This is a genomic window from Pseudomonas sp. M47T1, assembly GCF_000263855.1.
GTDB lineage: Bacteria > Pseudomonadota > Gammaproteobacteria > Pseudomonadales > Pseudomonadaceae > Aquipseudomonas.
The window spans coordinates 1-111,306 of sequence record NZ_AJWX01000022.1; the positions used below are offsets into that span (position 1 = coordinate 1).

Annotated in this window: 106 protein-coding genes and 5 pseudogenes (1 of these 111 only partly in view); 61 read left to right on the plus strand and 50 right to left on the minus strand. The window is 63.7% G+C overall.

Translation table 11 applies throughout. The features are described 5' to 3' along the window. The coding region (locus PMM47T1_RS20590) for an IS5/IS1182 family transposase (protein ID WP_008372580.1) at positions 1 to 351 on the minus strand (351 nt) is incomplete at its 3' end. Between the two features lie 83 nt (positions 352 to 434). Between PMM47T1_RS20590 and PMM47T1_RS20595 the strand changes: the two genes are divergently transcribed. The 4 genes from PMM47T1_RS20595 (at position 435) to cdiI (ending at position 2,999) form a co-directional block, all read left to right on the plus strand. Beyond that, on the plus strand, positions 435 to 911 hold the full coding sequence (locus tag PMM47T1_RS20595; protein WP_008372583.1) for a hypothetical protein: 477 nt from the start codon (positions 435 to 437) through the stop codon (positions 909 to 911). A 10-nt stretch (positions 912 to 921) separates the two neighbouring features. Continuing rightward, positions 922 to 1,701 carry an Imm49 family immunity protein gene (locus PMM47T1_RS20600; RefSeq protein WP_157213058.1) on the plus strand — a complete coding sequence of 260 codons (780 nt, stop codon included), beginning with the start codon at positions 922 to 924 and terminating at the stop codon, positions 1,699 to 1,701. Positions 1,702 to 1,786: 85 nt separating this feature from the next. Then, positions 1,787 to 2,185, plus strand: a complete 399-nt coding sequence (locus PMM47T1_RS20605; protein WP_008372587.1) for a hypothetical protein — start codon at positions 1,787 to 1,789, stop codon at positions 2,183 to 2,185. A 451-nt stretch (positions 2,186 to 2,636) separates the two neighbouring features. Beyond that, on the plus strand, positions 2,637 to 2,999 hold the full coding sequence (gene cdiI / locus PMM47T1_RS29200) for a ribonuclease toxin immunity protein CdiI (RefSeq protein ID WP_081492687.1): 363 nt from the start codon (positions 2,637 to 2,639) through the stop codon (positions 2,997 to 2,999). A 104-nt stretch (positions 3,000 to 3,103) separates the two neighbouring features. On the opposite strand, the gene PMM47T1_RS20610 is transcribed toward cdiI, so the two are convergent. Beyond that, on the minus strand, positions 3,104 to 3,358 hold the full coding sequence (locus PMM47T1_RS20610; protein ID WP_008372589.1) for a DUF3077 domain-containing protein: 255 nt from the start codon (positions 3,356 to 3,358) through the stop codon (positions 3,104 to 3,106). Positions 3,359 to 4,158: 800 nt separating this feature from the next. On the opposite strand from PMM47T1_RS20610, the gene PMM47T1_RS30710 reads away from it, so the two are divergent. The 8 genes and pseudogenes from PMM47T1_RS30710 (at position 4,159) to PMM47T1_RS20650 (ending at position 9,953) form a co-directional block, all read left to right on the plus strand. Then, the gene (locus tag PMM47T1_RS30710; RefSeq protein WP_050990442.1) at positions 4,159 to 4,518 is read left to right on the plus strand and encodes a hypothetical protein; all 360 of its coding nucleotides are present in this window, start codon (positions 4,159 to 4,161) and stop codon (positions 4,516 to 4,518) included. Next, on the plus strand, positions 4,515 to 5,666 hold the full coding sequence (locus PMM47T1_RS20615; protein ID WP_050990443.1) for a hemagglutinin repeat-containing protein: 1,152 nt from the start codon (positions 4,515 to 4,517) through the stop codon (positions 5,664 to 5,666). Before PMM47T1_RS30710 ends, PMM47T1_RS20615 begins: the two co-directional genes overlap by 4 nt. Beyond that, a complete protein-coding gene (locus PMM47T1_RS30620; protein WP_157213059.1) occupies positions 5,632 to 6,657 on the plus strand; it encodes an EndoU domain-containing protein in 1,026 nt (341 codons plus the stop codon). The genes PMM47T1_RS20615 and PMM47T1_RS30620 overlap by 35 nt, the downstream gene beginning before the upstream one ends. A gap of 6 nt (positions 6,658 to 6,663) precedes the next feature. Then, positions 6,664 to 6,924, plus strand: a complete 261-nt coding sequence (locus PMM47T1_RS20625) for a MafI family immunity protein (RefSeq protein WP_157213060.1) — start codon at positions 6,664 to 6,666, stop codon at positions 6,922 to 6,924. A gap of 491 nt (positions 6,925 to 7,415) precedes the next feature. Beyond that, on the plus strand, positions 7,416 to 7,811 hold the full coding sequence (locus PMM47T1_RS28745; RefSeq protein ID WP_008372595.1) for a hypothetical protein: 396 nt from the start codon (positions 7,416 to 7,418) through the stop codon (positions 7,809 to 7,811). 283 nt (positions 7,812 to 8,094) lie between these two features. Further along, positions 8,095 to 9,070: pseudogene (locus tag PMM47T1_RS20640) on the plus strand (IS5 family transposase). A gap of 134 nt (positions 9,071 to 9,204) precedes the next feature. After that, the gene (locus PMM47T1_RS20645; protein ID WP_008372597.1) at positions 9,205 to 9,543 is read left to right on the plus strand and encodes a hypothetical protein; all 339 of its coding nucleotides are present in this window, start codon (positions 9,205 to 9,207) and stop codon (positions 9,541 to 9,543) included. A 200-nt stretch (positions 9,544 to 9,743) separates the two neighbouring features. Further along, positions 9,744 to 9,953: a hypothetical protein gene (locus tag PMM47T1_RS20650; protein WP_008372599.1), complete on the plus strand. Its 210-nt coding sequence runs from the start codon at positions 9,744 to 9,746 to the stop codon at positions 9,951 to 9,953. Positions 9,954 to 10,339: 386 nt separating this feature from the next. Here the strand turns inward: PMM47T1_RS20650 and PMM47T1_RS20655 are convergent, their stop codons facing one another. Both PMM47T1_RS20655 and PMM47T1_RS20660 read right to left on the minus strand, forming a co-directional pair. Continuing rightward, positions 10,340 to 11,428, minus strand: coding sequence for an enoyl-CoA hydratase/isomerase family protein (locus PMM47T1_RS20655; RefSeq protein WP_008372601.1), 1,089 nt, complete (start codon positions 11,426 to 11,428; stop codon positions 10,340 to 10,342). Positions 11,429 to 11,530: 102 nt separating this feature from the next. Beyond that, entirely contained in the window at positions 11,531 to 12,334 is an 804-nt protein-coding gene (locus tag PMM47T1_RS20660; protein WP_008372603.1) for a helix-turn-helix transcriptional regulator, read from the minus strand. Positions 12,335 to 12,532: 198 nt separating this feature from the next. Here PMM47T1_RS20660 and PMM47T1_RS20665 point away from each other — a divergent pair, with 198 nt between their 5' ends. Continuing rightward, positions 12,533 to 13,897, plus strand: a complete 1,365-nt coding sequence (locus PMM47T1_RS20665) for an APC family permease (protein WP_008372604.1) — start codon at positions 12,533 to 12,535, stop codon at positions 13,895 to 13,897. 13 nt (positions 13,898 to 13,910) lie between these two features. Beyond that, positions 13,911 to 15,005, plus strand: a complete 1,095-nt coding sequence (locus tag PMM47T1_RS20670) for a DmpA family aminopeptidase (RefSeq protein WP_008372606.1) — start codon at positions 13,911 to 13,913, stop codon at positions 15,003 to 15,005. Positions 15,006 to 15,027: 22 nt separating this feature from the next. Here the strand turns inward: PMM47T1_RS20670 and aroQ are convergent, their stop codons facing one another. After that, entirely contained in the window at positions 15,028 to 15,465 is a 438-nt protein-coding gene (gene aroQ / locus PMM47T1_RS20675) for a type II 3-dehydroquinate dehydratase (RefSeq protein ID WP_008372608.1), read from the minus strand. A gap of 42 nt (positions 15,466 to 15,507) precedes the next feature. Continuing rightward, positions 15,508 to 15,822 (minus strand): hypothetical protein, encoded by a 315-nt coding sequence (locus PMM47T1_RS20680; RefSeq protein ID WP_157213061.1) that lies wholly within the window; start codon positions 15,820 to 15,822, stop codon positions 15,508 to 15,510. Positions 15,823 to 16,014: 192 nt separating this feature from the next. On the opposite strand from PMM47T1_RS20680, the gene PMM47T1_RS20685 reads away from it, so the two are divergent. The 3 genes from PMM47T1_RS20685 to PMM47T1_RS20695 are packed head-to-tail and all read left to right on the plus strand — an operon-like array spanning position 16,015 to position 18,421. After that, a complete protein-coding gene (locus PMM47T1_RS20685; protein ID WP_008372612.1) occupies positions 16,015 to 16,680 on the plus strand; it encodes a metal ABC transporter ATP-binding protein in 666 nt (221 codons plus the stop codon). Beyond that, on the plus strand, positions 16,680 to 17,540 hold the full coding sequence (locus PMM47T1_RS20690; RefSeq protein ID WP_008372614.1) for a metal ABC transporter permease: 861 nt from the start codon (positions 16,680 to 16,682) through the stop codon (positions 17,538 to 17,540). Before PMM47T1_RS20685 ends, PMM47T1_RS20690 begins: the two co-directional genes overlap by 1 nt. A gap of 8 nt (positions 17,541 to 17,548) precedes the next feature. After that, positions 17,549 to 18,421: a metal ABC transporter substrate-binding protein gene (locus tag PMM47T1_RS20695; protein WP_008372615.1), complete on the plus strand. Its 873-nt coding sequence runs from the start codon at positions 17,549 to 17,551 to the stop codon at positions 18,419 to 18,421. Between the two features lie 53 nt (positions 18,422 to 18,474). Here the strand turns inward: PMM47T1_RS20695 and PMM47T1_RS20700 are convergent, their stop codons facing one another. Then, complete coding sequence (locus tag PMM47T1_RS20700) at positions 18,475 to 18,969, minus strand: DUF1003 domain-containing protein (RefSeq protein ID WP_008372617.1); 495 nt, start codon at positions 18,967 to 18,969, stop codon at positions 18,475 to 18,477. 252 nt (positions 18,970 to 19,221) lie between these two features. Between PMM47T1_RS20700 and PMM47T1_RS20705 the strand changes: the two genes are divergently transcribed. The 3 genes and pseudogenes from PMM47T1_RS20705 to PMM47T1_RS30960 form a co-directional block, all read left to right on the plus strand. Then, positions 19,222 to 20,148 (plus strand): hypothetical protein, encoded by a 927-nt coding sequence (locus tag PMM47T1_RS20705; protein WP_008372620.1) that lies wholly within the window; start codon positions 19,222 to 19,224, stop codon positions 20,146 to 20,148. Between the two features lie 393 nt (positions 20,149 to 20,541). Next, positions 20,542 to 21,306 (plus strand): annotated as a pseudogene (locus PMM47T1_RS30955) (PAS domain-containing protein); the annotation flags it as partial. A gap of 117 nt (positions 21,307 to 21,423) precedes the next feature. Further along, a pseudogene (locus tag PMM47T1_RS30960) lies at positions 21,424 to 21,858 on the plus strand (methyl-accepting chemotaxis protein); the annotation flags it as partial. Between the two features lie 283 nt (positions 21,859 to 22,141). Here the strand turns inward: PMM47T1_RS30960 and PMM47T1_RS20715 are convergent. Further along, positions 22,142 to 24,190, minus strand: a complete 2,049-nt coding sequence (locus PMM47T1_RS20715; protein ID WP_008372626.1) for a mechanosensitive ion channel family protein — start codon at positions 24,188 to 24,190, stop codon at positions 22,142 to 22,144. A gap of 354 nt (positions 24,191 to 24,544) precedes the next feature. Here PMM47T1_RS20715 and PMM47T1_RS20720 point away from each other — a divergent pair, with 354 nt between their 5' ends. Continuing rightward, positions 24,545 to 25,699 carry an MFS transporter gene (locus PMM47T1_RS20720; RefSeq protein ID WP_008372630.1) on the plus strand — a complete coding sequence of 385 codons (1,155 nt, stop codon included), beginning with the start codon at positions 24,545 to 24,547 and terminating at the stop codon, positions 25,697 to 25,699. A gap of 58 nt (positions 25,700 to 25,757) precedes the next feature. Beyond that, entirely contained in the window at positions 25,758 to 26,246 is a 489-nt protein-coding gene (locus PMM47T1_RS20725) for a GFA family protein (protein ID WP_008372634.1), read from the plus strand. 59 nt (positions 26,247 to 26,305) lie between these two features. Here PMM47T1_RS20725 and qhpR read toward each other — a convergent pair whose 3' ends face one another. Next, on the minus strand, positions 26,306 to 27,361 hold the full coding sequence (gene qhpR, locus PMM47T1_RS20730) for an AraC-like transcriptional regulator QhpR (protein ID WP_008372638.1): 1,056 nt from the start codon (positions 27,359 to 27,361) through the stop codon (positions 26,306 to 26,308). A gap of 395 nt (positions 27,362 to 27,756) precedes the next feature. On the opposite strand from qhpR, the gene eat reads away from it, so the two are divergent. Genes eat through eutC form a run of 3 tightly spaced genes read left to right on the plus strand, consistent with a single transcriptional unit; the run spans position 27,757 to position 31,348 of the window. Then, entirely contained in the window at positions 27,757 to 29,118 is a 1,362-nt protein-coding gene (gene eat, locus PMM47T1_RS20735; RefSeq protein ID WP_008372641.1) for an ethanolamine permease, read from the plus strand. Between the two features lie 16 nt (positions 29,119 to 29,134). Beyond that, a complete protein-coding gene (locus PMM47T1_RS20740; RefSeq protein ID WP_008372644.1) occupies positions 29,135 to 30,529 on the plus strand; it encodes an ethanolamine ammonia-lyase subunit EutB in 1,395 nt (464 codons plus the stop codon). Between the two features lie 9 nt (positions 30,530 to 30,538). After that, positions 30,539 to 31,348, plus strand: coding sequence for an ethanolamine ammonia-lyase subunit EutC (eutC, locus tag PMM47T1_RS20745; RefSeq protein WP_008372647.1), 810 nt, complete (start codon positions 30,539 to 30,541; stop codon positions 31,346 to 31,348). 90 nt (positions 31,349 to 31,438) lie between these two features. On the opposite strand, the gene PMM47T1_RS20750 is transcribed toward eutC, so the two are convergent. The 3 genes from PMM47T1_RS20750 to PMM47T1_RS20760 form a co-directional block, all read right to left on the minus strand. After that, the gene (locus PMM47T1_RS20750; protein WP_008372650.1) at positions 31,439 to 31,978 is read right to left on the minus strand and encodes a YbhB/YbcL family Raf kinase inhibitor-like protein; all 540 of its coding nucleotides are present in this window, start codon (positions 31,976 to 31,978) and stop codon (positions 31,439 to 31,441) included. Between the two features lie 33 nt (positions 31,979 to 32,011). Further along, positions 32,012 to 32,494: a GNAT family N-acetyltransferase gene (locus PMM47T1_RS20755; RefSeq protein ID WP_008372653.1), complete on the minus strand. Its 483-nt coding sequence runs from the start codon at positions 32,492 to 32,494 to the stop codon at positions 32,012 to 32,014. A gap of 160 nt (positions 32,495 to 32,654) precedes the next feature. Further along, positions 32,655 to 33,383 (minus strand): DUF899 domain-containing protein, encoded by a 729-nt coding sequence (locus PMM47T1_RS20760; protein ID WP_008372657.1) that lies wholly within the window; start codon positions 33,381 to 33,383, stop codon positions 32,655 to 32,657. Positions 33,384 to 34,181: 798 nt separating this feature from the next. Between PMM47T1_RS20760 and PMM47T1_RS30965 the strand changes: the two are divergent. Together PMM47T1_RS30965 and PMM47T1_RS30970 are read left to right on the plus strand one after the other, a co-directional pair. Then, positions 34,182 to 34,391 (plus strand): annotated as a pseudogene (locus PMM47T1_RS30965) (methyl-accepting chemotaxis protein); the annotation flags it as partial. A gap of 228 nt (positions 34,392 to 34,619) precedes the next feature. Continuing rightward, positions 34,620 to 35,324, plus strand: coding sequence for a methyl-accepting chemotaxis protein (locus tag PMM47T1_RS30970; protein WP_425226183.1), 705 nt, complete (start codon positions 34,620 to 34,622; stop codon positions 35,322 to 35,324). Here the strand turns inward: PMM47T1_RS30970 and PMM47T1_RS20770 are convergent, their stop codons facing one another. After that, positions 35,325 to 35,987: an HAD family hydrolase gene (locus PMM47T1_RS20770; RefSeq protein ID WP_008372663.1), complete on the minus strand. Its 663-nt coding sequence runs from the start codon at positions 35,985 to 35,987 to the stop codon at positions 35,325 to 35,327. A gap of 177 nt (positions 35,988 to 36,164) precedes the next feature. Here PMM47T1_RS20770 and PMM47T1_RS20775 point away from each other — a divergent pair, with 177 nt between their 5' ends. Further along, positions 36,165 to 37,481, plus strand: a complete 1,317-nt coding sequence (locus PMM47T1_RS20775) for a putative bifunctional diguanylate cyclase/phosphodiesterase (RefSeq protein ID WP_008372666.1) — start codon at positions 36,165 to 36,167, stop codon at positions 37,479 to 37,481. A gap of 116 nt (positions 37,482 to 37,597) precedes the next feature. Here PMM47T1_RS20775 and PMM47T1_RS20780 read toward each other — a convergent pair whose 3' ends face one another. Beyond that, complete coding sequence (locus PMM47T1_RS20780; RefSeq protein WP_008372668.1) at positions 37,598 to 38,263, minus strand: response regulator transcription factor; 666 nt, start codon at positions 38,261 to 38,263, stop codon at positions 37,598 to 37,600. Between the two features lie 45 nt (positions 38,264 to 38,308). Then, positions 38,309 to 38,440, minus strand: a complete 132-nt coding sequence (locus tag PMM47T1_RS30625) for a hypothetical protein (RefSeq protein ID WP_274379878.1) — start codon at positions 38,438 to 38,440, stop codon at positions 38,309 to 38,311. A gap of 180 nt (positions 38,441 to 38,620) precedes the next feature. On the opposite strand from PMM47T1_RS30625, the gene ercA reads away from it, so the two are divergent. Further along, positions 38,621 to 39,784, plus strand: a complete 1,164-nt coding sequence (gene ercA, locus PMM47T1_RS20785; RefSeq protein WP_008372670.1) for an alcohol dehydrogenase-like regulatory protein ErcA — start codon at positions 38,621 to 38,623, stop codon at positions 39,782 to 39,784. Next, positions 39,768 to 41,090: a hybrid sensor histidine kinase/response regulator gene (locus PMM47T1_RS20790; protein ID WP_008372672.1), complete on the plus strand. Its 1,323-nt coding sequence runs from the start codon at positions 39,768 to 39,770 to the stop codon at positions 41,088 to 41,090. Before ercA ends, PMM47T1_RS20790 begins: the two co-directional genes overlap by 17 nt. A gap of 147 nt (positions 41,091 to 41,237) precedes the next feature. Here PMM47T1_RS20790 and PMM47T1_RS20795 read toward each other — a convergent pair whose 3' ends face one another. Further along, on the minus strand, positions 41,238 to 42,146 hold the full coding sequence (locus PMM47T1_RS20795; RefSeq protein ID WP_008372674.1) for a MurR/RpiR family transcriptional regulator: 909 nt from the start codon (positions 42,144 to 42,146) through the stop codon (positions 41,238 to 41,240). A 306-nt stretch (positions 42,147 to 42,452) separates the two neighbouring features. On the opposite strand from PMM47T1_RS20795, the gene PMM47T1_RS20800 reads away from it, so the two are divergent. The 13 genes from PMM47T1_RS20800 (at position 42,453) to PMM47T1_RS20860 (ending at position 58,435) form a co-directional block, all read left to right on the plus strand. Further along, the gene (locus tag PMM47T1_RS20800; RefSeq protein WP_008372675.1) at positions 42,453 to 44,396 is read left to right on the plus strand and encodes a bifunctional 5-dehydro-2-deoxygluconokinase/5-dehydro-2-deoxyphosphogluconate aldolase; all 1,944 of its coding nucleotides are present in this window, start codon (positions 42,453 to 42,455) and stop codon (positions 44,394 to 44,396) included. Positions 44,397 to 44,430: 34 nt separating this feature from the next. After that, positions 44,431 to 45,339, plus strand: coding sequence for a myo-inosose-2 dehydratase (gene iolE / locus PMM47T1_RS20805; RefSeq protein WP_008372677.1), 909 nt, complete (start codon positions 44,431 to 44,433; stop codon positions 45,337 to 45,339). Next, positions 45,336 to 46,145 carry a 5-deoxy-glucuronate isomerase gene (gene iolB / locus PMM47T1_RS20810; protein ID WP_008372679.1) on the plus strand — a complete coding sequence of 270 codons (810 nt, stop codon included), beginning with the start codon at positions 45,336 to 45,338 and terminating at the stop codon, positions 46,143 to 46,145. Before iolE ends, iolB begins: the two co-directional genes overlap by 4 nt. A 23-nt stretch (positions 46,146 to 46,168) precedes the next feature. Beyond that, a complete protein-coding gene (locus tag PMM47T1_RS20815; RefSeq protein ID WP_008372683.1) occupies positions 46,169 to 47,668 on the plus strand; it encodes a CoA-acylating methylmalonate-semialdehyde dehydrogenase in 1,500 nt (499 codons plus the stop codon). Between the two features lie 115 nt (positions 47,669 to 47,783). Then, positions 47,784 to 48,677 (plus strand): TIM barrel protein, encoded by an 894-nt coding sequence (locus PMM47T1_RS20820; protein ID WP_008372685.1) that lies wholly within the window; start codon positions 47,784 to 47,786, stop codon positions 48,675 to 48,677. Positions 48,678 to 48,739: 62 nt separating this feature from the next. After that, positions 48,740 to 50,677, plus strand: coding sequence for a 3D-(3,5/4)-trihydroxycyclohexane-1,2-dione acylhydrolase (decyclizing) (gene iolD, locus PMM47T1_RS20825; protein ID WP_008372687.1), 1,938 nt, complete (start codon positions 48,740 to 48,742; stop codon positions 50,675 to 50,677). A gap of 132 nt (positions 50,678 to 50,809) precedes the next feature. Next, a complete protein-coding gene (locus PMM47T1_RS20830) occupies positions 50,810 to 51,844 on the plus strand; it encodes a Gfo/Idh/MocA family protein (RefSeq protein ID WP_043301325.1) in 1,035 nt (344 codons plus the stop codon). A 118-nt stretch (positions 51,845 to 51,962) separates the two neighbouring features. After that, positions 51,963 to 52,931, plus strand: a complete 969-nt coding sequence (locus PMM47T1_RS20835; RefSeq protein ID WP_157213062.1) for a sugar ABC transporter substrate-binding protein — start codon at positions 51,963 to 51,965, stop codon at positions 52,929 to 52,931. A gap of 30 nt (positions 52,932 to 52,961) precedes the next feature. After that, complete coding sequence (locus PMM47T1_RS20840; RefSeq protein ID WP_008372694.1) at positions 52,962 to 54,518, plus strand: sugar ABC transporter ATP-binding protein; 1,557 nt, start codon at positions 52,962 to 52,964, stop codon at positions 54,516 to 54,518. Between the two features lie 11 nt (positions 54,519 to 54,529). Further along, entirely contained in the window at positions 54,530 to 55,555 is a 1,026-nt protein-coding gene (locus tag PMM47T1_RS20845) for an ABC transporter permease (protein WP_008372696.1), read from the plus strand. 350 nt (positions 55,556 to 55,905) lie between these two features. After that, positions 55,906 to 56,310 carry a TraR/DksA family transcriptional regulator gene (locus tag PMM47T1_RS20850; RefSeq protein ID WP_008372698.1) on the plus strand — a complete coding sequence of 135 codons (405 nt, stop codon included), beginning with the start codon at positions 55,906 to 55,908 and terminating at the stop codon, positions 56,308 to 56,310. Positions 56,311 to 56,501: 191 nt separating this feature from the next. Next, entirely contained in the window at positions 56,502 to 58,103 is a 1,602-nt protein-coding gene (locus tag PMM47T1_RS20855) for a methyl-accepting chemotaxis protein (RefSeq protein WP_043301326.1), read from the plus strand. A 116-nt stretch (positions 58,104 to 58,219) separates the two neighbouring features. Continuing rightward, positions 58,220 to 58,435 carry a hypothetical protein gene (locus tag PMM47T1_RS20860; RefSeq protein WP_008372702.1) on the plus strand — a complete coding sequence of 72 codons (216 nt, stop codon included), beginning with the start codon at positions 58,220 to 58,222 and terminating at the stop codon, positions 58,433 to 58,435. Here PMM47T1_RS20860 and PMM47T1_RS20865 read toward each other — a convergent pair. The 4 genes from PMM47T1_RS20865 to PMM47T1_RS29925 all read right to left on the minus strand — a co-directional run bounded on the left by PMM47T1_RS20865 (position 58,423) and on the right by PMM47T1_RS29925 (position 59,821). After that, positions 58,423 to 58,662, minus strand: a complete 240-nt coding sequence (locus tag PMM47T1_RS20865) for a DUF2789 domain-containing protein (RefSeq protein ID WP_008372703.1) — start codon at positions 58,660 to 58,662, stop codon at positions 58,423 to 58,425. The genes PMM47T1_RS20860 and PMM47T1_RS20865 overlap by 13 nt on opposite strands. 96 nt (positions 58,663 to 58,758) lie before the next feature. Beyond that, on the minus strand, positions 58,759 to 59,148 hold the full coding sequence (locus PMM47T1_RS20870; protein ID WP_008372706.1) for a hypothetical protein: 390 nt from the start codon (positions 59,146 to 59,148) through the stop codon (positions 58,759 to 58,761). 24 nt (positions 59,149 to 59,172) lie between these two features. Then, positions 59,173 to 59,454, minus strand: coding sequence for a hypothetical protein (locus PMM47T1_RS20875; protein WP_008372709.1), 282 nt, complete (start codon positions 59,452 to 59,454; stop codon positions 59,173 to 59,175). 115 nt (positions 59,455 to 59,569) lie between these two features. Continuing rightward, complete coding sequence (locus PMM47T1_RS29925) at positions 59,570 to 59,821, minus strand: hypothetical protein (RefSeq protein WP_008372712.1); 252 nt, start codon at positions 59,819 to 59,821, stop codon at positions 59,570 to 59,572. Positions 59,822 to 59,835: 14 nt separating this feature from the next. On the opposite strand from PMM47T1_RS29925, the gene PMM47T1_RS20880 reads away from it, so the two are divergent. Continuing rightward, positions 59,836 to 60,303 carry a hypothetical protein gene (locus PMM47T1_RS20880; protein WP_081492685.1) on the plus strand — a complete coding sequence of 156 codons (468 nt, stop codon included), beginning with the start codon at positions 59,836 to 59,838 and terminating at the stop codon, positions 60,301 to 60,303. 65 nt (positions 60,304 to 60,368) lie between these two features. Continuing rightward, positions 60,369 to 61,367: an ABC transporter substrate-binding protein gene (locus PMM47T1_RS20885; protein WP_008372716.1), complete on the plus strand. Its 999-nt coding sequence runs from the start codon at positions 60,369 to 60,371 to the stop codon at positions 61,365 to 61,367. Positions 61,368 to 61,423: 56 nt separating this feature from the next. Here the strand turns inward: PMM47T1_RS20885 and PMM47T1_RS20890 are convergent, their stop codons facing one another. From PMM47T1_RS20890 to PMM47T1_RS20915, 6 genes are read right to left on the minus strand one after another with little or no spacing between them, the layout of a single operon-like run. Next, on the minus strand, positions 61,424 to 61,768 hold the full coding sequence (locus tag PMM47T1_RS20890) for a Na+/H+ antiporter subunit G (RefSeq protein ID WP_008372719.1): 345 nt from the start codon (positions 61,766 to 61,768) through the stop codon (positions 61,424 to 61,426). Further along, on the minus strand, positions 61,765 to 62,043 hold the full coding sequence (locus PMM47T1_RS20895; protein WP_008372721.1) for a K+/H+ antiporter subunit F: 279 nt from the start codon (positions 62,041 to 62,043) through the stop codon (positions 61,765 to 61,767). Before PMM47T1_RS20895 ends, PMM47T1_RS20890 begins: the two co-directional genes overlap by 4 nt. After that, positions 62,040 to 62,528: a Na+/H+ antiporter subunit E gene (locus PMM47T1_RS20900; RefSeq protein ID WP_008372723.1), complete on the minus strand. Its 489-nt coding sequence runs from the start codon at positions 62,526 to 62,528 to the stop codon at positions 62,040 to 62,042. Before PMM47T1_RS20900 ends, PMM47T1_RS20895 begins: the two co-directional genes overlap by 4 nt. Then, a complete protein-coding gene (locus tag PMM47T1_RS20905) occupies positions 62,525 to 64,141 on the minus strand; it encodes a monovalent cation/H+ antiporter subunit D (protein WP_008372725.1) in 1,617 nt (538 codons plus the stop codon). The genes PMM47T1_RS20900 and PMM47T1_RS20905 overlap by 4 nt, the downstream gene beginning before the upstream one ends. Beyond that, a complete protein-coding gene (locus tag PMM47T1_RS20910; RefSeq protein ID WP_008372727.1) occupies positions 64,138 to 64,482 on the minus strand; it encodes a Na+/H+ antiporter subunit C in 345 nt (114 codons plus the stop codon). Before PMM47T1_RS20910 ends, PMM47T1_RS20905 begins: the two co-directional genes overlap by 4 nt. Further along, positions 64,482 to 67,403, minus strand: a complete 2,922-nt coding sequence (locus PMM47T1_RS20915; protein ID WP_008372729.1) for a monovalent cation/H+ antiporter subunit A — start codon at positions 67,401 to 67,403, stop codon at positions 64,482 to 64,484. The genes PMM47T1_RS20910 and PMM47T1_RS20915 overlap by 1 nt, the downstream gene beginning before the upstream one ends. Positions 67,404 to 67,641: 238 nt before the next feature. On the opposite strand from PMM47T1_RS20915, the gene PMM47T1_RS20920 reads away from it, so the two are divergent. Then, positions 67,642 to 68,253 carry a cupin gene (locus PMM47T1_RS20920; RefSeq protein WP_008372731.1) on the plus strand — a complete coding sequence of 204 codons (612 nt, stop codon included), beginning with the start codon at positions 67,642 to 67,644 and terminating at the stop codon, positions 68,251 to 68,253. 187 nt (positions 68,254 to 68,440) lie between these two features. Here PMM47T1_RS20920 and PMM47T1_RS20925 read toward each other — a convergent pair whose 3' ends face one another. Next, entirely contained in the window at positions 68,441 to 69,181 is a 741-nt protein-coding gene (locus PMM47T1_RS20925; RefSeq protein ID WP_008372733.1) for a GntR family transcriptional regulator, read from the minus strand. A 108-nt stretch (positions 69,182 to 69,289) separates the two neighbouring features. Here PMM47T1_RS20925 and PMM47T1_RS20930 point away from each other — a divergent pair, with 108 nt between their 5' ends. The 4 genes and pseudogenes from PMM47T1_RS20930 (at position 69,290) to PMM47T1_RS20945 (ending at position 74,293) form a co-directional block, all read left to right on the plus strand. After that, complete coding sequence (locus tag PMM47T1_RS20930) at positions 69,290 to 70,129, plus strand: ABC transporter ATP-binding protein (protein WP_043301327.1); 840 nt, start codon at positions 69,290 to 69,292, stop codon at positions 70,127 to 70,129. Beyond that, positions 70,126 to 71,118 (plus strand): ABC transporter substrate-binding protein, encoded by a 993-nt coding sequence (locus PMM47T1_RS20935; protein WP_008372738.1) that lies wholly within the window; start codon positions 70,126 to 70,128, stop codon positions 71,116 to 71,118. Before PMM47T1_RS20930 ends, PMM47T1_RS20935 begins: the two co-directional genes overlap by 4 nt. A 7-nt stretch (positions 71,119 to 71,125) precedes the next feature. Next, positions 71,126 to 71,875: pseudogene (locus PMM47T1_RS20940) on the plus strand (ABC transporter permease). A gap of 42 nt (positions 71,876 to 71,917) precedes the next feature. After that, the gene (locus tag PMM47T1_RS20945) at positions 71,918 to 74,293 is read left to right on the plus strand and encodes a hypothetical protein (protein WP_008372740.1); all 2,376 of its coding nucleotides are present in this window, start codon (positions 71,918 to 71,920) and stop codon (positions 74,291 to 74,293) included. Between the two features lie 341 nt (positions 74,294 to 74,634). On the opposite strand, the gene PMM47T1_RS20950 is transcribed toward PMM47T1_RS20945, so the two are convergent. From PMM47T1_RS20950 to PMM47T1_RS20975, 6 genes are all read right to left on the minus strand, one after another. Further along, on the minus strand, positions 74,635 to 75,960 hold the full coding sequence (locus PMM47T1_RS20950; RefSeq protein ID WP_008372742.1) for a c-type cytochrome: 1,326 nt from the start codon (positions 75,958 to 75,960) through the stop codon (positions 74,635 to 74,637). Between the two features lie 11 nt (positions 75,961 to 75,971). Then, positions 75,972 to 77,741: a GMC family oxidoreductase gene (locus PMM47T1_RS20955; protein ID WP_008372745.1), complete on the minus strand. Its 1,770-nt coding sequence runs from the start codon at positions 77,739 to 77,741 to the stop codon at positions 75,972 to 75,974. A 33-nt stretch (positions 77,742 to 77,774) separates the two neighbouring features. Next, a complete protein-coding gene (locus PMM47T1_RS20960; RefSeq protein WP_008372748.1) occupies positions 77,775 to 78,494 on the minus strand; it encodes a gluconate 2-dehydrogenase subunit 3 family protein in 720 nt (239 codons plus the stop codon). Positions 78,495 to 79,260: 766 nt separating this feature from the next. Further along, positions 79,261 to 79,488, minus strand: a complete 228-nt coding sequence (locus tag PMM47T1_RS20965; RefSeq protein ID WP_081492686.1) for a TauD/TfdA family dioxygenase — start codon at positions 79,486 to 79,488, stop codon at positions 79,261 to 79,263. A 144-nt stretch (positions 79,489 to 79,632) separates the two neighbouring features. Next, positions 79,633 to 80,319, minus strand: coding sequence for a peroxiredoxin-like family protein (locus PMM47T1_RS20970; RefSeq protein WP_008372753.1), 687 nt, complete (start codon positions 80,317 to 80,319; stop codon positions 79,633 to 79,635). Between the two features lie 539 nt (positions 80,320 to 80,858). Further along, on the minus strand, positions 80,859 to 82,166 hold the full coding sequence (locus tag PMM47T1_RS20975; RefSeq protein ID WP_043301328.1) for an aminotransferase class I/II-fold pyridoxal phosphate-dependent enzyme: 1,308 nt from the start codon (positions 82,164 to 82,166) through the stop codon (positions 80,859 to 80,861). Between the two features lie 28 nt (positions 82,167 to 82,194). Between PMM47T1_RS20975 and PMM47T1_RS20980 the strand changes: the two genes are divergently transcribed. The 4 genes from PMM47T1_RS20980 (at position 82,195) to PMM47T1_RS20990 (ending at position 84,123) form a co-directional block, all read left to right on the plus strand. Next, the gene (locus tag PMM47T1_RS20980; RefSeq protein WP_043301329.1) at positions 82,195 to 82,908 is read left to right on the plus strand and encodes a glutamine amidotransferase; all 714 of its coding nucleotides are present in this window, start codon (positions 82,195 to 82,197) and stop codon (positions 82,906 to 82,908) included. Further along, positions 82,908 to 83,597: an MOSC domain-containing protein gene (locus tag PMM47T1_RS20985; RefSeq protein ID WP_008372758.1), complete on the plus strand. Its 690-nt coding sequence runs from the start codon at positions 82,908 to 82,910 to the stop codon at positions 83,595 to 83,597. Before PMM47T1_RS20980 ends, PMM47T1_RS20985 begins: the two co-directional genes overlap by 1 nt. Before the next feature lie 18 nt (positions 83,598 to 83,615). Next, positions 83,616 to 83,852 (plus strand): hypothetical protein, encoded by a 237-nt coding sequence (locus PMM47T1_RS29930; RefSeq protein WP_157213063.1) that lies wholly within the window; start codon positions 83,616 to 83,618, stop codon positions 83,850 to 83,852. Positions 83,853 to 83,925: 73 nt separating this feature from the next. Next, a complete protein-coding gene (locus PMM47T1_RS20990; protein WP_008372760.1) occupies positions 83,926 to 84,123 on the plus strand; it encodes a sigma factor-like helix-turn-helix DNA-binding protein in 198 nt (65 codons plus the stop codon). A 138-nt stretch (positions 84,124 to 84,261) separates the two neighbouring features. Here the strand turns inward: PMM47T1_RS20990 and PMM47T1_RS20995 are convergent, their stop codons facing one another. The 7 genes from PMM47T1_RS20995 to PMM47T1_RS21025 all read right to left on the minus strand — a co-directional run bounded on the left by PMM47T1_RS20995 (position 84,262) and on the right by PMM47T1_RS21025 (position 92,152). Then, positions 84,262 to 84,981, minus strand: a complete 720-nt coding sequence (locus PMM47T1_RS20995; RefSeq protein WP_008372763.1) for a UTRA domain-containing protein — start codon at positions 84,979 to 84,981, stop codon at positions 84,262 to 84,264. After that, complete coding sequence (locus tag PMM47T1_RS21000; protein WP_202947833.1) at positions 84,978 to 86,366, minus strand: LLM class flavin-dependent oxidoreductase; 1,389 nt, start codon at positions 86,364 to 86,366, stop codon at positions 84,978 to 84,980. Before PMM47T1_RS21000 ends, PMM47T1_RS20995 begins: the two co-directional genes overlap by 4 nt. A 2-nt stretch (positions 86,367 to 86,368) precedes the next feature. Then, positions 86,369 to 86,962 carry a nicotinamide riboside transporter PnuC gene (gene pnuC / locus PMM47T1_RS21005; RefSeq protein WP_008372767.1) on the minus strand — a complete coding sequence of 198 codons (594 nt, stop codon included), beginning with the start codon at positions 86,960 to 86,962 and terminating at the stop codon, positions 86,369 to 86,371. 12 nt (positions 86,963 to 86,974) lie between these two features. Continuing rightward, positions 86,975 to 89,131 carry a TonB-dependent siderophore receptor gene (locus PMM47T1_RS21010; protein WP_008372768.1) on the minus strand — a complete coding sequence of 719 codons (2,157 nt, stop codon included), beginning with the start codon at positions 89,129 to 89,131 and terminating at the stop codon, positions 86,975 to 86,977. 101 nt (positions 89,132 to 89,232) lie between these two features. Continuing rightward, positions 89,233 to 90,102 (minus strand): sulfurtransferase, encoded by an 870-nt coding sequence (locus PMM47T1_RS21015; RefSeq protein ID WP_008372770.1) that lies wholly within the window; start codon positions 90,100 to 90,102, stop codon positions 89,233 to 89,235. Then, positions 90,099 to 91,235 (minus strand): phosphotransferase enzyme family protein, encoded by a 1,137-nt coding sequence (locus PMM47T1_RS21020; protein WP_008372771.1) that lies wholly within the window; start codon positions 91,233 to 91,235, stop codon positions 90,099 to 90,101. The genes PMM47T1_RS21015 and PMM47T1_RS21020 overlap by 4 nt, the downstream gene beginning before the upstream one ends. Beyond that, positions 91,232 to 92,152: an ABC transporter substrate-binding protein gene (locus PMM47T1_RS21025; protein ID WP_008372773.1), complete on the minus strand. Its 921-nt coding sequence runs from the start codon at positions 92,150 to 92,152 to the stop codon at positions 91,232 to 91,234. The genes PMM47T1_RS21020 and PMM47T1_RS21025 overlap by 4 nt, the downstream gene beginning before the upstream one ends. Before the next feature lie 311 nt (positions 92,153 to 92,463). Between PMM47T1_RS21025 and PMM47T1_RS21030 the strand changes: the two genes are divergently transcribed. The 4 genes from PMM47T1_RS21030 to PMM47T1_RS21045 all read left to right on the plus strand — a co-directional run bounded on the left by PMM47T1_RS21030 (position 92,464) and on the right by PMM47T1_RS21045 (position 96,138). Further along, positions 92,464 to 92,955, plus strand: a complete 492-nt coding sequence (locus PMM47T1_RS21030) for a hypothetical protein (RefSeq protein WP_008372775.1) — start codon at positions 92,464 to 92,466, stop codon at positions 92,953 to 92,955. Between the two features lie 111 nt (positions 92,956 to 93,066). Further along, positions 93,067 to 94,470, plus strand: a complete 1,404-nt coding sequence (gene cycA / locus PMM47T1_RS21035) for a D-serine/D-alanine/glycine transporter (protein ID WP_043301330.1) — start codon at positions 93,067 to 93,069, stop codon at positions 94,468 to 94,470. A gap of 62 nt (positions 94,471 to 94,532) precedes the next feature. Beyond that, complete coding sequence (locus PMM47T1_RS21040) at positions 94,533 to 95,096, plus strand: helix-turn-helix domain-containing protein (RefSeq protein ID WP_008372779.1); 564 nt, start codon at positions 94,533 to 94,535, stop codon at positions 95,094 to 95,096. Between the two features lie 64 nt (positions 95,097 to 95,160). After that, positions 95,161 to 96,138, plus strand: coding sequence for a GlxA family transcriptional regulator (locus PMM47T1_RS21045; RefSeq protein WP_008372781.1), 978 nt, complete (start codon positions 95,161 to 95,163; stop codon positions 96,136 to 96,138). Positions 96,139 to 96,210: 72 nt separating this feature from the next. Here PMM47T1_RS21045 and PMM47T1_RS21050 read toward each other — a convergent pair whose 3' ends face one another. The 4 genes from PMM47T1_RS21050 to hflK (PMM47T1_RS21065) form a co-directional block, all read right to left on the minus strand. After that, a complete protein-coding gene (locus tag PMM47T1_RS21050) occupies positions 96,211 to 98,082 on the minus strand; it encodes a cation-translocating P-type ATPase (protein WP_050990446.1) in 1,872 nt (623 codons plus the stop codon). Between the two features lie 68 nt (positions 98,083 to 98,150). Continuing rightward, positions 98,151 to 99,197: a protease modulator HflK gene (gene hflK, locus PMM47T1_RS21055; RefSeq protein WP_008372785.1), complete on the minus strand. Its 1,047-nt coding sequence runs from the start codon at positions 99,195 to 99,197 to the stop codon at positions 98,151 to 98,153. After that, positions 99,194 to 100,237 carry a protease modulator HflC gene (gene hflC / locus PMM47T1_RS21060; RefSeq protein WP_008372787.1) on the minus strand — a complete coding sequence of 348 codons (1,044 nt, stop codon included), beginning with the start codon at positions 100,235 to 100,237 and terminating at the stop codon, positions 99,194 to 99,196. The genes hflK (PMM47T1_RS21055) and hflC overlap by 4 nt, the downstream gene beginning before the upstream one ends. A gap of 15 nt (positions 100,238 to 100,252) precedes the next feature. Beyond that, on the minus strand, positions 100,253 to 102,187 hold the full coding sequence (gene hflK / locus PMM47T1_RS21065) for a protease modulator HflK (protein ID WP_008372789.1): 1,935 nt from the start codon (positions 102,185 to 102,187) through the stop codon (positions 100,253 to 100,255). Positions 102,188 to 102,487: 300 nt separating this feature from the next. On the opposite strand from hflK (PMM47T1_RS21065), the gene PMM47T1_RS21070 reads away from it, so the two are divergent. Both PMM47T1_RS21070 and PMM47T1_RS21080 read left to right on the plus strand, forming a co-directional pair. Beyond that, a complete protein-coding gene (locus tag PMM47T1_RS21070) occupies positions 102,488 to 103,882 on the plus strand; it encodes an FAD/NAD(P)-binding protein (RefSeq protein ID WP_008372790.1) in 1,395 nt (464 codons plus the stop codon). Between the two features lie 976 nt (positions 103,883 to 104,858). Continuing rightward, positions 104,859 to 105,104, plus strand: coding sequence for a hypothetical protein (locus PMM47T1_RS21080; RefSeq protein WP_008372795.1), 246 nt, complete (start codon positions 104,859 to 104,861; stop codon positions 105,102 to 105,104). On the opposite strand, the gene PMM47T1_RS21085 is transcribed toward PMM47T1_RS21080, so the two are convergent. Further along, positions 105,105 to 105,875: an alpha/beta hydrolase family protein gene (locus tag PMM47T1_RS21085; RefSeq protein ID WP_008372797.1), complete on the minus strand. Its 771-nt coding sequence runs from the start codon at positions 105,873 to 105,875 to the stop codon at positions 105,105 to 105,107. It lies immediately after the preceding gene. Next, positions 105,862 to 106,974: a DUF3182 family protein gene (locus PMM47T1_RS21090; protein WP_008372799.1), complete on the minus strand. Its 1,113-nt coding sequence runs from the start codon at positions 106,972 to 106,974 to the stop codon at positions 105,862 to 105,864. Before PMM47T1_RS21090 ends, PMM47T1_RS21085 begins: the two co-directional genes overlap by 14 nt. 272 nt (positions 106,975 to 107,246) lie before the next feature. On the opposite strand from PMM47T1_RS21090, the gene PMM47T1_RS21095 reads away from it, so the two are divergent. Next, entirely contained in the window at positions 107,247 to 109,055 is a 1,809-nt protein-coding gene (locus tag PMM47T1_RS21095) for an aminopeptidase P family protein (RefSeq protein WP_008372802.1), read from the plus strand. 99 nt (positions 109,056 to 109,154) lie between these two features. On the opposite strand, the gene PMM47T1_RS21100 is transcribed toward PMM47T1_RS21095, so the two are convergent. From PMM47T1_RS21100 to rhtA, 4 genes are all read right to left on the minus strand, one after another. After that, positions 109,155 to 109,754, minus strand: a complete 600-nt coding sequence (locus tag PMM47T1_RS21100; RefSeq protein WP_008372804.1) for a 2-hydroxychromene-2-carboxylate isomerase — start codon at positions 109,752 to 109,754, stop codon at positions 109,155 to 109,157. 26 nt (positions 109,755 to 109,780) lie between these two features. After that, positions 109,781 to 110,518 (minus strand): SDR family oxidoreductase, encoded by a 738-nt coding sequence (locus PMM47T1_RS21105; protein ID WP_008372806.1) that lies wholly within the window; start codon positions 110,516 to 110,518, stop codon positions 109,781 to 109,783. Positions 110,519 to 110,625: 107 nt separating this feature from the next. Further along, the gene (locus tag PMM47T1_RS21110) at positions 110,626 to 110,907 is read right to left on the minus strand and encodes a hypothetical protein (protein WP_008372808.1); all 282 of its coding nucleotides are present in this window, start codon (positions 110,905 to 110,907) and stop codon (positions 110,626 to 110,628) included. A 183-nt stretch (positions 110,908 to 111,090) separates the two neighbouring features. Next, positions 111,091 to 111,306: the final stretch of a threonine/homoserine exporter RhtA gene (rhtA, locus tag PMM47T1_RS21115; RefSeq protein WP_008372810.1), read on the minus strand. 672 nt of this gene lie beyond the right edge of the window; only the last 216 of its 888 coding nucleotides appear in the window; its start codon lies off the right edge, out of view — the gene reads right to left on this strand; its stop codon occupies positions 111,091 to 111,093.

The window sequence follows — 111,306 nt, forward strand, 5'->3', positions numbered from 1 at the left end:
GCCGGCCAGTTCATTTTTTTCCAGCAGGCGGCGGAAGTTGAGGATGGTGGTTTCGTCGGGAATGCGCTGCAGATTCAAACCCGAAAAATGGCGAAGAATCGTGGTCTCGTACAAAGCCTCTTCCATCGCCGGGTCGCTGTAGCCAAACCCGTTTTGCATCAAGTGAACCCGCAGCATCGACATCAACGGGTAGGACGGATGACCGCCTTCGCCCTTTGGATAATGGGGCTCGATCAATGCAATGAGGCCAGCCCACGGAACCACCCGATCCATCTCGATCAGGAACAACTCCTTGCGGGTCTGCTTGCGTTTACCGGCGTACTCGGCGTCGGCGAAGGTCATTTGCTTCATCGGAAAAGCTCAGCGGTTGGCATGACGGTATTTTGCCAAATCAGCGAGGCTTTTTCAGGGTTTCCCTAGATGAGCTGGAGGGTGTGAGTGCAACAGACAAAGGCTACATTAGCGGTGGTAAAATTCAGGAGAGTTCATACGCGATCACGGATCTCGACGCCACAGAAGTAGCGCTTGCACAGCAGATTACTGGCGGTTTGGATAAGAAGGGAGTTCTGACAGAGTCGCTGGTTGATTCCGTTGCGCAGCGTCAGGGACTGACGGAGATCGTAGGTGGTAAATATGGGAATAACAATGGGTTTGATCATGTTTATGAAACCAGTGACGGCAAAGTCTACCTGCTAGAGTCAAAGCAGATAAATGGCGGGATTTCACTTGGGTCGACCGTAAATAATGTGCAAATGAGCAGCGATTGGGTAAGCGCAGTCTTGAGCAAGCTGGATAGTTCCTCTCCAGCCTACGCAGCAGTGAAGAATGCTGTAGATGATGGTACTCTTGTTAAAGGTGTGATCGGGGTTGATCGGAGCACTGGCAAGCTTGTTATGGTTAAATTGAAGTGAGGAAAGTATCGTGCTGAGTGGAAAGGGTGTGGATAGGCTGTTGCACATAAAGTCCCATTTGGAAACCGGTTTCAATGTTGAAGTCTGCGTGAGGAATATTTTGACAGGGGAAGGTAGTCCTGCTGGTAGTTGTCGTTCCATGCAGTCATTTTGTTTGGCTAAAGCTATGCAGGAGTGGTTTGAATTTAATAGTCTGGCTGGGGCGAAGCATTGGTTTTATTTGTCGGGGGAGTTTCAGAGGAAGTTGTTTTCGATTGATAGTGATAGGTCTAATCTTTTGGCGAAGATTATCGGGTTTGGTTTTATTTTGCTGTCGGATTGTGAAAATATTATAGACTGGTTTTGTGATGTTGATGGTATCTATAATCCCGCATATATTTCAAAGGTTAATATGGTGGAATTCCATGCTTTTAATATAGTTCTGGCCGCGAGAGGAGACATGATTTCACTCGCCGCACGCTGTGACGAGTTCACTGCGCTCCCCGCTAAAGGTAATATGGCAAAATACGCGTTAGATAATGATTTTCTCGCTGCGCTTGCAAAAGGGGACCAACAACGGATGGAAACCGCTATGAGCGGGTTGCTGGCACCAAAAATAGTTAGGTCCCGGGGTGCACTCGAGAGCGGATATACGCTGGACTTGATATCTTCCTTGCCTGTGATCTATGCGAAGCTGGCATGGCGGCACGGTTTTATGTTGCACGTGGATAGTGCTCTGGTACCAAAAGCATGGTTGCCGGTAGCACCTTTGAATGTTTATGAAAAAACTTTTAATTGTTTGTATGTGTGACTCTTTGTTGGGGCTTATATGTGTCGATAACAGATAGTCATTGATTGGGTGCCAAAGCTTGGCTGCGGTTGAGAGGGTTGTGTTCATGGATAATAGGAGCCACCAGGCAAGCTTGAGGGGGCAGTTGTTTACATCGTTAGTAGCTAAGCGTGGCGCGAAGCTGTTACCTGGGTATTATGGAGGGGATTTTAATGGCGATCAGCTAGCCATTGTTGAACATGGTGACGTGTTGATATTGTTTCTTGGTTTGAAGATGATTGAGCCAGATGGTGGCGTCCAGTTGGATAATGCTTCGCTTGGGGCTCACACACAATTGTCGGCTTCATGGTTTAAAATATTGGTTGCCAGTCTTGGACTAAATGGTGAGACGGCGGTCCTGGGTGAGAAGATTGTTGCAGCAATAAATTCAAAGAAGCTCGTAGCTATCGTAGTGTCGATGAATGCCGAGACACAAGAGGTTCGGATGTTTAAGGTTGATGTTTGAGACGCAGGTTTGGATATGATATGATTTCATGTGATGGAATGAATGTATGTTGTCAAGGTGCGAGTTTGACCTGTGATGTGCTGTTGTGTTACATCTCGTTGCGGTCAGCGGGCCAGCCCTCGTTGCTGCTTCAATGTGATCCAGCGACGACCAAGTCATGCCCTTTTGGTCTCGCCTGAATTTTTTGGTGGCAAGTTCATACCATTGAGTCCGGAAACCGATAAAATACATTCTTGTGGCAGGGCTCGTTTGTACTGAGTAAAGGTTGGTGGCTTGAATGCTATTGCCACGGGCTAGGCCGTGGCAAAAAATTCGCGAACCAACTTTCGATGGCGTTCAGTCAGGAAGTGCTGGTGGACGTTAAGATATAAACGCTGGTGATGGTTGTACAAGTGTATTTGGATTGGCAAACAGGTGTTGTGAGAAATCTTTATCCATAATGGGTTGGAACATGGTAGGGCTGTTTTATCAACCGTATAATGTGCAGGACGCTGAATGGGTCGTTAAGGCGTATTTTGATAGGATGTATGATGACGGTAGATTTTTTGAGGCTGTAAGCTATATAATGCGGAGATATGGTTTTTGTGTTGACGGGGCGTACTGCAATTTTCCTGTTCTGGAGAGTCTGGATGTTGAAGATCATTTTGAAGGCGTTGAGTTTTCATACGGTTACCCTTCACGCGATGATGAAATAGTCGTGGTTAGCGAGGCTGTGTGTGCTAACTTTCTGCGGCTCTCGTGTTGCGCATATGTCAAGCGACATCCAGAGGATGATCTGACGGTAAATAGTCTTTTAGCAAATTTGATGTTTTGAAGAATCCAGAGTTGCTCTCGACATGGCGTTAAGATGGACAGGTATTAAAAATACGCAAAGCCTGGATCCGTTGAGCTTTGAGCAACCTGTCCTTTATTCAGAAATTAATTCTTCAAAATCAACGCATCGACCAACCCTTTAGCCCCTTCAATATGATGCAGCGCCGACCAGGCCAAGCGCTTCTCGACGCCGTCCCCATCAGCCAGTTCGTACGTCGACTCATAAGCGCATCCCAGCAAATGCGACAAATGACACAGCGCATCCTCCAGGCTGATCCCTGCATTCACGCTGAAAAAAGGCTGCTGCCGTGAATCTCGCATGCCAAAGGGCAGTGCGGTAGTTTCCAAATAGTCTGTCATGATCAAAATCCTTATGAATTCGACAGCGAGGTTTTTCACCTGCGCTGGGGGAGCCAATAACATTCAACCCTGGACGCTAAGTCCCGGCACGACGTTGCCAGAACTTCCACCATGTTGGCGGAGCTGGCGGTGATGTGTGGACGTTCCGTCCGGCAGCCTTGTTGAGTGCTCGTTGGCCGGTGACCAGTTCGGTCAGGTTGTCGCTTTCCGAGTACGGGGACGGCGCCCGAAGCAGTGGGTGATCCTGAGGGGGATCGCCAAAGGGCGGATCGGGTGTCGGTTTGACCATGATGACGCTCCTGGTGGTGAACGGAGCTGCCAGTCGATGTGACCAAACAAAGAGGTGGCAGCTATGCGAGGGTTGGTCAACCGGGGCACCAGGATCCCGGCGCATCCGAAGATGCCCCGCGCACAGCTGCCATAAAGCGTCATGCCAGCCAACAGGCGAGCATGAATGGCGACGCTGATGCGCCTGGTTGCATCGGGTGACCAAACCCGGCCGCTGATGTGTGCAGCGGCTAACGGAGGGTAGGTTTCCGTGGCAACAGGCGCAAGCGTTGAAATGTAAGCTAATTATTCGATTATCACTGAACTTGTAGGAACTTTCCTAGGAAATTTCCGAAAGATATATTTCCACATTTGTAGCGTATCGCGGGTGTCCGGTACGTTCCGGAAGTAGCGAAAAACGCCTGGGCGACGGCCTCTACGAACAAACCCTGGTCGACCAGGCCATCGTCGCCAGAACCGGTGCCCGCTACATCGACGGCCAGACCAGCGACGCCGGCCAGTTCCAGTACCTGATGGACAACGGCATTGCCGCCCAGCAGTCACTGAACCTGACCGTAGGCACCGCCCTGACCAGCGAACAAGTCGCCGCCCTGACCCATGACATCGTCTGGATGCAAAGCGAAGTCGTCGACGGCCAGACCGTGCTGGTACCCGTGCTGTACATGGCCAACGCCGACAATCGCCTGGCCCCCGACGGCGCGTTGGTGCAAGGCACCGACGTCAACGTCATTGCCGGCAGCGACCTGAGCAACGCCGGCACCCTCAAGGCCACCGGCAGCCTGTCGGCCATCGCCGGCAACAACCTGACCAACAGCGCCGGCGGCATCATCCCCGGGCGCGACGTAAGCCTGACCGCGTCAGCGGCGACGTGACCAACGAGCGCACCGTCACCAGCCACCAAAGCGCCCTGGGCTCGGCCACCGAACGCACCGACTTCGTCGACAGCGCCGCGCGCGTGGAGGCGGCGGGCAGCTTGACCATCAATGCCGGGCAGGACGTCAACAACACCGGCGGCGTGCTGAGCAGCGGTACCACCACCAGCATCACGGCGACGCGCGACGTCAACATCACGGCTGCGCAGGCCGTGGACAGCAGCACGCGGACCAGTAAACACACACGCTCCACCACCACCCAGAACAGCGCCACCGCGACGGCGGGGACGGACCTGAGCATCAGCGCCGGGCAGGACCTGACGGCTACGGCCAGTCAGTTGACGGCGGGTGGGAGTGTGGCGCTTTCGGCTACGGATAACCTGAGCTTGAGCTCGGCGGCGGATGAGACGCATAGCTATAGCAAGACGCATAAGGTGACGTCGCAGCAGGATCATGTGGCGCAGGTGGCGACGACGGTTACGGCCGGTGGCAGCACCACGTTGCAGGCTGGGCAGGATGTAACGCTGACCTCCAGCAACGTGACGGCCGGTACCGATGCGTACGTGTATGCCGGGGACAAGCTGCAATTGCTGGCTGCCCAGAACAGCGATTACTCGCTGTATGACATGAAGAAGAAGGGCAGCTTTGGGTCGAAGAAAACCCAGCATGACGAGACGACCCAGGTCACCAATGTGGGCAGTGCCGTTACCAGTGGGGGTGATCTGACGCTGGCCAGTAATGGCGATCAGTTGTATCAGGCGGCGAAGCTCAATAGTGGGAATGACCTGACCATCAGTAGTGGTGGGGCGGTGACGTTTGAAGCCGTCAAAGACCTCGACCAGGAGACGCACACCAAGAGCAGTTCCAACCTGGCCTGGACCAGCGCCAAGGGTAAAGGCAACACCGACGAAACCTTGCAGCAGACAGAGATGGTCGCCAAGGGCAAGACCGTGATCAACGCGGTCAATGGGCTGAACATCGATGTGAAGCAGATCAACCAGGAAACCGTCAGCCAGGTGATCGACACCATGGTGAAGGCGGATCCGTCGTTGAGTTGGATCAAGGACGCCGAGGCCCGGGGAGATATTAATTGGCAGCAAGTGAAGGAGGTTCATGACTCCTTCAAATACAGCACGCGAGGTCGCTAACAAGGCGACGGAGTATAATTTCCTTGGTCCGATATCTGATGCCAAGCGTGAAACAGCCCGTCTAGCAATGGAGACTGGTGTAGCTACGTCAGCACAGGAGGCGTATTTCAAAGCGTCATCAGAACAGGACCAGCAGAGCGACTTTCTCAGCTGGAAAGTGGCAGTAGGGCTTCCCCTAACGGATGAAGAAAGGACCCAATTGCTTGGCTTTGAGCAGCAGTATACTGATGAAATGACGCAGAAGTACGGAGCTGCTCAGGCGGCAACTTCACTGGCTGATTTGCTGCAAAATGGAACACTTAGAAATTACGATTATCCATTTGCGGGTACCGATGAACAGAAGGCCGATTGGGTAAAGGCTAACTCGCAAACATTCACGGAGCTAGTCGCGACACAGTTTCGAAGTAAAAGCGAAGATGAGACACTCTACGACAGCATTGGGCAGAGGGCGCAGATTGCCAAGGGGCAGGAGGACGACGTTCAGATTGGGCAGTTGGCACTCTTACCTGAAGAGGACACGATCACGGGCGTACTGGCTATCGGTGCGACCATTTTTGGTGATGTTGCGAAAGGCGAGTCTGCGTTAGGTGCAGAAATCTCTAAGCCTATCTCCAGTAGCAGTGGGGGTGGAGAGTTTTTTGATATACTTTCAGATAGTGAAAAACAGCATATTCTTTACGGGGACGGGCCGGGTAGCGGCGGTCACTTGTGGCCAGCGCAAGAAGGAAAAACACCCTTCCCAGAGAATTGGAGCGCCGAGAAAATTGTCCACGAACTTGGAGATATTGTTACCTCGCCGGACACTCAGTGGTATGCCCAGACCGGGACCGGAGGTGTTTACAACAAGGCGGGTAATCCTGCTAAATGGGTATCATATGAGGAGCGAGACGGTGTGCGTATAAGGCTCGTGTACATGCCAGCTACCGGAAAAGTAATCACAGCGTTCCCTGATCTAGAACCTATTCCAACAGCTTATAAGGCGGTGAGGTGATTGACCGTGTACGATAAAATAGTGTTGACATTTGGCAGGAAATTTGAGGGGCGTCTGTTGCCTGAGATACTTGAGGGGGCGATGAATTATGTTGGGCATGGTGAGGCCAGGCTAGCGTTTGAGATTTTATGCGATCATATTGCTGAGCATGATGTTGTAATCACTTTGGCGGAATATAATGAAGCGATAATTTTGGCGGAAGAGATGGGGTCGAATTTTGAAGAGCTACCGTTTGTCTATATACGAAAGAATTTAGTCGTAGATTGAGCAGGAGCCGTCATGCAGCAAGACTGAGAGTCTACGCAGATTGGGAACGGCAATACTGCTTTGAGGGCGCCGTAGATGGGGCAATTCAGTTTCATCAGTTATCGCTTGCAACGCATCTAAACGGCCAGCGGTTGGAAGGGGCCGGGCGGCGTTCGATCTTGGACATATTCGGCAAGCAGGCATTGCGGTTGACGCCAAGTAAGCATTCGCTGAACTGGTGCTGGGTCTCCATGAGTGCGTTGGGCGCGGTTGGCGGCGAATGTGGCTTGGGTGCCCGCGACGTGGGGTTCTACGCCGGCCAACGTTATATCGTGGATTTCTCCACCCAAGAATAAAGCGTTAAGTTAAGCGAGTAATATTGTCGTCAATTTGGCGGATTCTCCTCTGGGGTTTGATGAGATTGAAAATGCCTTGAAGTCGAATCCTGTACAAGGGCTGAATACGCTCTACCTCATGAAAGATGGTCAGTTTCGAGTCATAAGGAGTGCGGAATGAGTATTGCCATGAATTTGGAGATAGAGTCTGGTGTTTCGATCGAGAAACTGGCATCAATTTTTAGACAGATTGGTCAGGACGGCACGATAGAAGGTGGCCTGCTAACAGGAAATTTCAGCGACTCAAATGCGTTCTTTACTTTTTTTTGCCCTCCTGCTGCTGTAGATGTATCTGCTGAAGGTCTGGATGTTTGTTGGCAGGCGGGCTTGGTCGGTGCTATTCACTGCCCGGTAAGTTTTTTGGTGGAGGCGCAAGCGGATATTGCTGCGTTGCTAGTGGCGCTTGAAAAAGAAACGGCGGCTCGCTTTGTTCTTTCGTTTCAGTATGAAACTATCTATGCCGTTCGTGATGAGGTAGGGCTTGTATTTCATAAAAGTATGCTGGAAGCATAATGCCGCTGCTTCATTCTGTGTCCGCACCTTTGCTCGAGCTATTTGATCTTGGTAAAACACATGAGGGCGCGAGTCAGGCGCTAATGATGTTGATACCCATGAGGTGATCTATCCCATGAAGACAGTGTGCCGTCTGAGGGTAAAAAACAAATGAGGGGGCGGGATGCGAGGGTTGCCTGAGTTAGTGAGAGTGGCATGTCGGAGAGCACATGTGCCTTAGGGAATCTCCGAACAAGTCCCCAAATGTGATGAAATACGCCTGACCACCTGATCCGAGCCGCCCATGAGCCAGATGAGCTTTTCCGATTTCGAATATGCCGGCAAGCGCAAGCAGACACGCCGCGAACGCTTCCTCGCCGAGATGGATCAGGTCGTACCTTGGACAGGTCTGCTGGGCCTGATCGAGCCGTTCTACCCCAAGGCCGGCGGCGGCAGAAAACCCTATCCTCTGGAAACCATGCATTCATCTGCTGCAAAACGGGTTCTCCCTGAGCGATCCGGCCATGGAAGAAGCGCTCTGCGAAATCACGCCCATACGCCAATTTGCACGCCTGACTTTAAGCGCTCCGATACCCGAAGACACCACGATCATGAACTTCCGGCACCTGCTGGAAAGGCATCAACTGGCCCCTGCAATCCTCGCGGTCATCAACGGTTATCTGCAAGAAAAAGGCCTGTCGCTGCGCCAAGGCACCATCGTCGATGCCACCATCATTCATGCTCCCAGTTCGACCAAGAACGAGGAAGGCAAGCGCGATCCCGAGATGCATCAAACCAAGAAAGGCAACCCATATTTCTTCGGGATGAAAGCTCATATCGGCACTGACGTTGAGTCCGGGCTGGTTCATCACGTCCATGGCACCGCCGCTAATGTAGCCGATGTCACGCAGGTCGCCGCACTGCTCCACGGCAAAGAAAACGCGGTATATGCAGACGCTGGATACACTGGTGTCGAGAAGCGTGAAGAGCATGAAAATCGTGAGGTCATCTGGCAAATCGCAGCGCGGCGCAGCACGTATTCCAGGCTCAATAAACGCAGCGTGCTCTACAAGGTCAAGCGCAAGATCGAGTACTGCAAAGCTCAGACACGGGCCAAGGTCGAGCATCCGTTTCGGGTAATCAAGCGTCAGTTTGGCTACGTGAAAGTGCGCTTTCGTGGGCTGATGAAAAACACAGCTCAGCTGACCACGCTGTTCGCCCTGTCGAATCTGTGGATGGCTCGAAAACAGCTGATGGGTATGGGTGAGTTGCGCTCTTGATACTGAGGAGCGGGCCGAAACGCCCTCCTTGTAAGAGGCATCGTTCGATTTTCAGCGAATAACGCTGTTTGCCGGGTTGATTTTCGACTTGCCGCTGACGCGCGGCAAGTTGATCGGAGCATCCCAAGGGTTCGTTGACCCAGAGTGCCAAAGATGCCGCTTATGTGCTGGGTGGCTATGACGCTTACCGGGAAACGCTGGGCGCGCTGAAGGCGCATGTGAACGGGTTCATCCGGGGCAAGGATGTAGCCTTGGCCTTTATGGAACGTAATGTGTCTGCGACGGTGGTGAAATGCCTGAAGAATAACGTTCGATTGCCGGACCATTTCTTCAGGTTGACCCGTGCTGACGCCAGTGAATGCGGCGCAGCAGTCCATGGTCGTATCCCGGTGCTGCTGCCTGAGCTGTTTTTCTTCTTCAAAAAAGTTCGTTTTAGCGTGCGGATGTTTTTTCGCGGCCTTCGCAAGGCTTGATGGTGGTGTTTGGTGGTGGTCAATACTGTGCATGAAGTGGTGAGGCGCAAGTGTCGCTGATAAGTTGGTTGAAAAGGGCGGTAGGGTTGAATAATGGACGGAGTCCAGAGCAGGTCACTGTCACTGTGCCGCGTTCTCGTCCGCAGCGCGTAGCGGTTTTTTCGGAGTCCAGCGTTGATGCCTGGGAAGATTCCCCGCGAATGTCCGTGGAAGGTATTTGGGCTGGTATCGAGGCTGCCGTGCCCGTTGCCGTATTCGAGCGGTCCGGAACACTCAAGGCCGATGCGTTGCTGATGAGGGCCGGCTGGCCAGAGAAGACCTACCGGTTTTTGTGTGAGGCTGAGTCTGCAGGGCTGGTCAGCGAGGGCGCTATGAATGATCTGGAGGCGATGCTGCTGGAGTGGGCTTGAGGGCTCGGGCCTGCTCGGTAATACCCCTGGCGCGGCGCATTACGTGCAGCGCCTTGGCTAAATAGGTCGCGTCGCCGGTCGCCCGTGCGTTGATCAGCAGTTGCGCAACTGCCTCGGGCTGGTGAGGTAGTTAGCGGGATCGAATTCAATGAAGCTGTCAGTCATTTCGCAGGCTCCTGTTTGCGGTGTGTGATCTGGGCTTATCCAAAGGCCAGCGCAGCCTGGCGGCAGCTGCGTCTGCGGGAGCGGGTTCTACCCGCGAAAAAGACACCGCGCACTACCGCATAGCCTGCCGTGCTCGCTTCGCGGGCAGAGCCCGCTCCCACAACGACAGTGCACGCCTTCGCAGCCTGGCGGCAGCTGCGTCTGTGGGTAAGGGGGCGGGGCTACACGCCCTCAAAAAACTGCTGCACCTGCTCGCGATCCAGCAACTCCAGCGTCGCCGGCCGCCATTTCGGTTGGCGGTCTTTGTCGATCAACAGCGCACGCACGCCTTCCAGCAGGTCGCCGTGGGCGAACCACTGCCGGTCCAGGTGCATTTCCATGGCGAAGCAGTCCTCCAGGCTGAGGTGGCGGCCGCGGCGCAGCATTTCCAGGGTGACGGACATGGCCAGCGGCGAGCGCTGTTTCATCAGTTGCGCGGTGGCCTCGGCCCATTGGTGGCTGTCGGCCACGGTGACCTGGTGCAGTTGCTCGATCATGCTGGCGATGTCGGGCAGGGCGAAGAAGTGGTCGATGGCCGGGCGCAGGCGGTCCAGCGGGGCGTTGGGCAGGGTTTGCAGGCCCAGTTTGGCCAGCGCGCCCTGCAGGTCTTTGAGGGGGTTGTCGGACCAGGTCAGGCGGTCCAGGCGTTCGTCCAGGGTGGGCAGTTTGCCGCTGTCCACGTACCAGTCGGCCAGGCCGCAGTACAAGACGTCGGCCGCCTGGATCTGGGTGCCGGTTACACCCAGGTAGATGCCCAGCTCGCCAGGGATGCGCGGCAGGAAGTAGCTGCCGCCCACGTCGGGAAAGTACCCGATGGCCACTTCCGGCATGCCGATGCGGCTGCGCTCGGTGACGATGCGCAGGTCGGCGCCCTGGGCCAGGCCCATGCCGCCGCCCAGGGTGTAGCCGTCCATCAGCGCCACCACCGGTTTGCGGTAGTGGTGCAGGCACAGGTCCAGGGCGTATTCCTCGGTGAAGAAGGTTTCGTGGCGCTGGGTGCCGTTGAGGTAGGTGTCGTACAGCCAGCGGATGTCACCGCCGGCGCACAGGCCGCGGCCGGTGCCGCGCAGCATCACGGCGTGGATGTGCGGGTCGCTGGCGTAGGCGTCCAGATAGCCGCGCAGGGTGCGCACCATGTCCAGGTTCAGGGCGTTGAGTTCGTTGGGGCGGTTGAGGGTGAGGTGGCCAATGTGGTTGCGGACTTCGCCTATCACGTGGTCATCCAGGGCACCAAGGCTCAAATTGAGGGTGCCAAACGCCGCTGCGGTCATCGCGTACTCCCTGTTTTGTCATGCATTCCAATGGTTTGCGGTGGCTGCCGGCAACGCGTTTTGCCTGCCTTCAGCAAGCATAGACGTGAACCCGACACTCTGTCAGGGATGTTGCGGGTCGTGGCCCAAGGCTTGGATAAATAACGAGAACAGTTCCGGTTGCGAGGCGATGTCAAGCTTGGCGTACAGGTGGCGACGGTGCACCTTGATGGTCTCGGGGCTGATGTGCAGGCGCTCGGCCATGGCCTTGGACGAGAAGCCGCGCAGGATCAGCCGGGCAATTTCCACCTCGCGCTCGGTGAGCACGCCAGCGCCGAACTGGCTCATGGCATCGCGAATGTGGTGGGACAGTTCGCGTGGCTCAGGCGGGGTGCTGCGCGGCGCCTGGGCCTGCCAGTGCTGGCGCATCAGGGCCAACACCCAGGGCGCCAGGGTGTGCAACTGGCCGGTCTGCTCGGCGCTGAAGGGCTGGCGCATGCCCAATGACAGGCTCAGGGTGCCTTCGGCGCCCAGTTGCACGATGAATTGCAGCTCGTCTTCCAGCACGTTGTCGTGAAAGTAGTTGAGGTAGTACTCGCTTTGGCGGAAGTGGTCGGGCGCCACTTCCTCCAGACGGTACAGGCCGCTGGCGATGCCCTCGCGGCACGCCTGGAAAAACGGGTCCAGCAGGTACAGGCCGTCCAGGTAGATGAGCATGGCCGCCGGGCCGCTGTGGGGCAGTGCGTCGAACTCTTCCAGGGCCCGGGGCGCGGCGTCGCTGGGGTAGTGGATGGCCAGGGCGTTGTCGAACGCCAGCCAGTGTTGCAGCAGCAAAATCAGTTGCTTGAAGAAGCGCGGGGTGCCCAGGTGCTCGATGGTGCGAGCCAGGCTGGCGTGGGTGCCGACTTCGCTGAACAGCAATTGCATGTGAGTGATTCCAGGTGGGCGTTGTACGTTTTTGCGTGTTTCGGTGGGCCGCGTCAAGGGGCGTAACCCTAAACGGGGATAGCGGTACCCCGGCCAGCGCCGTAGGGTTAGCCCCAGCCAAGCACGTCATCAGAGCGTGCCCTGCGTTTTATTTCGTTTCTGCCTCCGTATACCTAAAAAAACCAAGAGGATAACGACATGAGCGATGCACCCGCGCAGGTCTCTGCGCTCAAGCCCTCCCTGAAAACAGTCGATGTAGTGGGCATTACCGTGTCGGCGGTCAGCCCGGCCAGCTCGGTGTTCGTGATTGCGCCGTTCGCCATTCAGCAGGCCGGTTCGGGGATGGTCCTGGCCTTTGTGATCGCCGGCTTGCTGGCGCTGATGTTTGCCCTTTGCTACGCGGAGCTGGGGCGTGCGCACCACAGCGCCGGCGGCGAGTATGTGTACGCCAAGCGGGTATTTGGTGGCATGGCCGGGTACGCCACCTTCCTCACGGTGATGGTGATGTTGCTGTTCATTCCGCCGGTGTTGGCCACGGGCGCTTCCACCTATTTGAACGTGGCCCTGGGCACCCACTTCGATGCGCAGACGGTGGCGCTCGTTATTGTCGTGGCCAGCTTTGGCCTGGGCATTCTCAACATCAAGCTCAACGCCTGGGTAACCGGCGTGTGCCTGTTGCTGGAAGTGGCAGCGCTGTTGGTGATTGTGGCGCTGGGGTATGGCCACGCCGAGCAACCCATGAGCGTGTTGTTGCACCCGCAGGTGGTGGTGAATGGTGCCTTGCAGGCGGCGCCCTGGGCGTTGGTGATTGGCGCGGTGGGGGTGGGGCTGTTTTCCTATAATGGCTACGGCGGCGCGGTGTTGCTGGGCGAAGACATGCACGACGGCGGCAAGGGCGTGGCCAAGGCGGTGTTGTGGTCGCTGGTGTTGGTGGTGGTGATTGAGCTGGTGCCGTTGACTTCGCTGTTGATCGGCGCGCCCTCGCTGAGCACCATGATCGCCAGCCCCGACCCCATCGGTTACCTGCTGACCAGCCACGGCAGCCCAATGCTGGCGCGGGTGGTGAGCGCGGGTATTTTTCTGTCGGTGTTCAACGCATTGGTGGCCATCGTGATTCAGACCGGGCGGGTGATGTTCAGCAGCGGACGTGATGCGCTGTGGACGGCGCCGTTGAACAAGGCGTTCACGCGCATTCATCCCAAGTGGCAATCGCCGTGGCTGGCCACGCTGTTTTTGGCGGTGCCGTCGGCGGCGCTGACGTTCAACTCCAACCTCAACAACCTGACCTCGTTCAGCGTGCTGCTGATTGTGCTGGTGTACCTGATCGTTGCCCTGTGCGCCCTGGCCAGCCGAGTGTTGCGCCGCGACCGCGAGCACCCGTACCGCATGCCGCTGTGGCCACTGCCGGCGTTGTTGGCCACCGTAGGCGCCGGTTACCTGATGCTGACGCTGTTGATGGATGCATCGGCGCGGGACGTGATGGTGCTGGTGGGGCTGTTGGCGGTATCGGTCATTCTTTATTGCACCACTGGCCGGTTCAGCCCGGCCTTCCAGAAACTCTGACACAGGAGGCGCCATGCGCGCGCGCGAATTGGGCATTACCCTGGGGCTGGGCACGCCCGGCGAACTGAATGCGATTACCGATGTGCCGGGCATTCGCGTGGGGCACAGCACCCTGCGCGAGGTGGTGAACGGCAAGCAGGTGCGCACCGGCGTCACCGTGGTGCAGCCACGGCCGGGGGCTGCGCGTCAGCAACCGTGCTTTGCCGGTTGCCATGTGCTGAACGGCAATGGCGATGCCACCGGCCTGGAATGGATTCGCGAGGCGGGGCTGCTGACCACGCCGGTGGCCATCACCAACACCCACAGCGTGGGGGTGGTGCGCGATGCCCTGATCGCCCATGAGCGCAACAGCCTGCAGGACCCGGCGGTGTATTGGTGCATGCCGGTGGTGATGGAAACCTACGACGGCGTGCTCAATGACATCTGGGGCCAGCACGTGGGCGCCGCGCAGGTCCAGCAGGCCCTGGCGGCGGTAAGCTCGGGGCCGGTGGCCGAGGGCGCGGTGGGTGGCGGTACCGGCATGATCTGCCATGAGTTCAAGGGCGGCATTGGTACCTCTTCGCGCAAGCTGCCTGCCGAGCAGGGAGGCTGGACGGTGGGCGCGCTGGTGCAGGCCAACCATGGCAAGCGCGCGGAGTTGCGCGTGGACGGCTACCCGGTGGGCCGCCAGCTGCGTGATCTGGATTCGCCGTTTACCGGGCGTGGCACGCCGGGCATGGGCTCCATCGTGGTGATCCTGGCCACCGACGCGCCGTTGCTGCCGCACCAGTGCCAGCGCCTGGCCCAGCGCGCGTCCATCGGCATTGCCCGCACCGGGGGGGGTACCGAGGACTCCAGTGGCGATGTGTTCCTGGCCTTCGCCACCGGCAACCACGACCTGCCAACCGCCGATTACAACCGCAAGGACACGCCGTTTACCACGCCGTTGAGCATGGTCAACAACGACCACATATCAGCGTTGTTTGCCGCGGCGGCGGAGGCGGTGGAGGAGGCGATCGTCAACGTGTTGCTGGCGGGGGAGGATATGCAGGCCGATGACGGCACACCGGTGCGTGGGCTGAAGGCCGAGGTGTTGCTGGAGGCGTTGCGCGCCACCGGCTGGCGGTGAGAGCCAGGGGCAGCGCACAGGCTTACTTCAGCAGTTGCGCAAACCGATCAATGGCCAGGGTGTAGCCCTGGGTGCCAAAACCGGCGATCACGCCCACGGCCACCAGCGACACGTAGGAATGGTGGCGGAACGACTCGCGCTTGTGCACGTTGGAGATGTGCACTTCCAGCACCGGCACTTCACAGGCGATCAGCGCGTCATGGATGGCCACCGAGGTGTGGGTCCAGGCGCCGGGGTTGATGACGATGCCGGCCACGCGGCCGCGCGACTGGTGAATCCAGTCAATCATCACACCTTCGTGGTTGGTCTGTTTGCATTCCACGCTCAGGCCGTGTTCTTCGCCGCGGCGGGTGGCCATGGCTTCTACGTCGGCCAGGGTTTCGTGGCCGTACACGGCCGGTTCGCGCAGGCCGAGCATGTTCAGGTTGGGGCCGTTGAGTACCAGGATGATCTTGGACATTGTGTGTTCCTTGTAATGGACAGGCGAGGGGGTAAACCGAGGTCAGTGCGGCGCCCGCGAAGGCAGGCGCCAGGCAATCAGCATGGCGATGGCGCCCCACACCAGCGCATCCAGCACCAGCCAGGCCACTGCGGGGGCCTGGGACAAGGCCTCCAGCTGGGGCAGCAGGGCCAGTTGCGCGGCGGGAAAATCAAGCAGGCTCAACACGGTCTGGTACGTACCCAGCAGCGGGCAGGGCTGGCCGCTGCAACGGAACAGGCTGGCCTGCACCGCGTGGGTCAGCAGGCCCTGGGCCAAGGCAGTCAGCGCGCCAATGGCCAGCAGGCGGGCCGCGCGGGACGTGGGGAGCACTCTCATGGGCAGGCAATCGACGACGATAAAGCGTTCAGGATAACGGGAAACTTCTGGCAATACGATGCGATGCCATGACAGAAATTTCATCTGCGCGGCTAAAAGATGTTATATCATAACCATCCTGTCACCCGCCGACACAGATTCGACCATGCCATTGCCGCTTCTCATCGCCCCGATTTGCTCAGGGGGCCGCCCTTGATCACCTGCCAACAATTGCAATGGGGCCCGGCCGCGCGCCCGCTGACGCCACCACTGGACGTGCACCTGCCCGCCGGCAGCCTCACCGCAGTGATTGGCGGCAATGGCTGTGGCAAAAGCAGCCTGCTCAAATGCATCGCCGGCTTGCAGCGCCCCTTGGCGGGCAGCCTAAAGGTCGAGGCGCGCACCGGTGGCATCGGCTACCTGGTGCAACAGCAGGCCATCGACCGGCAATTCCCCATCAGCCTTGGCGAACTGGTGAGCGGCGGTTTCTGGGGCAGCCGCCTGTCACGGGCCGAGCGCAGTGTGCGGCTGGGGCGGGCAATGGATGACTGGCGCCTGGACGGCCTGGAAAAACGGCATTTGCAGGCCTTGTCCGGCGGCGAGTTGCAACGTGCGCTATTGGCGCGCCTGAGCCTGACCGAAGCCCCGTTGCTGTTGCTGGACGAGCCCGACGCCAGCCTGGATGAAACCAGCCAGACCCTGCTGTGGCAGCAAATGCTGCAATGGCACCACCAGGGCCGCACCCTGGTGCTGGTGTGTCATGACCTGGCGGCGGTGCGCGAGCGCATCGACCAATGCCTGCTGATTGCCGCCCAAGGCTGCCGCCTGGACCAAAGCGACCAACTGATCGTCGGCGCCAGCCTGCGCAAGGTGGCCTGATGCTTGCGCACCTGTGGCAACCCTTCCTTGAATTCGCCTTCATGCGCCGCGCCCTGTTCGGCGGCCTGTTGCTGGCCGCCAGTGCTGCGCCGCTGGGCGTGTTCCTGGTGCTGCGGCGCATGAGCCTGATTGGTGACGCCATCGCCCACGGCATTTTGCCGGGCGCGGCCACCGGCTTCTGGATCGCCGGCCTGTCGCTGCCGGCCCTGACCCTGGGCGGCCTTACGGCGGGGCTGGCGGTGGCGGGGCTGGCGGCGTGGATCAGCCGCAACACCGGGCTGCGCGAAGACGCCAGCCTTGCGGCCATCTACCCCATTTCCCTGGCCTCTGGCGTGCTCATCCTGGGCCTTGCCGGCAAGCGCCTGGACCTGCTGGGCCTGTTGTTTGGCTCGGCCCTGGCGGTGGACAAAACCACCCTGGACGCCATGGTCTGGGTGGCGCTGGGCAGCCTGGCGGTGCTGGCGCTGATCTACAAGGCGCTGGTGCTCGACAGCCTTGACCCGCTGTTCCTGCGCAGCGTCAGCCGTTTCGGCCCTATGGCCCACGGCCTGTTCCTGGGCCTGGTGGTGCTGAACCTGGTGGTGGGCTTCCAGGCCATCGGCGCACTGATGATGGTGGGCCTGATGATGCTGCCGGCCACCGCCGCGCGCTTCTGGAGCCGCCGCCTGCCGGTGCTGTTGCTGGTAGCGGCGCTGATCGGTTCGCTGTCGGTGTGGCTGGGGCTGTTGGTGTCTTACTACCTGTCGCTGCCCAGCGGCCCGGCCATTGTCGTGGTGGCGGGTGGCGGTTACCTGTTGTCCGTGTTGTTCGGCCCCGTGCATGGCGTGCTGCGCCGTGACGGTTCGCCCATTCCCCAGTGAGCCAGACCATGCGTGCGTTGATTGTTGTGCTGTGCATCCTGCTGCCCGTGTTCGCACAGGCTGCCGACAAGGTCAAGGTCGTCACCAGTTTCAGTATTCTCGCCGACATGACCCGGCAGATTGGTGGCGACTACATCCAGCTGGAAAACATGGTGGGCCCCGACCAGGACGCCCACGTCTACGAAACCTCGCCCGATGACGCCCGCCATGTGCAGCAGGCCGACCTGATCGTCGAGAATGGCCTGTCGTTCGAGCCGTGGCTGGACCGCCTGGTGACCAGCAGCGAAACCACCGCGAAAGTCATCAAGGCCAGCCAGGGCGTGCTGCCGCGCACCCTGGACGAGGAAGGCCAGACCGTGCCGGACCCTCACGCGTGGAACAGCCTGGCCAATGCCGAGGTGTACGCCGGCAATATCCTGCGCGGCCTGACCCAGGTGGACCCGGCCCACGCCAGCCAGTACCAGCGCAACCATGACGCCTACGTGGCGCAGATTCGCGCATTGCTGGTGGTGGCCAAGCAAACCTTCGACAGCCTGCCTGAAGGCAACCGCCGCATCGTCACCTCCCACGACGCCTTCGGTTACCTGGGCCAGGCCTACGGCATCCAGTTTCTGGCGCCCCAGGGCCTGAACACCGAGCGCGAGCCCTCGGCCGGTGAAGTGGCGACGTTGATCCGCCAGATCCGCGCCGACCACATCAAGGCGGTGTTCATGGAGAACATCGAAGACGCCCGCCTGCTGCGCCAGATCGCCGAGGAAAGCGGCGCCCGCATTGGTGGCACGCTATACTCCGACGCCCTGACGGCCACGGGCCCGGCCAGCACCTACCTGGGCTTCTACCGCGCCAACATCGACACCCTGGGCAACGCCCTCAAAGATTGAAGCCCGCCACGTGTAGCCTGACGGCAGCGGCTATACGGCGGCGTTCTTGCGCGTCACACCAGCTTCTGATGAATCTGCCGGGTCAGCGTCTCCACGCGCTCGGTGAGCTGGCGCGTGGTTTCGGTCAACTGGGTGTTCTGGTCCATCAACTGCAACAGCAGCGCGGTGTTTTTCTCGGCGCGCTCCTGGCGTTCGGTGTTGGCCTGGGCCAGGTCTTCGCGGTGCAACGCATCGGCTTGCGACTGGGCCTTGTCGCGCGCTGCCTGGCGGGTCTGGGCCAGCAGGATCAGCGGGGCGGCGTAGGCCGACTGCAGGCTGAACGCCAGGTTGAGCAAAATGAACGGGTACACGTCGAACGTGACCAGGCCCGTGACGTTGGCCAGCACCCACAACACCACCACCAGGGTCTGCGCGCCCAGGAAGGTGGGCGTGCCGAAGAACCGCGCGAACGCTTCGGCTTTCAGGGCAAAGGTGTCGCTGCCGAAGGTGGCACTCAGGTGATCGTTATCGCGGTGGAAGCGCAAGTGGTCTTTGAGCGGGGTGGACATGGACGGCTCCAGCAGGCAAAGGGGATGGCACCTCTTCATCTAAACACAGCGTCCACGGCCCCATCATGAAGGCGTAAGGGTGCATAACGCCTGCCGCAACAGGGCCTTATCATGCACTTTGCATGATGTTGTGCAGCGTGCTGTTTGTAAGTGCTTGAATTAAAAGACAACAAATTTCCTGCGCCGCTGGCATGAGCGCTGCACTACTCCCTGTGCATGACTCACTGACTGTTTGCCAGGAGCACCACAATAATGATCACGAACGCTGAACTTGCCACCACTGCCGCCGAGGGATCAAACCACTCGGGTGTTTCATGGGCAGCGATATTCGCCGGGGCCGCAGCCGCGGCGGCGTTGTCGCTGATTCTCGTCCTGCTGGGCTTCGGCCTTGGTTTCTCGGCGGTGTCGCCGTGGGCCGGGGAGGGCGCCAGCGCCAAGACCCTGGGTATCTCCACCATTGTCTGGTTGGCGTTTACCCAAATCGTCGCTTCAGGGATGGGCGGTTACCTGGCCGGGCGCCTGCGCGTCAAATGGGCCACGGTACACGGTGACGAAGTGTACTTCCGCGACACCGCCCACGGCTTCCTGGCCTGGGCCGTGGCCACATTGGTCACCGCCACGCTGGTGGTGGGTTCGGTGAGCAGCGTAGTGGGTGGCGGCGTGAAAGCCGGCGCCAGCATGGCCTCGGGCGCCGTCACGGCTGCCAGTGCTGCCGCCGGCAGCCAGGCGTCGGGCAACAGTGACCCGTTCGGTTACTTCGTCGACACGCTGTTCCGCGATGACCGCCCTGCCGCCGTCAGCGATGACGCCGCCCATGCCCAGGTCACCCGCGTATTCGCCCGCACCGTGAGCAACGGTGGCCAGCTGAGCGCCGAAGACCGTGCCTACCTGGCGCAACTGGTCAGCCAGCGCACCAACCTCACCCCCGAGCAGGCCCAGCAACGGGTTGACCAGGTGTACGGCCAGGCCCGCCAGGCCGTGGAAGACGCCAAGGTTGCCGCGCAGAAAGCCGCTGACACCGCCAGCAAGGTCGCCGCGTGGGCGTCGCTGTGGATGTTCATTGCCCTGCTGTGCGGTGCGTTCTTCGCCAGCCTGGCCGCGACCTACGGTGGCCGCCGCCGTGATGCCGTGATCATCGTCCATGCCGAGCCCTACACCACCACGGCCCCCATCCGTTAATCAGGAGAATCACCATGCGCTCATTACTGCTGTTTTTTCTCGGTGTGCCTATTCCGGTCATCATTCTGATTGCGCTGTTCATGCATTGATTCCACGTAGCTGAACCCCACCGCCTCTTGTTGCAAGAGGCGGTTTTTTTTGCGTGAAATAATTGTACGATCGTGCTTTTTTTCATGGACGGTTCTTGAGCTTTGTACAAGTCTTGTATAGGATCTAGTCACGGGTTGGCACTTTGATATCAGTGCTGCACGGCTGGTCACCCGAATGAATAGAACATAACAATTTACCCATTCGACACGACGCTGCAGTGGTCCGCGAGGCCAGCGATCGACATGTACGTCTGTCTGCTCAAGGTCGAGCATAACCTCAACCTTGCGCACACGAGATACCGACATGTTCTTCAACACTGCTCTGCGGCAGGCCAATGCCGACCTCCAGCACCGTATCGCCCAGCAAACCAGCTTGCTGGCCGCCATCGAACGTTCCATGGCCGTGATCGAGTTCGACCTCAACGGCGTGGTGCAGCGGGCCAACGACAATTTTCTCAAGACCGTGGGCTACCGCGCCGACCAGGTGATTGGCCAGCACCACCGTATGTTCTGCACCCCCGAGTATGTGCGCAGCAGCCAGTACAGCCAATTATGGGCGCGGCTCAAGGCCGGCGAGTTCATTGCCCAGACGTTTGAGCGGGTGGATGCCAACGGGCGCATGATCTGGTTGGAAGCCAGCTACAACGCCGTGCGCGACGCCCAAGGCCAGGTGGTGAAGGTGATCAAGTACGCCACCGATGTCACCGACCGCGTGCAGCGTGAAAACGAAAGCCAAGGCAAGCTCCACGCCATCGACCGCGCCATGGCGGTGATCGAGTTCGAACCCGATGGCCGTATCATCGGCGCCAATGACAACTTCCTGCGCCTCACCGGTTACAGCCTGACCGAGCTCAAGGGCAAGCATCACGCGTTGTTTTGCCCGCCGGCGATGGTCAAGGACAAGGGCTACCAGGACTTCTGGCGACGCCTGAACCAGGGCGAGTTTTTCAGCGGCCAGTTCCAGCGTGTGGGCAAGCACGGCCAGGTGCTGTGGCTGGAAGCCAGCTACAACCCCGTGTACGACGCCAGCGGGCGCTTGAGCAAGGTGGTGAAGTTCGCCTCGGACATCACCGCGCGCATCGTCAAGCAGGCCGAGGATGGCCAGAGCGCCGCGCGTGCCTACCACATTTCCAAGGACACCCGGCGCGTGGCCGAACAGGGCACTGAGGTGATCCACCTGGCGGCCGGGCAGATGCGCGAGATCGCCAGCAACATCGACCATTCCTCGCAGATCCTCGGCCACCTGGGCGAGCGTTCCGAGCAGATCACCACCATCGTCAACACCATCCGCGGCATTGCCGACCAGACCAACCTGTTGGCGTTGAATGCGGCCATCGAAGCGGCGCGAGCCGGCGACATGGGCCGTGGTTTTGCCGTGGTGGCCGATGAAGTGCGGCAACTGGCCGGGCGCACCAGCGGCTCTACGGCGGAAATCTCGGCCATGATCGAGCGCATCCAGCAGGAAACCCGCTCGGCCATCGCCAGCATGGACGCCACCCGCCAACAGGCCGGGCGCAGCGTGGAACTGGCTGACCAGGCGGGGGAAGTAATTGTGCAGATCTACGACGGCGCCAGCCGGGCCGTGGATGCGGTCAGCGTGTTTGCCGGCGATCAGCCCTGACACCGCATGCTCCCTATCGCCCCGCCCCCCTCCCGCAGACGGTACAGGAGCTGCCGCCAGGCTGCGAACCCGCGCGCAGCGGGCCTGCGATCAGCATCACAGCGCTGAAGGTCCTGCGCACCTCGTAGGAGCTGCCGCCAGGCTGCGAAGGCCCGCAGAGCGGGCCCGCGATCCCTATCAAAACACCGAAGGTCCTGCGCACCTTTTCGCAGCCTGGCGACGTATGGCCGCCCCGCAGCTCCGATGGGTAAGGCAGGCCTGATCAGTAAGGTAGGGGGTCGAGTCAAGACACCGCCAGCACCGGCTGTGCATACTGGGCAAAGCGCACGTTGTCGCTCTGGTCCACCAGCTTCTTCAAGCGTTCGTTGAACGCCCGGTTCACCCCATACTGGCCCCCGGAAATGGTGCGAAACTGGGCGGTCAGGGAAATGCCGTTGAGGTCCATCTTGTCCACCCCGAACACCTGCAGCGGGCCTTGCAGGTTGTGCTTGAGCACAATGTCGTCGCTGATCTGGCGGCCAGCTTCGCGAATCAGTTCCAGCGCGGTGTCGATGTCGCTGTCATAGCTGACCTGTACCGAGAAAAACGCATAGGCAAACTGCCGCGACTGGTTGGTGACCGCCTTGATCTGCCCGAAGGGCACCGAGTGCACGAAGCCCTTGCCGTCACGCAGGCGCAGGGTGCGAATGGTCAGGCTCTCCACCGTGCCGGCGTGGCCGGAGTCCAGCACCACCCAGTCGCCGATGGCGATGGTGTCTTCTATCAGAATGAACAGCCCGGTAATCACGTCCTGCACCAGCTGCTGCGAGCCAAAACCGATGGCCAGGCCCACCACCCCGGCACCGGCCAGCAGCGGCGCCACGTTGATGCCCAGGTTGGCCATGGTGGTAATGGCGCAAATCACCACCAGCACAATCTTGGTGGCGTTGCGCAGCATGGGCAGAATGGTCTTCACCCGGGTGCTGGGCTCGCGGCTGGCGCGCTTGCCCACCGCCGGTTTCAAGGCCTCTTGAATGGCGGTATCGATCACCACCCACAACAACCAGGTCACCAGCAGGATCAGGCCAATGCTGCTCAGCGAGTTGCTGATGACGCGGCCCAGGGCGTTCTGCGCGGCGAAAGTGAGTATCGACACGCCCCAGATACGCCCTAGCAGTTCGATAAAGGCCACCGCCATGACAATGCGCGACAGCGCATGAGCCAGGTTACGCAGCAGTTCCACGTAGGGTCGAAGCCGCTGCCTTGACGTGTCCGGCGCCGGGTTGAACAGGTGTTGCAGCAGGGTGCTGAGAAACACCGTGCCCACCAGCAGCAGGGTGGTGAGCAGGGCGCTTTGCAGGGCTTTCTGGCTTTCGGCGCCGGCACCGATCAGGTGCACCATGGACACCAGGATCATCAGCAGGATGGGCAGGTACCACACCCCGGAAAAAATGCGCAGTGACTCCTGCACGGCGCGGTGGTGCAGGCGCTGGTGCAGCGAACGATTGCGGATCAGGTGCGCCACCGGCCGGCGCATGCGAATGACCAGCACGGCAAACGCCAGGGTTGCCAGCAAGCCGCACACCACCGACAGGCTGGCGGTGATGTTGCCACCCAGCTGCCGGGCGATCTGCGGGCTGTTGAGGGCGTCGCCCAGGGCGGCCAGGAAGCCGATGACAAACAGCCGGCGCGGTGCGCGCCGGCGCAGGATGTGCACGGCGGTACGCTTGTGCCCGGCGTCGAACAGCACGATCAGGCACACAATCACTGAGCTTGAGACCAGGCCGCTGCTGGTTGAATACGCCAGGCACAGGGCCAGGGCCCGGGCCACTGAGGCGTCCAGGGTGTGGCTGAGGGTCAGCGTAAGCGGCAGGCTGATGAACGCAGGGATGGTATAGGGCAACACGTAGCTGAGCAGGCCTTGCACCCGTGGGCGCTGGTGCACGAAGCGCTGGCGGGCTGCGCGCTTGTTGATCAGCCTGCCCAGCAGGCTGAGGGCGCCGAATATGACCACCCAACACAAGGTCAGCAGGGCGAAGTCGCCAGCCAGACTGAGCGCCGAGCGGGCCGAATGCTGGCTGACCAGGTCACCCACTTCGTCGGCGGCGCGGTCGGCGCGCAGGCGCCAGGCGTCCACGAGGTGGCCGTCCAGGTCGAGGCTGTCCTGCACCTCGTCGATACCCGACGACAAGGTGCTCAGCAAGCCGCCCTGCACCAGCACCTCGGGCTTGGCCGGTGCCGCCGGCGTGGCGGGCACTCCAGGCACCGTGACGGCGCAGGCCAGCGACAGATTGCAACTGAGCACCATGCCCAGTACCCACTTCAGAATGGGCGTGGTCTTCGTGGATAGCACCCGATTTCTCCTCGCTTGCCGACAGGGGTCTTAGGCTCTGCATGAAATGGGTGGAGCGTACGGGGAATACTGTGGGAGCTGGCTTGCCAGCGAGCTTTTGAGGCCCGAAAAGCTCGCTGGCAAGCCAGCTCCCACGCCAGAACCCGCCGTCACATGTTTTTTCATACACACCCTAGGAACTGATCGACAAAACCCGCGCAAGTTCGCTTTGTGGATCCGTGTTTACCCGATAGAGACTGCGCGGCGCCGGTGACGCGTCTTGCGACGCGGTGCGCGCGGTGGCGGGGGTTGCAATTTATGGCGGCGCGCACCAAGGTAAGGCGGATTCTGATCAGCGAGATAAGGCTGTCTCCAATGTCCTCCAGCAGCACGGCAGTCCAGGCGGAGCCTGGCAAGCAGGAATTCTTTTCGACCCGCGTGGCCTTTTTCATTGCCGGTTTCACCATGTCCTCGTGGGCGCCGCTGGTACCGTTGGCCAAGGCCCGCGCCGGCCTGGACGACGGCATGCTCGGGCTGTTGTTGCTGTGCCTGGGCGCCGGCTCGATCCTGACCATGCCCGTGGCCGGCTACCTTACCGCCCGCGTCGGGTGCCGCCGGGTGATCCTCACCGGCGGCGCGGTGGTGTGCCTGGTGATGCCGTTGCTGGCCACCGTGGCCAACCCATGGCTGTTGATGGCGGCGATTTTCTTTTTTGGTGCCGGTATCGGTGCCCTGGACTGCGCCATGAACATCCAGGCCGTGCTGGTGGAACGCGCCAGCGGCCGGGCGATGATGTCGGGCTTCCATGGCCTGTTCAGCGTGGGCGGCATTGCCGGTGCGGCGGGCATGACCGGCCTGCTCAGCCTGGGGCTGGCTGCCTTGCCCGCCGTGCTCTGCGTGGTGGCGCTGACTGTGCTGGCGCTATGGGCCGCCGGGCCGCACCTGCTCACCAGCGGCAACGGCGAGCCGGGGCCGTTGTTGGCCAGGCCGCGGGGCATCGTGCTGTTCCTGGGCGTGCTGTGCTTCATCGTGTTCCAGGCCGAAGGCGCGGTGCTGGACTGGAGCGCGGTGTTCCTGGTGGGCGACCACGGCATGGACCCACGCTACGCCGGGCTGGGCTATGCCGCGTTCGCCACCACCATGACCATCGGCCGTCTGACCGGCGACCTCATCGTTACCCGCCTGGGCGGCGCGCGGGTGGTGATCATCGGCGGCGCGGTGGCCGCCGCAGGCCTGGCCCTTTCCATCCTGGCACCGTCCTGGGTGCTGGCGTTGATCGGCTACGCGCTGGTGGGGGCGGGTTGTTCCAATATCGTGCCGGTGTTGTTCACCGCCGTGGGCCGGCAGAAAACCATGCCGCAAAGCGTGGCCATCCCTGCCATGACCTCGCTGGGCTACGCCGGTATCCTGATTGGCCCGGCGGCCATCGGTTTCATCGCCCACGCCAGCAGCCTGTCGGTGGCCCTGGGGGTGATGGTACTGCTGCTGGGCTTCGTGGCCGCCAGCGGGCGCGTGCTGCGGAACGTGTGAACGGTGGGCCAGCCCCGGTGGTCTAGAGTGATGAACTCAACCACCGGGGAGAAACGCCATGTTGCTCGAAGGTTCCTGCCACTGCGGCGCTGTCACGTTTACCCTTGAAAGCGCCTACCCCTACCCGTATCAGCGTTGCTATTGCTCCATCTGCCGCAAGACTCAGGGCGGTGGCGGCTACGCCATCAACTTGGGCGGCGACGCGAAATCACTGCATGTGACGGGCCGCAAACACATTTCCATCTATCACGCGCGCATGAAAGACAAGGGCGCCAGCCGCAGCCATGCCAGTTCGGCCGAACGGCATTTCTGCAATCAGTGCGGCAGTGCGCTGTGGCTGTTCAGCCCGCAATGGCCGGAGTTGATTCACCCGTTCGCCAGCGCCATCGACACGCCGCTGCCAGTGCCGCCGGAGCATACGCACCTGCTGCTGAACTCGAAGGCGCCATGGGTGGAAGTGGATGACAGGAAGGGAGACAAGCAGTTCCAGGGCTGCCCCGAGGAATCCATTGCCCAGTGGCATGAACGGTTGGGGTTGGTCCGCTGAGCGCAGTTGCGGCACGGACTTGTACCCGCTGCCGCCAGGCTGCAAGTCGATGCTGCAGGTCAATTTATGGCGTTTTGGCGCCACTGGCGCGGGCTTACGCCGAACCAGCGCTTGAACGCCCGGGAAAAGGCGCTGGTTTCGGAGTAGCCCAGCAACGGCGCCAGGTTGGAGATAGACAGGTTCGGCTGGCGCAGGTACTGGCGCGCCAGCGCCTGGCGGGTTTCATCCACCAGTTGGCTGAAGCTCAGGCCATAGTCGCGCAGCCGTCGTTGCAGCACTGAATCGGTCAACTCAAGCTGCTCGGCAATCAGCTCCAGCACTGGCTCGCCCTGGTGCAGCACGGTGCGGATCACCTGGCGCACCTGTTCCAGCAAGTCCGGGCCGGCGTCAGCTTCGCCCAGTTGGCGAATGGCGTCCTTCACCAGCATCAACAGCACCGGGTCGTGGCCGGGCATCAACTGGCCCTGCAGTTGCCGCTTGGGAATCAGGATGGCGTTGCAGGCCTGGTCGAAGCGCACCGGCGCGTCGAACACCTCGCGGTGCTCTTGCCAGTCCATGGGCCGCGCGTGTTCGAACAGCACTTCCCGGGGCGCCCACTGTGGGCCCAGCACATGGCGCACCAGGTTCATGGCCATGCCCATGGTCAGTTCGGCGTCCTGGCGCTTTTCCAGGATGGCGCCGTGGCGCACCTGATAGTCGAAACGGTAACACTCGCCCTGGTCCACCAGCTGGATCAGCGTGCTGTGTTGATGGAAGGGGAAGGCCTGGGCGAAGTTGATCAGCGCCTCTTCCAAGGTGGCCGAGCACAGCCCCACATAGCCCAGCAGGCCCAGGGCCTGGGGCTTGAACTGCTCGCCGTAGCGCAGGCCGAAATTGTCGCAACCGGTTTGCCGCGCGGCCTCTTCCAGCACTTGGCAATAGTTGGGCAGCGCCAGGCTGAGCGTGGGGTGGCGCAGTTGTTCGGCGTCGATGCCGGCGCGGCCGAACACGCGGTCCAGGTCGCCCCCGTGGTGGGTAATGAAATGGTCCAGCCCGTTGGCCGCCGCCGACAACACCCCACGGTTGTTCGCCCGCGACGCTGGGTGTGGAGCAGGGGAGAACAGGTTGGGGGTCATGGGTAACTACCTTTTCAACGGGGCATCATGAATAAACTTCAAGCAAGAGTTGTTCCGGGTTCATGTTTACGGCGGTGTAGAGGCCTGAACGGCAGATCCTCGCGATTAGCCCCGCATTGCAATGGGAAGTACGGTAACCGATCTGCTGGCGACCACTGTCGTGTGGGAGCGGGTCTGGCCAGCGAGCTTTTAGGGCCCTGAACGCTCGCCGGCAAGCCAGCGCCCACCCGAACAGTTGCTGCCACATGGTGCGCGTGCACAGAGGCGTGCCCTGCATTCGCGCACCATCGCGCAAACTTGACCGCAGGGCACGAAACCCGGTTTTACCGGTCAAGTCTTGTAACCGAATGCTTCGATATGCTGAGCCCCAGGCATCCTCTCGAAGGTACGACACAATGAGCAGCACGCAACTCAAACCGACATTGGGCACCCTGCATCTGTGGGGCATCGCTGTGGGCCTGGTGATCTCCGGCGAGTATTTTGGCTGGAGCTACGGCTGGGGCACCGCCGGTACCCTGGGCTTTCTGGTGACCACGCTGATGGTCGCGGTGATGTACACCTGTTTCATCTTCAGCTTCACCGAGCTGACCACCGCCATCCCCAACGCCGGTGGCCCGTTCGCCTATAGCCTGCGTGCCTTCGGCGTGGGCGGCGGCATGATTGCCGGCATGGCCACGCTGATCGAATTCGTGTTCGCGCCACCGGCCATTGCCATGGCCATCGGCGCCTACCTGAACGTGCAGTTCCCGGGGCTGGACCCCAAGTGGGCGGCGGCCGCTGCCTATGTGGTGTTCATGGGCCTGAACATTGTGGGTGTCAACATTGCCGCCACCTTCGAACTGGTGGTAACCATCCTGGCAGTGCTGGAGTTGCTGGTGTTCATGGGCGTGGTAGCGCCGGGCTTCAGCTTCAGCAACTTCGTGCTGGGTGGCTGGGCCGGCAGCGATACCTTCAGTTTGGGCGCATTGTCGGGCGTATTCGCGGCCATTCCGTTCGCTATCTGGTTCTTCCTGGCCATTGAAGGCGCCGCCATGGCCGCCGAAGAAGCCAAGGACCCGAAAAAAACCATCCCTCGCGCCTACATCGGCGGCATCCTCACCCTGGTGGTGCTGGCCATCGGCACGATGGTGTTCGCCGGCGGCGTGGGCGACTGGAAAGCCCTGTCGAACCTCAACGACCCACTGCCACAGGCCATGAAAACCGTGGTGGGCAATAACTCCAGCTGGATGCACATGCTGGTGTGGATCGGCCTGTTCGGCCTGGTGGCCAGCTTCCACGGCATCATCATGGGTTACTCGCGCCAGTTCTTCGCCCTGGCCCGCGCCGGCTTCCTGCCTGCGGGCCTGGCCAAGCTGTCGCGCTTCCAAACCCCGCACCGGGCCATCCTGGCCGGCGGTGTGGTAGGTGTGGCGGCCATCTTCAGTGACGGCCTGGTCAACCTTCAGGGCATGAGCCTGACGGCAGCGATGATCACCATGTCGGTATTTGGCGCTATCGTGATGTATATCATCAGCCTGCTGAGCCTGTTCCGCCTGCGCAAAATTGAGCCGAACCTGGAGCGCAGCTTCCGCGCCCCGGGCTACCCAGTGGTGCCGGGCATTGCCTTGGTGTTGGCGGTGGTGTGCCTGGTGGCGATGGTATGGTTCAACCTGCAGATCGCCCTGGTGTTCGCCGGCCTGATGATTGCAGGGGCTGTGTTCTGCAAGATTGTGCTGAGCCGCGGTGCCGCCCGCGTGGCGCTGGCCGGCAACGCTTGAGACAAGGAGTGCTGTGATGAGTGGATTCGTGCATACCGCAGGCGGCCAGGTGTGGCGCTTCGAGAGCCTCAAGGAACTGATGGCCAAGGCCAGCCCGGCGCGTTCGGGCGATTACCTGGCTGAAGTCGCCGCCGGCAGCGATGCCGAGCGTGCGGCGGCGCAGATGGCCCTGGCGGATGTGCCGCTCAAGCGCTTCCTCAACGAAGCGCTGATCCCTTACGAAAGCGATGAGGTGACCCGGCTGATCATGGACAGCCATGACGCCGCCGCCTTTGCCCCGGTCAGCCACCTGAGCGTGGGCAGCTTGCGCGACTGGCTGCTGGGCGACGAGGCCGACGAGGCCGCGTTGCGCGCTTTGGCCCCCGGCCTTACGCCGGAAATGGCCGCTGCCGTGTCAAAGATCATGCGTGTGCAGGACCTGGTGCTGGTGGCGCAGAAGATTCGCGTGGTCACCCGTTTCCGTAATACCGTGGGCCTGCGCGGGCGGCTGTCGACCCGGCTGCAGCCCAACCACCCCACCGATGACCCGGCCGGTATCGCCGCCAGCGTGCTCGACGGCCTGCTGTACGGCAACGGCGACGCCATGATCGGCATCAACCCGGCCACCGACAGCCTCAGCGCCATCACCGAATTGCTGAAGATGCTCGATGGGGTCATCCAGCGTTACGAGATTCCCACCCAGTCCTGCGTGCTCACACACGTCACCTCGTCCATCGCCGCCATCGAACGTGGCGTGCCGCTGGACCTGGTGTTCCAGTCCATCGCCGGCACCGAGGCGGCGAATTCCAGTTTTGGCATCAGCCTTGAGCTGTTGCGCGAAGGCTACGAGGCCGGTTTGAGCCTCAAGCGCGGTACCGTGGGCCAGAACCTGATGTATTTCGAGACCGGGCAGGGCAGCGCGCTGTCGGCCAACGCCCACCATGGCGTCGACCAGCAAACCTGCGAAACCCGTGCCTACGCCGTGGCCCGCCATTTCAAGCCGTTCCTGGTCAACACCGTGGTGGGTTTCATCGGCCCCGAGTACCTGTACAACGGCAAGCAGATTATCCGCGCAGGCCTTGAAGACCACTTCTGCGGCAAGCTGCTGGGCGTGCCCATGGGCTGCGATATCTGCTACACCAACCATGCCGAAGCCGACCAGGATGACATGGACATGTTGCTGACCCTGTTGGGGGTGGCCGGCATCAACTTCATCATGGGCATCCCCGGCTCCGACGACATCATGCTCAACTACCAGACCACCTCGTTCCACGACGCCCTGTACGCGCGCAAGACCTTGGGCCTGCGCCCGGCGCCGGAGTACGAGGACTGGCTGGCGCGCATGCAGATCATGACCCAGGGCGACGGCACGCTGCAGCTGGGCAAGGGCCTGCCGCCGGCCTTCCGCCACGCCCTGGCCCAGTTGCAGTGAGGACGCGCCATGAGTGACGAACGCCAACCCCCGGCCCAGCCCGACCCCTGGCAGCAATTGCGCCGCCTTACTTCGGCGCGCATTGCCCTGGGCCGCGCCGGCACCAGCGTGCCCACGGCTGCGCAATTGGACTTTCAATACGCCCATGCCCAGGCCCGCGATGCGGTGCACACGCCATTTGACCGCGCCGCGCTGGCGACCAGCCTGAACGGTCAGGCCCTGCTACTGCACAGCGGCGCGGCCGACCGCCACGTCTATTTGCAGCGCCCGGACCTGGGCCGGCGCCTGGATGGCGCCTCGGCGGCGCTGCTGGACGAACACCGCCAGCTCAACCCCGATGGCTACGACCTGAGCGTGGTGATCGCCGATGGCCTGTCGTCCCTGGCGGTACACCGTCATAGCCTGCCGATGCTGCAGCGCATCGACGAACTGGCCGCAGCCCAAGGTTGGCGCCAGGCACCGGTGAGCCTGGTGGAGCAGGGGCGGGTAGCGGTGGCCGATGAAATTGGCGAGCGCCTGGGCGCACGCATGGTGGTGATCCTGATTGGCGAACGGCCGGGCCTCAGCTCGCCGGACAGCCTGGGCCTGTACTTCACCTTTGCCCCCCGTGCCGGGCTCAATGACGCGGCGCGTAACTGCATCTCCAACGTACGCCTGGAAGGCATGAGCTACGCCATGGCGGCGCACAAGCTGCTGTACCTGATGCGCGAGGCCTGGCGCCGCCAGTTGTCGGGGGTGAACTTGAAGGACGAGGCGGTGGTGCCGGTGTTGGAGGGGGCCGCAGGGCCGGGCAACTTCCTGTTGGGCCCGTGCGTGTAGCCGCTGCCGCAGGCTGCGCTGGCCCTTAGTCATACTGCATATCAGCAGTGTATGAAGGTCAGCGCAGCCGACGTCAGCGGCCACAAGGCATCAGCGGCCGTAGCGCCGCACCACGCTGGTATTGGCCAGCACATGGCCCTTGATCTGCTTGAGCAGGTCATCGCGGGTCAGCCCCGCCGGCAACGCATCAGGCGCCAGGTCCAGCGCGTAGATCTGGATCACGTAGTGATGCGGGTTCTCGCCCACCGGTGGGCAGGGCCCGCTATAGGTGGTCAAACCCTTGCTGTTGGTACCCCCCAACCCTTCGATCTGGCCCTTGAGGCTGGCGTCGGCGCCCACGTCATGGGTGTCGGCCTTGACCCCGTAATGCACCCAGTGGTCCACGCCCAGGCCTTTCTGGCCGTCGGGGTCGTGAATCACCAGGGCGAAACTGCGGGTGCCGGCTGGCACGTTGCTCCAGCTCAGGGCGGGTGACACGTTTTCTCCGCCGCAATCGCCGGTATTGGCCGCGTTGGCCTGGCGCAGCGAGGCGTTGTCATCGCCGTCCGGGGTTTTCAGGGTGAACGGCGCGGCCTGGGCCAGCAACGGCAGGCACAGGCACACCGCCAGGGTAAAGGTGCGAGGCAACATGGAACGTCTCCTTCAATCCAGTTGCCTGCCAGTTTAGTCGGCCTGGGCGAAAGCCTTCAGCGAATCCCCGGCCAGGCGGTAGCGAACCCACTCAGGCTGGGCGGCAGCGCCGATGGACTCGTAGAATTTGATGGCCGGCTCGTTCCAGTCCAGCACGCTCCATTCCAGGCGCCCGCAGCCGCTGTCCTGGGCGATTTGCGCCAGGTGCTTGAGCAGCGCCTTGCCGGCGCCCACCCCGCGGTGCTTGGAGGACACGTACAAATCCTCCAGGTAAATGCCCTTGCGGCCCAGCCAGGTGGAGTAGCTGAGGAAGTACAGGGCAAAGCCCACGGGCTCCTCGTCCACCGAGCAGATCAGCGCCCGGGCGTAGCCTTCCGGGTCTTGCAGGCTGCGCTGGATGTCCTCGACGCTGGCAACCACTTCGTGTTCGGCTTTTTCGTAAATGGCCAGCTCGGTGATGAAGCCCAGGATCTGTTCGGCGTCGGCAGGGGTGGCGGGGCGAATGTGCAGGGTCAAGGGTCCGGTCCTCGGGGCAGTTGAAGGGTAGGCGGTCATTATGCCCGATTCGCCCGTCGATATTGGAGTGCAGGCTGCACCTCGGTTTACCTGACGAACCGTGTTGCCGAGTTCGCGGGCGCGGCCCGCTCCTGCCTCCAATGCGTGCGTTTCGGCACGGCTACGAGCGACAGCATCCGCTGCCGGGCTTGCCGTCATATTCATCATGCAATTTCACCCAGTCCATGATCTGCACCTCGTTGCGGCCCTTGGGGGTCAGGTCCAGCAGGTTGTAGGCGCCCACCAGCATGTCCAGGCCCCGCGCGTAGGTGGAGTAGGTGTGGAACACCTGACCATGCTCATCCTTGTAGAACACGCTGAGGCCAGGCATTTCGCCGGTGGCCTCGAAGGGCTCGTAGTTGTAGATCATTTGCCCGCTGGCTGTCTGCTCGGCGCTGGCGGCCACCTGGTAGTCCTCGTCGAAGTCGCTGCCCAGCGACGATACCCAGTCGAAATGCCAGTTCATGCGCGCGCGGTAGGCCAGCAGTTGTGCCAGCGGCGCGTGGGACACGGCCACCACGGCAACGTCGTGATGGGCCAGGTGCAGGTTGGCGCCGTCCAGGTGGTCGGACAGGAACGAGCAGCCGGTGCAGCCCTGGTCCCATTCCGGGGCGTACATGAAGTGGTAGACGATCAGCTGGCTGCGACCGCCGAACAGCTCGGCCAGGGTCATGGAGCCGTTGACGCCCTGGAAGTGGTAGGGCTTGTCCACCTGTACCCACGGCAGTTCACGGCGCTCCTGGGCCAGTCGGTCGCGCTGGCGGCTCAGGGCCTTTTCGTTTTCCAGGTGGGCGAGCCGGGCCGCCAGCCATTGTTGTGTGGAGACCACGGAGTGAGGGGCCGTTTTCATGAAGCGTACTCCTGTTGGTTACGGAAGGGAGAAACGCGGTGCATGCAGCAAAGCCCAGTTATAACAGGCCCTGCACGGGGCGGCGGGCGGGGCGACGAGCGCGGCCGAGCTGTCATCATCCTGTAACCGTTTTGCCATATATATCGAGCAGCCAGGGATGGCAAATTGCCCGCCGACGAACAGCATTCAAGATGCGCTCGGGGGCGCCGATGCGTGGCATGAAGCATCGTTTTTTACTGCATGAAGAAAGGGACGCCTTCGACATCGCCCACGCCTGTGGCGCGGTGATTTATCCCTGTCATGAGTACCCCCACGATGGTCGTGCGAAAATCCTTGAAAGCTCAAATGCTGACCCTGATCGGCGGCAGCCTGTTGGCCATGCTGCTGATTGCGCTGGCCTGCTTTCACCTGTTGGCCAATGGTGTGAAGGACTATCACCAGTTGATCGAAGGCCCCTTGCGTACCTCGCAGCTGATTGACGAGGCCAACCTGCAGTTCAAGATTCAGGTGCAGGAATGGAAAGACGTGCTGCTGCGCGGCAAGCAGCCGGCGGACCTGGCCAAGTATTGGGGCCAGTTCGAGGATCGTCAGCGCGACGTGCAGGATATTCTGGGGCGGCTGGTGGCCCAGCCGGGCATCGATGCCAACGTGAAGGCCGACATCCAGGGGTTGCGTGACAAGCACAAGGTGCTGGAGCAGGACTACCTGCGCGGTCGCGATGCGTTTGTGGCCGCCGGTGGCGACCCCTCGGCCGGTGATGCTGCCGTGAAGGGCGTGGACCGCGCGGTCAGCGAACAGATGAGTGCCCTGGTGAGCCAGATCCGCAAGGACGGTGACCAACAGGCCCTGGCCATTCGTGACTCGGCCGACACCACCGTGTGGGTGGGCCTGCTGGTGCTGGTGGTGTCGGGCATTGTCATCGGCCTGCTCAGCCTGGTGGTGGTGAGCCGCTACCTGGTGGTGCCGATTCAGCAACTGATCGACTACGTGGCCGACCTCAGTCGTGGGCAGTTCAACCAGCGCGTGGCCAGCCGCCGCCAGGACGAGCTGGGCCGCCTGGCCGTGGCCGCCAATACCCTGCGCGACTTCCTGGCCGAGACCTTCACGGGCCTCAAGCGCAACGCCGGTGACCTGGATGGCGCCAGCGCCGACTTGCACGGCATTGCCGGGCAAATGTCCCAGGGCACCCACGACCAGTTCAACCGCACCGACCAGGTGGCCACGGCCATGACCGAAATGTCTGCTACCGCTCAGGAAGTGGCGCGCCACGCCGTGGACGCTGCCCGCGCCGCCGACCAGGCGGATGCCTCCGCGCATCAGGGCGAGCAGGTGATGCGTGCAACCATCGAGACGATCACCCACATGCGCGGCGAGATCACCACCACGGCTGCGGTGATCGGCAACCTGGAAAACGACAGCGCGCGCATTGGCAAGGTGCTGGAAGTGATACGCGGTATTGCCGAGCAGACCAACCTGCTGGCCCTGAACGCGGCCATCGAGGCAGCCCGGGCGGGCGAGGCGGGGCGTGGGTTTGCCGTGGTGGCCGACGAGGTACGCAGCCTGGCCCAGCGCACGGCGGCGTCGATCATCGAGATCAACCAGATCATCAACGCCGTGCAGGCCGGTGCCAGCGACGCGGTGAAGGCGATCCAGGCCGGCCAGTCACGTAGCGAAGAGGGTGTGGCCCAGGTCACCCAGGCCGGTGACATGCTGCGCCGCATCACCTCGTCGGTGGAAGCGATTCGCGACATGAACCGGCAGATCGCCACGGCGGCCGAGGAGCAGACCTCGGTGGCCGAGGATATTTCGCGCAACCTCTCCGACATCACCCAGATCGCCAGCACCAACCAGGACAACGTGCAACGCACCGAAGTGGCCAGCCGCCGCCTGCACGACCTGTCGCGTCAGCTCAACGAGGTGACCGCGCGGCTCGGCGCCTGATCAGCGTGCGCTTTGCAGTTCGTTGATGGCCTGCCACAGGCGCTCATCATTGAAGTCCTCGATCACCAGGTGGGCGCCGGCTGCCAGCAGGGTTTCGCGGCTTTGGCTGGTGGTCAGGCCTACGCTGAAGATGCCGGCCTTGACTGCGGCGGTCAGGCCCGGCACCGAGTCTTCGAAGGCGATGGCCTCGCAGGCCCGTGCGCCCAGGCGCTCAAGGCCGGTGAGGTAGGGCAGCGGGTCGGGCTTGGCCCGTGGCAGCTCCTCGGCCACCACCACGCTGTGAAACCGTTCGATAATCGCCAAGGCGCCCAGCATGTGGTCGGCGTTGGCGCGCGGGGCGTTGGTGACCACCACCTTGCCGATGCCCTGGGCCTCGGCGAATTCCAGCAGGCGCAGCAGGCCCGGCAGCGGCGCCAGTTGCGGCGACAGCTGGCGGAAGCGCTCTTCCTTGCGGTCGGCGAACACCAGGTGCTCAGCCACGCTGCGATCGGGGAACAGGTTGCGGCACATGTCCGGGTTTGCCCGGCCGCTGCAATGCTGCACGAAGTCGGCTTCGGTGAAGTCACGACCTTCTTCGGCCAGCAATTGCTGCAGGGCCAGCAGGTGCAGTTTGTCGGTGTCGGTCAGGGTGCCATCGAGGTCAAACAGCAAAGCGGTGAGCATCGCGATATCCATTCTGGGTGGCTGAAAGCTTTAAGCGGGTAATCCTATCAGGTGCATCGGCCTAACGTCAGGCCGCAGGCGGCCGATAAAACCTTGTCGCTCATCGGGTTCTGGCGATGTTAATTAGCTATTATGTGGCGACCGTTCGTTGCCTGACCGGCCCTGCAGGAGTCATACATGCTTCAACACCTTTACGCACAGTCATCGGCGGCGCGGCTGGACCCGATCAGTGGATTGCCTGATCGTGGACAGTTCGCCGCCGACCTGGGCGTACTTGCCAGCCAGTACCCGGGCGAACCGCGTACCCTGGTGCTGATCGACGCCGTGGACATGAAGTGGGCCCACGACATGACCCTGGCCATGGGGCTGGCGCCGTTCGAAGCCATTATCCGCTGCACCGCCCAGCGCCTTGCCGAACAGCTGGAATTGATGGGCCCGCTGTACCACATCGGGGTCAAGCGCTTTGCCTTCGTGATGGCCCAGGGTGGTGACGATTTTGCCGGTTTCATCGAGGGGCTGGTGGAGCTGTTGCGCCAGCCTGCGCTGCTGGACAACCTGCCCGTGCGCCCCACGGTACGTGCCGGCAGTGTCAACTTTAACCTGGAGCCGCAGGTGCTGGACGATGTGGTGCGCAAGGCCATGTACGCCAGCGAACTGGCATTGCTGGGCGGCCAGCGCTGGGCCGCCTACGACCCGGTGCGCGACGCCGCCTACCGGCGCTCGTTCTACCTGGCTGCCGACATTGGCGCGGCCTTGGCCGAGGGGCAGTTGAGCCTGCGTTTCCAGCCGCGCTTTGCCATTGCCGATGGGGCCCAGGTCAGCGCCGAGGTATTGCTGCGCTGGCAGCACCCGCGATTGGGCCGGGTGTCGCCGGCCGAATTCATCCCGGTGCTGGAACGCAACGGCATGATCCATGAAGTCACCCGTTGGGTGATCGACACGGCCTTGGGCAAGCTGGCCAAGTGGCAGGGGCAAACCTTCAGTCAACTGTCCATCAACCTGTCGCCCATGGACTTCGACGGCCACGACGTCAGTGGTACCTTGCGCCGCCTGTGCCATGTGCACGGCATCGAACCCCAGCGCCTGGAAGTGGAAATCACCGAGGGCGAGTGGCTGCGCTCCAATACCCGGGTGCTGAATGAGTTGGGGCAGATCCGCGCCTTGGGCGTGGACGTGGCCATCGATGATTTCGGCTCCGGCTACAGCAACTTTTCCTACTTGCACGAGATCCCGGCCAATGTGGTCAAGCTGGATCAGTCGATGGTCATCGGCATCGAGGAAAACCCGCGCTACCAGAAAATCGCCCGGTCGATCATTAAGCTGGCGCGCGAGCTGGGTTACCGCACCGTGGCCGAAGGCGTCGAGACGTTCCGCTGCCTGCAACTGATCCGCGAATATGGCTGCGACGAAGCCCAGGGCTACTTCTTCGCCCGGCCCATGGACGAAGCGCAGTTCCTGAGCTGGAGTGAATGCGGCGAATTTCCCCTGGCGTAGGAGCCAGGCTGCGAAGGCGCGCACCGCGCGCGCGCGACCAACATGACACCGCCGAAGGTCCTGCGGACCTTTTCGCAGCCTATCGGCAGCTCCACACCTGTTGGGGTACGTCGCGGTCAACGCCGCAGGTAGGCGCCAAAATCAATCTCGCCGGCGCTGAGAATAGCCTGCACCCGGTTGTGTACGTTGAGCTTGCGCAAGATCGCCGACACGTGCGCCTTGACCGTGGTCTCGGCAATTTCCAGGTGCCAGGCGATCTGCTTGTTCGACTCGCCCTTGGTCATGCGCTCCAGCACCTGCAACTGCTTGCGGGTCAGGGCCTCGAGCAAGGCCACCGACAGCCCTGTCGTGGCCGTGCCCGTGTACGCGGGGCGGCCCACGCCGCTGCGAATGATGTCTGCCGGCAGGTACACATCGCCGTCCAGCACCTGGGTGATAGCCGTGGTCATCTGCGCCCGTGGCGATGACTTGGTGATGAACCCGGCGGCGCCATAGGTAATGGCCTGCAGCACGACCTGCTTGTCCTGTTCGGCCGAGACGATCACCACCGGAATGGTCGGCGCCTCGTTGCGCAGGTTGATCAGGCCACCCAGGCCGTGCATGCCGGGCATGTTCAGGTCCAGCAGAATCAGGTCGAGGTCTTCATGGGCGCAGGTCAGCGCGAGGGTGCTGTCCAGGTCGGCGGTTTCCAGCACTTCGCAGCCCGCGAAGGCATCGAGCAGCACCCGCGCCATGGCTTCGCGAAACAACGGGTGATCGTCGGCAATCAGGAATCGGTACATGGCGTCGGCTGTTCTTGTTGTGGGCAGAGGGCCTGAAACAGGGTATCACAGCGCGCGCGCAAGCTTGGCGCGGGTGGCGGGCGGGGAAGTGCCGGCATGGGCAAGGTTGGCGATGATCAGACCGAACGCCAGCCCGATCAGGGCCTGGCACAGCAGGGAGGCAATGAGGCGAATCATGAGTAGGCAGCTCTTTCTAATTATGCAGGCATTACAGGCCGGGGCGGGGGCCCTTGCAAATGCTGCTTTAGGGCAGGCAAATCAGTACCAAAGTAGTAGAAGGGCGGTGCCAGGCACGCTGCGCTTTGGGCTGGCAATGCATTACCCTGAGTTGAACTGTCCCTGCCAGAAGAACAGACCATGAGCCCTGCCATCAGCCAGCTGCGTAAATTCGTCTCCCCGGAAATCATCTTTGGCGCCGGTTGCCGGCACCACGTGGCCAACTACGCGAAGAACTTCGGTGCCCGCAAGGTGCTGCTGGTCAGCGACCCGGGGGTGGTGGCGGCCGGTTGGGTGGCCGACGTGGAAGCCAGCCTGGCGGCCGAAGGCATCGACTACTGCCTGTACAGCAGCGTGTCGCCCAACCCGCGGGTGGAGGAGGTGATGCTGGGCGCCGAGCGCTACCGGGCCGAGCACTGTGACGTGATTGTGGCCGTGGGCGGCGGCAGCCCCATGGACTGCGCCAAGGCCATTGGCATCGTAGTGGCCCACGATCGCCATATCCTGGAGTTCGAGGGCGTGGACACGCTGCGCGTGCCCAGCCCGCCGATCATCCTCATCCCTACCACGGCGGGCACGTCAGCCGATGTCTCGCAGTTCGTGATCCTGTCCAACCAGGAACGGCGCATGAAGATTTCCATCGTCAGCAAGGGCGCGGTGCCCGACGTGGCCTTGATCGACCCGCAAACCACCCTGAGCATGGACCCCTTCCTGTCGGCCTGCACGGGGGTGGATGCGCTGGTGCATGCCATTGAGGCGTTCGTCTCCACCGGCCACGGGCCGTTGACCGACCCCCATGCGCTGGAGGCCATCCGCCTGATCAACGGCAACCTGGTGCAGATGATCGCCAACCCCCAGGACCTGGGCCTGCGCGAGAAGGTCATGTTGGGCAGCATGCAGGCGGGGCTGGCGTTCTCCAATGCCATCCTCGGGGCGGTGCATGCCATGTCCCACAGCCTGGGCGGCTTCCTGGACCTGCCCCATGGCCTGTGCAACGCGGTGCTGATCGAGCACGTGGTGGCGTTCAATTACAGCGCTGCGCCCGAGCGTTTCCAGGTGATTGCGCAAACCTGCGGCATCGACTGCCGCGGCCTGAACCATGGGCAGATCCGCCAGCGCCTGGTGGACCACCTGATCGCCCTGAAACACGCCATCGGCTTCCACGAAACCCTGGGCCTGCACGGTGTGCGCCTGGCGGACATTCCGTTTCTGTCGCACCACGCCATGCACGACCCGTGCATCCTGACCAACCCGCGCCATTCCAGCCAGCGCGACGTCGAGGTGGTGTTTGGCGAAGCCCTCTGACCCGCGTCAGCAAGCCCTGGCCGGACTGCTGGGGCTGACCAACCATTCGGTACGCAAAAGCCATTACCCGGAGCTGGCCGCGCGCCTGGAAGAACTGGAGACCGAGCGCAACCGCTACCAGGCGCTGTCCCTGCGCTTGCAAGAACTCAATGACGAACTGGAACGCCGGGTCAGCGAGCGCACCGAGGAGTTGCGCGAAGCGCGCGACGCCGCCCAGGCCGCCAACCTCAGCAAGGACAAGTACCTGGCGGCGGCCAGCCATGACCTGTTGCAGCCGCTGAACGCCGCACGCCTGCTGATTTCCACCCTGCGCGAACGGCCCCTGCCGGTGGCCGAGAAGGGCCTGGTGGAACGCACCCACCAGGCCTTGGAAGGCGCCGAGGACCTGCTCACCGACCTGCTGGATATCTCGCGCCTGGATCAGGCGGCGATCAAGCCGGACATCGACGTCTACCCGTTGGACGAGGTGCTGGCACCGCTGGCCTCCGAGTTTCAGCCGGTGGCCGAGGCGCAAGGGCTGGGCTTGAGCGTGCGCTGTGGACGATTTGCCGTGTGCACCGACCTGCGGCTGTTGACCCGCATCCTGCGCAACCTGCTCAGCAACGCCTGCCGCTACACCGAGCAGGGCCGCATCCTGCTGGGCGCCCGGCGGCGGGGCGAGCACTTGCGCATTGAGGTGTGGGACACCGGCCGGGGCATTGCCTGCGACCAGTTGCAGGCCATTTTCCTCGAGTTCAACCAGCTGCAAGTGGGCCGTGCCGCCGAGCGCAAGGGCGTGGGGCTGGGCCTGGCCATTGTCGAGCGCATCGCGCGCATTCTCGACAGCAGCGTGCAGGTACGCTCCACACCGGGACGCGGTTCGTTGTTCAGCATCCTCGTACCCCTGGCGGCGCAACCGCCGGCGCCCGGCCCGCTGCCCCAGCCACGCCTGGGCAACCCGCTGCCGGGCAGGCGCCTGCTGGTGCTGGACAACGAACCGGATATTTTACGCAGCATGGCCGACCTGCTGGGGCAGTGGGGGTGCAGCGTGGTCACCGCCACCGACGAGGCGGGGGCCATGGCGGCGCTGGCAGGCACGGCGCCCGAACTGATCATCGCCGACTACCACCTGGACCACGGCGTGACCGGCTGCGAAGTCGCCCGTCGTCTGCGCGAGCATTTCGCCCAGGCCATCCCCGTGGTGGTCATCACCGCCGAGCGCAGCGACCAATGCCGCCGCCAGTTGCAACGGCTGGGGGCGCCGTTGTTGAACAAACCGGTGAAGGCGGGGAAGTTGCGGGCGGTGTTGAGTCAGTTGTTGGGGTGAAGGGGGTGGTGCTTTCTTTCGGTGGCGCTGTAGCGGCGGCCGCCAGGCGGCACGAATCTGCTGTGAACGAACAAGGCACACAGGAGAGGTCACTGGAATGGCACGCTGAAAACAAACGCTAGGAAGCGCCGCGCGGTCTCACCACCCTCAATCATCAAACCCCACCTGCTCATGCATCTCATCCACCTTCAGCTCCAACCTGTACGCCACGGCGATGAACAACGCCTGGCACAGGCACAGGGTGGCGCTCAGGGAGCGGAAAGCGAAGGAGCTGCCTTCGTTGACCAGCAGCACGCTGTTGGCGCGCTTGGCCAGGGGCGAGAGGTTGGAGTCGGTGATGATCAGGGTCTTGGCCTGATGGTGCTGGGCAATGCGCAGGCAATGCTGGGTTTCCTTGCCGTAGGGGGTGAAGCTGATGGCAATCACCAGGTCGCCCTGGCGCACGCTGCGCATCTGCTCGCGGTAGCTGCCGCCCAGGCCCGACACCAGGTGGATGCGTTTGTTGGTGTGCTGCAGGTTATAGACCAGGTAGTCGGCCACCGCGAAGGAACGGCGCACGCCCACCACGTAGATGTTCTCGGCGTTGACCACCAGGTCCACGGCTTTCTCGAACGCCACGTCGTCCAGCTCGCCGCCCAGGCGTTCGATGCCCGACAAGGTGGCGTCGATGCATTCGCGGGCCAGGTCCGCGCTGCTGGTTTTCTGCGACTTGTTGGCGATCAGGTTGCGAATGCGCTGCTGGTAGTTCTGTACCGGCGTGGCCTTGTGGGTATAGGCCTCGCGAAACAGCGCCTGCATTTCGCTGAAGCCGCTGAAGCCGAAGCGCTGGGAAAAGCGCACGATGGCCGAGGGGTGCACCTCGCATTCGCCGGCGATGTCGCTGATGCGGTCGACCATGATGCGGTCGCTCTGCTGGCTCATGTAGCTGGCGATGCGCTTGAGCTGGCGGGGCAGCCCTTCGTATTCGCGAGTGATCAGTTGCAGCAGCTGCTCGGCGTTGGCCGGGGCGCTGTCGGCTTGCGGCTCGGACGAGGCCGGCTGATCAAGGCGGGACATGGTTGTATCCTTCTGGCATAGGCGTGTGGGGCCGCTTGCACGGCGGTCCCAGGTGTGAGGGTGGCTCGCGCAGTCTACAGGGTAGGCCAGGAAAAAAACCTGAGCAAAAGGTCCAGTTCCCCGGGCAAACCCGCCAAAAACGCTCAAACACAGTATGGCTGAATGATTTTAGAAAATAAATTCCGAGTAAAATTTTTATAGAAAAAAAGTTGATTCCGTGGAAAAGCCGTTCTAGTCTGAGCCAAGACACACGAAACCGGCCGCCATTGGCCGTTTCGCAGGCTGATAAAAATAACAGGAGCCAGCATGGGCCAGACTCGTTTTGCCACTGGGCGTCAATTGGATCTGATTTGTCTGGGACGCCTGGGCGTCGACCTTTATGCCCAGCAGGTAGGGGCCCGGCTGGAGGATGTTGCCAGCTTTGCCAAATACCTGGGCGGCTCGTCCGCCAACATTGCCTTTGGCACCGCGAGGCTGGGGCTCAAGTCAGCCATGCTGAGCCGCGTGGGCGATGATCACATGGGCCGCTTCCTGGTGGAGTCGTTGCAGCGTGAAGGCTGCGACACCCGCGCCATCAAGGTCGACCCCGAGCGCCTCACCGCCATGGTGCTGCTGGGCCTCAAGGACCGCGAAACCTTCCCGCTGGTGTTCTACCGCGAAAACTGCGCCGACATGGCCCTGCGCGCCGAAGACGTGCACGAAGACTTCATCGCCTCCAGCAAGGCGCTGCTGATCACCGGCACGCATTTCTCCACCGACGGCGTGTACAAGGCCAGCAGCCAGGCGCTGGACTACGCCGAGCGGCACAACGTCAAGCGTATCCTCGACATTGACTACCGCCCCGTGCTCTGGGGCCTGGCCGGCAAGGCCGATGGCGAGACGCGCTTCGTCGCCGACCAGAAAGTCAGCGCCCATGTACAGCGCATCCTGCCGCGCTTCGATCTGATCGTGGGCACCGAAGAAGAATTCCTGATTGCCGGGGGCAGCACTGACCTGCTCACGGCCCTGCGCACCGTGCGCGAACTGAGCACCGCCACCCTGGTGGTGAAACTGGGCGCCCAGGGCTGCACGGTGATTCACGGGGCCATTGGGGCGCGCCTGGAAGACGGCGACATTCACCCAGGCACCCGGGTTGAAGTGCTCAACGTGCTGGGCGCCGGCGATGCATTCATGTCGGGCTTTCTCAGTGGTTGGATCAACGAGGCCGACGACGCCCGCTGCTGCCAACTGGCCAATGCCTGCGGTGGCCTGGTGGTGTCGCGCCACGCCTGCGCGCCAGCCATGCCCACCCCGGCCGAACTGGACTACCTGTTCAACAGCCCGGTGCCCATCACCCGTCCTGACAAGGATGAAACCCTGCAGCGCCTGCACCGGGTCACGGTGCCGCGCAAACAGTGGCAGCAACTGTTCATTTTTGCCTTTGACCACCGTGGCCAGTTGGTGGAACTGGCCCAGCAGGCCGGGCGCGACCTGGGCAGCATTCCGGCGCTCAAGCAGTTGTTCCTGCGTGCCATACAAGAAGTGGAGGGCGACCTGGCCAAGCGTGGCATCGAGGCCAACGTGGGGCTGCTGGCCGACCAGCGCTTTGGCCAGGACACCCTCAACGCCGCCAGCGGCCGTGGCTGGTGGCTGGCCCGGCCGGTGGAGGTACAGGGCTCGCGGCCACTGGCGTTCGAACACGGGCGCTCGGTGGCCAGCAACTTGATCACCTGGCCCACCGAACAGATCATCAAGTGCCTGGTGCAGTTCCACCCCGACGACGAGCCTTTGCTGCGCCTGGAACAGGAAGCGCAGATCCGCGGCCTGTACGAGGCGTCGATTGCCAGTGGCCATGAGTTGCTGCTGGAAATCATCCCGCCCAAGGACCTGCCCGGCGCCCACCCCGACGTGCTCTACCGTGCCATCAAGCGCCTGTACAACCTGGGCATCTATCCGGCCTGGTGGAAAATCGAAGCCCAGAGCGCCGAGCAGTGGCAAGCGCTGGACGCCCTGATCAACGAGCGCGACCCCTATTGCCGTGGCGTGGTGCTGCTGGGCCTGAACGCGCCGGCCAGCGAACTGGCCGAGGGATTTGCCCAGGCCGCTGCGAGCCGTACCTGCCGGGGCTTTGCCGTGGGCCGCACGATTTTCCATGAACCCAGCCGTGCCTGGTTCCAGGGCGAGATCGACGACGACGCTCTGGTGGCCCAGGTGCGCCAGCGGTTCAGCCAACTGATTGAAGCCTGGCGCTCGGCCCGTCACGGGCGTTGAACGTCACCCACTGATAACAACAACAGGTGCAGCCATGCCATCCGCGATTCGTATCGGCATCAACCCGATTTCCTGGAGCAACGACGACCTGCCGTCATTGGGCGGCGAAACCCCGCTGAGCACTGCGCTCAGCGAAGGCAAGGCCATCGGCTACGAAGGTTTTGAGCTCAACGGCAAATTCCCCAAGGACGCCCAGGGTGTGGCCCAGGTGCTCAAGCCCTATGACCTGGCGCTGGTGTCGGGTTGGTATTCAGGGCGCCTGGCACGACGCTCGGCGGCGCAAGAAATAGACGCCATCGCCGGCCACGTGCAACTGCTGGCCGCCAATGGCGCCAACGTACTGGTGTATGGCGAGGTGGCCGACTCCATCCAGGGCAGCCGTATTGCGCTGGTGGAGCGTCCGCGCTTTCACAGCCAGCAGGCCTGGCAGGACTACGCCGGTAAACTCGACGAGTTGGCCAGTTTCACCCTGGGCCAGGGTGTGCGCTTGGCCTACCATCATCATATGGGCGCCTACGTGGAAGCCCCGGGCGACATCGACACGCTGATGGCCCTGACGGGCCCGCAGGTAGGCCTGCTGTTCGACGCCGGCCACTGCTACATGGGCGGCGGCGAGCCGCTGGCGGTGCTGCGCAAGCACATTGGCCGCGTGTGCCACGTGCACTTCAAGGACGTGCGCAAGCCGGTGGTGCAACTGGCGCGCAACAACCTCTGGAGCTTTCCTGACTGCATCGTTAACGGCACCTTTACCGTGCCCGGTGACGGTGACATCGACTTCGCGCCCTTGATCGACGAACTGCTGGCAGTGGACTACAGCGGCTGGCTGGTGGTGGAGGCCGAGCAGGACCCGGCGGTGGCCCCCAGCTATTTCTACGCCAAGAAAGGCTACGACACCCTGAGCGCCTTGCTCGCCCAGGCCCGGCAACGGAGGAGTGCAGCATGAGCCTGTTGGTCAAGAGTCACAAACAGGGCCAGGAGATGGTCCGTCTGGCAGACGGCGCCCTGGAGTACGTGGGCTTCAGCGCCCACCGCCTGAGCATCGGCGAAAGCCTGCCGCTCAACGCCGGCAGTCAGGAGTTGTGCGTGGTGATACTCACCGGCCGCGCCAGCCTGGCCGGCGAGGCACCGGTGCAGGGCAGTTTCAGCTGGGACAACCTGGGCCAGCGCCATTCGGTGTTCGAAGACGCATCGCCCTGGGCGGTGTACCTGCCCAGCGGCTGCCAGGCCCGTTTGCAAGCCCTCAGCGACATGCAGGTGGCCGTGTGCGCCGCCCCCGGTGCACCGGCCGGTACCCTGGCCGCGCGGCTCATCACCCCGCAAAGCATGAAGCGCAGCACCCGTGGCAAGGGCGCCAACACGCGTTATGTGTGCGACATATTGCCCGACACCGAGACCGCTCACTCCCTGCTGGTGGTGGAAGTACGCACGCCGTCCGGCCACAGTTCCAGCTACCCGCCGCACAAGCACGACCGCGACGCGCTGCCTGCCGAGAGCTTTCTGGAAGAGACCTACTACCACCAGATCAACCCGCCCCAGGGCTTCATTTTCCAGCGCGTGTACACCGACGACCGGCGTATCGACCAGGCCATGGCCGTGGAAAACAACGACCTGGTGGTGGTGCCCGAGGGCTACCACCCGGTGAGCGTGCCGTACGGCTACGAAAGCTATTACCTCAACGTCATGGCCGGCCCCAAGCGCGTCTGGCAGTTCCACAACGACCCGCAGCATGAGTGGCTGCTGGACCTCTGACTTTTCAGCACAAGAGAATTTCCATGAGCGACGTTTCCGTGATCGGCCACTACTTGCACGGCCGCCTCAATACCGACGCCGAGCGCCACAGCCCGGTCTACAACCCGGCCACCGGCGAGGTGCAGGGGCAGGTTGCGCTGGCCAGCGTGCACACCGTGGAGGCCGCCGTGGCCTCGGCAAAAAACGCTTTTCCGGCCTGGGCCGAGCAGTCGAGCCTGCGCCGCGCGCGTATCCTTTTCAAGTTCAAGGAACTGCTGGACCAGCACCATGACGAGCTGGCCACGCTGATTTGCCGTGAACACGGCAAGGTGTTCTCCGACGCCCGTGGCGAGGTCACCCGCGGCATCGAGATTGTCGAGTTCGCCTGCGGCGCCCCCAGCCTGTTGCAGACCTCGTTCAGCGACAACATCGGCGGCGGCATCGACAACTGGAACCTGCGCCAGCCCTTGGGCGTATGCGCCGGGGTCACGCCATTCAATTTCCCGGTGATGGTGCCGTTGTGGATGATTCCCATGGCGTTGGTCACCGGTAACTGTTTTGTGCTCAAACCGTCGGAACGCGACCCCAGCGCCAGCCTGCTCATGGCCCGGCTGCTGACCGAGGCCGGCTTGCCCGATGGCGTATTCAATGTGGTGCAGGGCGACAAGGCGGCGGTGGACGCGCTGTTGCAGCACCCCGACGTGGAAGCGATTTCCTTTGTCGGCTCCACGCCGATTGCCGAATACATTCACCGCCAGGCCAGCGAGCGCGGCAAGCGCGTGCAGGCCTTGGGCGGCGCCAAGAACCACATGATCGTGATGCCTGACGCCGACCTTGACCAGGCCGCCGACGCCTTGATGGGCGCCGCCTTCGGCTCGGCCGGCGAGCGCTGCATGGCCATTTCCATTGCCGTGGCGGTGGGCGATGTGGGCGATAAGCTGGTGGAAAAACTGCTACCGCGCATTGACCGCCTCAAGGTGGGCAACGGCCTGGACACCAGTAGCGAAATGGGCCCGCTGGTGACCGCCGAACACAAGGCCAAGGTCGAAGGCTTCATTGCCGAAGGCGTAGCCCAGGGCGCGCAGTTGCTGGTGGATGGCCGTGGCCTGCAGGTGCCGGGCGCCGAACAGGGCTTCTTCGTGGGGGCCACGCTGTTCGATGGCGTGACCACCGACATGAGCATCTACCGCCAGGAAATCTTCGGGCCGGTGCTGGGCATCATTCGCGTGCCGGACTTTGCCACCGCCGTGGAGCTGATCAACGCCCACGAATTTGGCAACGGCGTGTCCTGTTTCACCAGCGACGGCGGTATCGCCCGGGCGTTTGCGCGCACCATCAAGGTGGGCATGGTCGGCATCAACGTGCCGATTCCGGTGCCCATGGCCTGGCATTCGTTCGGCGGCTGGAAGCGCTCGCTATTTGGCGACCACCATGCCTACGGCGAGGAAGGCCTGCGCTTCTACAGCCGCTACAAGAGCGTGATGCAGCGCTGGCCCGACAGCATCGCCAAGGGTGCCGAGTTCAGCATGCCCACCGCCAAATAACCCTCTTTGTTGGCCACTGTGCAGGAGCTGGCTTGCCCGCGAGCTTTTGGGCCTTACAGCTCGCTGGCAAGCTGGCTCCCACAGGGTGGAATGACCTTACTGGAGAACAATGACAATGCGCCAACCCCTGCGTTTCGCCCTTAACCGCATGGTAGCCCCCCACCTGCCGCTGGCGGATTTCATCCAGCTGGCCGTGGCCCTCAAGGCTGATGCCATCGAGATTCGCAACGACCTCAAAGGCGTGGAAATCGAAGACGGCACGCCGCCACAAACCGTGCGCGAACTGTGTGCCGCCAAGGGCATCAAGGTGCTGTCGATCAACGCCTTGTACCCCTTCGATGTGTGGAATGACCAGCGTCGCGACCAGGCCTTGAAGCTGGCCGCCTATGCCCGTGACTGTGGCGCCCAGGGTGTGGTGCTGTGCCCCTTCAACGAACCCGACACCCGCAGCGCCGCCGAACGCGCGGCGGGGCTGCGCACCGCCCTGAGCGCCTTGGCGCCGATTCTGCGCGAGCACGGCTTGCTGGGCTTCGTCGAGCCCCTGGGTTTCGAGCAATCGGCGCTGCGCCGCAAGCGTCCGGCGGTGGAAGCGATCAAGGCCATCGGCGGGCTGGATGTGTTCCGGCTGGTGCACGACACCTTCCACCATCACCTGGCCGCCGAGCAAGAGTTCTTCCCGGCGCTGACTGGGTTGGTGCACATCAGCGGCGTGGAAGACGGCCAGGCGCCCTTGAACAGCATTCGCGACGGCCACCGGGTGCTGATCGGCGATGCCGACATCCTCGGCAACGCCGCGCAGATCGACAGCCTGCTCAGCAGCGGCTATGACGGTTACGTGTCATGGGAACCGTTTGCCGACAGCGTGCATGGTTTGCCCGATATCCAGCAGGCGCTGGGCCAGAGCATGGCGTACCTCAGTAGACAAGTTGCTTCGGTTTACGCTGGGGACATTCAGCGCAGCGCAGAGCCTGCGCTGCCTGCGGCAGCGGCTACACAGTTACTGCATTGACACTAGGCTGCGCTGGCCCCGAAGCCCGGCCACCTCCATGACGAATAATAAAAGGTGCAAGCATGAGCACGACACGATTGACCATGGCCCAGGCCCTGGTGCGCTTCCTGGACAATCAATACATTGAAGTCGACGGCGTGCAGAGCAAGTTCGTCGAAGGCGTATTTACCATTTTTGGCCACGGCAACGTGCTGGGGCTGGGCCAGGCGCTGGAGCAGGACAGCGGCCAATTGGTGGTGCACCAGGGCCGCAACGAGCAGGGCATGGCCCATGCGGCCATCGGCTTTGCCAAGCAGCACCTGCGCCGCAAGATTTACGCCTGCACCTCGTCGGTAGGCCCTGGTGCTGCGAACATGCTGACCGCGGCGGCCACCGCTACCGCCAACCGCATTCCGCTGCTGTTGCTGCCCGGTGATGTCTACGCCAGCCGCCAGCCCGACCCGGTGTTGCAGCAGATCGAACAGTTCCATGACCTGAGCATCAGCACCAACGATGCCTTCAAGGCCGTGAGCAAATACTGGGACCGCATCAATCGCCCCGAGCAATTGATCAGCGCCGCCCTGCAAGCCATGCGCGTGTTGACCGACCCGGCCGAAACCGGTGCGGTGACCTTGGCCTTGCCCCAGGACGTGCAGGCCGAGGCCCATGACTACCCCGACAGCTTCCTGGCCCGCCGCGTGCACCGCCTCGACCGCCGGCCGCCGGTGGAGGCGGTTATCGCCGAGGCCGCCGCATTGCTGGCGGGCAAGCGCAAGCCATTGATCATCTGTGGCGGCGGGGTCAAGTACGCAGGCGCCGGCGACACCTTGCAGGCGTTCGCCGAGCGCTTCGACATCCCCTTCGCCGAAACCCAGGCCGGCAAGGGCGCTATCGTCTCCAGTCACCCGCTGAACGTGGGCGGCATCGGTGAAACCGGCTGCCTGGCGGCCAACCTGTTGGCGCTTGAGGCTGACCTGATCATCGGCATTGGCACCCGCTACACCGACTTCACCACCGCCTCGAAATGGCTGTACCAGAACCCCGAGGTGCAGTTCCTCAACCTCAACGTCAACGGCGCCGACGTGCTCAAGCTCGATGCCGTGCAGGTGCAGGCCGACGCCAAGCTGGCCTTGCAGCAATTGGCCGAACCCCTGGCTCGCCAAGGCTATCGCGCCGGTTGGGGTCACCAGGTGATCGAGGCGCGCGGGCAGTTTCATGCCGAGGTGGAACGGGTGTACAGCGCCGAATACCGCCATGAGGATTTCGTCCCGGAAATCGCCGACCACATGGACCCGGCAGTGCTGCGCGAATTCATCGAGATGACCGGTTCGGTACTCACCCAAAGCCAGGTGCTGGGCGTGCTCAACCGCGAGCTTGAGGCCAGTGCGGTGATTGTCGCCGCGGCGGGCAGCCTGCCGGGAGACTTGCAGCGCGTGTGGCAAACCCGCAGCGTCAACAGCTACCACGTGGAATACGGTTATTCGTGCATGGGTTATGAGGTGAACGCGGCCTTGGGCGTGAAGCTTGCGGAGCCGGCGCGCGAGGTGTACGCGCTGGTGGGCGATGGTTCCTACCTGATGCTGCATTCGGAACTGGCCACCTCCATCCAGGAGCGGCGCAAGATTAACGTGTTGTTGCTGGACAACATGACCTTTGGCTGCATCAATAATTTGCAGATGGAACACGGCATGGACAGCTTCGGCACCGAGTTCCGCTACCGCAACCCCGAAACCGGGCGCCTGGACGGCGGCTTCGTACCGGTGGACTTTGCCATGAGCGCGGCGGCCTATGGCTGCAAGACCTACAAGGTCAACACCCTTGAGCAACTGCACGCCGCCTTGCGCGATGCGCGCGAGCAAACGGTGTCGACGCTGATCGACATCAAGGTCTTGCCCAAGACCATGATCCACAAATACCTGTCGTGGTGGCGGGTGGGCGTGGCCGAGGTCTCCACCAGCGCGCGCACGGCCGAGGTCAAGCGCGTGCTTGATGAGCGTCTGGCGCAAGCACGCCAGTACTAGGTGGTGTGGGCGCTGGCTTGCGAGCAAGCCTATTGGCCCCAGCAGCTCGCTGGCAAGCCAGCTCCCGCAGGGAGGTAAGGCTGAGTTCGATGGTTCATCCGGAGCCTTAATCGCGATACGGGAGAAACGATCATGCGGATAGGATTGGTGGGGTACGGCCGTGGTGGCCGGGTCTTTCATGCACCGCTGCTGGCCAGCCTGGCGGACGCCACCTGGGTAGGCGTGGTGACGCGTTCGGCCGAGCGGCGGGCGCAATTGGCCATCGACTTTCCCGGGGTGCCGGCTTTCGACAGCCTGGCGCAACTGGTGGAGGCGGGCGTGGACGCGGTGGTGATTTCCACCTCGCTCAAGGGCCGCCCCGGGCTCGTGCTGGAGGCCATCGAGCATGGCGTGGCGGTGGTCAGCGACAAGCCGTTTGCCGCCGACGCCGATCAGGCCCGGGTGCTGGTGCAAGCCGCCGAACGCCAGGGCGTGCCCATCAGCGTGTACCAGAACCGGCGCTGGGACTCGGACTTTCTGACCGTGCGCAAGCTGCTCGACAGCGGCGTGCTGGGCCACGTGCACCGCTTCGAGTCAGCCATGGAGCGCTTCGAACCCGACAGCGTGGGCAATGAAAGCGGCGGTGGCTGGCTGCGCGACCTGGGCAGCCACCTGGTGGACCAGGCGCTGCAATTGTTCGGGCCGGTGACCCAGGTGTACGCCGAGCTTGAGCAACAAGCGCAATTCACCGTCGACCATGGCTTCTTCGTCTCCCTGACCCACGCCAGCGGGGTGGTCAGCCACCTCTACGGCCACGCGTTGCAAAGCGCGCCGCGGCCGCGCTTCCGGGTCAGCGGCGAGCATGGCAGCTACAGCGTGGACGGTCTGGACGTGCAGAGCGAGCAGGCCGAGGCCGGGCTCACGCCTGCCAGTGCTGGCGGCAGTTGGGGCGTGGAGGAGCATCGGCGCTGGGGCTGGTTTGAACAGGGTGGGGAGCGCGAGAAAGTGCCCTCTGAACGGGGCGACTGGCCGCAGTTCTACCACCAGTTGCAAGCCGCCGTGGATCAAGGCGAGGCGCTGCCGGTGGACGCCTGGGACGCGGTGCAGGCATTGGTGGTGCTTGACGCTGCCCGGCTTAGCGCCAGGCGCCACGAGGTAGTCACACTGGAGGCTGCAAATAAATTCTAATTTAATTTGATATGGAATTTATTTTCTACTAGAGTCAAATTCAGGTTCCGACTTTCACATCCGCTGCGTTGCGCGGCGGATGAAAAAAACCAAGCACAACAATAAAAAGGTGCCGTCGATGAAAACCTTCACCCCGCAAGCCACCCGGCTGCGCAGCAAACGTTTGTCTCCTGTCCGCCATATCTGCCTGGCGCTGGCCCTTTGCGTGGCCAGCGGCGCGGCCCTTGCCGACCTGAAGGTGGGCGTGGCCATGTCGCAATTCGATGACACCTGGTTGACCTACCTGCGTGAAGCCATGGGCGCCAAGGCCAAGGCCATGCCGGACGGCGTTTCGCTGCAGTTCGAAGACGCCCGTGGCGATGTGGTCAAGCAGCTCAGCCAGGTGGAAAGCTTTATCAGCCAGAAGGTCGACGCCATTATCGTCAACCCGGTGGACACCGCAGCCACCCAGACCATCACTAAAGAGGCCGTGGCGGCCGGCATTCCCCTGGTTTACGTCAACCGCGCCCCGGACGCCGTGCAGCCCGCCGGGGTCGTGGTAGTGGCGTCCGACGACGTCAAGGCCGGTGAAATGCAGGCCCAGTACCTGGCCGACAAGCTGGGCGGCAAGGGCAACGTGGTGATCCTGTTGGGTGACCTGGCCAACAACTCCACCCAGAACCGCACCAAGGGCGTGAAGGAAATACTGGCCAAGTACCCAGGCATCAAGATCGATCAGGAACAGACCGGGATCTGGCTGCGCCAGAAAGGCATGGACCTGGTCAACGACTGGATCACCCAGGGCCGTGAATTCAACGCCGTGTTCTCCAACAACGACGAGATGGCCATTGGCGCCGCCATGGCCCTCAAGCAGGCCGGCGTGGAGAAAGGCAAGGTGCTGATTGGCGGTGTCGACGGCACCCCCGATGGCCTCAACGCGGTGAAAAAGGGTGACCTGGCGGTGTCTGTGTACCAGGACGCCAAGGGCCAGGCCGACGCTTCGGTAGAGGCCGCCGTGAAAATGGCCCACAAGCAGCCCGTGGAGCCTCGCCTCATGGTGCCGTACCAGCTGATCACTGCTGAAAACGCCGACTCGTTCAAGCACTGATCGCCCGCCCAGCCTGTGGAGTGCACCCCGATGTTTGCCTTTGCCCCTGACCCAACTGAACACGAATGCCTGCTTGAAGTGATTGGCGTGACCAAGCGCTTTCCCGGGGTGACCGCCCTGGACAACGTTCGCCTCAGCGTTCACCGCGGTGAAGTGCTGGCGCTGATGGGCGAAAACGGTGCCGGCAAGTCGACGCTGATGAAAATCATCGCCGGCATCCACCAGCCCGACAGCGGCGAGCTGCGCCTGCGTGGCCAGGTACTGGCCCTGGACAACCCGCTGGCGGCGCTTGAGGCGGGCATTGCCATGATTCATCAGGAACTCAACCTGATGCCGCACATGACCATTGCCGAAAACATCTGGATTGGCCGCGAACCGCTGACGCCCTGGCACTTGGTGGACCATGGCGCCATGCACCGGGCCACCGCGCAGTTGCTGGCGCGCCTGCGCATCAGCCTGTCGCCGGACGACCTGGTGGGCGAACTGAGCATTGCCTCGCGGCAGATGGTCGAGATCGCCAAGGCGGTGAGCTACAACTCCGACGTCCTGATCATGGACGAGCCCACGTCGGCCATTACCGAGAAGGAAGTGGCCCACCTGTTTTCCATCATCCAGGACCTCAAGGCTCAGGGTAAGGCGATTGTCTACATCACCCACAAGATGGACGAAGTGTTTGCCATCGCTGACCAGGTGGCGGTGTTCCGCGACGGCTGCTTCATTGGCCAGTACCCGGCCAACAGCCTGGATGGCGACCACCTGATTACCCTGATGGTGGGCCGCGAGCTGACCCAACTGTTCCCGCAACGCACCCAGCCCTTGGGCGAAGTGCGCCTGGCGGCCAAGGACCTGGGCCTGACCGGGGTGTTCGAAGGGGTGTCCTTCGAACTGCGTGCCGGTGAGGTGCTGGGCATTGCCGGGCTGATGGGGGCAGGGCGCACCAACATTGCCGAGACCCTGTTCGGCATTACCCCGGCCACCCATGGCCAGATGTTCGTCGACGGCAAGCCGGTGCGCATGAGCGGCCCGGGCCAGGCCATTCACCTGGGCCTGGCGCTGCTCACCGAAGACCGCAAGTTGACCGGGCTGTTTCCCTGCCTGTCGGTGCTGGAGAACATGGAGGTGGCCGTGCTGCCGCACTACGTGGGGCGCGGTTTTGTCCACCAGAAGGCCTTGCGGCTGCTGTGCGAGGACATGTGCAAGCGCCTGCGGGTGAAGACGCCCTCGCTGGATCAGTGCATCGACAGCCTGTCGGGGGGCAACCAGCAGAAAGCCTTGCTGGCCCGCTGGCTGATGACCAAGCCGCGGGTGTTGATCCTCGACGAACCGACCCGTGGGGTCGACGTCGGCGCCAAGGCGGAAATCTACCGTTTGATTGCCCAACTGGCCGATGAAGGCCTGGCGGTGATCATGATCTCGTCGGAGTTGCCAGAAGTGCTGGGCATGAGCGACCGCATCCTGGTCATGCATGAAGGCCATATGACCGGCACCCTGGACCGCGCCGAGGCGACCCAGGAACGCATCATGCACCTGGCCTCCGGCGCCATGGCCGCTTCGCTGGACAGTGCCGCGCCGGCCCACGCCCAATAAGGAAAACCACCATGACCACGTTGACTGAAAACAAACCTGTCGTCGCGCCGCCCACCCGTTCCCGGCGGCGCATGCCCACCGAGCTGAGCATTCTGCTGGTGCTGATCGGCATCGGCCTGGTGTTCGAGGTGTTCGGCTGGATCGTGCGTGACCAGAGCTTCCTGATGAATTCCCAGCGCCTGGTACTGATGATTCTGCAGGTGTCGATCATCGGCCTGATCGCCATCGGCGTCACCCAAGTGATCATTACCACCGGCATCGACCTGTCATCGGGCTCGGTGCTGGCCATGTCGGCCATGGTGGCCGCCAGCCTGGCGCAGGGTTCCGACTACGCCCGGGCGGTGTTCCCGCACCTCACCGACCTGCCCGTGTGGGCGCCGGTACTCGCGGGCCTGGGGGTAGGGTTGCTGGCGGGAGCCATCAACGGCAGCATCATCGCCCTCACCGGTATTCCGCCGTTCATTGCCACCCTGGGCATGATGGTGTCGGCGCGCGGCCTGGCGCGGCTGTACACCGAGGGCCAACCCATCAGCATGCTGTCCGACAGCTACACGGCCATCGGCCGCGGGGCGATGCCGGTGATCATCTTCCTGGTGGTGGCGGTGATCTTCCACATTGCCCTGCGCTATACCCGCTACGGCAAATACACCTACGCCATTGGCGGCAACATGCAGGCGGCGCGCACCAGCGGCATCAACGTCAAGCGCCACCTGGTGATCGTCTACAGCATCGCCGGGCTGCTGGCGGGGCTGGCCGGCGTGGTGGCATCGGCGCGAGCGGCCACTGGCCAGGCCGGCATGGGCATGTCCTACGAGCTGGACGCCATTGCCGCAGCGGTGATCGGCGGCACCAGCCTGGTGGGTGGGGTAGGGCGCATCAGCGGCACGGTCATCGGCGCCCTGATCCTTGGCGTCATGGCCTCCGGCTTCACCTTTGTCGGGGTGGATGCCTACGTGCAGGACATCATCAAGGGCCTGATCATCGTGGTGGCGGTGGTCATCGACCAGTACCGTAATAAACGCATACTCAAACGCTGAGGCGCGTGAGGCTTTTTGCCTGCGTGGCACCGATTCGGGTGTTGCGCGGGCTTTTTTGCATTTTGGCTGCCTGATTTCTTCAGTTTCGCGGCCAATGGCTGCATATTTATCCACCTTGATGCTTTGCGCGGGTGTATTTTTGCAGCGCCCGGTACACTCGATTGCGTTTATATAGCGGTTATTGGTCAAATCCACCTTCAATTCAGTTGCTGCGCGCGAAAACCGGCCTTAGACTGCCGCCCCTCATAAATTGAGTGCCAGTTGGCGCTTGAAGAATTCCGTGAGGTCGGGCGCTGCCCGGTCACACCTTTTGATTCGCCTTAATGCACGTATTTTTTATAGAGAAATCAATGACAAAGGAAAAGTTGCTGGCCATGCCGGCCGATGACTACATGAATGCCGAGCAACTGGCGTTCTTCACCGCGCTGTTGCAGTCGCTCAAGGTCGAGACCCACGAGCGTATCGAGCAGAGCCGCATTGCCATCGAAAGCCTGGACACCCCGGCTGACCCGGCCGATGCCGCCTCGGTGGAAGAAGAGCGTCACTGGCTGGTCAACGTCATTGACCGCGACCAGCGTTCGCTGCCGCAACTGGAACAGGCCCTGGGCCGCATTGCCGACGAAAGCTTCGGCTGGTGCGACGACAGCGGCGAGCCAATCGGCCTCAAGCGCTTGCTGATCAGCCCGACCACCAAGTACTGCATCGAAGCGCAGGAACGTCACGAGCAGATCGACAAGCACCAGCGTCAGGCGTGATGCCCCTGTAGCCGCTGCCGAAGGCTGCGCTGGTCCTTGACCACGCTGGAGGTCTCCAGTGAGCGCAGGCCTTGCGGCTACAACTGCGGCATAACGCGCCCGTTTGTTGCTACCAAGGAATCATAGCCAATTGCCATGTGTTGACGTTTAATAGGCGTCAAAACAACGACAATCGCTGTGGAGTACTTGCAATGACGAGAGACGGATCTCTGCTCGACGCCGCGCCGCCAACGGCGCCAGCCCGTTCGATTTCATGGTCGCCGGTGCTGCAAAGCCTGGCATTGCTGTGCCTGCTGGCCGCCGTGGCCTTCGCGCAACTGTCGTTCTACGTGGCTGCGCCCCTGGCGTTGCTGTGCCTGTGGCTGCCACGCCTGGGCGCGCGTGCGTCTGCACCTGCCGCGCTGGATCGCCCCGATCCGGTTGCTGCGCTCACGCGCGATCTGTCCTACACCACCAGTCATAACGCCCTCTCTGCCGCCGGGGTGGCTTTTTCCGTTCGCCAATTGGCCGGCCGCGTGCAATCGCAGCTGGGGGCGGCTGCGCAAATCGTCAGCAGCGCCGAGGTGATGATCGGCACCGAGCAGGCCACCTCCCAGCTCAGCCAGCAGGCTCTGGCCGCCGCCAGCGAAGCGCACCGTCACGGGGTGGCAGGCCGGGAAGTATTGGCCGAATCCATCAGCCGCATGCACCAACTGGCCGACCGCGCCAGTGCCAGCCGCGAGTCGATCGAGGCGTTGAGCCAGCGCAGCGAAGACATCCAGCGGGTGACCCTGGTGATTCAATCCATCGCCAGCCAGACCAATCTGCTGGCCCTCAACGCCGCCATCGAAGCCGCCCGCGCCGGTGAGCAGGGCCGCGGCTTTGCCGTGGTGGCCGACGAAGTGCGGGGCCTGGCAGGCCGTACTGCCACCGCCACCGAGGAAGTGGGACAGATGGTCGCCGACATCCAACTGCGCACCGCCCAAGTGGTGGAGCAGATCCGCCAGTTGGCCAGTGACCTGGGTGCGGGCGTGGTGCAGGTGGAACACACGGGCGAACAACTCGACACCATCGCTGCCCTGGCGGCCGGGGTGGAAACCCAGGTGGGCGAAATTGCCCGCGGCGCCGAAACCAACCGCGAACAACTGGCCAGCCTGTTTCAGGCCGTGGAGCAGATGCGCGGCGACCTGGCCGTCAGCGACGGCCAGACCCAGAACCTGGCCAAGGCGGCGGTGCAAATGGAGGCCCAGGCCGAGAGCATCAGTGAACGCCTGGCCGAGGTCGGCCTGGACGATTACCACCAACGCATCTATGACCTTGCGCGGGAGGGCGCCCAGCAGATCGCAGCGCAATTCGAGCAGGGCGTGGAGCAGGGGCGTATCGGCCTGGATGACCTGTTCGACCGCCAGTACCAGGCGGTTGCTGGCAGTCAGCCGGCGAAATTCCACACCCGCTTCGATCGCTACACCGATCAGGTGCTGCCGGCCATCCAGGAGCCATTGCTCAGCCGTCACGAAGGCCTGGTGTTTGCCATTGCCTGTACGCCCCAGGGCTATGTACCCACCCATAACCAGGCGTTCAGCCAGCCGCTGACCGGCGATGTAGCCCATGACGCCGTGCACAACCGCACCAAGCGCAAGTTCGATGATCGCACCGGGTCACGCTGTGGCAGCCATCAGCAGGCCATGCTGCTGCAAACCTACACCCGCGACACGGGCGAACTCATGCATGACCTGTCCGTTCCGATCACGGTGAAAGGGCGTCACTGGGGCGGCTTGCGGTTGGGCTACAAACCGCAAAGGGCTCGAGAATAACGTCCATTTGTTACCGTTGCTGTAACGAAGCTGTACCAGGTTTTGGCTGTTTCCTGAGTAATGAAGGCATTAAGATGGCCACATCAGTTCGTTCTTGAACGCTCTTGGAGGAAGACATGCACTGCAAGGTCGATGTGGCCGTGATGATTGGCAGCGGCGTGCCCGCCAATATCCGGACCCTTGGCAAAGGAGTGTGCTGGGTGGTACTGGTCAATGGCGAGCGGCGCGGCACCGCGTTCGCGAGCCGCGCTGAAGCGCTGGAATGCCGCGACGCCTGGATGGCGCAGCTGGCGGTAGATCCGGGGCTGGCGTCAGTTCGTTACGCCTGCTGATGCAGGCGTACGTTCAATTCGTCGATGGGAATGGCCCAGTCGCCTCCATCGGCGCGTAATTCTTCTTTCAGAAAGCGTGCCTGGCGTTCATTCCAGAACGGTGCATCAATCAGCTTCACGTCGCCCTGCAACGGGTGGGCGCTGATGAAGCGGTCGATGCTGGCCGGGTCGCTGTCCATGCCCAGTTGTGCAAACAGGGTACCCAGGTTGGGTTGTTCAGTTTCCATGTCATCTCCTTGGCAGGCGGGGCTGCGGGTGGCTGGCTGAAAGACGCCTTGCCTAAGGTATGAAAGGTAACCTGCGAAAGAGTTCGATCCGCAGGGCTAGGCGTCGGTATCGATACTGCGTGAGTCAGTATTGACGATGCCGGCCTCCTGCTGAGGCCGGGCAGGTACCGAGGTGGCCAGGTCCATGGCGATGTGCGCGGCCATCATGCTGGCACGCGCGCGGATCAGCGCCAGGTTGCGCTCGGCCACGCTGTGGTACTGGGCATTCTGCACGGCCATGAATTCGTGTTGTTCATGGCGCGCCTGGTTCTGAAGCTGGGCGATGTGCTGGTTGTGGGCGCGGGCGCGCCGTTTGCTGGCGTTCTGCTGGGCCTCACGCTTGGCCGCGGCAGCCTTGCTGGCGGCAGCCTCGGCGTCGGCGCGCAGCTTCGCCGGGTCTTCGCTGGCGGTGCCGAACAGCGCGGCAACCGGGTTGATGTCCATCATGGCGTCGACCTCCTGGGGGTTTGCCTATTGTATCGGCACCGCTACAAAGTCCTTGAGGGGCCTTTGCCCCTGTTCCAGTAGCCGCGCCAGCGCGCAGGCTTCCAAGTGCGAGCAGCGAAACCCCAGGGTGCGGCCGCTGTCCATTTCGCGTACGTGGAAGAACTCGCGGCCGGCGGGAATTACCTGGCAACGTAGTGCCTGACGGTAGCCCTGCGGGCCCTTGAGCCGGTACAATGCCGTGCCGAAGTCGATAGTTGCGTCTGCCTTGTCGATATTTGCTCGACGGCTTTCCAGTGAATCGTGCATATTCGTTCCTTCCGATGGGGCGTTGGGTGCCACGTGCACAGTGGGTGCGCTGCTGCCTGCTACGCTTGACCCTCATGGGCAGGCAATATGTATAGCTATCGCATTTTTTACTTCGTCAGGCTGTCGGAAAAGGCGCTTTAGGCTGCGGCGTATTACTGATTTTAATGATTAGGAAACGTCCCACGCCTTGAAGTGTTCTTTCCTTCAAGGTCAGCATCGCCTGCAAGAGCTTCCAGTGGATTTTTCCTTTAGCTTCTTGTCGCGCCTGACCTGCCATGGACTTGTTCATTTTTTGCGCCGCGCCTTGGTTTTCGGGCTCGGCCGGGGTCGTTTCGGCTGCCTGTGTTGTGCCGGGCAGTATTTTCATTCGAGGATTTTTAATTGGCAGTAAGTAATCTGGAAATGCACGCGTTGTTCGTGCTGGGCGATCTTCGCGCCAAACTGGTCAAATTGTTTCAATCGCGTTTCGTGTATGTCACCGAACAAACGGTAGAAGGCATTTACATGGCCGAGATCGATACCGAAAGTGCCTTGGTGGTGGATGACAAGCAGCGCCTTGAGCTGAAAGTGGGCGATCACTTTCGTGCGGCGGTATTGCCCAGCCGGGAAGGCGGCAAGTTTGAGATCAAGTTCCGTGACATCAAGTTGGCGGTGTATGGCCTGGGCGAATATGCCTTTGTGAGCACGGCAGACGGCGAGGGCATCGTGTTCAAGGAAGGTCAGACCATCGTCATGGTCTTCGCCGCTGTGGAACAACTGCAGGGCGGCCTGGCCAAGCCCTTGAAGGCGGCGTCTTCGAAAGCGGCCAAGTGGCGCAAGGGCGAGTTGACCTTCAAGCCCAGCGAGTAACACGGGCGGGGCATCATCGGGCAGTGGTCTACAGTCAGTGAGTGCTGACTGTCGAGGCCTTGCCGATGAAAGTGATACTGCCTGTTGTGCTGTGGTGCCTGGTGCTGACGGCGTCGCCCGTGCGTGCGGCGCCGGCGCCCATTCATTTTGCCGACCTGAACTGGGAAAGCGGCAGCCTGATCACCGAACTGTTGCGCATCGTGGTGGAGAAAGGCTACGACCTGCCCACGGACACCCTGCCAGGCACCACCATCACGCTGGAAACGGCGCTGGCGAAAAACGATATCCAGGTTATCGCCGAAGAGTGGGCCGGGCGCAGTCCTGTCTGGGTCAAGGCCGAGGCGGCGGGGCAGGTCAAGGGCCTGGGCAACCTGGTGGAGGGCGCCACTGAAGGATGGTGGGTGCCGGAGTACGTGATCAAGGGCGATGCCGCACGCGGTCTGAAGCCGCTGGCGCCCGACCTGCACAGTGTCAGCGACCTGCCGCGCTACAAGGCCGTGTTTCGCGACCCCGAAAACCCCGACAAGGGGCGCTTCCTCAACAGCCCCATTGGCTGGACCTCGGAAGTGGTCAACGGGCAGAAGCTCAAGGCCTATGGCCTGACTGACAGTTACAGCAACTTGCGCTCCGGCAGCGGTGCAGCGCTGGACGCCGAAATTACCTCGTCGATCAAGCGCGGCCAGCCGGTATTGTTCTACTACTGGTCGCCCACACCGTTACTCGGTCGCTACAAGCTGGTGCAGTTGCAGGAGCCGGCATTCGACGCCGAGGCGTGGAAGACCCTGACCCAGGCCGATAACCCGACGCCCAAGCCTACCCGTTCGCCGCCGTCGATTCTTTGCGTGGGTGTGTCGGCGGCGTTTGCCCATGACTACCCGCAACTGGTGGCATTCTTCCAGCAGGTGAAGTTGCCCATCGATGACCTGAACAAGGCGTTGGCGACCATGAGTGAGCGGCATTTGCCCCCGCGTCAGGCAGCCACCACCTTCTTCAAAGACTACCCGCAACTGTGGCGCAGCTGGGTGCCGGCGGATGTGGCCGACAAGGTGGCCGCAGGCCTGTGACGTAGCCTGGCGGCAGCGGCTACAGATTTTTCGGCGGCCCTGAATGAGCATTATCCCTACTGCCGGCTACTCACTTCCCCCGGTACCGGCTCACCCGCCATGCGCTTGCGAAACAGCGCCGCGCGGGCCAGCAGCAAGGTGGTGACCGGTACGGTGATGGCCAGCAGGATGGGGATCAGCCAGGCGTGCAGTACCGGTTCATGGGCCTGGGCCGAGAAGAACAGGATCGACGCCAGGGACACGCACCAGGCGCCAATGGTCGACGCCAGCGCCGGCGGGTGCATGCGCTGGAAGTAGTCTTTCAGGCGCACCATGCCGATGGCCCCCAGCAAGGCAAACAGGCTGCCCAGCAACAGCAGCACGCCAATGGCGACTTGAATCCACACCGGCAGCTCGTTCATTCGATCACCTCGCCGCGCAACAGAAACTTGGCCAGGGCGAAGGAGCCGACGAAGCCGAACAGGGCGATCAACAGCGCCGCCTCGAAGTAGGTTTCGCTGCCGTAGCGAATGCCCAGCACCAGCATGGTCAGCATGCCCAGAATGTACAGGTAGTCCAGGGCCAGCACCCGGTCCTGGGCGGACGGGCCCTTGAACAGGCGGTACAGGGTGAGCAGCATGGCCAGGGCAAAGATCGCCAGGCTCAGCACAATGGCATGGTCGAGCAGGGCACTCATTCGAAAATCTCCATGAGCGGGCGTTCGTAGGTGGTCTTGAAGTGCTCGATGAAGCGCGCCTCGTCATCCAGGTCGAACACGTGCAGCAGCAAAATGCTGCGGTCCAGGGCCAGCTCCGACCAGACCGTACCGGGCACCACCGTGGTAATGGTCGACAACGCGGCCAGGCCGTTGGCGTCGCGCAGGTCCAGGGGAACCTTGACGAAAGCCGAGCGCGGCGCGCGGCGCCCCAGGTTGAGCACGCTCCAGGCTACCTGCAGGTTCGAGGTGACCACGTCAACACCCACGCGGCCCAACAGGCGCAACACGGTCCAGGGCTTGCGGATGCGCACCGGCTGGGGGCGCAGGGCACTCATCAGCAGCGGCGCCAGCACCCCCAGCAGCACGGCCAACACCAGATTGCCCGCGCTCAGCGACAGGTTCAACAACAGCCATAACCCGGCGCAGGCCAGCGACAGAAGCGGGGCAGGAAACAGGTGCTTCATGGGCGCACCTGGGCGGCCATCACCGCGTTGATGTAGTGGCTGGGTTCGTCTAGCAGGGCGGCCGTTGCGCGCACGTAGCCCAGCAGCGCTTCGCCCTGGACGGTCAGCAACAGGCACAGGCCGAGCAGTACCACGATGGGCACGCACTCAAAACGCCGCAGCAACGGCGAAGGCCGTTCCTGGGGTGTCCAGAAGCGCTGGATGCCGACGCGGGTCATGGCCAGCAGGGTGCCCAGCCCGGAGAGGATCAGCAGCGCCACCAGCACCCAGGCCGCCGGGCTGGCGTGGCTGAACAGTGCCTGGATCAGGTTGAGCTTGGCGATGAACCCGGACAGCGGCGGCATGCCGATAACCAGCAGCGCGCACGCGATGTAGGCAAGACCCAGGAATGCCATGGTCCAGGGGATCACCTGGCCCACCACGGCTTTCTGCTCATCGTCCAGGTTGATGCCCTTGGGCGGGTGCAGGGACTCCACCGGGCGCGGCAGCAGGTCGCCGTCGTCCTCCAGGGCCATGTCGTTGGCCGACCGCGAGCGCTCGATCAGTTCGGCCAGCAGGAACAGCGCTGCCAGCGCCAGGGTGGAGCTGACCAGGTAGAACAGCGCGCCCGCGGTGATCGCTGGCACGCCAAAGCCGATGGCGGCCAGCAGGGAGCCGGCCGATACCAGTATGCTCAGGCTGGCCATGCGTTCCAGGCGCTGGGCGGCCAGCACGGCAATACCGGCCACGGCAATGGTCAGCAGCCCGCCGGCCAGTAGCCAGTCGCCGCCAAAATGCGCCGAGGCCCCGGCCTGGTCGGAAAACAACAGGCTCCACAGGCGCAGCAAGGTATAGACACCCACCTTGGTCATGATCGCGAACAGCGCCGCCACCGGCGCGCTGGCCGAGGCGTAGGCGGGCACCAGCCAGAAGTTCAGCGGCCACATGCCGGCCTTGGCCAGGAACGCGGTGGCCAGGATGGCCACGCCCGCGTGCAGCAGGCCGACGTCGCCCGCTGGCACCTGGGGGATTTTCACCGCCAGGTCAGCCAGGTTGAGGGTGCCGGTAACGCCGTAGATCATGGCCGCGCCGATCAGGAACAGCGACGAGGCCAGCAGGTTGATGGCAATGTAGTGCAGCCCCGACGACACGCGCGCCCGGCCCGAACCGTGCAGCAGCATGCCGTAGGAGGCCGCCAGCAGTACTTCGAAAAACACAAACAGGTTGAACAGGTCCGCCGTCAGGAACGCTCCGTAAAGCCCCATCAGCTGGATCTGGAACAGCGCATGGAAACTGGCCCCGGCGCGATCCCAGCGGGCCATGGCGAACAGCAGGGCGGCGCTGGCGACGATGCCGGTCAGCACCAGCATCAGCGCCGACAGCCGGTCCAGCACCAGCACAATGCCGAACGGTGCCGGCCAGTTGCCTGGCAGGTACACGCCAACGGCGCTGGTCTGGTCCTGTTGCTGGGTGCCGTGCAGCAGCACCGCAGCGATGGCCAGGCCCGCCAGGGTAGACAACAGGTTCAGGCGCGCCTTGAGCGGGCGGTGTTTTTCGCCCAGCAACAGCATCAGCGCGGCGGTCAGCAGCGGTAGCAGCACGGGGGCGATCAGCAGGGGCGGCATCGCGCTCATTCGCCGCGCTCCCGGCCGTCCACGTGGTCGGTGCCGGTCAGCCCGCGCGATGCCAGCAACACCACCAGGAACAGCGCGGTCATGGCGAAGCTGATGACAATGGCCGTGAGCACCAGCGCCTGGGGCAGCGGGTCGGTGTAATGCAGCAGGTCCTGGGCCACGCCGTCCTTGATGATCGGTTCCTTGCCGATGAACAGGCTGCCCATGCTGAAGATGAACAGGTTGACCCCATAGGACAGCAGGCACAGGCCCATGGCCACCTGGAAGGTCCGTGGCCGCAGGATCAGCCACGTGCCGGACGCGGCCAGTACCCCAATGGCAACCGCGATGACTTCTTCCATCAGGCACTCCCTAGTGGTTGGGCGACGGGCTTGGGCAGCCCGGTGGGTTTATGGCTGCGCACCGACTGGTGTGCCAGGGCGGTGAGGATCAGCAGGGTCGAGCCCACCACCACGCAGAACACGCCGATGTCGAAGAACAGCGCGCTGGCCACGTGCACCTCGCCCAGTACCGGCAAGTGCAGGTGGGCCGTGTGGGTGGTGAGGAACGGGTAGCCCAGCAGCATGGCGCCTACCCCGGTCAGGGTGGCGAACAGCAGGCCCACGCCCATCCAGCGCTGGGGTCGCAGGCGCATCTGGGCTTCCACCCACTGGGTGCCGGCCACCATGTACTGCAGGATGAACGCCACCGCCATCACCAGCCCGGCGACAAAGCCACCGCCCGGCTGGTTGTGGCCGCGCATGAACAGGTACATCGACACCACTACGGCGATGGGCAGCAGCAGGCGCACCAGCACCGCCGGCACCATCATGAAGCCCAGGGCGGTGTCGCTGGCCTGGCGCGGGTTGACCAGGTCGGTGACCACGTCCGGTGCCAGCAGGCGCTGTTGGGTGGGCAACTGGATGCTTTCGCGCGGCGGCCGAAAGCGTCGCAGCAAGGCGAAGATGGCCAGGGCGGTGGCCACCAGCACAGTGATTTCGCCCAGAGTGTCGAAGCCGCGGAAGTCCACCAGCATGACATTCACTACGTTGCTGCCGCCGCCTTCGGGCAAGGCCTTGCGCAAGTAGAACTCGGAAATCACGTTGGGGGTAGGGCGAGTGAGCATGGCGTAGGACAGTGCCGCCATGCCACCGCCCACCACCGTGGCCAGCAGCAGGTCACGCAGGCGCCGCACGCGGGCGCGTGCTTCGCTGCCGGGCGCCGCCAGAACGTCCTCGATACGCCGTGGCAGCCAGCGCAGCCCCAGCAGGATCAGCACCGTGGTCACCACTTCCACCACCAGTTGCGTCAGGGCCAGGTCCGGCGCCGAGAACCAGATGAAGGTTACGCAGGTCATCAGCCCGCACACGCTGACCATGGTCAGGGCCGCCAGGCGGTGATACTTGGCTTGCCAGGCGGCGCCCACGGCGCAGGCGATTGCGATCAGCCACAGCGCCACGAACACCCCGGAACCGGCGATTTTGGGCCGCTGGCCCCAGCTCAGGCCGTTGTGCAGCAGCGGGATCAGGCCGGCGATGACCGCCACCAGCACCAGCATGAACAACTGCGGTTGCAGGCGCCGGGTTGTCAGCGTGCGTTCGGTGCGGCGGGCCAGGCGCATCAACAGCACCAGGCTGCGCTCGAACAGGCGCTTGCCATTGAGGCGGCCCACCAGGGGCGGGCGTTGCAGGTAGCCGCGCTGCACCTGGCGGCGCAGCAACAGATACAGCAGTATGCCGCCGCCCATGGCCACCAGGCTCATGATCAGGGGCGCGTTGAACCCGTGCCAGATCGCCAGGCTGTAAGCTGGCAGCTCGCCATCCACCACCGGCAGCGCCGCCGCAGCCAGCAACGGGCCCACCGATTGCGCGGGGAAAATGCCCACCACCAGGCACAGCATCACCAGCAGTTCCACCGGTGCCCGCATCCAGCGCGGCGGTTCATGGGGGGTGTGGGGCAGGTCGGTGGCCGGGGGGCCGAAGAACACATCCACGGTGAAGCGCAGCGCGTAGACCACGCTGAAGGTGCCGGCGATGGTGGCGATCGCAGGCAGCGCTATTTCCACCCAGGCGGTGGAGGTGATGAACACGGTCTCGGCGAAAAACATTTCCTTGGACAGGAAGCCGTTCATCAATGGCACCCCCGCCATGGCCGCGCTGGCCACCATGGCCAGGGTGGCAGTGAAGGGAATCAGCCGGAACAGGCCGCTCAGGCGGCGGATGTCGCGGGTGCCGCTTTCGTGGTCGATGATGCCGGCGGCCATGAACAGCGAGGCCTTGAAGGTGGCGTGGTTGAGAATGTGGAACACCGCCGCCACCGCCGCCAACGGGCTGTTGAGGCCCAGCAGCAGAGTAATAAGGCCCAGGTGGCTGATGGTGGAATAGGCCAGCAGGCCCTTGAGGTCATTCTGGAACATGGCGCAATAGGCGCCCAGCAGCAGGGTGCAGGCTCCCGCGCCGCTGACCATCCAGAACCATTGCTCGCTGCCCGACAACGACGGCCCCAGCCGCGCCAGCAGGAACACCCCGGCCTTTACCATGGTGGCCGAGTGCAGGTAGGCCGACACCGGCGTGGGCGCGGCCATGGCGTGGGGCAGCCAGAAATGGAAGGGGAATTGCGCGCTTTTGCTCAAGGCACCGATCAGGATCAGCGTCAGCAGCACCGGGTACAGGTGGCTGGCGCGGATCTGCTCGCCGGCCGCCAGCACCGTATCCAGGTCGTAACTGCCCACCACCTGGCCCAGCAGTACGGTGCCGGCCAACAGGCACAGGCCGCCGGCGCCAGTCACCGCCAAGGCCATGTAGGCGCCACGACGGGCGTCAGCGCGGTGGTGCCAGTAGCCGATCAGCAGGAACGAAAACAGGCTGGTGAGCTCCCAGAAGAACACCATCTGCACCAGGTTGCCGGAAATCACCAGCCCGAGCATGGCACCCATGAACGCCAGGAAAAACGCGAAGAAGCGCGGCACCGGGTCATCCGGTGACATGTAATAACGCGCATACAGCGACACCAGCGTGCCGATGCCCAGCACCAGCAGGGAGAACAGCCAGGCGAAACCGTCCATGCGCAGGGTCAGGTTCAGGCCCAGGCTGGGCAGCCATTCATAGGTTTCGCGAATCACGCCGCCGTGGGCGACCTGCGGGTACATCAGGGCCACGGCGACTGTGCCGGTAAGGGCCACCAGCCCGGCCAGGATCGACTCGCGGTTGCGCGCATCATGGGGCAGCACAGCGGCCAGACAGCTACCAATGAAGGGCAGAAGCAGTAGAACTATCAATGACATAGCGGTCTGATCTGCTGGAATGGATAAGGAATCATACGGGGCCGGGCGGGCATCACCAACCACGAACCTGTGCCGGAGCCCTACAATAGTGGTCTATTTGCCAGGTTTTTCATGACAAAATTTTACAAGATGCGGTCAGCGGATGGCTCAAGCACGCCGCCTGCCTTCATGACAGGTTGTTGCATCATGCTAGACTGAAACCGGTTTCAATTGGTTTGAATGGCTTATGGAGGATGTCATGCCCTTGCTACGTAGAGGCTTCACGCAACTCGCCGCACTGGCCCTGCTGGGCGGCGCCAAGGCCTGGGCGGCCGAGCGCGCGCCGGTGCAAAGCCTGCAACTGCAACGCAACGACTGGGTGCCCAACAACCCGCGGCTGCCGGTGTTGATCTACCCCCAGGCCATTGCCTTGCAAGGCAGCGACCCGGCGGCGCTGTTCGAACGCACCTTCGCCAGCCACGGCTGGCCACCCCAATGGCGCTATGGGGTATTCAATTACCACCATTACCACACCGAAGGCCACGAAGTGCTGGGCGTCGCCAGCGGCCAGGCGCAACTGATGCTGGGCGGGCCCAACGGTCACGTGGTGAAGGTCTGCGCCGGTGATGTGCTGTTGCTGCCGGCCGGTACCGGGCATTGCAACCTGGGCTCCAGCGACGACTTCCTGGTGGTGGGCGCCTACCCGCCGGGGCAGCATGCCGACATCTGCCGCGAAGCGCCGACGGCGGCGCAGCAGGCACGCATTGATACGTTGCCGTTTCCCGACCTGGACCCGGTGCAGGGCTCCTGCACCCCGGGCCCATGCCCCTCCGAGGTTTCCTCGCCCAACGGGCTCAAACGCAATTCGTAGCATTGGGCAAGGCTTGCGGCACGCAGGCCAAGCGCTTTGGCGGCGGTGTCGAAGACGGCGATATTGCTGGCATGGGCGTGCAGGCAGGCAACGGTGTGGGTCATGGTGGTTCGCTGAGGGTGACGTGGTTTCACGATAGCGCCAAAGATCGACGCAGCCTTCGCCAGCTACACGCCTTTGCCATCACCTATTGCAGCGCTGCCTTGGACGCAAACACCCCGCTCAGCACAAACGAATATCGCTCCGGCCGGATGTGGAACGTGGTGCGGTCACAGCATTGGTCATTGGCGAACCACGACGTACGTTCCATCACCAGCAGCGCCGCGCCACGCTTGACCCCCAGGGCGGTAGCCAGCGCCTTGTCGGCTTCCTGGGCGCGGATCGCCATGTCCGCCCGTGCCACGGGGCTGCCAGTCACGCGTTCCAGTACCCAATAGATGGGCTGCTGCTCGACTTCTTCCCACACCACGCTGGCCAGTTGCGCCGGCAGGTAGCTGCGGCCCAGCGCAATGGGCTCGCCATCCACGTAGTGCAGACGCTCCACGCACAGGCATAGCTCGGCGCCGTCGAACAGCGCGCGCAGGCCTTCCGGAGTGGGCTGCAGGTGCTGGCCGATGACGCGCATGGTTGGCTTCAGGCCCTGCAGCAACAGCGCTTCGTGAAAGCTGCGCAGGGCGTCCAGGCCATGGCGCACCTGCTTGGCGGCGGCGAAGGTGCCCTTGCCCTGTTTGCGCTCGACCACGCCGTCATCACTGAGCTTGCCCACGGCCAGGCGCACGGTGACGCGGCTCACGCCAAAACGCTGGCCCAGCTCGGCTTCGGACGGCAGTTTGCCGCTGGGCTCGAAGGCGCCGCGCTGGATTTCCTCCAGCAACTGCTGGGCGATCTGCTCGTAGAGCGAGGTGGTGCTGTCACGAAGGATGGACACGGGCGGCTTCCGTTACTTCTAAGGTTATGAAAATACAATCTTGGTCTAACTTGTATTAATACGTATTATGTCAGGCAATCCATTGTAAACCACCTGACTGCGCTTGCCATGCCCCTGACTCCCTTTGTTTCAACCCCCGGCGCCAACGCCTTGAGCGTGGACGCCATCCGCTTCAGCTACGCCAATGGCCATAAGGTGTTCGATCACTTCAGCCTGAAGGCGCGGCCAGGTGAGTTCGTTGCCATCCTGGGGCCTTCGGGGTGTGGCAAGACCACGCTGCTCAACCTGCTGGCGGGCTTTCAGGCACCGGGGGCGGGGCAGATTCTCATCAACGGCAAGCCGGTGAGCCCGGAACTGCCCGAGCTAGGTTATGTGTTCCAGGCGCCGCAACTGTTTCCCTGGCTCACCGCCCTTGAAAACGTTCGCTTCGGCCTGCGCATGGCCGGGCAGGGCAGTGAGGCCCAACAGCGCGAAAAGGCGCTGGATTACCTGCGCCTGGTGGGGCTGGAGCCCGCCGCCCAACGCCTGGCCCATCAGCTGTCCGGCGGTATGCAGCAACGTGTGTCGCTGGCGCGCACCCTGGCACTGGAGCCAGGCGTGCTGTTGATGGACGAACCCTTCGCAGCGCTTGACGCCATCAGCCGCAACACCATGAACGAAGAAACCCTGCGCCTGTGGGCCGAGCTTGGCCAGACCGTGTTGTTCATCACCCACGACATCGACGAAGCAGTGTTTCTGGCCGACCGGGTGATCGTGCTCAACATTGCCCCGGGCGGCATCCACAGCGAACTGGCCATCGACCTGCCGCGCCCGCGCAGCAACCTCGTCACCCGTCGTCTGCCGGCCTTTCTCGACTGCCGCAATGAGCTGATGGAGCGCATTTCCCAGGTCATGGCGCAATCGCCCGTTGCCATTCCCGCCCGTCCCTTGCCCGAGTTAACCGCATGATCAGAACCGTTCTGCTGGCCGCTTCGCTGTCGGCCCTGACCCTGGCCGCCAGCGCCTTCGCTGCCGATAAACCGCTGCGCATCGGCTACGTGTTCGCCATGGCCAACGCCCCGGCGCTGATCGCCGACAAGGAGGGCTTCTACAAGCAGGAAGGCCTGGACGTGGACCTCAAGGCCCTGGGCGACGGGCCGGTGATTCAGCAGGCGCTGGCCGCCGGCGAGCTGGACGTGGCCTACGTGGGCACGCCGCCGGTGTACCAGTGGTACTCGCGCGGCCTGAAAAGCACCATCCTGGCCAAGGTCAACTACGGCCAGGCGGCGGTGATGGTCAGCGACAAAAGCCCCATCACCACCCTGCAAGACCTCAAGGGCAAAAAGCTGGCCGGGGTGAAGAAGGGCAGTGGCATGGACGTGCTGCTGCGCGGCTACGTGCTCAAAGACAAGGCCGGCCTCAACCCCGACCAGGACTTGAACATCATCGACATGCCACCGGGCAACATGAACGCCGCCCTTGAGCGTGGCATCGTCGACGCCGCCTTCTCCTGGGAGCCCTTCGTCAGCCAGGCCGAACTGCGCGGCACTGCGCGGGTGCTGTTCGACGTCAACCAGGCACTGCCGCAGTACCCCTGGTACGTGGTCATCGCCTTGCCCAAGACGTTGCAGGAACGCCCCGATGACGTGGTCAAGCTGCTGCGCGCCCACCGCAAGGCCGTGGCCTTCCTCAACGAACACCCGGATGAAGCCAACCGCATCATCGCCGACGCCTTCCGCCTGGAGCCGGTGCAAGGCCCAGGCGGCACCACCATCAGCCCCGAACAGATCGTCGCCCGGGCCCGCACGCGTCTGGGATGGTCGGCTGAGTTGAAACCTGCGGACCTGGCATTCATCCAGCGCCTGATGAACGACTCCAAGGCCCTGGGTTTCATGGACGTCGACATGAGCCCGGCGCAGTTGGTGGACACCTCGTACCTGGAAAAAGCATCCCACTGAGCCGCCTATGACCTTACCAAAACCAAATTGGGGCTGGGCCTCGCTACCGTTCCTGCTGCTGGTGTGGGTTGCCCTGGCCAGCCGTTTTCCCAGCTACGTGCTGCCCCAGCCCTGGGTGGTGGCCCATGAAGCGTTGCGCTGGCTGGCCGACGGTTCACTGCTGGTGCAACTGCGCGCCAGCCTGCTGGAAGAGTTGGCCGGCTTCTGCGGCGCGGTGCTGGTGGCCGTACTGCTGGGCAGCGCGGGTGGCCTGTCGCGGCGCTTTCGCGATTTCATTTCGCCGCTCAACAGCCTGTTCATGGCCATCCCGCCGATCGCCTGGGCGCCGTTGATCCTGATCATCTTTGGCCTGGGGTTCTTCTCCATCGTACTGGTGATCTTCATCGCCGCCGTGTTCCCCATGGCGGTGACGCTGCAAGAAGGCGTGCAGAGCATTCGCGGTGGTGAAGTACGCGCCGCCCGCACCCTGGGCGCCAACCGCTGGTAGTTGCTGGCCCATGTGTACCTGCCGGCCTCGCTGCCATTTCTCACCGCCGCGTTGCGCATCGGCTTCAGCCAAGGCTGGCGGGCGCTGGTGGCGGCGGAAATGATCGGCGCCTCCCAAGGCATCGGCTGGATGGTGTCCATGGGCGGGCAGATCGGCAACAGCAGCCAGGTGCTGCTGGGCATCGTGTTGATCGGCCTGCTGGCGTGGCTGATGGAAAGCCTGGTGTTCCGCCGCATCGAGCGTCATTACCAAGCCTGGCGCGTCAACTGACCGGCCAAGCGTTTCTCGACTTGCCCCCCCAAGAGGTGTCACGTGAGCACTACTTTCGATCCGCGCGAAGCCGGTCACTATATTGCCCCGCAAGGCCTGTATGAGCGCAACAAGGCGCGGCCGTTCCTGGGCAGCATCAGCTGCGACCGTGACACCCTGGTGGCCGGGCAGTGGGACGAAATCACCCTGGTGTACGAAGTGGGCGGCAGCGGCCTGGCCGACGGCGCCTGGTTGAAACTGGCGTTTAAGTTCTACTCCGACTGGGCGCTGTTCCAGACCTCGAGCCCGGCGGGCGCCAACTACGTCAGTGCCGAATACCAGGCCGGCGAATTGGTGCCGGGCCAAAGCCAGGCCACGGTGCAGCACCTCAAGGTGCGCTTCGACCAGAAAGGCCACGAGCGGCCGTTCCAGAAAGCCCTGATCATCGACGTCGTCGACGGCTACCTCAACCCTGGCGACCGCATCGTCATCCGCCTGGGCGACCGTCGTCAGGGTGGCGCGGGCACGCGGGTGCAGAGCTTCGTCGAAAAGGGCTTCCAAATGCGCCTGTTCATCGACCCGCTGGGCAGCTCGAAATTCGCCGAAGTGCCGGGCGATCTGTTGCTGGACATCGTGCCCGGGCCGGCCAGCCACCTGCAGGTTATCGCCCCGCGGCTGATCAGCGCCGGCGAGCCTTTCGATGTGCTGGTGCGGGCCGACGACGCCTGGGGCAACACCTGCCGGCAGCTGCCGCTGGCCGGTGTGTTGAGCCTGGTGGGGCCGCAGGGTGAAAGCCGCGAGCAGCCGTTCAGCCTGGCCGCCGAGGGCTGGGCGGTGGTGCGCCTGGCGGCCGTGCAGTTGCAACGCCTGGGCGAATGGCAACTGCGCGCGCGAGTCGATCATGCGGGCGTGGCGCCCAGCATCGCCTTCGTCACCGTGGACCCGGTCGGTGCCGGGCTGCGCCCGTTGTACGCCGACCTGCACGTGCATTCCGATGACACCGTGGGCACCAACGACACGCTGTACAACCTCAGCTATGGCCGTGACGTCGCCGGCCTGGACGTGCTGGGCTACACCGCCAACGATTTCAACATCACCGAGCAACGCTGGGACCAGGCCGTGGCGCTGATCAGCGAACTCAACGAACCGGGCCGCTTTGTCTGCTACCCAGGCACCGAGTGGTGCGGCAACTCCTGCGCCGGTGGCGACCGCAACGTGGTGTTCCTGCACGACCGCAAGCCCCAATTCCCATTCGACAACCAGGGCCGCCTGGTGCGCTCGTTCGAGTGGAACGAGTTCACCGCCGGCACCATCAAACCCGGCGCCTGGCCGGTGGACGAGTTGTACGCCGCTTACGCCAAAGACCCCGAAGGCCACCTGATGATGCCCCACGTGGGAGGCCGCCGATGCAACCTGGACTGGCACCACCCGGAGCTTGAACGGCTGATCGAAGTGGGCTCGGCCTGGGGCCAGTTCCACTGGGTGTACGCCGAAGCGCTGCAACGCGGTTACCGCGTGGGCGCCGCTGCCAACAGCGACGAGCACCAGGGGCGCTGCGGCGGTGGCGTGCCGGCCACGGCGGTGTTCGGCTCGCGCGGCGGCCTCACGGGCGTACTGTCCAGCGGTTTCGACCGCGCCAGCGTCGGCAAGGCCCTGCGCGCCCGACGCACCTTTGCCACCACGGGTGAGCGTACCTTCGCCAGCCTGCGCCAGGGTGAGCACCAGATGGGCGAGGTGTTCAGCGCCCCTGCCAGCGCCATCCTCGACTACCGCCTGCTGGGCGACAGCGGCTGGGAGCAGGTCGACCTGTTCGACGGCGAGCAGTTGATCTGGTCGCGCAACCTGCACCAGGAACTGGGGCTGTCCACCCAGCGCATCCGCCTGCGCCTGGGCGGCGCGCGCATCAAGGACCGCTACCGCGGTGCCTACTGGACCGGTGAAATCCAGATCACCGGCGCGGTCATCAAGGGCTTCACCACCCAGGGCCTGGACCACCCCGAACAGACGGTCTGGCGCCAGGACGCCACGCGGCTGGCGTTCCGCACCGACACCAATGGCGACACCGACAGCATCGAGCTGGAACTGTCGCAATTGGCGGGCGCGCGCATCCAGGTGCGCAGCCGCATCGACAATTACGTCAAGGTCGGTGATCCGTCGCAGCCGCAGGCGTTCGTGCATGCGCCGGGTGTCGACATTGACCTGAGCGGGGACAGCCTGCTGGCGCAAGGCGAGCACATCCAGCGCCTGCCGGGTGCCGAATTGCAGGTGTCACTGGAGCGCATGACCCAGGCGCCGCTGCCGCGCGAAATCCAAGGGCGCATCGCGTTGAGCGAGCTGGGCTTGGAGGCGGGGCGCGAGCATCCGTTGTTCGTCTGTGCGCGGCAGCGGGACCAGTCGCGGGTATGGACTTCGGCCTTGTTTGTTTCGGTGGTGGGGTGATGAGGTCGTGGTTGTCGGTTGCATGAGGGCTGACAGGTGCATGCCGATGTTTTTCGGGTGTTCATGCGATCGAGCGGCGCTCGATCTTAAAACGCCCCTCCAACAAACACCGCAAACCTTTGCCGCTGCCGGCAGGCTGCGCAGATCGCATTATGGCCGCCAGGGGCTAGTCGATGTTTTTCTAGCGGCCTTGAGATCGAGCGCCGCCCGCGCGGCGCTTCGCGGGTAGAGCCCGCTCCCACGTTTGTTGCACCGTGCCATGGCCTATGGGTTTTGGGTTGTCAGCCTTGTGTGTTTGGCACCAACGCCGCGTGGGGGCACCAAGGCCCCCACACGGGCGTTTAGTGCGAAGCCGCGCTGAACTGCCCCCGCACCTTGCGCACTTGATCGGCCGACACCGCCCCGGCACGGTTGGACCAACCGCCGCGCAGGAACGTCGCCAGCTCGGCCACCTCGCTATCATTCATGCGCCAGCCGAAGCCCGGCATCGGCAACACCGACGGCGCCTGCGCCGTCGAAGGCGTTTGCGCCCCCGTCAGTATCACCGCGATCAACGCCGTGGGATTCTGCGCATTGACGATCGAGGCACCATCCAGATGCGGGAACACCCGTGGCGCGCCCTGGCCGGTGACAAAGTGACAGGCCCCGCAGTTGTCCAGGTACAGACGCTGGCCCAGGGACAGGTCGGTGGCCGCGGTCAGTTGCCGGGTGGTGGCCGCGCTGCGCTCGGTGTCAGCGTGATAGGCCGGCTCACCGGTGGCGGGCAGCGATTGCAGGTAGGTCGCGATGGCCTGCAAGTCCTCGGGGGTCATGTGCGAGGTGCTGTTGGCGATCACGTCCTTCATCTCGCCGGCCACGGCAGCGGTGCGGTTGCGCCCGCCGGCCAGGTAGGCGACCAACTCGTCCTGGGACCAGTGTTTGACCCCACGCAGCGCTGGCACGGCCCAGCCATTGAGCTCGGTGCCGCTCAGGTAGCTGGCCGCGCTGTCGTCCAGGCCTTGCTCTTGCAGGGTCAGCGCCCGTGGTGTGTGGCACGAGCCGCAATGGCCCAGGCCCTGCACCAGATAGGCACCGCGGGCAATCACGGCATCGCGGCTGGCCACGGTGCTGTCGGCGTGTGGCGCGGGGGCGAACAGGCTGCGCCAGTACGCCAGGGGCCAGCGCATCGACAGTGGCCACGGGATGCCATTGGCCTGGTTGGCCTGCTGCACCGGTGCCACGCCCTTCATGAAGTAGGCATACAGCGCCTCGGTGTCTGCCGTGCTGACCTTGGCATAGGAGGGGAAGGGCATGGCCGGGTACAGCGCGCTGCCGTCATGGCCGATGCCCCGGCGCACCGCACGCTCGAACTGGCCATAGCTCCAACCGCCAATGCCTGTGCCGGTATCGGGGGTGATGTTGGTGGAGTAAATGGTGCCGATCGGCGACTCAATCGCCAGCCCGCCCGCGAAGGCCTTGCCGCCATGGGCGGTGTGGCAGGCCACGCAATCGCCGACCCGTGCCAGGTATTCGCCTTGCTGGATCAGCGCGGGCGTCACGGCTTGCGACAGCGTTGCCGAAGCATCGCCTGCGCGGTTCAGCACCAGGCTCAACGCCCATGCCGCTGCGGCCAGAAGCACCAGTAGCGCCACTCCTTTCAACCACGGAAAACGACGTGTGTTGTTCATGACCTCGTTCCTCATGCGCTCACCAGCGGGCCAGGGTTTTTCAGGTACAGGTCCTTGATGGCCTGGGCCGCGAACAGCGTCAGCGCGCCGATCATGGAGGTGGGGTTGGCCTGGAAGTTCTGCGGGAAGGCGTTGCCGCCCGGCACGAACACGTTGTGCACGTCCCAGCTTTGCAGGTAGCGGTTCAGGGCGCTTGTTTCAGGCGAGTCGCCCATCACCGCGCCGCCCACGTTGTGGGTAGACACGTACTTGGTGATGTCCCAGTGCGAGTCCATGGCCAGGTAGCTTTCGCTGTAGCTGTCCGGCGCCAGTTCCTGGGTGATGCCCAGCACGATCTTGCGCAGATGCTGCTGCAGTTTCAGCTCGTTCTGTTTCCAGTCGAAGGTGATGCGCAGCAGGGGCTGGCCCCACGGGTCTTTATAGGTCGGGTCCAGGTCCACGTAGTGGTCGCGGTAGGACATGCAGCTGGTGGTGATACCGATTTTCATCGAGTGCCCGTACCAGTCGACCATGCCGTCTTTCCAGCCCTGGCCCCATTCCGGCGTGCCGCTGGGCAGTGAGGTGCCGATGGGCGTGCCGGTGGCTTGCGCGCTCTGGATCTTGGCGCCGCCCAGGAAGCCCAGGCCCGGGCCGTCGAAGTTGCCCGGGGACACGTCGTTGAACAGCTGGCCCGTGGCGCCTGCGGTGGCAAACGGGTTGAAGTGTTTATCCTTGAAGAACAGCGTGGTGCCGCCGTTGCTGAGGAAGGCGTAGTTGCGTCCCACCGTGCCTTTGCCGCTGACCGGGTCGTACGGCGTGCCGATTTTCGACAACAGCATCAGGCGCACGTTGACGAACTGGAAGGCGGCCAGCACGACGATCTTGGCTGGCTGGAACACTTCGTTGCCCTGGCCGTCGGCGTAGGTCACGCCGCGGGCGGTCTTGCCGTCCGGGTGCAGGTCCACGCGCAGCACGTTGGCGTTGGTGCGGTAGGAGAAGTTTTCCATGCGCTTGAGCGAATCCAGCACCGCAGTTTGCGGCGAGGCCTTGGAGAAGTTCAGGCACGGGTATTTGCTGCAATAGCCGCAGTAGTTGCACGGCGCGATCTGGTTCCCATACGGGTTGGTCCAGGCCCGCGACACATTGGCCGAAGGGTTGGGGAAGGGGTGGTAGCCCAGCTTGCGCGCCGCGTCGGCGAACATCGTGTTGTTGAGCGTGTCCTCCATGGGCGGCAGCGGATGCGGGAAGGAGCGAGGCCCCTCGAACGGGTCGCCACCAGGGATGAGGGTGCCGCGCAGGTTGCCGGTGTTGCCCGACAGGCCGCAGATCTTGTCGAAGCGGTCCAGGTACGGTTCGATCTCTTCCCAGGTGAACGGGAAGTCCTGCACCTGCATGCCTTCGCCCAGTTGGCCGGGCTTGTAGGCCTGGTCGGCGTACGTCTTGAGCTTGATATCGGTGGGCGTGGGACGGATCAGCACCCCCGTCCAGTGCAGCCCCGAGCCGCCCACGCCGGTACCGGGCACAAAGGCACCCCATTGGCGAGTGGGCAGCGCGGTGTCGTGGATGCTGTGGCGCACGGTCAGGGCGCCGTCCTTGGGGGTGACCATGATCTTGTTGCGCACGCCGTAGGCGTATTCATCCGCAGGCTTGGGGTAGCCGAAGTCGGCGTTGGTGCGGTCTTCGCCGCGCTCCAGGGCGCGGACCTTGAGGCCGGCTTGGGCCAACTCGATGCTCATCAGCGAGCCAGCCCAGCCCATGCCGACGACGATGACGTCGACTTCGTCATTGGTAATAGTTGCCATAAAACTCTCGATAAAGTGGGGCGCAGGGGGCGTTCAGCCGCGTTCGCCGCTAAGGCTGACGGGACCCAGGGGGTACTTGACGTTGTGCTGCGCCACCCATTCCAGGTAGCTGGCACGCGCACCGGGGAAGCCGATCGCGATCCAGGCCTTCATCCCTTTGTTGCCGCCGTAGATGGGGTCGGCCAGGTAGCCCTGCTTGGCGTGCTTGAGCAGCTCACCGAAGAACAGCTTGGCGCCCAGGATGCTTTCGCCGAAGTCGGCGAAATTGATCTCGCCCGACGACAACCGCTTCAGCGCATCGACGCGCCCGGCTTCATCCAGGGCGGCGAAGTTGGCGCCGTGGGTGTGCTGGCACCAGGCCTGAGCCGCCTCGATGCCTTTCTGGTAGACCTCTTGTGGCCGGTAGGGCAATTGATAGCCCAGGGTGGCGGGGGCTTTGACGTCAAACGGGCCTTCGAGGTAGATCTCGCTGCCCAGGTCGCCCGCCAGTTGCTGGTCCAGGAACACCGGTACGTTGGTTTCCAGCGCGCCGGGGCCGCGTCCACCGCCGGGTATCAGGCAGTCACAGGCGGCCATGATGAAGGCCCATTGGGCCGGGTCGAAAAACGTCGGGCGGTAGGTCTCGAGGGTGGGGGCCACCAGGTCTGCGGCCATGGCGGCGCTGAGGCCCTTGACCACCACGCCCATGGCCGGCAAGGCAATCAGGGAGGACAGCAGAAACTTTCTTCGGGATGTCTGCGAGGCTAACAACATAAGGGGGCTCACTTTAGCGGCTTGCAAAATCCGGACGAGGCAAGACAACGGCCAAGCGCTCGAAACGCTGTGCAAACCCCCTCGAAAAGCGCCCAGCCCAAGGCCTGGCTTTCCGCTGATGGGGAAAGGCACAAGGGGCGGTTGGCCGCATCGGTGCTGAGGGGGTGGCAGGCCTTGGGGCTGCTCTAATTGGACTGGTCACATCGGGCCGGCGGGCGCAAAACCTGCGCGGCAAAGAGGGCGCGATACTGGAGTATCGTCTGGCTCATCACGGGTCAGTCATCGTACCACTGCTTTTATTGTAACGGCTATGATAATTTTTAAGGGTGTCAAAGTGACCGGGTGTCGCAGGGTTGATAGCTGGTTTAGAGAGGTTTTTGTTATTGTGGTTGGGTTTGGTGATGATTTGATGTTGTAGGATGACGTAGGGTTGGAAGCGGTGGGGCTGGCAGGTGCATGCCGATGTTTTTTGGGTGTTCATGCGATCGCGCGCCGCCCGCGCGGCGCTTCCCGGGCAGAGCCCGGTCCCACGTTTGTTTCGGGCCAGTTATGCCTTGGAGATCACCTTGGCCGCCTTGTCGCACCACCGCAAATCTGCAGTGAAAATACAAGGCTAACCAGGCAATACCACAGACAAAACTGGCCCGAAACAAACGTGGGAGCGGGTTCTACCCGCGAAGCGCCGCGCGGGCGGCGCTCGATCTCAAGCACGAAGAAACCCTCAAGACGAACACGTCGCAGCCACACCTCAAACTACAGAAAGAAATCACCGCCTACGGTGGGGGATGTCGTCATCAGCAATCAACACCCGCTCCATCACCCGCGGAAAATCGCCATAGTTGTACACCGGGTAATGCAGCACCGCGCGGTTGTCCCAAAAGGCAATGGCACCCTCGGTCCATTTGAAACGTACGTGATACTCGGGGTTGCTGTACGCCTTGAGCAACAACGCCACCAGCGCCTGGCTCTTTGAGCAGCAGGCCGTGGACTTGATCGCGCAGGGCCGGACTTAGCGGACTGTCCAGGGCAATGCCACTGATTTCCGCGCCCAGAGTGGGTTCCAGCGCGGTGACGATAATCGAGGGTTCTATCGCGATGGCGTGTTGCGCGCCCATGGTCGGGGCTCCTTGTCGTGTTGTCAGGCGGTGGCTTGGGTGGGGGTGAGCAGGGCGTCCACTGCGTCGATGATCGGCTGCGCTTCGGTGCGCACCAGCCAGTCGGGGCTGACTTGGGCAAAGTGCACCTGGCGGTCGGCGCCGATGACCACCACGGTGGGCTGCGGCAGTTCCCAGGTGCCGGTGCCGGTCACCGCGTCGATGCTCGAGCCCTTGGCCTCGGCGGCCGCGCGCGAGGCCTCGTCGAAGCTGTAGAGGATGCCCAGGCGGCGGGCCAGGCTGTTGTCCGGGTCGCTGGCCACTTGCAGGGTCAGTTCGTGACGCTGCTTGATCTCGATCAGCCGTTCAGGCACCTGCGGGCTCACCGCTACCAGCGGCACGCCCCGCGCCTGCAGCGCGGGTTGCAGATGGCGCTGGTAATAGGGGATGGCGATATTGCACGCCGGGCAGCCGGCGAAACGGAAGAACACCAGCACCGCAGGCCCGCGTCGCACCAGGGTGTCCAGGCCCAGTTCGCCGCCTTCCACCTTGAGCAGGGTAAAGGGCGCCAGCGTGTCGCCCTTGCGCACGAAGGGCTGGCCGGGGGCCTGGTCCACCAGGCGCTGGCGCTGGTCGATATTGACTTGCAGGGCGGCCGGGTCCCAGGTGCTCACACGTTCAGCGTGCAGCTCGGCCAGCAGTTGGTTCAGCGAGTGTGGTGCGGTGCTCATGGGTAGCCCTCGTGGCTGTGGAGGAAGCAGGCCTCCGCAGCGTAGGGTCGGGCTGTATGGGGTGACGTTAGACGGCGTGAGAGGGGGTTGTGAAGGTTTGTTTTGTTCTAAGCTAATATGCGTATAGTGAATCTAATACGTTATTGATGATGCTGTTGATGCATGTTCTTGGCATGGCCTACGCGTTCATTGCCAGCAAGGCGGCAGGGGCTACTACGATTTATACGCCTCGGCGAGTCAGGTCCGGCCTCATCGCGAGCAAGCTCGGCTCCTGCAGTGGTTGCGCGTAAGGCAGTTGCTGCCACGGGAAATCACAACCCGCGCTCGAGATTTTCAGGGTTCACCGCGCCCCGTGTAGCAGCGGGCGCCAGGTCGCGTCACGGACGCCACGGCGTGCCTGACACCGCCATTGCCCGCGCCGCAGCCTTCGGCAGCTACCCCTCCCACCTAGACAGTTGCTGCTACGTCGGCGTTGTAGCCGCCACTGTCTTTTCTGGCTAAAACCGCGTCCCACAGAACCACGCCGGCCATGCGTGGAATCAATACACCGGCTTGTGGCTGACCCGCAGCGCCTTGCTCACATCCTTCGCCAGCCCCGGCAGGTCGTCCATGTCCAGGTTGGCGATGCTCACGCGGATCTGCGCACCTTCACCCAGCCGGAACGGCTTGCCGGCCTGGACCGCCCAACCATAGGACGCCAGTGCCTGCACCGCCGATGTCTCATCGGCAACGCCAATCCACAGGTGCAGGCCTTCGGCGCTTGGCTCGCAGGTGACGCTTTGGGCGTTCAGCGCCTGAATCAATGTCGATCGCCGTTGCGCATAACTCATGGCCGCGCGCTGAAGCTGCCCATCGGTTATTGCTGCTTGCCATAACCTGGCCGCGATGCGCTGTAGCAGGTGGCTCACCCAGCGTGATGCCACCGCCTGCAGCCGCTGCATGTCGGCCAGCAGGTGCGCGTTGGCCGCCACCACTGACAGGCGCAGGTCAGGGCCGAGGAATTTACTCACCGAGGTGATGTGCACCCAGCGCGCCGGCAGCGGGGCCAACAGGGGCGGCTCGGCCTGGCTCAGCGGCCCCCAATGATCATCCAGGATCAGCAAGGTGTCGGCAGCGTCCTGCAGCGCGATGCTCCACGCCTGCCAGCGAGCGGACGAAAAGGAATGCCCGGTGGGATTCTGTGCCCTGGGGGTGAGGATAACGGCGGCAACTTCGCGCAGTGGGTCGGTACCGGGCGGGCAGGCGCCCAGCTCATCGGCCCGCAGGGCCACCGGTTTGAGCCGCAGGTTGGCCAGCAACGCCAGTACCGGCGGCCAGCACGGGTCTTCAACCAGCACCCGGTTGCCGGGGCGGCAGTGGGCGCGCAGGGCTTTTTCCATGGCGTCCATGGCGCCGTGGAAAACGCCGATATGCTCGCCAGGCACTGCTTGCTCCAGCAGCCATTGCCTGGCCACCTCCAGCAACCCAGGATCATCCCCCTGCAGGTCATGGCCGGTGTCGGCAGGCCATTGCGCCAGCCAGTCACCGTTCAGACGCGGCAACAATCGGCCATCGACATTACCGCTGGCCGCATTACGCAAATGCCCAGGCAGCGCATGCCGTGCCACTTGGGTGACGCCCTGTTCGGCCACCCGGGTACCGCGGCGGCCATCAGTGTCCACCCAGCCGGCGTTGCGCAACAGTTTGTACGCCGCTGCCACGGTGTTGGGACTGACCTGCAACTGACTGGCCAGCAGTCGAACGGCCGGCAGCAGTTGCCCGGTAACAATTTCCTGGGCACGGATAGCGCGCTCAATGGATTCAGCAATCTCGACAGCAGTGGAGCCAGAGGTCAATAATGTATTCATACATTCACTATATTGTATTGGTACAAATATGAAAAGCGCGTGGGTCATACGGCATGTGCCCTTTGAAGGGTTGGGTGTGTACGCGGCGGTGCTGGAGCAGCGCGGTTACCGGATTCGGGTCATTGAGGCGCCATTGCAGGCGCTGGCAGAGCTGGATCCGGCAGAGCCGGATCTGTTGATCATGCTTGGCGGGCCTGTCGGGGCGTTCGACGACGCCAGTTACCCCTATCTGATCCATGCGCTGCGCCTGGTTCAGCAACGCATCGCCAACGGCAGAAAGCTGCTGGGCGTGTGCCTGGGGGCGCAATTGATCGCCCGGGCGCTGGGCGCAGAGGTCAAACCCATGGGCATCAAGGAGATCGGTTACGCGCCGCTGACCCTGACTGCGGCGGGTCAGCAGTCCGTGTTGGCGCCGTTGCAGGGCGCGGGCCCCGTGCTGCACTGGCATGGCGATCAGTTCCAGATCCCTGTGGGCGCCACCCACCTTGCCAGTTCGCAGGACTGCCCCTATCAGGCCTTCAGCGTGGGCAACGCCGTGCTGGCGCTGCAGTTCCACCCTGAAGCCGATCCACGGCAGCTGGAAGCCTGGTTGGTGGGGCATGCGGCGGAGTTGCAGGCGGCGGGCATTGATCCTTGTACGTTGCGCGCCCAGGCCGCAGCGGTGAGCGATGACCTTGTGCGCTTGAGTCAGCAGATGTTCGCCGACTGGCTTGACCTGCCGGTCGGGGAAGGTGAGGCCTGATGGCGTTGGGGCGGCTGGACGCGTTGCTGGTCGGCAAGGCCGTTCCCTTTGTGCGCCATGGCACCCGCAGCGCCATCGCCAAGGCACCCCTGAGCGGCGCGACGGCGGCCTTGTTTCTGGGGCTCGAAGGCGACGAACAGGGTGACCTGCGCATTCATGGCGGTGTGGACAAGGCCATCCATCAATACCCCAGGGAGCATTACGCGCAATGGCAGGGGCGGCTGGGCCAGCATCCGTTGCTGGCGCAGCCGGGCGCGTTCGGCGAAAACCTGTCCACTACGGGGATGACTGAAGAGACCGTTTGCCTGGGTGATGTGATCCGCTGCGGCAGCGCGTTGCTCGAAGTCAGCCAGACGCGCCAGCCATGCTGGAAGCTCAACGACCGCTTTGCCGTACCGGACATGGCCTTGCGCATGCAGCACATGGGGATGACGGGGTGGTATTACCGGGTAGCGGAAGAGGGGCAGCTGTGTGCAGGGGATGTGTTTACCCTGGTTGCCCGGCCTTGCCCGGACTGGAACCTGGCGCGCGTGGTGTCCGTGCTGTACCGGCGTACCTTGGACCGTGATGAGTTGGAGGGCCTGGGAGCGTTGCCGTTGGTGCCGTCCTGGCAGCGGCTGGTGGCGCGCAGGTTGGAGCAGGTACAGGTTGAAGACTGGGGGCCCCGTTTGGGTGGGCCTCTCGATTAACACGATAGGGAGGTTGCAGTGGGTTTGTTCAGAGTGCAGGTGTGCAAGGACAACAAGCGGTGGTGCTCCATCGACGTAGAACACCTGGATGCCGGGACGGTGGTGCGTGATGTGGCTGGCCGATTTTCGGCAGAAGAAGGTTTCGTTATATCCGTGCAGAAAAGAACGGGCGAAAAGCGCTTGCTTGAATCATCGCCAACGGGCGTAAAACTAATTGCTGTTGAACCATTGTTTGAAAAAGTATCGTTTGATTAGTTTTTGCCAGTATCGTCTTCACTTGAGTGTAGGAGGCTTCTGATTTTGCGGGCACTCCCCGCAGGAACACCTGATGCCGAGTGAGAGCCTGTTGGCCCTCGATCGGCGCCTGGAAGGGCTGGCGGGGCAGGCGAAGGCGGTGTTCGTGCACCGCCAGCTGGAAGGCATGACCCATGCGCAGATCAGTAAGCGGCTGGGGTTGACGGTGGGGCGGGTGCATCAATTGATGACAGTGGCGTTGCAGTGTTGCCAGGGCGGGTTGCGCGAATAAATGAGCTGCCAAGCAGCCACTGTCTTTGTGGGAGTGGGCTCTGCCCACGAAGCGTACACTGCGGTATGCCAGCAACTGCGCGGGACCTTCTTCGCGGGTAGAACCCGCTCCCAGGGGGTTAGTGGCTGCTACAGGAACTCAGCGATCGATTGACAGTGTCACCTCCACCGCATCCGGCCGCCAGAACTCGCGGTCGAATTCAACAATGCTGCCATCCTGGGCAAAACACACGCGCTCCAGGTACAACCCACTGGACCCACTCGCAATCTCAAGCTCCGCACTCTGCCCTTCATCCAGCAAACACGGCTTGAGGTTGATCTGGCTGCGCGCCTGTTGCTGCCCATAATGCTCACGCAGCAAGGCGGTCAACGAACCGTCCAGGCGGTGCTCCAGCAAGCCGGGGCACCAAGACGGGTTCAATACATTGGTTTCCAGCAATACCGGCCGGGCATCCACCCAGCGCCGCCGCTGCAGGTAGAACACCAGGTCTTGGGCGCCAATGCCCATGCGCTGCGCCAGCCACGCACCGGCGGGGCGCTGTTCGGCCAGCAGGCATTCGGTGCGCGGCTCGCGGCCCTGGGCGCTGACGTACTCCATGAAACCGGTGATGCGCGTGGGGTCGTAGCGGATAGGTGTTGGGGCTACGAACCAGCCGCGTCGATGGCCGCGGTACAGCGTGCCCTGGGCTTCCAGGCGTTGCAGGGCCTGGCGCAGGGTGACGCGGGTGCAGCCGAAATGCTCGGCCATGTCGCGCTCGGTGGCCAGGCGCTCGCCCGGGGCCAGGCGGCCGTGGGCGATGTCTTCGGCCAGTTGATCGCTGATGCGCAGGTATTGGGATTGGGCGGGTTTGATGCTCATGGCAGCGGGCCGGTGGTTGCGGGCAGGCGCTGACGGTAACGCGCCGCTGGGTGCTTGTCACCGAGCCGTGGGCCGCTGCCGAAATGTTCGCGCAAGGTGGCCCCTGCGTAATCAGTCCACACGCGGCCACGGCGCTGCAGTTCGGGCACCACCAGGTCGACGAAGTCCACCAGGGTCAGCCCTGGTACCGGGTCGGCGACGTTGAAACCATCGATGTCGGCCACCTGCATCCAGCGCTCCAGTTCATCGGCCACGGTGGCCGGCGAGCCGACGATCACCGGGCCGCCACCGCCGATGGCGACGAACTCGGCGATGGCCCGGGGCGTCCAGGTGCGCGCAGGGTCCAGGCGTGTAAAGACCTCCAGCAGCCCGCGAATGCCGGGTGTTTCACTGTAGGCCAGCGGCTGATCGGCCGGCATGGCGGCAAAGTCCAGGCCCAGCAGGGCGCTGTAGCGCGCCAGGCTGCCTTGCACGCTGGCGTACTGCTGCAGGTCGTGCAGCTTGGCCTGGGCCTCGGCGTCAGTGGGGGCGGTGATGACGGTGACAATGTTGAAGATTTTCAGCGCGTCAGCGTCGCGACCTTGCTGCACCGCCTGGGCTCGCAGGGCGTCCACCAGCCCACGGGTGATAGCCGGGTCGTAGCTGGACAGGAACACGCCCTCGGCGTGGCGCGCGGCAAAGCGTTGGCCAGCCCCCGAACTGCCGGCCTGGAACAGCACTGGGGTGCGCTGTGGCGATGGCTCACCCAAGGCAATGTCCGGCACCGAGAAGTAGTGCCCCTGATGGGCGATCGGCTGCACCCGCGCCGGGTCGGCGAACATGCCTGCAGCGCGGTCCATCACCACCGCGTCATCGGCCCAGCTGCCTTCCCAGGCGGCGTACACCACGTCCATGAATTCTTCGGCACGTTCATAGCGCTGGTCGTGCTCCAGCGGCTGGTCATGGCCCAGGTTGCGTGCGGCGCTGTCCAGTGCCGAGGTCACGATGTTCCAGCCGATCCGCCCCTGGGTGAGGTGGTCCAGGGTGTTGAGCGTGCGGGCCAGGGCGTAGGGCTGGGTGTAGGTGGTGGACACCGTCACTGCAAAACCCAGGCGCCGGGTGACCGCCGCCATGGCGCTGACCAGCATCAACGGGTCACCGCAGGGCGACTGGATGCCGTCGCGCAGGGCGGCGTCCACCTGCCCCTGATAGACGTCCAGCGGCCCCAGGGCGTCGGCGATGAACAGCGCATCGAAGGCGCCATGCTCCAGCAACCGGGCCGTGTCGGTCCAGTGCTTGAGCGTGCGGTACAGGTGCGCCTGGCTGCGCGGGTGGCGCCACAGGCCCATGGCCGTGTGGCCCACGGTGTTCTGCCGCAGGCCGTTGAGGCGCATGCGCTTGGCGATGTTCACACCGAGGCTTCCAGTGGGCGGCCCGGGGCCGGTTGCCGGACCAGGTCACGTTGCCAGGCGCGCAGGCCGTAGATGGCCAGCAGTATGAAACCGGCGTACAGCACCGCCGTCAGCGGCAGGCCCTTGATGTAATACATTGCGGTGTACACCGCATCCAGCGCGATCCACAGCCACCAACTGGCGACAAACTTGCGCGCGGCCCAGTAGCTGGCCACCAGGCTGTAACCGGTCAGGGTTGCGTCCAGCCACGGCACCGCAGCGTCGGTGAAGTGCGCCATGCCAGCGCCCAACAGCACCGACAGCATGGCGCCGGCCGCAAGGCTGATCAGCGCCAGGCGCAGTGGCAGCGGCTCGATGCGGACCTTGCCCTCGGCCACGCGGCCCGTGCGCCAACGCCACCAGCCGTAGCCTTGCAGGAAGGCGAACAGCACTTGCAGCAGCATGTCCGAATACAGCTTCACGTCGTAGAAAATCCACACGTAGAGCAGCACCGCGACCACGCTCACCGGCCAGCACCAGGGGGTACGGCGGGCAGTCAGCCACACGCCGAGGACGTTGACCAGTACAGCGAATATTTCCAGGTTGGACATGGCAGTTCTCTCTTAGAAGTTGACGGTGGCCGACAGCCGCGCGGTACGCGGTGCGCCCAGGAACAGGTAATCGTCGCCGGCAAACTCGCCCACGTCGCGCCAGTAGCGCTTGTCGAACAGGTTATCGACGCTTAGGCGCAACACCGTTTCGTAGCCCTCGAGGCGCGTGGTGTAGCGGCTGCCGGCGTTGAACACCGCGTAGTCGCCGACCTGCACCGTGCCCTCACGGTTAGCGTATTTCTTGCCGCTGTACTGCACGCCGCCCAGCAGGGCCAGGCCGTCGATGCCCGGCACGCTGTAGTCGCCGTAGAAGCTGGCGCGCAGCCGGGGCACGTTGATGGCCTGGTGGCCTTCGTAGGCATCGATGCCGGTGTCGGTGACCCGCGCACGGGTGGCGGCGACGCTGGCGTTGAGTTGCAGATTATCGCTGGCGCGGCCACTGGCGGTCAGCTCCAGGCCAATGTTTTTCTGTTTGCCCTGCTGCACATAGGTGAAGGTGCCGTCGCCGTTGGGCCGCGAGAACTGATAGGCCTGGGTAATCTGGAACAGTGCTGCGCCCAGGCTCAGGCGCTGCCAGTCCTGCTTGATGCCCAGTTCCAGTTGTCGAGAGATCGTCGGCGCCAGGGTCTCGTTGGCGTTGGTGGTGAACCACGCCGCCTCGCTGCCCAAGGACAAGCCCTTGCTGTAGCGGGTGTACAGCGACAGGTTGTCGGTGGGCTTATAGATCACCGCCAGGTTGGGCAGGAACTCCCACATTTGCGTGTGGCGGGTGGTATCGCCGTCGGCGTCGAAGGCCTTCTCGTCCAGGCGTACTTCGCGGCCGCCCAGCACCAGTTGCCATTGCTCGTTCAGGTGTAGCCGGTCGTTGACGAACAGCCCGTACTGGCGGCTGTCCAAGTGCCGGTAGGTGTGGTTCTCCGCGCCCTGGTAGGGCGTGTAGGTGGGCGGCGTGGCGTCGATGTTGCCGCTGCCCACGTACTCGTTGATGGCGTCACGCTGGTCCACCGTGCGGCGGAAGGCACTGAGGCCCACGTCCAACTCGTTGCGCAGCCCGAAAGTCGAGAATTCGCCGCTCAGCCAGGCTTCGGCTTCGTCGTTGCGGCGGGTATCGTCGGGGCTGCGGAAATCATAGATATCGTAGTCGCCGGTGCTGCTGAAGTGGTTGGGCACCGGGTCATTGGCACAACTGGCCGTGCCGTAGCAGGCCCAGGGGAAGGCGCTGTAGTCATCGATGATGACGCGGCTGCGCGACAGGCTCAGCTGCGCCTTCCAGTCATCGGTCAGGCGGTACTGGTAACGGCCTTCCATGTTCAGCGAGGTGATGCCCACCGGGTTCGACCAGCTCTGGTAGCCCAGCAGGTCATGGGGGTCGGCATGGTGCGGTACCTCGGTGCCGCCCAGCAGTTGATAGCCCGGTACCGAGCGCTGTTCGCGGTGCTGGTACTCCACGTCCAGTTGCAGGCTGGAGCGCGGGTCGATGTTCCAGTCGAACGCCACCGAACCGAAGTCGCGGGTGCCGTCGGCATGGTCCACGTAGGAACGCAGGTCTTCGTGGGCCAGGTTGGTACGAATGCCGAACTGTTGCTCGCTGCCGAACCAGGTACCCAGGTCGGTGGCCAGGTAGCGGCCGCCCTGTTCATCGGTGGACACGGTGACCGATTTAACCTCGGTCGGCCGCTTGGTCTCGTAGTTGATCACCCCACCGGGTTCGCTGACACCGCTCTGCAAGCCGGCCAGGCCCTTGAGCACTTCGACCTGTTCCTTGTTCTCCAGGGCCACATTCTGCTCGCCGGTAATGGTGCGGCCGTTGATCTTGTAGCTGCTGGCGGCGTTGAGCGAGAAGCCGCGGATCACGAAGTTTTCGTAGTAGCCCACCGGGGCATAGCTGTCGCCCACCGACGCGTCGTTGCGCAGCACTTCGCTGAGCAGGCGTGCCTGCTGGTCTTGCAGCAATTGGGTGTTGAACACCGACACGGCGGCGGGGGTGTCCAGCAACGGGGCGTCATCCGTGCCGGTCACCGAGGCATGGGTAGCCCGGTAGCTGTCGGGCGAGTCACCGACCACGGTGACTGTGCCCAGGGTAAGGGGTTCTTCCGCGGTGGCCCAACCGGAGGCGAGCGCAATGCTCGACACCAGTAGGCGTGCCGGGAAGGGAAGGGGGCGAAACATGGCGCAGCTCCTTGACACTCAAGATTATTTTCCTGGGGCGCAGGCTACCGTGCGCGGGTCGAAAAGGCCCGCGCCAGGTCACCAGACACGCCATCAGGGATTCAGGCCGGAGCTGCTCCGGTGGTCATTGGCAAGGCGGGGTCTGCGCTCCACTGCTGCAGCGAGCCGTCATACAAGGTCACGTCAACGCGGCCGGTCAGGGCCAGGGCGAAGGCGGTGGCGGCAGCGCTAATGCCGCCGCCGCAGTACAACAATAAAGGTTGCGGCAAGGCGTCCACGGCCAGGCGTTCGCGCAGCACGGCAGGCGGGTGGTAGCGGCCGTGGTCGTCGAACAGTTGCCGCGCCGGGCGGTTGAGGCTGTTGGGAATATGCCCGCGGCGGCTGTAGCGGGTGGCCGTGGCGCCCTCGAACACCGCCTGCGACAGCGCGCAGATCAGGTGCCCCGGCGCCTGGCCGCTACTGACTGCCTTCACCTGGGCAAGGCTGGCCCAGTAGCCGGGCTGCGGGCTCAGGGTCAAGGGCGCAGTCGCCATGGGCGCAGGCAGCGGGCCGGCGTGCAGTGGCAGGCCGGCGTTGCGCCAGGCGTTCAGGCCGCCATCCAGAATCACCGGCTGCAGGCCGACGCTGCGCAGCATCCACCACAGACGCGCGGCCCAGAAACCGTCGGTGCGGTCGTAGATCACCACGCGGCTGTGGTGAGCGACGCCCAGCGCCTGCAGGCCTTCGGCCAGGCGTGCCGGGGGCGGCATGGCGAAGCTGTAGCTGGCCTGCGTTGCGTGCAGGCGCTCAAGCAGGTCGGCATGGCGGGCGCCGGGCACGTGCTCGGCGAACCAGCCGGATTTGCCACTGGCCACCTGATAGTCACCATCGAAGTGCGGCGCTCTCAGGTCCACCGTGGCGTCGAGAATCACCACATCAGGTTCGTGCCTGTGGGCCGCCAGCCAGGCAACGTCCACCAGCAGGGTGTTCATGACCAGTCTGCCTTGCGCTGTTGCAGGTGCGCGATCAGGCGCTGGCCTTCGCGCCCCAGGAACCAGTCGGCGTGGCGCAGCAGGTACTGGCCCCAGGCGATGTCGGCGCTGGCGCGGTCGTCGAGGATGCCGTCGAAGTATTCGGTCTCGGAAATGGCGAAGTCGGCGTGCACCACGGGCAGCCAGGCGACCAGCGCCTCGATGGCGGCCACGGGCAACGCCCGGATGCGGGCGTAACCGTCCAGCAACGCGTCCACTGTGGCCAGGTCGGCGCGGGCACTGCCGCCGCTGTCCAGTTCCAGCCAGGGGACGGCATTGCGTTCCAGCGCGGTGGCCAGGTCGTACAGGGCATAGGTGCGGTCACACAGGCCGAAGTCGAGCACGCTGCTGACCTCACCATTGCGCCACAGCAGGTTCGAAGCATGCCAGTCGTTATGAGTCCACAGCGGCGCTTGCGTGGCCAGGTGCGGCAGCAGCGCGCGCTGGGCTGGCAGCAGCGCCCGGCTCAGCTCGGCGCGCCAGTCACGGCCAGCCAGGTAGCGTTGCAGGGCGCGGCTGCGCTGAATCTGAGCGGCCACTGCCGCCAGCAGGTCGGGCTGGACAAAAGCGTGGCAGCGGCTGGTCAGTACGTTTGCCTGGCGCGGCATGGCGTTGAAACCTTCGGCGGCCTGGTGCAAACGGGCCAGGGCCTGGCCGGCGGCGCCGGCGTGGTGAACGCTGTGGAACGCAGACCATGACTGGGCATCGCGGTACAGGTCATCACCGGCCGAGCGGGCGTGCACTTCATAGGTCCAGGGGCCGACCTCGATGGCACTGCTGCCCTCGGCGCTGAGCTGCACGGCCGGTACGCTGATATCGGCCGCACGCAGGTGCTGGATAAAGGCGTGTTCTTCCTGCAACCAGGCAGCGCTGCGCACCCGATGGAAATGACGTTTCACGAACCACTCGCCGTGCTCGCTGGTCACCAGCGCCGCCGCTGAAAAAGGCCGTGGGCTGTGCCAGTCGATGGCTTGCAGCGCGCCCAGTTGCGGGTAGCGGGCCAGCAGCGGGCGCAACTCGGCGTCGGTCAGCGGCGCCCACACCGGCGCCACTTGCTCGCCGGCCAGGCCATGGCTGTGCAGCGGCTGATTCATGGCGCCTCTCCGGGCAGGTAGTCATTGGTGGTTGCCGAGTGCCACGCCTCGGGGTGCTGGAGGATACCGTGGGCGTGCAGCCAGTGGGCATAGGGCTCGATCAGGGCCTGGCGTTGAACGCCGAAGCGGCCTTCGTGCAGCCAGGTGGGGGCGATATGGTTCAGCGAGCGCTCGATCAGCGCACCGGGAAAATAGGGGATCACGCGCTCGTAGGCCTCGCGGGCCAGCAAGGGCTCGGCCGCCACGCTTTCAAACCCGCGGGCAGTGGCGGCGAGCAAGGCGCGCAATACTTCGGGGTGGGCGGCGATCCAGTCTTCGCGAGCGCCCAGCAGGTAGCTGTGATAGGCCGGTGCGCCCCAACCGTTGACTGGGTGGACGACGCGACGCGCCGCGGGCACCGGGCTGTCCATCAGCGCTTCCCAGGCCCAGTAACCGCCGAAGCTGGCATCGGCCAGGCCTGCATCCAGTTCTTCGGGGCGCAGTTCGCGAGCACCGGCGTCGATAATAACCACCGCGTCGGGATCGCCGCCGTCCTTGCGCACCAGGTCGCGGACCATGGCCAGGCCCCGGGGGGTGGGGTTCATGGCCAGGCGCTTGCCCATCAGGTCGCGCGGGCGCTGGATATTGAATTCGCGCAGGGTCTGGAAGGCTTCCAGGCCTGCGTGGTTGATGGCCGCCACGCCCTTGAGCGGCTGGCCCAGGTCGCGGCGTACCAGCAGGCGGTTGCTGGGGAATACGCTCAATTGCACCGCGCCGTCCAGCAGGTGTTGCAGGCTGTCGCCACGCTCGGGGTCTGGCACGCACAGTTCCACGTTCAGGCCGGCGTCGGCGTACCAACCGCGTTCGCGTGCCACGTAGAAGCCGGCTGAGTTGGGCCAGGGGTGGAAGTATTCGAGCATGATCCGCAGTGACAGCATGACGGTGGAGGCCTGTTCGGTGTTGAAGGTGACCTTTTATAATATGGTGTTTGGTATATACCAAATACCGAAAATGCCTAAGCTTAGCGCTGGGACATCACGCAGCCGCAGCGGTGAGATCACAAGCCAGATCATCATGCGGTCTGCGACCGGGGGAGGCGTTTGCGGAGGAAATGTTTGCGAAGTATGTCAGCGGGCATTCAGGGTGTAACGGTGATGATACATTCTGTCGGTTGATCGCGCGCGTGGCCCTGCCCACGCCCGCCTTGGCTGAATGGAATTCGCAGCTTCACCGATACAGGACGATCCACTTGACTGCCATCATCGCCAATAACGCGGTTTTCTATGGCTTCATGGTGCTGCAAGGCATCATCGAACTCATCACGGCCGAAGGCGACAGCGGCACCGCCTGCGACATTGCCATCGAAGGCACGCCTTTTTATCAGCGCCAGGGCGACGCAGTGATCATGAAAGGCTTTGCCTTTCACGGTGGTAGCGATTACGCCACGTTTCGCCTGGTGGCCACCATCACCATCAACCCCCCGGGCCCCGAAGACGAGGTCACCTTGACATTCGGCCGCCAGGCACTGTTCGACGAGCAGTTCAACGCGTTGAAGGCGGCGCGTCCGGCGTTCGAGTTCCAGCCTCGCGACGTCACGGCGGACACCCTGGCCTCCACGCAGCAGCCCTTCGTGCTGATGCTGAAGGCCGAAGCACTGCCGCTGGTGGCGTGGCTGGTGTACACGCTGTTCGTGGAATACCGCGTTTGCGTGGCGGCGCTGGACGAAGAACACACGCTCTGAGCCGCGCCCCAGACGGCTCGGCGCTTGCGGCGGGCTGTCACACGTTCTGGAGCGCAGACGCATTCCGTGGCAAGGTACGCGCCGAGAATACTGTCCAGACCGGAAGCCCGCATGCCAGATCCAACGGCGACATCGCCCCACGAGTCCACGCTGCAACGCAATTTGTCCAACCGCCACATCCAGTTGATAGCCATTGGCGGTGCCATTGGTACGGGCCTGTTCATGGGCTCGGGCAAAAGCATCAGCCTGGCCGGCCCCTCTATCCTGTTCGTGTACATGATCATTGGCTTCATGCTGTTCTTCGTGATGCGTGCCATGGGCGAGTTGCTGCTGTCCAACCTTGCGTACAAGTCGTTCATCGATTTCGCCACCGACCTGCTGGGCCCCTGGGCCGGTTTTTTTACCGGCTGGACCTACTGGTTCTGCTGGATCGTGACGGGCATCGCCGACGTGATCGCGGTGTCCAGCTACGCGCACTTCTGGTTTCCCGATGCACCCCAGTGGGCTCCGGCGCTGGCGTGCGTGGGCCTGTTGCTGTCGCTGAACCTGATTACCGTAAAGCTGTTTGGCGAGATCGAGTTCTGGTTCGCCATGATCAAGCTGGTGGCCATTGCGCTGCTGGTCATCACCGGCATTTACCTGGTGGCCAGCGCGCCGGCGTCGTTGGCGGGGCATGGCCCCAGCTTGTCCAACCTGTGGAATGACGGTGGCCTGATGCCCCATGGCTGGATGGGCTTCTTCGCCGGCTTCCAAATCTCGATTTTCGCCTTCGTCGGTATCGAACTGGTGGGCACCGCGGCCGCCGAGACCAAGGACCCGCACCGCACCTTGCCACGCGCGATCAACTCGATTCCGGTGCGTATCATCCTGTTCTACGTCTTGGCGCTGGTGACCATCATGGCGGTAACACCGTGGCGTGAGGTGGTGGCCGACAAGAGTCCGTTCGTGGAACTGTTTCTGATTGCCGGCTTTCCGGCGGCTGCGGCCTGCCTCAATTTCGTGGTGCTGTCGTCGGCGGCATCGTCGGCCAACAGCGGTATTTTCTCCACCAGCCGCATGCTGTTCGGCCTGGCCCTGGAAGGCGACGCCCCGCGTTCGTTCAAGCGCCTGTCCAAGCGCTCGGTGCCTTCCAACGGCCTGCTGTTCTCCTGCGCGTGCCTGTTGCTGGGCGTGGGGGTGATCTACCTGGTGCCCGACCTGATGCACGCGTTTACCCTGGTGACCACCTTGTCGGCGCTGCTGTTCATGTTTGTCTGGACGATCATCCTGGTGTCCTACCTGGTGTATCGCAAGCAGCGCCCGGCATTGCATCAGGCCTCGACCTACCGGATGCCTGGCGGCCCGTTGATGTGCTGGGTGACCCTGGCGTTCTTCGCGTTGATCCTGGGGCTGCTGACCCTCAAGGACGACACGCGCCAGGCGCTGTGCTTCACGCCGCTGTGGTTCGTGGTACTGGGCGTGGCCTATCCGTTCGTGCGCCGCAATTGCGCAGGCCAGTTGGCAAAGGCCAGCTGAGCCGACAGGCACGGGGGCGATGCAATATACTGCGCATACGCCCTTAGCAGAGCTCGCAACCCGTGCCCCCAGACTCCCCCCCGCGCACCTCGGTGCTGCAACACGTCAGCCACAACATCCGTCGCCTGCGCCACGCCGCCGGTTTGAGCCAGAGTGCGCTCGCCGAGCGCTCAGGGGTCAGCCGGCGCATGCTGGTGGCTATCGAGGCTGGCGAGAAGAATGTCAGCCTGGGTACCCTGGACCGCGTGGCCGAGGCATTGGATGTGGTGTTCAGCGATTTGATCCGCGCCCCTGACAACCGCGACCCGGGGCGCATCAATGAACTGGCCTGGGCCGGCAGCCAGCCGGGCAGCAAGGCCGTGTTGCTGGCCAGCGCCCCGGCGCGGCGCGAAGTGGAGCTGTGGGAGTGGTGCCTGGCCCCCGGCGAGCAGTACCAGAGCTCGTGTGATGCCCAGGGCTTCAGCGAGCAGATCTTTGTCTACGAAGGCCGCCTGACGCTGGAGTTGGACGGCGGCGTGCAACATATCGCCGCCGGTGAGTTTTTCATGTTCGCCAGCCATCGTGCCTATGGCTATCGTAACGAGGGGGAGGTGGCGGTGCGGTTTGTGCGCAATGTGGTGTTTTAAAGCGCTTCTCTGCCGTCGGCCTGTTTGGGTAGCATAGGCACATCCGCGTAGAAGGCAGTGAAAAATGACAGACTTTCCCGAGCGTGCCCTGCCGCGCCTGTGCGTGCTGCAGTACCCTGGCGCCGAGCCATTGTGCCAGGCCGGGCTGATCGATCTGTTCGCCCGCGCCCAGCAGGTGGCGGGTGAGTTGGGCATGGCGAAAACGTCATCGTTACAGCTTGAGCTACTGGCTGTTGAGGATCAGGGTGTTTCGCCCACCGTGGTGTTCGTGCCGCCGTTGTCGGGGCCGGGCCTGCTTGATGCCGAGGCGCTGGCACCCTGGTTGGCGGCGTTGCGCCGCTGGCACGCCGGTGGCGCGCTGTTGATGGCGGTGTGTTCAGGGGCGTGGCTGTTGGCAATGGCCGGTTTGCTGCAAGGTCGCCGGGCCACCTTGCATTGGGATCACGCCATGGCGCTGGCGGCGCACTTCCCGCAAATCAAGGTGCTGCCCCATGAGGTGGCGGTGGATGAGGGCGACCTGGTGACGTCCTCGGGTACCTTGGCGTGGCAGCACTTGGGCCTGGCGGTGCTGGCCCATTACTGGGGCGCGTCGCTGGCGGTGGAAACCCACGGCTGGCTGCACGTGCCGATGCGTGACGAACCGTTGCCGCCCAGCCCATTCCAGCCGCGGCTGGAACATGGCAATGCGGCGGTGCTGAAGGTGCAATTGTGGTTGCAGGGTAACCGCGCTATGGGCGTGACCCTGGATGAAATGGCTGCGTGCGCCGGGCTGGAGCCGCGTACCTTCCTGCGGCGCTTCCATGCCTGCACCGGGCTCAAGCCTACCGAGTACTGCCAGCACCTGCGGATTGCCCGTGCGTGCCATTTGCTGGAGACCAGCCAGCGCAACGTCGATCAGATCGCCGCCAGCGTCGGCTACCAGGACGTCGGCGCGCTGCGCAAGATATTTCAGCGGGTGACGGGCTACGCGTTGAGCGAGTACCGCGACAAATACGGCTTGCGCAACCTGTACCGCCCCATAGCCCTGCGCGGTCGCCTGTAACCGCTGTTGAAGGCTACGTCTTGCGATGCGGTGTGTCAGGCAGTGCGCGGCGTCAGTGGCGCGCCTGCGTCTTTACTTCAACGGCTCTTCGATGCGCAGCAGGCGCCCGGCGTTGCCCAGCACCAGCAAAGTACTCAAGTTGTGCAGCAAGGCCGCCACCACTGCGCCCGCCACGCCCAACATGCCGAAGGCAGCCGCGGCGACGATGGCCAGGGTCCAGCCCAGGCCGATGGCGACGTTGACCTGCAAAGTACGCCGGCACTGACGGCTCAGGCGCACGCAGGTGCCCAGGCGTCGCAGATCGCTGCCGATCAGCACGATGTCGGCCGAGGCCAGGGCGATGTCGGCGCCGCCGGCGCCCATGGCCACACCCACCACGCCGGCTTTCAGGGCCAGTGAGTCGTTGATGCCGTCGCCCACCACCAGTGGCCGGAAGCCGTTGGCGATCTCGTTGGTCACCCGGTGCAGCTTGTCTTCAGGCAGCGCCTGGGCGATTACGTCCTTGATGCCCACCTGGGCCGCCAGGGCATTGGCCACGGGCAGGCGGTCGCCGGTCAGCAGCAGTTGCCGGCCCAGGCCCAACTCGCGTAGGTCGGCCATGGCCGCGGCGGCCTCGGGGCGTACCTGGTCGGCCAGCAGCATCCAGGCCAGGAAGCGGCCGTTGAGCGCCAGCCCGGCGATGGGGCCATCATGCTCGGGCACCGGCGGCAGGTCGATGCCCAGTTGCTGGAATAGCTCGGCGCGGCCCAGGGCGGCTTCACCGTGCGTGGTCTGGGCGATCACGCCCAGGCCCTGGCGCTCGCGCAGTTGCTCCAGGGGGTGGTAGGCGTCCTGGGGCACCAGCGTGGCCAGGGCGCGGCTGACCGGGTGGCTGCTGGCCGCGCCAAGGCTGGCGGCCAGGTGTAGCAGGGTCGACTCCTCGGCCGTGCTGCCCGGCGTGCACTCCAGGCGTTGCAGGTGCAGTGCGCCGTAGGTGAGGGTGCCGGTCTTGTCGATCACCAGCGAGCTCAGGTCAGCGAACTCTTCCAGGAACGCCGAACTGCGGATCAGGATGCCATGGCGAGCCGCCACGGCAATGCCGGCGATGGCCGTGGCCGGTGCCGACAGCACCAGCGCACACGGGCAGGCGGCTACCAATACGGCCAGCATGGCCTGCGGGTCGTTGGTGATGAACCAGGTCACGGCCGCAATCATCAGCACCAGTACCATGTACTGGCCGGCATAGCGCTCCAGCAGACGGGTGATGGGCGGCTTCGACTGCTCGGCTTTCTGCATCAGGGCAATGACCTTGCCCAGGGTGGAATCTTCGCCCGTGCGCGACACCTCAATGCGCAACAGGCCATCCAGGTTGATGGCGCCACCGAACACGTCCATGCCCGGGGCGGCCTGGACCGGTACCGACTCACCGGTGATGGGCGCGGTGTCGAGGCTGGCCTGGCCTTCCAGCACGCGGCCGTCGGCCGGTACCCGGTCGCCGGCGCGCACTTCCACCTGATCGCCGGCCTTGAGGCTGGCGTTGTCCACTTCGCTGATGCTGCCGTCGCTGGCGATCAGCCGTGCATGGCTGCGAGTGAGCTTGCCCAGTGACTCGATGGCCTCCTGGGAGCCGATGACACTGCGCTCTTCAAGCACGTGGCCGAAGATCATCAGAATGGGCAACAGCGCCGCGGTCAGCAGGTCACCGGTGGCCCAGGCGCCCAGCAGCGCCACGGCCACCAACTGGTCGGTGAGGCCATGCAGGCTGGGGTGGCGGATACTGAACCAGGCCGAGCGCAGTACCGGGATGGCCACCAGCAACGAGGCCACGCCGAACAGAATCTGCGCCACGCCGTCTTGCTGCGGGTCGAACCAGTGCCAGCCCAGGCCCAGGGCCAGCAGGCCCAGGGCGATCATCGCCAGGCTCAACTGGCGGGCAGCGCTGCGGCGTTCGTCGACGCTGAGCATGCCGCCGGTGAGGTGGCCGTGGGAGTGCCCATGGTGGGCATGGCCGTGGTGGTGATGCGAATGCGCACTCATGGTTGGCTGCCTTGCAGAATCAGACGGGCGTCGTCATGGGGATCGACGGTGGTGACCGACCCGGCTTTTTGCAGAATGGCCGGGATACGCTCGCGGTACAGGCGCTGCAGCAGGCCCGGGTCACTGTGGTCGCGTTGGGTTTGGGCCAGGCTGGCGATAGTGGCGGTATCAGCCTGGGCCTTGGCCAGGCGCTCGCTGGCCTGGGCATGGGCCACTTGCAGGGTGCGGTCAGCCTCCTGGGTGGCGGCCTGGGTGACCTTGGCCGAGTCGTTTCGGGCTGCGGCGATGTTCTGTTCGGCCTTCTGGCTGGCCGTGAGCACCGCGTTGAAGGCATTGACCGCGCCGTCGGGCAGGCTCGATTGCAGGTCCACACGTTCGATGTGCACGCCCAGGCCGGCGCCTTGGGCCTGCAAGGCGTCGAGGCTGTGGTTGATGCCCTGCATCAGGTCGCCGCGCAGACGCTCGCGGCGCTCGGCGGCCTGGCTGTCGCTGCCCACCAGTTCGGGGCGCGCCACCAGGATGGTGTCCAGGTCGCGGGACGCGGAGACCGCCACGGCGCTGCGGGCGACCAATCGGTCCAGTGCCGCGGTCATGTTGGCGCTTTGCAGCACATACTGGTACGGGTCGACGACCTTGTAGAAGATGCGCACGTCCAGTTGCACCACGCCAGCGTCACCGGTCAGCAGGTAACCGGCGCCCGCCACCGCGTCGCTATTGGGCGAGGTGTTGGGGTCGATGTTGCGTGTCTGGTTCTCGCGCAGCAGGGTTTCCACCCGCTGTTCGATCACCCGGTCAGCCGAGGGCAGCATCACCACCTGTTCGAACGGGCGGGGCCAGGCCAGCAGCAGGCCGGCGCTGTGGATGCGCTCCAGGGCGCCCATGCGCAGCACCACGGCGCGGCTTTCGGGGCCCACCTGGCGGATGTTTGAGACGGCCCAGCCGAAGGCGGCCAGCAGGGTCACGCCGTACAGCGCCAGGAAGGTCAGGCGCCCGGCCTGCATCCACGGGCTGGGCACGCGGGGCGCGGGGGCGGCACCACTCATGGCTTGGCACCGTTGCCCGCGTTGGCCGGGGCCGCCAATTGCGGCGGGCCGTCCACCAGGGCACGGAACGGCGCGGCGTCGGTGCGCAGCACCAGGCGCGTGCCCGAGTTGACGATGGTGCCCAGGGTGTCCAGCGAGCGCAGCAAGTTATACAGCTCGGGCGAACCGGCGTAGGCCTTGCCGTAGATTTGCGCAGCTTGCACCCGTGACTGCGCTTCGACGTCAGCGGCCTTCACCGTGGCGTCGGCCTGCAGGATGCGTGCGTCGCGCTCGGCGGCCGAACGGATCTCGGCGGCCTGGCGCTTGCCTTCGGCGGTGCGCTCGGTGGCAATGGTCTCGCGCTCGGCGCGCATGCGCTCCACGGTGGCGTTGAGGGTCACGGCCGGCAAAGTCAGGCGTTCGATGCCCACTTGCAGCACACGCACGCCGTAGGTGTCGAGCAACTGCTTGGCGATTTGCTGGCGCACGTGGTCTTCGAAGTCGGCGATCTGCACCTTGTTGGCGTCGGTATTGACCAGCGCCGACAGGTCGAAGCCGCTGGCGCTGGTTTCCAGCGCCGAGCCCAGGAAGGTGCGGATCTGCCGCGCGGCTTCGTCGGGCTGGTTCTGCACGGCGCGCATGAAGCGCTGCACGTTGGCGTTGTCGCCCTGCACCTGCCAGGCCACATACGCCTGCACTATGATGCGCAGGCCGTCTCGGGTACCCACGTCCTGCAGGCCGCTGGAGGTGGTGCGCAGGCGCAGATCCACCGGTACGGCGGATTCGAACGGGATCGGCAGGCGCCAGGCCAGGCCCGGTTGCAGCAGCACGCGCGAGGGGTTGCCGAAGCGGGTGATGACCGTGGCTTCGCCGCTGCGTACCTGCACCAGGCAGGCGGTGGCGGCGGCAAACAGCACCAGCAACGCGGCGATGCCAATGCGCTTCCAGGGGCGCGACGGCGTGGCGTCGTCGTGATCATGGCCGTGGTGCGCGTGGTCATGATCGTGATGGTCGTGGGCGTGATCGTGGCCCGCGTGGTTATGCGATGAACTCAAAATCATTACTCCTGCGGGCCGTTACTGGCGTGGCTGGCCGGGGTCGACCGGCGCGGCAAAGGTTCTCAGGTCCAGGGTTGGCGGCTCGTCCCGGGCAATGCGGTGGTCCAGGATCAACGCCTTGGCGTTGGCCATGCCCTGCGCCAGCTGGCTGAAATACTGTTCATTGATGAACGCCTGGCCGGCGCTGTGCCAGGCCTGCAGTTCGGCACCGAAGCGCAGGTCGGCGGCCTTGGCGGTGCTCAGGGTCTCGGCGCTGCCGGCCTGGGCGTTGTCGGTGGCCATGCTGGCATCGGTGTGGGCCTGGTTGGTGGTGACGCTGGCGTTGCCGCGCTCACGGGAGATCAGCGCCTGGGCGCCGATCTGCGCGGCCTGCACGCCGTGGTAGGCGTCGGCGGCACCGGCCGGCGGGTGAATGGCTTCCACCACCGTGGCCAGCAGTTCCACACCGGTGTCCAGGCGGTCGAGGTCGGCCTGCACCTGCTTGCCGATTTCGTCGCCCAGTTGCGCGCGGGCCTCGCCGAGCATGTCGTCCAGCTCACGGCCAGCCAGTTGATGCACCAGCACACGGCTCGCCGTGCTGCGGATCAGCGCCGGTACATCGGCGCTGTTGTAGGTAGCGGCCAGCGCTGCCTGGTCAGTGAGGCCGATGCGGTACACGAACCGCACGTCCATGTTCACCACCTGGAAGCTTTGCTTGTCACCGGCGCTGCTGGCAATGACCTGGGATTTCTCGGCGCGGTGCGAGGCGTCCCACAGGCGGTTGGCGCTGACTGGGGCAGGGCCGTCGGCGCTGCTCTGGTCGTCGCTGGCGCCGCCTTCGGCGCTGGTGGCCAGTTCATGGATGACGCCGTTTTCCACCGCGCGCACCTGGCCAAACGGCCATGGCAGGCCCACGTGCAAGCCGGGGTTGTAGACGGTGACGGGTTTGCCGAACTGCTCGTAAACGGCACGGCCGTTCATGGGCACCTGGGTGACGCCGCTCAGCAGCCAGCCGATCACCGCGATCAGGCTGAGCACCGGCAGGCTGGCGCGGCGCATGAAGCCCAGCGCCCAGATCTGCCGCAGGTCGATGCCGAAGCGCTGTTGCATCTCGTCCTGCAGGCGGCGCAGCGGGCGCGGTGGCCAGTGCAGCAGGCCGGCCACCAGGCTGTCGGCGACCATTTGCGGTTCCAGGCTGGCGCGTTGCGGGCTGAACACCGACAGCAATGCGCGCAGCAGCAGTTCCAGTGCCGCCAGGGCCGGCAGCAGCCCGGCCAGTACCGCCACGCGCAGTGGCCACACCGCCTCGCCGTTGGCGAAGAACAGGCAGGTGGCGGCCAGTAACAGGCTGGCCAGGGTGATACGCAGTTGCAGCGCCAGCCCCGAGGCCTCTGGCCATTCCTGCGGGTCGGTGGCGCTGAGGTGGCGCTCCAGTACCAACAGGGCGAAGGCTACTACGAGCAAAACGGCGGCGATGGCGTAGGCGCTTTGGCCTATTGCCTGGGGGGCCAGGTTCAGGTTCCAGCCGTAGTCCACCAACAGCATGGCCAGCACGCTGGCGGCCATCAACCACAGCGCGCCGACGCCCAGGCGTTCCAGCCATAGCGCCAGGGTATCGCCGGCACGGTCAAGCAGGCGGTCGTAGGCACCGGCGGGTTCATCCTGCACCCATTCGGTAGCGTGCCCAGCCAGGGGCTTGCCATCGAGTGCTGCCTGCCGCCACTGGGCAATACGCCAGGCCCACTGGCTGGCGCCCAGCAGCGTCAGGCAGCTGGCCGCCACGCCGCACAGCAGCGGCAACCACAGGGTGTCGCGGGTGAACAGCTCGATGAAAATACCGCCCAGCAGGGCCAGCAACAGCAGCGCCCCCAGCCCCAGCATCAGGCCGAACAGGCGTCGTGCCTGCCAGCCGGCGCGCACGAAGCGCGGCAAGGCGTGCAGGTCGCCAGCCGACGAATCCAGATCAACTCTCATCAAATCTCCATACGCTCGCACAGGCAGGTGCGCGGCCCGAGGCGGGGCCGTTGCGGTTCAACGGTTGAATAAAACAGACGCACAGGCGACCGGGCAGTCTACGCGCATAAGGTAACTGTATAACACTGGTCGTCAAATTTTCGTTTCACGCCCCGGTCCAACGGCCCGCACTGTGCAACGAGCGCTTGCTTGAGTGGGTGAATGTTTGTTCAGTTTTCAAGCCCTGCAGGCGCCTGCTGCCGAAGATCGGGAACCTGTTTATGATAGTCCCGGCAACTTCACTTACGGCAGTGAGCACCCATGAATGACATCCTGATCATCGGCGGCGGCCTGTCCGGCGCCATGCTGGCCGCGCACCTGCTGCGCCAGCCGGGCAGGCGCAGTATCCAGGTCATCGAACCACGCGCCGAACTGGGCCGTGGCGAGGCCTACAGCGCCACCGAATTGGGCCATACCCTGAACGGCAACGCCGCGCGCATGAGTGTGGACCCGGACAATCCCGATGACCTGACCCAGTGGCTGACCGCGCACATCGCGGCCGGTGGCTGGCCCGAATCGGACGACCAGCATGTGCCGGTGCCCGAGCTGTTCCCGCCGCGCGGCTTGTTTGGCGTTTATGTGCAGCAGCGCCTGGCCGAGGCCAAGGCGGCTGGCGCTGCCCACGGATCGACATTGGCGCAGGTACGCGGCGAGGTGGTCGACCTTGAAGTGGGCCCCGACGGTGTGCGCCTGACCCTGGGCGACGGTAGCCATTTGCATGGCGCCCGGGCGGTACTGGCCACCGGCATGTTTCCGGCGGCACGCACTGGGCAGCGCCAGTCGAGCGGCCTCAACGCCGCCGCTGTCGACCCGTGGGACGTAAAGGCCATGGCCACGCTCGACCCACAAGGGCGCGTGCTGATCATCGGCTCGGGGCTGACCATGGTCGATGCCGTGGTATCGCTGGAGCAGGCCGGGCATCGCGGGCCTATCCAGATCTATTCGCGCCACGGCCTGTTGCCGCATGTGCGCCGCCAGCCCCCGAGCTGGCCGGACTTTCTGGGGGCTGACCCTGCGATCCGCACCCCGCTGCACATACTGCGCGCCTTGCGTGCGCAATGCCGCCAGGCCCAAGCGGACGGTATTGACTGGCAAGCGCCGCTGGACACCGTGCGGGCCAACATTGGCCGTTTGTGGCGCCAGGCCAGCGACTGGCACAAGCGCCAGTTCGTGCGTCATGCGCGGCCGTGGTGGGAGAGTCACCACCACCGTTCGCCGCCGCCCAGCGATGCGTTGTTGCGGCGGCTGCTGGCCGAGGGGCGGGTGCAGATCGCTGCCGCGTCACTGCTTGGCCTGGCCCCCGCCGAGCCCGGATACGTGGGTATCCGCCTGCGCGACCGAGGCCAGGCACAGGAGCGCATGGACACTGGCGTGGCGCTGATCAATTCCACGGGCATTGAATACGATTGGCGCCGCGTCGACCGCCCGTTGCCACGGCAATTGCTTGCGCGTGGCCTGATCCAGCCTGGGCCGTTGGCGCTGGGCATATCCGCCGAGCCGGACGGTGCCGTTCACGACGCGCAAGGCCTTGCCTCACCTCGGCTGTTCGCCATGGGCCCGCCGTTGCGCGGTGTGTGGTGGGAAAGTACCGCGGTGACGGACGTGGCGTCGCAGGCCAAGGCGTTGGCCAGGCGCCTGGCTGAGCGGACGCAGTAGCCCCGCTATCGGGGCTAGGGGCACCGTGTGTGCCTTCGCAGCCCGATTGTATGGGCGGGCGGCAGGGCAGGGCCTGCAATAAGCCATCCGGCCACCGGCTAGCTGAATACCTTTGCACGCCACTGGACAGGCATTGCCAGGCTCTGGCGGAATGTATTCCAGCCAGGGCCAGGCAAGGCGCAAACAGGCGAGGAGCGGTCGAGCTCGCTTTTACGTGCTGTAAATGAGCAATGCGACTAAGTGTGGTTTCGCATTTCACCAAGGGGCGTCAGGCAGCGCTGGGTATGCTCAGTGCCAGGTGCCGCTATGCACTGTTCATGGACGCTGACCTGGCGACGCCGCTGTATCATCTGCAAACCGTGATGGCGCTGATGGCGCGCGGCGAGCCCATCGGCATTGGTGTGCGGTCGTTGCGAGATACCCACCATGCGCGCGATCGATTTCGGTGCTGGACGACAATAACGACATCAACAACGCCTTTGCCCGCGTGTGTCTGCACAAGATGCTGCCTGCCATCGACTACATTGCCGCCAATGTTACCTGTTGATGTCGGAACAACTGGCGAAGTGGGGTATCACTGACAGGGTGGACTCGCCAGTCCCCCTGCCTGCCTTGGGTGAGCCGGTGGTTCGCCGCCCGTTCTATGAAATCCATGTGGTGGATGATCACGCCTATATCCGTTTTCTGGCACGGGTCGCCAGGCCCGCTTGCCCCTCCCTTGAGTGAGGGTGCCCTCGGACCTGCACCGACCTGCCGCTGCCGCAGGATGCGCTGGCCCTGCGCCTCACCAAAGAACCCCAGGGTTCGTTCGGGCCAGCGCAGCCTGGCGGCGGCTACACGGACCTTTGCGGCGGCCATGTCAAAAAAGTCCATAGCCACTATTGAGAGCAGTGATTGTTCGGGCAGGGGGGCAGGGCTGTAGCCTTGACCCATCGAATCAGCCACATGAAGCACCCCAGGGTGCAGGAGGCCCCCCATGAAATCCGCCATCGCTTTGAGTATCGTGCTCCTCACCGCCACCCTTGCCGGTTGCGCTGCCAATCACCCCGAAAACCGCCCCTACAGCGCTGAGGAACAGCATGAGCTGGCCCTGGAAGCGCTGAGCCGACGCGGCTTGTCGTTCGATGAATACCAGCGCGAACGTGCTCGTATCGAGCGCTCTGAGACCGAGCAAGTGATCGGTCAACGTACCCCGGCCACCCAGGGTCAGCGCGAAGGCTGATCAGGAATACCGTGGTGAGTGATGCGGGTATTTTTCCAGTCGCGCGCCGATCACCATTTCGCTGACCCACTGGGTCAGGATCGTACTGTAGGCTTTTTGATTGGCATCGGTTGAAAGCGCATGATCGGCACCGTCGACAATGCGATGGGTGAGCGAGTGGGCGTTGACGAACGCCGAGCGGTAGCTCATCAGGGTAGTGTGCGGCACATAGTCGTCCTGCTCCGATTCCACCAGTAACACGTCCCCTTCAAATTCTGCGCACGCCGCCAGGGCGCGATTGTCTGCCGGCCCCAGGTTTTCCTGGCGGTACAGCTGCAGGCCGCTGCGGTCCAGGGCGTATTTGGGCACGTTCCACTCGTTGTCCCAGTACAGCGCCGGTACCCGCAGTGCCAGCCAGCGCACCTTGCGCATGCGCGTCAGGATGGCCGCCAGATACCCCCCGTAACTGCTGCCGATCACGGTGATAGCCTGGCTGTCCACGGCCGGGTGGCTGAGCAATCGGTCATAGGCGGCCAGCAGGTCGTCCAGGTTCTGTTCGCGGGTGACGCTTTGGCGCTGGGATTCGGTTTTTTCATGGCCGCGCAAGTCGAACGTCAGGCACACGCAGCCGAGGCCGGTGATGTTCTTGGCCCGCGCCAGGTCCCGATGCTGGCTGCCGCCCCAGCCGTGCACGAACAGAATGCCGGGCACTTTGCTGCCGGGTGTCAGCAGGGTGCCGGCGATGGTCTCGCTGTCGACCTGGATGTCGATGGTTTCGCTATGGACGCTCATAGTCACGAATCCTTGCGTATTTGCTCAGGCGGCCCAGCTCGCTGTCGTCGCCCTGATAGAACAGGGTGGCATCGGCCGGGATGGGGCTGTCGTCGAAGACCTCGTGGGTAGAGGCCTGTACGCATTGCAGGTGCGGGTCGGCGGCGAAGGCTTGCAGTGCCAGAATCTCCGCGCTGCTGGCGCCGCCCACGCGCCAGGATTGCTCCAGCACACCGCTGCGCGGCAGGCCGCGATGGTCCAGGCCGCGTGCCACATCATAGTTGCGGCGCGAGGCGATGAAACCGGGAAACGCCGACAGCGCCGCCTGCTCATAGCGCCGCGCCTGGGTGATAGCCAGGCGTGTAGCGTCCTCAAGGTCCAGTGCCAGCAGTGTCGGGTAATCGCCACGCACTACCACCAGGTCCGAACCGCCATACACCAGCTCGCCGCGGTGGTCTTCGGTCAGTTGCTGGGTGCCGTGGTACGAAGCAGTGATGCCAGCCACCTGCACCTGGCCGACACTCAAGGTGCGCACTTCGGTAAGGTTCTGTTCCAGGACCAGGCCCCACAGGTGAATCTCGGCTTCGTCCAGATGGTTGAGCACCAGGTCCAGCTCCTGGGTGTCACGAATGATGGTTTGCCCGCGCCCTGCGGTGGCGCGCACAGGCTTGAGGCGCAGGGGCGCGTGCTTGAGCAGCAGCGCCGCAGCGGTGTGCGCATCGTCCAGGCTGAACACGGTAAGCCCGTCGAGCAAGGCGTCGCCGGCTTGGGCCGCGAAGGCATCGGCCCAACCCTCGGGCGCTGCGCCACCCTGCACGCGCGGGTGGGAAATGGCCTTGGTGACCATGAACGGCTGGCTGACCAGGCCGCCGAAGAAGTCGTCCAGCGAGGCAATGCCGCAGCGCTGGCGCCAGTCCGCAGGATCAATCAGGGTATCGGCGGGCAAGTAATAAAGGTCATGGGCCGGTATGCCCTGGCGCTCGTCCTCGTCCAGAAAACGCGTGCCCAGCAGGGTGGCGATACGGATGGCCAGACTCTGGTGCACGGCCATTTCATGGTCAGGCGTGGGCTTGGCGCCTGGCAGCAGGGCAACCCCGGACTTGCGTGGCGTACTGGGCATGGACGGCTCCCGTGGGTGAGGGCGGTGTCTGCTGTGTTTGAATCATGGCGGCGCGAGATAGTTCAGTTGGGGCTGTGGGGCACGATCTCAAGAACACCACAAAAACCAAGGCCAGCATCGCTACGCCCCCCCACAATCCCGAAGACCGCCCCACGACGCTCCCAGACACGAAACATCCCGCAAGCAGCCCCCCGGTTGCCCGCCAGCCAGCACTGCTTCATTATCGACGTCCTATTCTTATAACGCTGTACACCGTGGCCCCAGGAGTGAGCATGAGCACGCAGTCTTCAACCCCCAACGAGGTGCCGGCCCGTCTGGCGCAAGTGCGCGCCGTCATGGCCCGAGAAGGCGTCGATGCGCTGCTGGTGCCGTCCGCCGACCCGCATTTGTCCGAATACCTGCCCGGTTACTGGCAGGGGCGCCAGTGGCTGTCCGGCTTCCATGGTTCGGTGGGTACCCTGGTGGTCAGCCAGGACTTCGCCGGCCTGTGGGCCGACAGCCGTTACTGGGAGCAGGCCGAGAAAGAACTGGCTGGCAGCGGCATCGCGCTGGTCAAGCTGGGCCCAGGCAAGCCAGGCCCACTGGAATGGCTGGCCGAGCAGACCCCCGACAATGGCGTGGTGGCCGTGGACGGCGCAGTGATGGCGCTGGCCTCCCGACGTACCCTGGACGAAAAACTGCTGAGTCGCAGCGCACACCTGCGTACCGACCTGGATGTGCTGGGTGAAATCTGGAACGATCGCCCCGCGCTTCCGGATGAGCCGGTGTATGCGCACCTGCCGCCCTACGCCACCGTCAGCCGCACGGAGAAACTCGCCGGGGTGCGCGCCGCCTTGAAAGCGCGCGGTGCCGACTGGCATTTCATCGCCACGGTCGACGATATTGCCTGGCTGTTCAACCTGCGCGGTAGCGACGTTTCCTATAACCCGGTGTTCCTGTCCTTTGCCCTGATCAGCCAGGACCAGGCGCTGCTGTTCGTGGCCCCGGGCAAGGTCGATGCGGCGCTGTCCGCGACCCTGGCCGAAGAGGGCGTGACCCTGCGCGACTACCATCAGGTCGGTGGCGCCCTGGCTGAAGTCCCGGCCGGGGGCCGCCTGCTGGTGGACCCGCTGAAGGTCACCTGCGGCCTGCTCGATCACCTGGGCGGCGGCGTGGTGCTGGTGGAAGGCATCGCCCCTAGCACCTTTGCCAAGTCGTGCAAGAGCGACGCCGATGCCGTGCACATTCGCCAGGCCATGGAGCAGGACGGCGCCGCCCTGTGCGAGTTCTTCGCCTGGCTGGAGCCGGCCCTGGCCCGCGGAACCGTCACCGAAGTGGACGTGGACGTGCACCTCACCGCTGCCCGCGCACGTCGGCCCAACTACGTGTCGCTGAGCTTTGCCACCATCGCGGCGTTCAACGCCAACGGCGCCATGCCGCACTACCGCGCCACCGAAGAATCCCACGCGGTGATCAACGGTGACGGCCTGCTGTTGATCGACTCCGGCGGCCAGTATCTGGGCGGTACCACCGACATCACGCGCATGGTGCCCGTGGGTACCCCCACGCAGGCGCAGAAAGCCGACTGCACGCGTGTGCTCAAGGGCGTGATTGCCCTGTCCCGCGCACACTTCCCCCGCGGCATCCTCTCGCCGTTGCTGGACGCCATTGCCCGCGCGCCTATCTGGGCAGACAACGTCGATTACGGTCACGGCACCGGCCACGGCGTTGGCTACTTCATGAACGTGCACGAAGGCCCGCAGGTAATTGCCTACCAGGCCGCACCCGGGCCGCAGACCGCCATGCAGGCGGGCATGATCACCTCGATCGAACCGGGTACCTACCGTCCGGGCCAATGGGGCGTGCGTATCGAAAACCTGGCGATGAACCGCGAGGCCGGCAGCAGCGAATTCGGCGAGTTCCTGAATTTCGAAACGCTGACCCTGTGCCCTATCGACACCCGATGCCTGCTGGTGGATACACTCACCGCCGAGGAGCGTGACTGGCTCAACGCCTATCACCGCCAGGTACTGGAGCGGGTAGCGCCGTTGGTGGAAGGTGAAGCATTGGCCTGGTTGCACGAGCGCACCAGCGCCATCTGACGCCGCGTCGACCATCCGTAGCGGCTGCCGAAGCCTGCGCTGGCCCACGAGCACACTGGACATTTTTCAGTGTGCTCGGGCCCGCTCAGCTACCCGCAGTCATCCATTTCTTAACAACGCTTCACGAACAAACTCCAGCCGATCCTGGCCGAAATACAACTCCTCGTCCACGAACAGGCTGGGCGCTCCAAACACGCCACGTTGCAATGCCTGCTCAGTGGTTGCCTTGAGTCGGTCCTTGACGCCCTCGTCCAGCACCAGCGCTTGAAGCGCCTGGGTATCAAAACCTGCCGCCTCCACGGCTTCCTGCACCACGGCAGGGTCGCCCAGGTTCAAACCATCCACCCACAGCGCCGAGAACAGGCACTCAAGCAGGCTGATGAAGCGATCGGGCTGGTGCATCTGCACACCGGTGATCATGCGCATGAGTGGCAAAGTATTGATGGGGAAGTGCGAGCTGAAACGCAGGGGTACCTGGTAGCGCGCGGCATAGCGCTGCAGGTCGCGGTTCATGTAGCGCCCCTTGGCAGGAATGGCGGCGGGCGAGGCGTTGCCGGTAGCCTTGAACACGCCACCCAGCAGGATGGGCCGGTACACCAGTTGGCCGCCGGTGTCGGCGCAGATCCCGGGCAGTTGGGTCCAGGCCAGGTAGCTGGCGGGGCTGCCCAGGTCAAAGTAAAACTCAACGGTTTTGCTCATGATCAGTGCTCGCAATTGGTCAGGGGTTACCAGCGTTCGCCCCAGGGGCGCAGGTCCAGTTCGAAGGTCCAGGCATCGCGTGGCTGGGCGTGCAGGAACCAGTAGTTGTCGGCGATGTGATCGGGATTGAGGATGCCGTCCTGATCCTTTTCCGCGTACTTGTCGGGGAATTGGGTGCGGATGAACTCGGTGTCGATGGCCCCGTCGACGATCACGTGGGCCACGTGCAGGTTGCGTGGCCCCAGCTCCCGCGCCATGCTTTGGGCCAGCGCCCGGAGTGCGTGCTTGGCCCCGGCGAACGCGGCAAAACCGGCGGCCCCGCGGGTGCCGGCGGTAGCGCCGGTGAACAGGAGGGTGCCGCGCTCACGGGTGACCATGCGCTTGGCCACTTCCCGGGCCGTGAGGAAGGCTGAGAAGCAGGCCATTTCCCAGATCTTGAAATACTTGCGGGCGGTCTCGTCAAGAATGCTGCATGGCACGTTGGCGCCGATATTGAACACGTAGGCGTCGATAGGGCCGATGTCGCGCTCGATGCCCTCGACCAGTTGCACAACGTCTTCTTCCTTGCGCGCATCGCAGCCAAAGCCGAACGCCTGGCCGCCGTCGGCGATGATACTGTCCACAAGGGGTTGCAGCTTGTCAGCGCTGCGCCGTACCACACAGGCCACGTACCCTTCACGGGCAAAACGGCGGGCAATGGCGCCCCCGGTGGCATCACCGGCACCTATCACGAGCACTACTTTATTGTTGGGAGGCGAAGCCATGGGCGGGTTCCTTCGAGTGTCGATGGAACGAACCATAGGCCATGTATCGACGGGCCGGCAACCAATGGCCGGCCCTTTCTGAAGGGCGAATCAGCTTTTTTGCAGGGCTACTTGCAGATGACGATCATGCTGCGGCTGGTATAGCCGGCAGGGTTGAGGCCAAACGGGTAGTCGCCCGGGTCTTCAACGGCGTCGCCGGATTTGGCCAGCACCTTATAGCCCTTGACCCCGCAGGCATCGGTGGCGGCCTGGTAGCACTTGTCCCACGAGGACGAAAGCCCGGAGCAGTTGATGTGCAGCCCTTTCTTGCCGTGCCTGACTGAGGTGTTCGAAGTGGCAGCGCAACCGGCAATGGCCAGTATGGCTACCATGATCAGCAAATGTTTCATTGACGTCCTTTACTGGCATGCCCGGATCTGTTGTCCAGGTCTGATTCTTGGCTTATCACCTGACCCGTATGGGACATCCATGTCACGGTCGAAAAACTTCACGTTTTGTCGAAGGGGCACAGCCTAAACAGGCTGGCGCATTGCCGCAATTGCAAAAGACGATTTTTCTGTATCTGATTTGCTTCAGTCCGCCACCGGGGTGGGGTGGGGTTCACGGCGCATGGTCAAGGTGGCACCAATGGAGGCGGTAATGATGCAGGCAATGGCCATCCATTGAGGGAACGACAACACCTCGTGCATGAACAACAGGCCGGAGACTGCACCGAACGCCGGTTCGATGCTCATGAGGGTGCCGAATGTGCGAGCCGGCAAACGGGTGAGCGCAACCATCTCCAGGCT

Bases quoted from the DNA above. Each gene is read 5' to 3' on its own strand.
- cycA (WP_043301330.1), top strand. From the start codon at position 93,067: ATGCCAGATCCAACGGCGACATCGCCCCACGAGTCCACGCTGCAACGC.
- PMM47T1_RS21010 (WP_008372768.1), bottom strand. From the start codon at position 89,131: ATGTTTCGCCCCCTTCCCTTCCCGGCACGCCTACTGGTGTCGAGCATT.
- PMM47T1_RS20990 (WP_008372760.1), top strand. From the start codon at position 83,926: ATGCCGAGTGAGAGCCTGTTGGCCCTCGATCGGCGCCTGGAAGGGCTG.
- PMM47T1_RS20665 (WP_008372604.1), top strand. From the start codon at position 12,533: ATGAGCGATGCACCCGCGCAGGTCTCTGCGCTCAAGCCCTCCCTGAAA.
- eutC (WP_008372647.1), top strand. From the start codon at position 30,539: ATGAGTGACGAACGCCAACCCCCGGCCCAGCCCGACCCCTGGCAGCAA.
- PMM47T1_RS20930 (WP_043301327.1), top strand. From the start codon at position 69,290: ATGCCCCTGACTCCCTTTGTTTCAACCCCCGGCGCCAACGCCTTGAGC.
- PMM47T1_RS30710 (WP_050990442.1), top strand. From the start codon at position 4,159: ATGGACAACGGCATTGCCGCCCAGCAGTCACTGAACCTGACCGTAGGC.
- PMM47T1_RS30620 (WP_157213059.1), top strand. From the start codon at position 5,632: ATGACTCCTTCAAATACAGCACGCGAGGTCGCTAACAAGGCGACGGAG.
- PMM47T1_RS20750 (WP_008372650.1), bottom strand. From the start codon at position 31,978: ATGTTGCCTCGCACCTTTACCCTGGCGGTGTGCCTGTGCCTGCCGTTG.
- PMM47T1_RS20955 (WP_008372745.1), bottom strand. From the start codon at position 77,741: ATGGCAACTATTACCAATGACGAAGTCGACGTCATCGTCGTCGGCATG.
- PMM47T1_RS20770 (WP_008372663.1), bottom strand. From the start codon at position 35,987: ATGCTCACCGCTTTGCTGTTTGACCTCGATGGCACCCTGACCGACACC.
- PMM47T1_RS20850 (WP_008372698.1), top strand. From the start codon at position 55,906: ATGACAAAGGAAAAGTTGCTGGCCATGCCGGCCGATGACTACATGAAT.
- iolB (WP_008372679.1), top strand. From the start codon at position 45,336: ATGAGCCTGTTGGTCAAGAGTCACAAACAGGGCCAGGAGATGGTCCGT.
- PMM47T1_RS21045 (WP_008372781.1), top strand. From the start codon at position 95,161: ATGACAGACTTTCCCGAGCGTGCCCTGCCGCGCCTGTGCGTGCTGCAG.
- iolE (WP_008372677.1), top strand. From the start codon at position 44,431: ATGCCATCCGCGATTCGTATCGGCATCAACCCGATTTCCTGGAGCAAC.
- PMM47T1_RS20660 (WP_008372603.1), bottom strand. From the start codon at position 12,334: ATGCAATTGCTGTTCAGCGAAGTCGGCACCCACGCCAGCCTGGCTCGC.
- PMM47T1_RS20870 (WP_008372706.1), bottom strand. From the start codon at position 59,148: ATGATGGACATCAACCCGGTTGCCGCGCTGTTCGGCACCGCCAGCGAA.
- PMM47T1_RS20610 (WP_008372589.1), bottom strand. From the start codon at position 3,358: ATGACAGACTATTTGGAAACTACCGCACTGCCCTTTGGCATGCGAGAT.
- PMM47T1_RS20905 (WP_008372725.1), bottom strand. From the start codon at position 64,141: ATGAGCGCGATGCCGCCCCTGCTGATCGCCCCCGTGCTGCTACCGCTG.
- PMM47T1_RS20885 (WP_008372716.1), top strand. From the start codon at position 60,369: ATGAAAGTGATACTGCCTGTTGTGCTGTGGTGCCTGGTGCTGACGGCG.
- PMM47T1_RS20775 (WP_008372666.1), top strand. From the start codon at position 36,165: ATGCTTCAACACCTTTACGCACAGTCATCGGCGGCGCGGCTGGACCCG.
- hflC (WP_008372787.1), bottom strand. From the start codon at position 100,237: ATGATTTTGAGTTCATCGCATAACCACGCGGGCCACGATCACGCCCAC.
- hflK (WP_008372785.1), bottom strand. From the start codon at position 99,197: ATGAGTGGTGCCGCCCCCGCGCCCCGCGTGCCCAGCCCGTGGATGCAG.
- PMM47T1_RS20985 (WP_008372758.1), top strand. From the start codon at position 82,908: ATGGCGTTGGGGCGGCTGGACGCGTTGCTGGTCGGCAAGGCCGTTCCC.
- PMM47T1_RS20875 (WP_008372709.1), bottom strand. From the start codon at position 59,454: ATGCACGATTCACTGGAAAGCCGTCGAGCAAATATCGACAAGGCAGAC.
- PMM47T1_RS21085 (WP_008372797.1), bottom strand. From the start codon at position 105,875: ATGAGCGTCCATAGCGAAACCATCGACATCCAGGTCGACAGCGAGACC.
- PMM47T1_RS20935 (WP_008372738.1), top strand. From the start codon at position 70,126: ATGATCAGAACCGTTCTGCTGGCCGCTTCGCTGTCGGCCCTGACCCTG.
- iolD (WP_008372687.1), top strand. From the start codon at position 48,740: ATGAGCACGACACGATTGACCATGGCCCAGGCCCTGGTGCGCTTCCTG.
- PMM47T1_RS20760 (WP_008372657.1), bottom strand. From the start codon at position 33,383: ATGAAAACGGCCCCTCACTCCGTGGTCTCCACACAACAATGGCTGGCG.
- eat (WP_008372641.1), top strand. From the start codon at position 27,757: ATGAGCAGCACGCAACTCAAACCGACATTGGGCACCCTGCATCTGTGG.
- PMM47T1_RS20970 (WP_008372753.1), bottom strand. From the start codon at position 80,319: ATGAGCACCGCACCACACTCGCTGAACCAACTGCTGGCCGAGCTGCAC.
- ercA (WP_008372670.1), top strand. From the start codon at position 38,621: ATGAGCCCTGCCATCAGCCAGCTGCGTAAATTCGTCTCCCCGGAAATC.
- PMM47T1_RS30625 (WP_274379878.1), bottom strand. From the start codon at position 38,440: ATGATTCGCCTCATTGCCTCCCTGCTGTGCCAGGCCCTGATCGGGCTG.
- PMM47T1_RS20960 (WP_008372748.1), bottom strand. From the start codon at position 78,494: ATGTTGTTAGCCTCGCAGACATCCCGAAGAAAGTTTCTGCTGTCCTCC.
- PMM47T1_RS20950 (WP_008372742.1), bottom strand. From the start codon at position 75,960: ATGAACAACACACGTCGTTTTCCGTGGTTGAAAGGAGTGGCGCTACTG.
- PMM47T1_RS20980 (WP_043301329.1), top strand. From the start codon at position 82,195: ATGAAAAGCGCGTGGGTCATACGGCATGTGCCCTTTGAAGGGTTGGGT.
- PMM47T1_RS20740 (WP_008372644.1), top strand. From the start codon at position 29,135: ATGAGTGGATTCGTGCATACCGCAGGCGGCCAGGTGTGGCGCTTCGAG.
- cdiI (WP_081492687.1), top strand. From the start codon at position 2,637: ATGGTAGGGCTGTTTTATCAACCGTATAATGTGCAGGACGCTGAATGG.
- PMM47T1_RS28745 (WP_008372595.1), top strand. From the start codon at position 7,416: ATGAGTATTGCCATGAATTTGGAGATAGAGTCTGGTGTTTCGATCGAG.
- PMM47T1_RS20680 (WP_157213061.1), bottom strand. From the start codon at position 15,822: ATGAGAGTGCTCCCCACGTCCCGCGCGGCCCGCCTGCTGGCCATTGGC.
- PMM47T1_RS21110 (WP_008372808.1), bottom strand. From the start codon at position 110,907: ATGAAACATTTGCTGATCATGGTAGCCATACTGGCCATTGCCGGTTGC.
- PMM47T1_RS20890 (WP_008372719.1), bottom strand. From the start codon at position 61,768: ATGAACGAGCTGCCGGTGTGGATTCAAGTCGCCATTGGCGTGCTGCTG.
- PMM47T1_RS20860 (WP_008372702.1), top strand. From the start codon at position 58,220: ATGCACTGCAAGGTCGATGTGGCCGTGATGATTGGCAGCGGCGTGCCC.
- PMM47T1_RS21090 (WP_008372799.1), bottom strand. From the start codon at position 106,974: ATGCCCAGTACGCCACGCAAGTCCGGGGTTGCCCTGCTGCCAGGCGCC.
- PMM47T1_RS21095 (WP_008372802.1), top strand. From the start codon at position 107,247: ATGAGCACGCAGTCTTCAACCCCCAACGAGGTGCCGGCCCGTCTGGCG.
- PMM47T1_RS20920 (WP_008372731.1), top strand. From the start codon at position 67,642: ATGCCCTTGCTACGTAGAGGCTTCACGCAACTCGCCGCACTGGCCCTG.
- qhpR (WP_008372638.1), bottom strand. From the start codon at position 27,361: ATGACCCCCAACCTGTTCTCCCCTGCTCCACACCCAGCGTCGCGGGCG.
- PMM47T1_RS20605 (WP_008372587.1), top strand. From the start codon at position 1,787: ATGGATAATAGGAGCCACCAGGCAAGCTTGAGGGGGCAGTTGTTTACA.
- PMM47T1_RS21100 (WP_008372804.1), bottom strand. From the start codon at position 109,754: ATGAGCAAAACCGTTGAGTTTTACTTTGACCTGGGCAGCCCCGCCAGC.
- aroQ (WP_008372608.1), bottom strand. From the start codon at position 15,465: ATGTCCAAGATCATCCTGGTACTCAACGGCCCCAACCTGAACATGCTC.
- PMM47T1_RS21050 (WP_050990446.1), bottom strand. From the start codon at position 98,082: ATGCTCAGCGTCGACGAACGCCGCAGCGCTGCCCGCCAGTTGAGCCTG.
- PMM47T1_RS21025 (WP_008372773.1), bottom strand. From the start codon at position 92,152: ATGCTGTCACTGCGGATCATGCTCGAATACTTCCACCCCTGGCCCAAC.
- PMM47T1_RS20720 (WP_008372630.1), top strand. From the start codon at position 24,545: ATGTCCTCCAGCAGCACGGCAGTCCAGGCGGAGCCTGGCAAGCAGGAA.
- PMM47T1_RS29925 (WP_008372712.1), bottom strand. From the start codon at position 59,821: ATGAAAATACTGCCCGGCACAACACAGGCAGCCGAAACGACCCCGGCC.
- PMM47T1_RS21105 (WP_008372806.1), bottom strand. From the start codon at position 110,518: ATGGCTTCGCCTCCCAACAATAAAGTAGTGCTCGTGATAGGTGCCGGT.
- PMM47T1_RS20695 (WP_008372615.1), top strand. From the start codon at position 17,549: ATGCGTGCGTTGATTGTTGTGCTGTGCATCCTGCTGCCCGTGTTCGCA.
- PMM47T1_RS20650 (WP_008372599.1), top strand. From the start codon at position 9,744: ATGTCCGTGGAAGGTATTTGGGCTGGTATCGAGGCTGCCGTGCCCGTT.
- PMM47T1_RS20840 (WP_008372694.1), top strand. From the start codon at position 52,962: ATGTTTGCCTTTGCCCCTGACCCAACTGAACACGAATGCCTGCTTGAA.
- PMM47T1_RS20845 (WP_008372696.1), top strand. From the start codon at position 54,530: ATGACCACGTTGACTGAAAACAAACCTGTCGTCGCGCCGCCCACCCGT.
- PMM47T1_RS20835 (WP_157213062.1), top strand. From the start codon at position 51,963: ATGAAAACCTTCACCCCGCAAGCCACCCGGCTGCGCAGCAAACGTTTG.
- hflK (WP_008372789.1), bottom strand. From the start codon at position 102,187: ATGAGAGTTGATCTGGATTCGTCGGCTGGCGACCTGCACGCCTTGCCG.
- PMM47T1_RS20795 (WP_008372674.1), bottom strand. From the start codon at position 42,146: ATGTCCCGCCTTGATCAGCCGGCCTCGTCCGAGCCGCAAGCCGACAGC.
- PMM47T1_RS20800 (WP_008372675.1), top strand. From the start codon at position 42,453: ATGGGCCAGACTCGTTTTGCCACTGGGCGTCAATTGGATCTGATTTGT.
- PMM47T1_RS20900 (WP_008372723.1), bottom strand. From the start codon at position 62,528: ATGAAGCACCTGTTTCCTGCCCCGCTTCTGTCGCTGGCCTGCGCCGGG.
- PMM47T1_RS20815 (WP_008372683.1), top strand. From the start codon at position 46,169: ATGAGCGACGTTTCCGTGATCGGCCACTACTTGCACGGCCGCCTCAAT.
- PMM47T1_RS20865 (WP_008372703.1), bottom strand. From the start codon at position 58,662: ATGGAAACTGAACAACCCAACCTGGGTACCCTGTTTGCACAACTGGGC.
- PMM47T1_RS30970 (WP_425226183.1), top strand. From the start codon at position 34,620: ATGTCTGCTACCGCTCAGGAAGTGGCGCGCCACGCCGTGGACGCTGCC.
- PMM47T1_RS20915 (WP_008372729.1), bottom strand. From the start codon at position 67,403: ATGTCATTGATAGTTCTACTGCTTCTGCCCTTCATTGGTAGCTGTCTG.
- PMM47T1_RS20655 (WP_008372601.1), bottom strand. From the start codon at position 11,428: ATGACCGCAGCGGCGTTTGGCACCCTCAATTTGAGCCTTGGTGCCCTG.
- PMM47T1_RS20700 (WP_008372617.1), bottom strand. From the start codon at position 18,969: ATGTCCACCCCGCTCAAAGACCACTTGCGCTTCCACCGCGATAACGAT.
- PMM47T1_RS21020 (WP_008372771.1), bottom strand. From the start codon at position 91,235: ATGAATCAGCCGCTGCACAGCCATGGCCTGGCCGGCGAGCAAGTGGCG.
- PMM47T1_RS20975 (WP_043301328.1), bottom strand. From the start codon at position 82,166: ATGAATACATTATTGACCTCTGGCTCCACTGCTGTCGAGATTGCTGAA.
- PMM47T1_RS20830 (WP_043301325.1), top strand. From the start codon at position 50,810: ATGCGGATAGGATTGGTGGGGTACGGCCGTGGTGGCCGGGTCTTTCAT.
- PMM47T1_RS20705 (WP_008372620.1), top strand. From the start codon at position 19,222: ATGATCACGAACGCTGAACTTGCCACCACTGCCGCCGAGGGATCAAAC.
- PMM47T1_RS21015 (WP_008372770.1), bottom strand. From the start codon at position 90,102: ATGAACACCCTGCTGGTGGACGTTGCCTGGCTGGCGGCCCACAGGCAC.
- PMM47T1_RS20995 (WP_008372763.1), bottom strand. From the start codon at position 84,981: ATGAGCATCAAACCCGCCCAATCCCAATACCTGCGCATCAGCGATCAA.
- PMM47T1_RS21080 (WP_008372795.1), top strand. From the start codon at position 104,859: ATGAAATCCGCCATCGCTTTGAGTATCGTGCTCCTCACCGCCACCCTT.
- PMM47T1_RS20910 (WP_008372727.1), bottom strand. From the start codon at position 64,482: ATGGAAGAAGTCATCGCGGTTGCCATTGGGGTACTGGCCGCGTCCGGC.
- PMM47T1_RS20855 (WP_043301326.1), top strand. From the start codon at position 56,502: ATGACGAGAGACGGATCTCTGCTCGACGCCGCGCCGCCAACGGCGCCA.
- PMM47T1_RS20670 (WP_008372606.1), top strand. From the start codon at position 13,911: ATGCGCGCGCGCGAATTGGGCATTACCCTGGGGCTGGGCACGCCCGGC.
- PMM47T1_RS20690 (WP_008372614.1), top strand. From the start codon at position 16,680: ATGCTTGCGCACCTGTGGCAACCCTTCCTTGAATTCGCCTTCATGCGC.
- PMM47T1_RS20820 (WP_008372685.1), top strand. From the start codon at position 47,784: ATGCGCCAACCCCTGCGTTTCGCCCTTAACCGCATGGTAGCCCCCCAC.
- PMM47T1_RS21070 (WP_008372790.1), top strand. From the start codon at position 102,488: ATGAATGACATCCTGATCATCGGCGGCGGCCTGTCCGGCGCCATGCTG.
- PMM47T1_RS20725 (WP_008372634.1), top strand. From the start codon at position 25,758: ATGTTGCTCGAAGGTTCCTGCCACTGCGGCGCTGTCACGTTTACCCTT.
- PMM47T1_RS20895 (WP_008372721.1), bottom strand. From the start codon at position 62,043: ATGAGTGCCCTGCTCGACCATGCCATTGTGCTGAGCCTGGCGATCTTT.
- pnuC (WP_008372767.1), bottom strand. From the start codon at position 86,962: ATGTCCAACCTGGAAATATTCGCTGTACTGGTCAACGTCCTCGGCGTG.
- PMM47T1_RS20780 (WP_008372668.1), bottom strand. From the start codon at position 38,263: ATGTACCGATTCCTGATTGCCGACGATCACCCGTTGTTTCGCGAAGCC.